117 protein-coding genes, 3 tRNA genes and 1 pseudogene (2 of these 121 cut by a window edge) are annotated in these 107376 nt (G+C 62.8%); 60 read left to right on the plus strand and 61 right to left on the minus strand.

Annotation, left to right across the window (positions count from 1 at the left end):
- The 4 genes from galE to cysQ all read right to left on the minus strand — a co-directional run.
- Positions 1 to 325 carry the 5' end (the start) of a UDP-glucose 4-epimerase GalE gene (galE, locus tag BMI91_RS16370; RefSeq protein ID WP_078605921.1) on the minus strand. It extends 662 nt beyond the left edge of the window, so only the first 325 of its 987 coding nucleotides appear in the window; its start codon is at positions 323 to 325; its stop codon lies off the left edge, out of view.
- A gap of 3 nt (positions 326 to 328) precedes the next feature.
- Positions 329 to 1222: a UTP--glucose-1-phosphate uridylyltransferase GalU gene (gene galU, locus BMI91_RS16375; protein WP_078522198.1), complete on the minus strand. Its 894-nt coding sequence runs from the start codon at positions 1220 to 1222 to the stop codon at positions 329 to 331.
- A gap of 194 nt (positions 1223 to 1416) precedes the next feature.
- Complete coding sequence (locus BMI91_RS16380) at positions 1417 to 2217, minus strand: 3-deoxy-manno-octulosonate cytidylyltransferase (RefSeq protein ID WP_078605922.1); 801 nt, start codon at positions 2215 to 2217, stop codon at positions 1417 to 1419.
- Positions 2217 to 3011, minus strand: coding sequence for a 3'(2'),5'-bisphosphate nucleotidase CysQ (gene cysQ / locus BMI91_RS16385; protein WP_078605923.1), 795 nt, complete (start codon positions 3009 to 3011; stop codon positions 2217 to 2219). Before cysQ ends, BMI91_RS16380 begins: the two co-directional genes overlap by 1 nt.
- 131 nt (positions 3012 to 3142) lie before the next feature.
- Here cysQ and BMI91_RS16390 point away from each other — a divergent pair, with 131 nt between their 5' ends.
- On the plus strand, positions 3143 to 3964 hold the full coding sequence (locus tag BMI91_RS16390; RefSeq protein WP_078522201.1) for an ABC transporter permease: 822 nt from the start codon (positions 3143 to 3145) through the stop codon (positions 3962 to 3964).
- 33 nt (positions 3965 to 3997) lie between these two features.
- Here BMI91_RS16390 and BMI91_RS16395 read toward each other — a convergent pair whose 3' ends face one another.
- Positions 3998 to 4990, minus strand: coding sequence for a LacI family DNA-binding transcriptional regulator (locus BMI91_RS16395; protein WP_078522402.1), 993 nt, complete (start codon positions 4988 to 4990; stop codon positions 3998 to 4000).
- Positions 4991 to 5354: 364 nt separating this feature from the next.
- On the opposite strand from BMI91_RS16395, the gene BMI91_RS16400 reads away from it, so the two are divergent.
- Positions 5355 to 5431, plus strand: a tRNA-Arg gene (locus BMI91_RS16400).
- 57 nt (positions 5432 to 5488) lie between these two features.
- On the opposite strand, the gene BMI91_RS16405 is transcribed toward BMI91_RS16400, so the two are convergent.
- The 4 genes from BMI91_RS16405 to BMI91_RS16420 all read right to left on the minus strand — a co-directional run bounded on the left by BMI91_RS16405 (position 5489) and on the right by BMI91_RS16420 (position 8902).
- A complete protein-coding gene (locus BMI91_RS16405) occupies positions 5489 to 6736 on the minus strand; it encodes a saccharopine dehydrogenase family protein (RefSeq protein ID WP_078605924.1) in 1248 nt (415 codons plus the stop codon).
- Between the two features lie 51 nt (positions 6737 to 6787).
- The gene (gene nspC / locus BMI91_RS16410) at positions 6788 to 7882 is read right to left on the minus strand and encodes a carboxynorspermidine decarboxylase (RefSeq protein ID WP_078605925.1); all 1095 of its coding nucleotides are present in this window, start codon (positions 7880 to 7882) and stop codon (positions 6788 to 6790) included.
- A gap of 62 nt (positions 7883 to 7944) precedes the next feature.
- Entirely contained in the window at positions 7945 to 8649 is a 705-nt protein-coding gene (locus BMI91_RS16415) for a helix-turn-helix domain-containing protein (protein WP_098409595.1), read from the minus strand.
- The gene (locus BMI91_RS16420; RefSeq protein WP_078606077.1) at positions 8621 to 8902 is read right to left on the minus strand and encodes a hypothetical protein; all 282 of its coding nucleotides are present in this window, start codon (positions 8900 to 8902) and stop codon (positions 8621 to 8623) included. The genes BMI91_RS16415 and BMI91_RS16420 overlap by 29 nt, the downstream gene beginning before the upstream one ends.
- A gap of 169 nt (positions 8903 to 9071) precedes the next feature.
- On the opposite strand from BMI91_RS16420, the gene BMI91_RS16425 reads away from it, so the two are divergent.
- The 3 genes from BMI91_RS16425 (at position 9072) to BMI91_RS16435 (ending at position 11585) form a co-directional block, all read left to right on the plus strand.
- Positions 9072 to 9629 (plus strand): hypothetical protein, encoded by a 558-nt coding sequence (locus BMI91_RS16425; RefSeq protein WP_078605926.1) that lies wholly within the window; start codon positions 9072 to 9074, stop codon positions 9627 to 9629.
- A gap of 103 nt (positions 9630 to 9732) precedes the next feature.
- Complete coding sequence (locus BMI91_RS16430; protein ID WP_078605927.1) at positions 9733 to 10368, plus strand: ribonuclease HII; 636 nt, start codon at positions 9733 to 9735, stop codon at positions 10366 to 10368.
- 113 nt (positions 10369 to 10481) lie between these two features.
- On the plus strand, positions 10482 to 11585 hold the full coding sequence (locus tag BMI91_RS16435; protein WP_078550956.1) for a site-specific DNA-methyltransferase: 1104 nt from the start codon (positions 10482 to 10484) through the stop codon (positions 11583 to 11585).
- A 243-nt stretch (positions 11586 to 11828) separates the two neighbouring features.
- Here BMI91_RS16435 and BMI91_RS16440 read toward each other — a convergent pair whose 3' ends face one another.
- The 4 genes from BMI91_RS16440 to BMI91_RS16455 are packed head-to-tail and all read right to left on the minus strand — an operon-like array spanning position 11829 to position 14155.
- Positions 11829 to 12218 (minus strand): MarR family winged helix-turn-helix transcriptional regulator, encoded by a 390-nt coding sequence (locus BMI91_RS16440; protein WP_078541755.1) that lies wholly within the window; start codon positions 12216 to 12218, stop codon positions 11829 to 11831.
- Between the two features lie 53 nt (positions 12219 to 12271).
- A complete protein-coding gene (locus BMI91_RS16445; RefSeq protein WP_078605928.1) occupies positions 12272 to 13099 on the minus strand; it encodes a carbon-nitrogen hydrolase family protein in 828 nt (275 codons plus the stop codon).
- A gap of 4 nt (positions 13100 to 13103) precedes the next feature.
- Positions 13104 to 13361, minus strand: a complete 258-nt coding sequence (gene grxC, locus BMI91_RS16450; protein ID WP_078550954.1) for a glutaredoxin 3 — start codon at positions 13359 to 13361, stop codon at positions 13104 to 13106.
- Between the two features lie 35 nt (positions 13362 to 13396).
- The gene (locus tag BMI91_RS16455; protein WP_244176669.1) at positions 13397 to 14155 is read right to left on the minus strand and encodes a ComF family protein; all 759 of its coding nucleotides are present in this window, start codon (positions 14153 to 14155) and stop codon (positions 13397 to 13399) included.
- Here BMI91_RS16455 and BMI91_RS16460 point away from each other — a divergent pair.
- Positions 14154 to 14990, plus strand: coding sequence for a methyltransferase domain-containing protein (locus BMI91_RS16460; RefSeq protein ID WP_078602356.1), 837 nt, complete (start codon positions 14154 to 14156; stop codon positions 14988 to 14990). The two genes, BMI91_RS16455 and BMI91_RS16460, sit on opposite strands and share 2 nt — an antisense overlap.
- Here the strand turns inward: BMI91_RS16460 and BMI91_RS16465 are convergent.
- Together BMI91_RS16465 and otsB are read right to left on the minus strand one after the other, a co-directional pair.
- Positions 14982 to 16328: an alpha,alpha-trehalose-phosphate synthase (UDP-forming) gene (locus tag BMI91_RS16465; RefSeq protein WP_078522211.1), complete on the minus strand. Its 1347-nt coding sequence runs from the start codon at positions 16326 to 16328 to the stop codon at positions 14982 to 14984. The two genes, BMI91_RS16460 and BMI91_RS16465, sit on opposite strands and share 9 nt — an antisense overlap.
- A gap of 14 nt (positions 16329 to 16342) precedes the next feature.
- A complete protein-coding gene (otsB, locus tag BMI91_RS16470; RefSeq protein WP_078605929.1) occupies positions 16343 to 17089 on the minus strand; it encodes a trehalose-phosphatase in 747 nt (248 codons plus the stop codon).
- A gap of 113 nt (positions 17090 to 17202) precedes the next feature.
- Here otsB and hemH point away from each other — a divergent pair, with 113 nt between their 5' ends.
- Together hemH and BMI91_RS19725 are read left to right on the plus strand one after the other, a co-directional pair.
- The gene (gene hemH / locus BMI91_RS16475; protein ID WP_078605930.1) at positions 17203 to 18258 is read left to right on the plus strand and encodes a ferrochelatase; all 1056 of its coding nucleotides are present in this window, start codon (positions 17203 to 17205) and stop codon (positions 18256 to 18258) included.
- 147 nt (positions 18259 to 18405) lie between these two features.
- Positions 18406 to 18726 carry a hypothetical protein gene (locus BMI91_RS19725; protein ID WP_093477223.1) on the plus strand — a complete coding sequence of 107 codons (321 nt, stop codon included), beginning with the start codon at positions 18406 to 18408 and terminating at the stop codon, positions 18724 to 18726.
- A gap of 76 nt (positions 18727 to 18802) precedes the next feature.
- On the opposite strand, the gene BMI91_RS16485 is transcribed toward BMI91_RS19725, so the two are convergent.
- Positions 18803 to 19408 carry a L,D-transpeptidase gene (locus tag BMI91_RS16485; RefSeq protein ID WP_078522215.1) on the minus strand — a complete coding sequence of 202 codons (606 nt, stop codon included), beginning with the start codon at positions 19406 to 19408 and terminating at the stop codon, positions 18803 to 18805.
- A 168-nt stretch (positions 19409 to 19576) separates the two neighbouring features.
- On the opposite strand from BMI91_RS16485, the gene dalA reads away from it, so the two are divergent.
- A complete protein-coding gene (dalA, locus tag BMI91_RS16490) occupies positions 19577 to 20092 on the plus strand; it encodes a divisome-associated lipoprotein DalA (RefSeq protein WP_078570685.1) in 516 nt (171 codons plus the stop codon).
- A 69-nt stretch (positions 20093 to 20161) separates the two neighbouring features.
- Here dalA and BMI91_RS16495 read toward each other — a convergent pair whose 3' ends face one another.
- The 6 genes from BMI91_RS16495 to hslO all read right to left on the minus strand — a co-directional run bounded on the left by BMI91_RS16495 (position 20162) and on the right by hslO (position 26605).
- Complete coding sequence (locus BMI91_RS16495; RefSeq protein WP_078570686.1) at positions 20162 to 20662, minus strand: L,D-transpeptidase family protein; 501 nt, start codon at positions 20660 to 20662, stop codon at positions 20162 to 20164.
- Positions 20663 to 20724: 62 nt separating this feature from the next.
- Positions 20725 to 21945 carry a class I SAM-dependent RNA methyltransferase gene (locus BMI91_RS16500; RefSeq protein WP_078605931.1) on the minus strand — a complete coding sequence of 407 codons (1221 nt, stop codon included), beginning with the start codon at positions 21943 to 21945 and terminating at the stop codon, positions 20725 to 20727.
- 39 nt (positions 21946 to 21984) lie between these two features.
- Complete coding sequence (locus tag BMI91_RS16505; RefSeq protein ID WP_078605932.1) at positions 21985 to 23811, minus strand: ABC transporter ATP-binding protein; 1827 nt, start codon at positions 23809 to 23811, stop codon at positions 21985 to 21987.
- 43 nt (positions 23812 to 23854) lie between these two features.
- Positions 23855 to 24994: a CCA tRNA nucleotidyltransferase gene (locus tag BMI91_RS16510; RefSeq protein WP_078605933.1), complete on the minus strand. Its 1140-nt coding sequence runs from the start codon at positions 24992 to 24994 to the stop codon at positions 23855 to 23857.
- Complete coding sequence (locus tag BMI91_RS16515; RefSeq protein ID WP_078605934.1) at positions 24991 to 25584, minus strand: CoA pyrophosphatase; 594 nt, start codon at positions 25582 to 25584, stop codon at positions 24991 to 24993. Before BMI91_RS16515 ends, BMI91_RS16510 begins: the two co-directional genes overlap by 4 nt.
- A complete protein-coding gene (hslO, locus tag BMI91_RS16520; RefSeq protein ID WP_078602349.1) occupies positions 25577 to 26605 on the minus strand; it encodes an Hsp33 family molecular chaperone HslO in 1029 nt (342 codons plus the stop codon). The genes BMI91_RS16515 and hslO overlap by 8 nt, the downstream gene beginning before the upstream one ends.
- 97 nt (positions 26606 to 26702) lie before the next feature.
- Between hslO and BMI91_RS16525 the strand changes: the two genes are divergently transcribed.
- Positions 26703 to 27143 (plus strand): NUDIX domain-containing protein, encoded by a 441-nt coding sequence (locus BMI91_RS16525; protein WP_078605935.1) that lies wholly within the window; start codon positions 26703 to 26705, stop codon positions 27141 to 27143.
- Positions 27144 to 27198: 55 nt separating this feature from the next.
- Here BMI91_RS16525 and BMI91_RS16530 read toward each other — a convergent pair whose 3' ends face one another.
- Entirely contained in the window at positions 27199 to 28518 is a 1320-nt protein-coding gene (locus BMI91_RS16530; protein WP_078605936.1) for a SpoIIE family protein phosphatase, read from the minus strand.
- A gap of 140 nt (positions 28519 to 28658) precedes the next feature.
- On the opposite strand from BMI91_RS16530, the gene BMI91_RS16535 reads away from it, so the two are divergent.
- Entirely contained in the window at positions 28659 to 28988 is a 330-nt protein-coding gene (locus BMI91_RS16535) for an Hpt domain-containing protein (RefSeq protein ID WP_078605937.1), read from the plus strand.
- 214 nt (positions 28989 to 29202) lie between these two features.
- Here the strand turns inward: BMI91_RS16535 and ilvA are convergent, their stop codons facing one another.
- Both ilvA and BMI91_RS16545 read right to left on the minus strand, forming a co-directional pair.
- Positions 29203 to 30450 carry a threonine ammonia-lyase IlvA gene (gene ilvA, locus BMI91_RS16540; protein WP_078602346.1) on the minus strand — a complete coding sequence of 416 codons (1248 nt, stop codon included), beginning with the start codon at positions 30448 to 30450 and terminating at the stop codon, positions 29203 to 29205.
- A gap of 38 nt (positions 30451 to 30488) precedes the next feature.
- Positions 30489 to 31181, minus strand: a complete 693-nt coding sequence (locus tag BMI91_RS16545; RefSeq protein ID WP_146684135.1) for a hypothetical protein — start codon at positions 31179 to 31181, stop codon at positions 30489 to 30491.
- Between the two features lie 335 nt (positions 31182 to 31516).
- Between BMI91_RS16545 and BMI91_RS16555 the strand changes: the two genes are divergently transcribed.
- The 3 genes from BMI91_RS16555 (at position 31517) to mog (ending at position 34488) form a co-directional block, all read left to right on the plus strand.
- Positions 31517 to 32620, plus strand: a complete 1104-nt coding sequence (locus BMI91_RS16555) for a hypothetical protein (RefSeq protein WP_093477226.1) — start codon at positions 31517 to 31519, stop codon at positions 32618 to 32620.
- A gap of 105 nt (positions 32621 to 32725) precedes the next feature.
- A complete protein-coding gene (locus tag BMI91_RS16560) occupies positions 32726 to 33955 on the plus strand; it encodes an argininosuccinate synthase (protein WP_078605941.1) in 1230 nt (409 codons plus the stop codon).
- Entirely contained in the window at positions 33952 to 34488 is a 537-nt protein-coding gene (gene mog, locus BMI91_RS16565; protein ID WP_078605942.1) for a molybdopterin adenylyltransferase, read from the plus strand. Before BMI91_RS16560 ends, mog begins: the two co-directional genes overlap by 4 nt.
- Before the next feature lie 63 nt (positions 34489 to 34551).
- Here the strand turns inward: mog and ubiG are convergent, their stop codons facing one another.
- On the minus strand, positions 34552 to 35295 hold the full coding sequence (ubiG, locus tag BMI91_RS16570) for a bifunctional 2-polyprenyl-6-hydroxyphenol methylase/3-demethylubiquinol 3-O-methyltransferase UbiG (protein ID WP_078605943.1): 744 nt from the start codon (positions 35293 to 35295) through the stop codon (positions 34552 to 34554).
- A 67-nt stretch (positions 35296 to 35362) separates the two neighbouring features.
- Here ubiG and pip point away from each other — a divergent pair, with 67 nt between their 5' ends.
- The 6 genes from pip (at position 35363) to infB (ending at position 42345) form a co-directional block, all read left to right on the plus strand.
- Positions 35363 to 36334, plus strand: a complete 972-nt coding sequence (pip, locus tag BMI91_RS16575; protein ID WP_078605944.1) for a prolyl aminopeptidase — start codon at positions 35363 to 35365, stop codon at positions 36332 to 36334.
- Between the two features lie 29 nt (positions 36335 to 36363).
- Positions 36364 to 36831: a tryptophan-rich sensory protein TspO gene (gene tspO, locus BMI91_RS16580; protein WP_078605945.1), complete on the plus strand. Its 468-nt coding sequence runs from the start codon at positions 36364 to 36366 to the stop codon at positions 36829 to 36831.
- Between the two features lie 139 nt (positions 36832 to 36970).
- The gene (gene rimP / locus BMI91_RS16585) at positions 36971 to 37552 is read left to right on the plus strand and encodes a ribosome maturation factor RimP (protein WP_078605946.1); all 582 of its coding nucleotides are present in this window, start codon (positions 36971 to 36973) and stop codon (positions 37550 to 37552) included.
- 1 nt (position 37553) lies between these two features.
- Entirely contained in the window at positions 37554 to 39173 is a 1620-nt protein-coding gene (gene nusA, locus BMI91_RS16590; protein WP_078522235.1) for a transcription termination factor NusA, read from the plus strand.
- A gap of 29 nt (positions 39174 to 39202) precedes the next feature.
- A complete protein-coding gene (locus BMI91_RS16595; RefSeq protein WP_078522236.1) occupies positions 39203 to 39832 on the plus strand; it encodes an RNA-binding protein in 630 nt (209 codons plus the stop codon).
- The gene (gene infB, locus BMI91_RS16600; RefSeq protein ID WP_078570702.1) at positions 39829 to 42345 is read left to right on the plus strand and encodes a translation initiation factor IF-2; all 2517 of its coding nucleotides are present in this window, start codon (positions 39829 to 39831) and stop codon (positions 42343 to 42345) included. Before BMI91_RS16595 ends, infB begins: the two co-directional genes overlap by 4 nt.
- 80 nt (positions 42346 to 42425) lie before the next feature.
- Here infB and BMI91_RS20305 read toward each other — a convergent pair whose 3' ends face one another.
- The 4 genes from BMI91_RS20305 to BMI91_RS16615 form a co-directional block, all read right to left on the minus strand.
- On the minus strand, positions 42426 to 42554 hold the full coding sequence (locus BMI91_RS20305; protein ID WP_093477229.1) for a hypothetical protein: 129 nt from the start codon (positions 42552 to 42554) through the stop codon (positions 42426 to 42428).
- 150 nt (positions 42555 to 42704) lie between these two features.
- Positions 42705 to 43103, minus strand: coding sequence for an 8-oxo-dGTP diphosphatase MutT (gene mutT / locus BMI91_RS16605; RefSeq protein WP_078522238.1), 399 nt, complete (start codon positions 43101 to 43103; stop codon positions 42705 to 42707).
- Entirely contained in the window at positions 43100 to 44479 is a 1380-nt protein-coding gene (gene argJ / locus BMI91_RS16610; RefSeq protein WP_078605947.1) for a bifunctional glutamate N-acetyltransferase/amino-acid acetyltransferase ArgJ, read from the minus strand. Before argJ ends, mutT begins: the two co-directional genes overlap by 4 nt.
- A 20-nt stretch (positions 44480 to 44499) precedes the next feature.
- Entirely contained in the window at positions 44500 to 45414 is a 915-nt protein-coding gene (locus BMI91_RS16615) for a peptidylprolyl isomerase (protein WP_078605948.1), read from the minus strand.
- Between the two features lie 181 nt (positions 45415 to 45595).
- Here BMI91_RS16615 and secA point away from each other — a divergent pair, with 181 nt between their 5' ends.
- Positions 45596 to 48307: a preprotein translocase subunit SecA gene (gene secA, locus BMI91_RS16620; protein WP_078605949.1), complete on the plus strand. Its 2712-nt coding sequence runs from the start codon at positions 45596 to 45598 to the stop codon at positions 48305 to 48307.
- A gap of 234 nt (positions 48308 to 48541) precedes the next feature.
- The gene (locus BMI91_RS16625) at positions 48542 to 49504 is read left to right on the plus strand and encodes a hypothetical protein (RefSeq protein WP_146684137.1); all 963 of its coding nucleotides are present in this window, start codon (positions 48542 to 48544) and stop codon (positions 49502 to 49504) included.
- Here BMI91_RS16625 and radC read toward each other — a convergent pair.
- From radC to dnaK, 3 genes are all read right to left on the minus strand, one after another.
- Positions 49495 to 50256, minus strand: coding sequence for a RadC family protein (gene radC, locus BMI91_RS16630; RefSeq protein ID WP_078606078.1), 762 nt, complete (start codon positions 50254 to 50256; stop codon positions 49495 to 49497). The genes BMI91_RS16625 and radC overlap by 10 nt on opposite strands.
- Before the next feature lie 94 nt (positions 50257 to 50350).
- Positions 50351 to 51514 carry a molecular chaperone DnaJ gene (gene dnaJ, locus BMI91_RS16635; RefSeq protein ID WP_078570707.1) on the minus strand — a complete coding sequence of 388 codons (1164 nt, stop codon included), beginning with the start codon at positions 51512 to 51514 and terminating at the stop codon, positions 50351 to 50353.
- A 74-nt stretch (positions 51515 to 51588) separates the two neighbouring features.
- On the minus strand, positions 51589 to 53505 hold the full coding sequence (gene dnaK / locus BMI91_RS16640; RefSeq protein ID WP_078605951.1) for a molecular chaperone DnaK: 1917 nt from the start codon (positions 53503 to 53505) through the stop codon (positions 51589 to 51591).
- 182 nt (positions 53506 to 53687) lie between these two features.
- Between dnaK and BMI91_RS16645 the strand changes: the two genes are divergently transcribed.
- The gene (locus BMI91_RS16645) at positions 53688 to 54323 is read left to right on the plus strand and encodes an alpha-ketoglutarate-dependent dioxygenase AlkB family protein (protein WP_078605952.1); all 636 of its coding nucleotides are present in this window, start codon (positions 53688 to 53690) and stop codon (positions 54321 to 54323) included.
- A 66-nt stretch (positions 54324 to 54389) separates the two neighbouring features.
- Here BMI91_RS16645 and BMI91_RS16650 read toward each other — a convergent pair whose 3' ends face one another.
- Positions 54390 to 55532, minus strand: a complete 1143-nt coding sequence (locus BMI91_RS16650; RefSeq protein ID WP_078605953.1) for an alkane 1-monooxygenase — start codon at positions 55530 to 55532, stop codon at positions 54390 to 54392.
- Between the two features lie 58 nt (positions 55533 to 55590).
- Positions 55591 to 56577, minus strand: coding sequence for an A/G-specific adenine glycosylase (locus BMI91_RS16655; protein WP_244176674.1), 987 nt, complete (start codon positions 56575 to 56577; stop codon positions 55591 to 55593).
- A 189-nt stretch (positions 56578 to 56766) separates the two neighbouring features.
- Here BMI91_RS16655 and BMI91_RS16660 point away from each other — a divergent pair, with 189 nt between their 5' ends.
- Both BMI91_RS16660 and BMI91_RS16665 read left to right on the plus strand, forming a co-directional pair.
- Positions 56767 to 57276, plus strand: coding sequence for a DUF721 domain-containing protein (locus tag BMI91_RS16660; RefSeq protein ID WP_078550922.1), 510 nt, complete (start codon positions 56767 to 56769; stop codon positions 57274 to 57276).
- Positions 57277 to 57954, plus strand: coding sequence for a DsbA family protein (locus tag BMI91_RS16665; RefSeq protein WP_078522249.1), 678 nt, complete (start codon positions 57277 to 57279; stop codon positions 57952 to 57954).
- Positions 57955 to 58002: 48 nt separating this feature from the next.
- Here the strand turns inward: BMI91_RS16665 and lpxK are convergent, their stop codons facing one another.
- The 4 genes from lpxK to BMI91_RS16685 all read right to left on the minus strand — a co-directional run bounded on the left by lpxK (position 58003) and on the right by BMI91_RS16685 (position 61404).
- Positions 58003 to 58992 carry a tetraacyldisaccharide 4'-kinase gene (gene lpxK, locus BMI91_RS16670; protein ID WP_078605955.1) on the minus strand — a complete coding sequence of 330 codons (990 nt, stop codon included), beginning with the start codon at positions 58990 to 58992 and terminating at the stop codon, positions 58003 to 58005.
- Entirely contained in the window at positions 58992 to 60230 is a 1239-nt protein-coding gene (locus tag BMI91_RS16675) for a 3-deoxy-D-manno-octulosonic acid transferase (protein WP_078605956.1), read from the minus strand. Before BMI91_RS16675 ends, lpxK begins: the two co-directional genes overlap by 1 nt.
- Positions 60231 to 60237: 7 nt before the next feature.
- A complete protein-coding gene (locus BMI91_RS16680; protein ID WP_078522252.1) occupies positions 60238 to 60495 on the minus strand; it encodes a DUF4170 domain-containing protein in 258 nt (85 codons plus the stop codon).
- An 87-nt stretch (positions 60496 to 60582) separates the two neighbouring features.
- Complete coding sequence (locus tag BMI91_RS16685; protein ID WP_078605957.1) at positions 60583 to 61404, minus strand: sugar phosphate isomerase/epimerase family protein; 822 nt, start codon at positions 61402 to 61404, stop codon at positions 60583 to 60585.
- Positions 61405 to 61481: 77 nt separating this feature from the next.
- Between BMI91_RS16685 and zapE the strand changes: the two genes are divergently transcribed.
- Positions 61482 to 62573: a cell division protein ZapE gene (zapE, locus tag BMI91_RS16690; protein WP_078606079.1), complete on the plus strand. Its 1092-nt coding sequence runs from the start codon at positions 61482 to 61484 to the stop codon at positions 62571 to 62573.
- Here zapE and BMI91_RS16695 read toward each other — a convergent pair.
- The 4 genes from BMI91_RS16695 to BMI91_RS16710 form a co-directional block, all read right to left on the minus strand.
- Positions 62570 to 63592 carry an LLM class flavin-dependent oxidoreductase gene (locus tag BMI91_RS16695; RefSeq protein WP_078605958.1) on the minus strand — a complete coding sequence of 341 codons (1023 nt, stop codon included), beginning with the start codon at positions 63590 to 63592 and terminating at the stop codon, positions 62570 to 62572. The genes zapE and BMI91_RS16695 overlap by 4 nt on opposite strands.
- Positions 63593 to 63684: 92 nt before the next feature.
- On the minus strand, positions 63685 to 64956 hold the full coding sequence (locus BMI91_RS16700) for a bifunctional folylpolyglutamate synthase/dihydrofolate synthase (RefSeq protein ID WP_078605959.1): 1272 nt from the start codon (positions 64954 to 64956) through the stop codon (positions 63685 to 63687).
- Positions 64957 to 65047: 91 nt separating this feature from the next.
- The gene (gene accD / locus BMI91_RS16705) at positions 65048 to 65992 is read right to left on the minus strand and encodes an acetyl-CoA carboxylase, carboxyltransferase subunit beta (RefSeq protein WP_078522256.1); all 945 of its coding nucleotides are present in this window, start codon (positions 65990 to 65992) and stop codon (positions 65048 to 65050) included.
- A 66-nt stretch (positions 65993 to 66058) separates the two neighbouring features.
- A complete protein-coding gene (locus BMI91_RS16710; RefSeq protein WP_078602325.1) occupies positions 66059 to 66952 on the minus strand; it encodes a CPBP family intramembrane glutamic endopeptidase in 894 nt (297 codons plus the stop codon).
- A 168-nt stretch (positions 66953 to 67120) separates the two neighbouring features.
- On the opposite strand from BMI91_RS16710, the gene BMI91_RS16715 reads away from it, so the two are divergent.
- Positions 67121 to 67879: a TSUP family transporter gene (locus tag BMI91_RS16715; RefSeq protein ID WP_078541616.1), complete on the plus strand. Its 759-nt coding sequence runs from the start codon at positions 67121 to 67123 to the stop codon at positions 67877 to 67879.
- A gap of 3 nt (positions 67880 to 67882) precedes the next feature.
- Here the strand turns inward: BMI91_RS16715 and BMI91_RS16720 are convergent, their stop codons facing one another.
- Positions 67883 to 69208, minus strand: a complete 1326-nt coding sequence (locus tag BMI91_RS16720; RefSeq protein WP_078605960.1) for a FliI/YscN family ATPase — start codon at positions 69206 to 69208, stop codon at positions 67883 to 67885.
- A gap of 80 nt (positions 69209 to 69288) precedes the next feature.
- Between BMI91_RS16720 and BMI91_RS16725 the strand changes: the two genes are divergently transcribed.
- The 9 genes from BMI91_RS16725 to BMI91_RS16765 are packed head-to-tail and all read left to right on the plus strand — an operon-like array spanning position 69289 to position 73865.
- Positions 69289 to 69675, plus strand: a complete 387-nt coding sequence (locus tag BMI91_RS16725; protein WP_078605961.1) for a FlgB family protein — start codon at positions 69289 to 69291, stop codon at positions 69673 to 69675.
- A gap of 2 nt (positions 69676 to 69677) precedes the next feature.
- A complete protein-coding gene (flgC, locus tag BMI91_RS16730) occupies positions 69678 to 70070 on the plus strand; it encodes a flagellar basal body rod protein FlgC (protein WP_078605962.1) in 393 nt (130 codons plus the stop codon).
- Between the two features lie 18 nt (positions 70071 to 70088).
- Positions 70089 to 70379 (plus strand): flagellar hook-basal body complex protein FliE, encoded by a 291-nt coding sequence (gene fliE / locus BMI91_RS16735; RefSeq protein ID WP_078605963.1) that lies wholly within the window; start codon positions 70089 to 70091, stop codon positions 70377 to 70379.
- Positions 70379 to 70645 (plus strand): flagellar biosynthetic protein FliQ, encoded by a 267-nt coding sequence (locus tag BMI91_RS16740; RefSeq protein WP_078522260.1) that lies wholly within the window; start codon positions 70379 to 70381, stop codon positions 70643 to 70645. Before fliE ends, BMI91_RS16740 begins: the two co-directional genes overlap by 1 nt.
- Position 70646: 1 nt before the next feature.
- Entirely contained in the window at positions 70647 to 71363 is a 717-nt protein-coding gene (locus BMI91_RS16745) for a flagellar hook-basal body complex protein (RefSeq protein ID WP_078605964.1), read from the plus strand.
- Between the two features lie 15 nt (positions 71364 to 71378).
- On the plus strand, positions 71379 to 72164 hold the full coding sequence (gene flgG / locus BMI91_RS16750; protein ID WP_078550910.1) for a flagellar basal-body rod protein FlgG: 786 nt from the start codon (positions 71379 to 71381) through the stop codon (positions 72162 to 72164).
- Entirely contained in the window at positions 72164 to 72589 is a 426-nt protein-coding gene (flgA, locus tag BMI91_RS16755) for a flagellar basal body P-ring formation chaperone FlgA (protein ID WP_078550909.1), read from the plus strand. Before flgG ends, flgA begins: the two co-directional genes overlap by 1 nt.
- A 10-nt stretch (positions 72590 to 72599) precedes the next feature.
- Complete coding sequence (gene flgH, locus BMI91_RS16760) at positions 72600 to 73325, plus strand: flagellar basal body L-ring protein FlgH (protein WP_078606080.1); 726 nt, start codon at positions 72600 to 72602, stop codon at positions 73323 to 73325.
- A 9-nt stretch (positions 73326 to 73334) separates the two neighbouring features.
- Positions 73335 to 73865: a flagellar basal body-associated FliL family protein gene (locus tag BMI91_RS16765; RefSeq protein ID WP_078605965.1), complete on the plus strand. Its 531-nt coding sequence runs from the start codon at positions 73335 to 73337 to the stop codon at positions 73863 to 73865.
- 43 nt (positions 73866 to 73908) lie between these two features.
- On the opposite strand, the gene BMI91_RS16770 is transcribed toward BMI91_RS16765, so the two are convergent.
- The 10 genes from BMI91_RS16770 to BMI91_RS16815 all read right to left on the minus strand — a co-directional run bounded on the left by BMI91_RS16770 (position 73909) and on the right by BMI91_RS16815 (position 83761).
- The gene (locus BMI91_RS16770; protein WP_078605966.1) at positions 73909 to 74277 is read right to left on the minus strand and encodes a hypothetical protein; all 369 of its coding nucleotides are present in this window, start codon (positions 74275 to 74277) and stop codon (positions 73909 to 73911) included.
- Entirely contained in the window at positions 74265 to 75356 is a 1092-nt protein-coding gene (locus BMI91_RS16775) for an EscU/YscU/HrcU family type III secretion system export apparatus switch protein (RefSeq protein WP_078605967.1), read from the minus strand. Before BMI91_RS16775 ends, BMI91_RS16770 begins: the two co-directional genes overlap by 13 nt.
- Positions 75353 to 76141 carry a flagellar biosynthetic protein FliR gene (locus BMI91_RS16780; RefSeq protein WP_078605968.1) on the minus strand — a complete coding sequence of 263 codons (789 nt, stop codon included), beginning with the start codon at positions 76139 to 76141 and terminating at the stop codon, positions 75353 to 75355. The genes BMI91_RS16775 and BMI91_RS16780 overlap by 4 nt, the downstream gene beginning before the upstream one ends.
- Positions 76138 to 78222, minus strand: coding sequence for a flagellar biosynthesis protein FlhA (gene flhA / locus BMI91_RS16785; protein ID WP_078605969.1), 2085 nt, complete (start codon positions 78220 to 78222; stop codon positions 76138 to 76140). The genes BMI91_RS16780 and flhA overlap by 4 nt, the downstream gene beginning before the upstream one ends.
- Positions 78222 to 78968 (minus strand): transglycosylase SLT domain-containing protein, encoded by a 747-nt coding sequence (locus BMI91_RS16790; RefSeq protein ID WP_078605970.1) that lies wholly within the window; start codon positions 78966 to 78968, stop codon positions 78222 to 78224. The genes flhA and BMI91_RS16790 overlap by 1 nt, the downstream gene beginning before the upstream one ends.
- A gap of 84 nt (positions 78969 to 79052) precedes the next feature.
- Positions 79053 to 81362: a hypothetical protein gene (locus BMI91_RS16795; protein WP_078605971.1), complete on the minus strand. Its 2310-nt coding sequence runs from the start codon at positions 81360 to 81362 to the stop codon at positions 79053 to 79055.
- Positions 81359 to 82228 carry a flagellar motor stator protein MotA gene (gene motA / locus BMI91_RS16800; protein WP_078522271.1) on the minus strand — a complete coding sequence of 290 codons (870 nt, stop codon included), beginning with the start codon at positions 82226 to 82228 and terminating at the stop codon, positions 81359 to 81361. The genes BMI91_RS16795 and motA overlap by 4 nt, the downstream gene beginning before the upstream one ends.
- 77 nt (positions 82229 to 82305) lie before the next feature.
- Positions 82306 to 82908: a MotE family protein gene (locus BMI91_RS16805; RefSeq protein ID WP_078605972.1), complete on the minus strand. Its 603-nt coding sequence runs from the start codon at positions 82906 to 82908 to the stop codon at positions 82306 to 82308.
- Positions 82905 to 83258 carry a hypothetical protein gene (locus tag BMI91_RS16810; protein WP_078522273.1) on the minus strand — a complete coding sequence of 118 codons (354 nt, stop codon included), beginning with the start codon at positions 83256 to 83258 and terminating at the stop codon, positions 82905 to 82907. The genes BMI91_RS16805 and BMI91_RS16810 overlap by 4 nt, the downstream gene beginning before the upstream one ends.
- A gap of 11 nt (positions 83259 to 83269) precedes the next feature.
- The gene (locus BMI91_RS16815) at positions 83270 to 83761 is read right to left on the minus strand and encodes a flagellar basal body-associated FliL family protein (protein ID WP_078605973.1); all 492 of its coding nucleotides are present in this window, start codon (positions 83759 to 83761) and stop codon (positions 83270 to 83272) included.
- Positions 83762 to 83883: 122 nt separating this feature from the next.
- Here BMI91_RS16815 and fliF point away from each other — a divergent pair, with 122 nt between their 5' ends.
- The 4 genes and pseudogenes from fliF to fliP all read left to right on the plus strand — a co-directional run bounded on the left by fliF (position 83884) and on the right by fliP (position 87162).
- Positions 83884 to 85509, plus strand: coding sequence for a flagellar basal-body MS-ring/collar protein FliF (fliF, locus tag BMI91_RS16820; RefSeq protein WP_078605974.1), 1626 nt, complete (start codon positions 83884 to 83886; stop codon positions 85507 to 85509).
- A complete protein-coding gene (locus BMI91_RS16825; RefSeq protein ID WP_093477235.1) occupies positions 85506 to 86105 on the plus strand; it encodes a FliH/SctL family protein in 600 nt (199 codons plus the stop codon). Before fliF ends, BMI91_RS16825 begins: the two co-directional genes overlap by 4 nt.
- Positions 86098 to 86376 (plus strand): FliM/FliN family flagellar motor switch protein, encoded by a 279-nt coding sequence (locus BMI91_RS16830; RefSeq protein WP_078522277.1) that lies wholly within the window; start codon positions 86098 to 86100, stop codon positions 86374 to 86376. Before BMI91_RS16825 ends, BMI91_RS16830 begins: the two co-directional genes overlap by 8 nt.
- 1 nt (position 86377) lies before the next feature.
- Positions 86378 to 87162 (plus strand): annotated as a pseudogene (gene fliP / locus BMI91_RS16835) (flagellar type III secretion system pore protein FliP).
- Positions 87163 to 87237: 75 nt separating this feature from the next.
- Here the strand turns inward: fliP and BMI91_RS16840 are convergent.
- Positions 87238 to 87314 (minus strand) — tRNA-Lys (locus BMI91_RS16840).
- A gap of 207 nt (positions 87315 to 87521) precedes the next feature.
- Between BMI91_RS16840 and BMI91_RS16845 the strand changes: the two genes are divergently transcribed.
- The 8 genes from BMI91_RS16845 (at position 87522) to BMI91_RS16885 (ending at position 93603) form a co-directional block, all read left to right on the plus strand.
- Complete coding sequence (locus BMI91_RS16845) at positions 87522 to 88757, plus strand: tyrosine-type recombinase/integrase (RefSeq protein ID WP_078605975.1); 1236 nt, start codon at positions 87522 to 87524, stop codon at positions 88755 to 88757.
- 3 nt (positions 88758 to 88760) lie between these two features.
- Positions 88761 to 89153, plus strand: a complete 393-nt coding sequence (locus tag BMI91_RS16850) for a hypothetical protein (protein WP_078605976.1) — start codon at positions 88761 to 88763, stop codon at positions 89151 to 89153.
- 73 nt (positions 89154 to 89226) lie between these two features.
- Positions 89227 to 89421, plus strand: coding sequence for a helix-turn-helix transcriptional regulator (locus BMI91_RS16855; RefSeq protein WP_078605977.1), 195 nt, complete (start codon positions 89227 to 89229; stop codon positions 89419 to 89421).
- A gap of 103 nt (positions 89422 to 89524) precedes the next feature.
- Entirely contained in the window at positions 89525 to 89881 is a 357-nt protein-coding gene (locus tag BMI91_RS16860; RefSeq protein WP_078605978.1) for a hypothetical protein, read from the plus strand.
- Positions 89882 to 89971: 90 nt separating this feature from the next.
- The gene (locus tag BMI91_RS16865; RefSeq protein WP_146684139.1) at positions 89972 to 90523 is read left to right on the plus strand and encodes a helix-turn-helix domain-containing protein; all 552 of its coding nucleotides are present in this window, start codon (positions 89972 to 89974) and stop codon (positions 90521 to 90523) included.
- 142 nt (positions 90524 to 90665) lie between these two features.
- Entirely contained in the window at positions 90666 to 91085 is a 420-nt protein-coding gene (locus BMI91_RS16870; protein WP_078605980.1) for a hypothetical protein, read from the plus strand.
- Positions 91082 to 91345 carry a hypothetical protein gene (locus BMI91_RS16875; protein ID WP_078605981.1) on the plus strand — a complete coding sequence of 88 codons (264 nt, stop codon included), beginning with the start codon at positions 91082 to 91084 and terminating at the stop codon, positions 91343 to 91345. Before BMI91_RS16870 ends, BMI91_RS16875 begins: the two co-directional genes overlap by 4 nt.
- Before the next feature lie 605 nt (positions 91346 to 91950).
- Positions 91951 to 93603, plus strand: a complete 1653-nt coding sequence (locus BMI91_RS16885; protein ID WP_146684143.1) for a hypothetical protein — start codon at positions 91951 to 91953, stop codon at positions 93601 to 93603.
- 154 nt (positions 93604 to 93757) lie between these two features.
- Here BMI91_RS16885 and BMI91_RS16890 read toward each other — a convergent pair whose 3' ends face one another.
- The 4 genes from BMI91_RS16890 to BMI91_RS16905 all read right to left on the minus strand — a co-directional run bounded on the left by BMI91_RS16890 (position 93758) and on the right by BMI91_RS16905 (position 95672).
- The gene (locus BMI91_RS16890; RefSeq protein ID WP_078605984.1) at positions 93758 to 94078 is read right to left on the minus strand and encodes a hypothetical protein; all 321 of its coding nucleotides are present in this window, start codon (positions 94076 to 94078) and stop codon (positions 93758 to 93760) included.
- A 116-nt stretch (positions 94079 to 94194) separates the two neighbouring features.
- Entirely contained in the window at positions 94195 to 94692 is a 498-nt protein-coding gene (locus BMI91_RS16895) for a hypothetical protein (RefSeq protein WP_078605985.1), read from the minus strand.
- Between the two features lie 180 nt (positions 94693 to 94872).
- A complete protein-coding gene (locus BMI91_RS16900; RefSeq protein ID WP_158522190.1) occupies positions 94873 to 95409 on the minus strand; it encodes a hypothetical protein in 537 nt (178 codons plus the stop codon).
- On the minus strand, positions 95406 to 95672 hold the full coding sequence (locus BMI91_RS16905) for a helix-turn-helix domain-containing protein (RefSeq protein ID WP_341853200.1): 267 nt from the start codon (positions 95670 to 95672) through the stop codon (positions 95406 to 95408). Before BMI91_RS16905 ends, BMI91_RS16900 begins: the two co-directional genes overlap by 4 nt.
- 86 nt (positions 95673 to 95758) lie before the next feature.
- Here BMI91_RS16905 and BMI91_RS16910 point away from each other — a divergent pair, with 86 nt between their 5' ends.
- From BMI91_RS16910 to BMI91_RS19890, 5 genes are all read left to right on the plus strand, one after another.
- Entirely contained in the window at positions 95759 to 96379 is a 621-nt protein-coding gene (locus BMI91_RS16910; protein WP_078605987.1) for a hypothetical protein, read from the plus strand.
- Positions 96380 to 96423: 44 nt separating this feature from the next.
- Positions 96424 to 97227 carry a hypothetical protein gene (locus BMI91_RS16915; protein ID WP_078605988.1) on the plus strand — a complete coding sequence of 268 codons (804 nt, stop codon included), beginning with the start codon at positions 96424 to 96426 and terminating at the stop codon, positions 97225 to 97227.
- 64 nt (positions 97228 to 97291) lie between these two features.
- Complete coding sequence (locus tag BMI91_RS16920; protein ID WP_078605989.1) at positions 97292 to 97804, plus strand: hypothetical protein; 513 nt, start codon at positions 97292 to 97294, stop codon at positions 97802 to 97804.
- Between the two features lie 149 nt (positions 97805 to 97953).
- Entirely contained in the window at positions 97954 to 98328 is a 375-nt protein-coding gene (locus BMI91_RS16925; protein ID WP_208607990.1) for a Panacea domain-containing protein, read from the plus strand.
- A 142-nt stretch (positions 98329 to 98470) separates the two neighbouring features.
- The gene (locus BMI91_RS19890) at positions 98471 to 98842 is read left to right on the plus strand and encodes a hypothetical protein (protein WP_158522191.1); all 372 of its coding nucleotides are present in this window, start codon (positions 98471 to 98473) and stop codon (positions 98840 to 98842) included.
- A gap of 580 nt (positions 98843 to 99422) precedes the next feature.
- Here the strand turns inward: BMI91_RS19890 and BMI91_RS16935 are convergent.
- Both BMI91_RS16935 and BMI91_RS16940 read right to left on the minus strand, forming a co-directional pair.
- The gene (locus tag BMI91_RS16935) at positions 99423 to 100877 is read right to left on the minus strand and encodes an ATP-binding protein (RefSeq protein WP_078605992.1); all 1455 of its coding nucleotides are present in this window, start codon (positions 100875 to 100877) and stop codon (positions 99423 to 99425) included.
- A gap of 262 nt (positions 100878 to 101139) precedes the next feature.
- A tRNA-Lys gene (locus BMI91_RS16940) sits at positions 101140 to 101215 on the minus strand.
- Between the two features lie 106 nt (positions 101216 to 101321).
- Here BMI91_RS16940 and dapF point away from each other — a divergent pair.
- The 7 genes from dapF to BMI91_RS16975 form a co-directional block, all read left to right on the plus strand.
- Entirely contained in the window at positions 101322 to 102158 is an 837-nt protein-coding gene (gene dapF, locus BMI91_RS16945) for a diaminopimelate epimerase (protein WP_078605993.1), read from the plus strand.
- A complete protein-coding gene (gene mtaB, locus BMI91_RS16950) occupies positions 102155 to 103417 on the plus strand; it encodes a tRNA (N(6)-L-threonylcarbamoyladenosine(37)-C(2))-methylthiotransferase MtaB (RefSeq protein ID WP_078605994.1) in 1263 nt (420 codons plus the stop codon). The genes dapF and mtaB overlap by 4 nt, the downstream gene beginning before the upstream one ends.
- A 149-nt stretch (positions 103418 to 103566) precedes the next feature.
- Positions 103567 to 103989: an alternative ribosome rescue aminoacyl-tRNA hydrolase ArfB gene (gene arfB / locus BMI91_RS16955; protein ID WP_075775325.1), complete on the plus strand. Its 423-nt coding sequence runs from the start codon at positions 103567 to 103569 to the stop codon at positions 103987 to 103989.
- Positions 103979 to 105241 carry an aspartate aminotransferase family protein gene (locus BMI91_RS16960; RefSeq protein WP_078605995.1) on the plus strand — a complete coding sequence of 421 codons (1263 nt, stop codon included), beginning with the start codon at positions 103979 to 103981 and terminating at the stop codon, positions 105239 to 105241. The genes arfB and BMI91_RS16960 overlap by 11 nt, the downstream gene beginning before the upstream one ends.
- Positions 105238 to 106215 carry a phosphotransferase enzyme family protein gene (locus BMI91_RS16965; RefSeq protein ID WP_078605996.1) on the plus strand — a complete coding sequence of 326 codons (978 nt, stop codon included), beginning with the start codon at positions 105238 to 105240 and terminating at the stop codon, positions 106213 to 106215. The genes BMI91_RS16960 and BMI91_RS16965 overlap by 4 nt, the downstream gene beginning before the upstream one ends.
- Positions 106212 to 106655, plus strand: coding sequence for an NUDIX hydrolase (locus BMI91_RS16970; protein ID WP_093477238.1), 444 nt, complete (start codon positions 106212 to 106214; stop codon positions 106653 to 106655). The genes BMI91_RS16965 and BMI91_RS16970 overlap by 4 nt, the downstream gene beginning before the upstream one ends.
- A gap of 89 nt (positions 106656 to 106744) precedes the next feature.
- Positions 106745 to 107376, plus strand: partial view of an inorganic phosphate transporter gene (locus BMI91_RS16975; RefSeq protein ID WP_244176671.1) — the beginning only. The gene runs 850 nt beyond the window's last position; only the first 632 of its 1482 coding nucleotides appear in the window; the start codon lies at positions 106745 to 106747; the stop codon falls past the right edge of the window.

The following is a 107376-nucleotide window of genomic DNA, read 5'->3' on the forward strand; positions in this document are numbered from 1 at the left end:
CTGCGTCGACGGCCGCTTCAATCAAATTCAGCGCGCAATTCACGTTGGTGCGCCAGTATTTCGACGGGTTCTGCATCGACTCGCCGACAAGGCTCAGCGCCGCGAAATGCATCACCGCGATCGGCTGATATTTCGCGAAGACCTCGTCGAGGCGGGAACGATCGGCAAGATCGCCCTCCTCGGCGGGGCCGAACTTCACCGCCTCTTTCCAGCCGGTGGAGAAATTGTCGAAGCAGACCGGGACATAGCCCGCCGCGGCCAGCGCTTTGCAGGCGTGCGAGCCGATATAGCCCGCACCACCCGTTACCAACACATGTTGCTGCATCGCTTACTCAGCCGCCTGCCGCATCGCGGAAAGATCGGAGAGATATTCGCCGAACTCATCCTTCAGATCCGGGCGCTGGAGGCCGAAAGCCACCGTCGCCTGCAGGAAGCCCGCCTTCGAGCCGCAATCGTAGCGCTGCCCGTCGAAGCGATAGCCATAGACCGAGTTGCCGCCATGGATTTCCTGCGCGATCGCGTCGGTCAGCTGGATTTCACCGCCAGCACCCGCCTTGCGCGCATCGAGGTTCCACATGATGCGCGGGGTGAGGATGTAGCGACCGATCACCGCAAGGTTCGAGGGGGCATCCTCGGGCTTGGGCTTTTCGACCATGCCGTTGACCTGCAGGCGCGGGCCGTCGCCCGGGGCGACATCCAGAACCCCGTAGGACGCGGTCTTGTCGGCGGGCACTTCCATCGCCGCGACATAGTTCCCGCCGGTCTCGTTATAGGCTTCCATCATCTGCTGCAGACAGGGCTTGTCGGCGGCAATGACGTCGTCGGTCAGGATCACGGCGAAGGCTTCGTCATGCACGAGACGACGCGCGCACCAGACCGCGTGGCCCAGACCCAGCGGCTGGTTCTGGCGGACATAGGCGATCGCGCCGCTGTCCATATTGGTCTGCTGCAGCTCGTCGAGGATTTCGGTCTTGCCCTTCTGCGCCAATGCGCTTTCCAGTTCGGGGGCGTTGTCGAAATAATCCTCGAGCGCCGATTTGCCGCGCGAGGTGACGAAGATGAATTCCTCGATACCGGCCGCACGCGCCTCGTCGATGGCGTATTGGATAAGCGGGCGGTCCACCAACGTGAGGATCTCTTTCGGGATCGACTTCGTCGCGGGGAGGAAGCGGGTTCCGAGGCCGGCCACTGGGAAGATCGCCTTCGTCACCTTGCTTTTCATTCGTCACCTATAGGGTTGCTACGATTAAATCGTCAGAAGTTGGTTTATTGTGTCCCCAAAGCCGTGATCCAACAAGGGACCGGTTCTGGCGTTGAGCACTCCCGAAGGAAGAAATGCTGCAAATGCGAAAATTGTTTCCTGCAATGCCGTGAAAAACCGCATTTTTAATGCGATAGGCGAGAAATTGCGTGCGTTCAGGGAAGCTGCATCTGCAGCATCATGGATTCGATCCGGGCCACATCGGACGGATTGTTGAGTTCCCAGAACTGCCGTCCGCGCGACTCGACCTCTGTGCAGAGCACCGCGCGACCGTTCTCCAGAAAGCGCAGCTGCTCCAGACCTTCGAGCGTCTCCAAGGGCCCGATCGGCCAGCTCGCATAGGCAGCCAGCGTGTCCGGCCGGTAGGCATAGACGCCCACATGGTGGAACACCGGCGTGGGGGCTTCGTCCGCGTAAGTCTCGGAGGTGAAGGGAATAACCTCTTTCGAGAAATAGAGCCCGCGATTGCCGGCGCCGAATACTGCCGTGGTGCCGCCTACGCGCCCGTTCTGGCGATCTTCCAGCAGGCTGTTGAGCATCGCGCCTTCGCAGCGCAGCACCGGAGTCGCAAGCTCGGCCCAGTCATTCGCGCGCAGCCCGGCGACGAGGTCTTCGATGAACCAGGCGGGAGTCAGCGGCGCGTCGCCCTGCAGGTTCACGACGATGTCGAAATCACCGCCAAGGGTCGCGGCCGCTTCGGCGCAGCGCTCGGTCCCGTTGCGGCAGCTCTCGGAGGTCATCACCACCTCGGCGCCGAAGGCTTCGCAGGCCTCGCGGATACGGGAGTCATCGGTCGCTACCACGACCCGGTCGACGCCGCCGACTTGCGTCGCCGCCTCCCAGCTGCGCTGGATCAGGGTCTTTTTCTCGCCCGTGGCGCCGGTCAGTTCGACCAGAGGCTTGCCGGGATAGCGGCTCGACGCGTAGCGCGCCGGGATGACGATCAGGACCGACATTACTTCACCAAGAGAACGCCGGGGGCATAGGCGATGAAGAACGGGTTCTCGAAGCCCGGCTTGCCATAGGTGAAGGGCGCGTGATCGTCGAAGCGGATCATCTCGCCGCCCGCCCCGCGCAGAACCGCGTCACCGGCTGCCGTGTCCCATTCCATCGTGCGCCCGAGGCGCGGATAGAGATCGGCCTCGCCGGTCGCGACAAGGCAGAATTTCAGCGACGACCCGGCCGAGGCCATGTCCTTCACTGCGTATTTGCCAATGTAATCGTCGGTCGCCTGATCGCGGTGCGATTTCGACGCGACGACCATCAGACCGCGATTGTCGGGCATCGAGACGGTGATCGGATGCTGCTTGCCGGGGCGTTCCTTGTCGAAGGGGCCGTCCTCTTCGACCGCACGGCCCTCGGCCAGCGTGTAGAACAGACGTCCCTTGGCGGGGGCGTAGACCACGCCGCGCACGGGCTTGCCGTTCTCGACATAGGCGATGTTCACAGTGAAATCGCCGCGGCGCTTGACGAATTCCTTCGTGCCATCGAGCGGATCGACGATCAGGAAGGTCGACACGTCCTGCGAATGGCTCGCGGCCTGCTCTTCGGTGACGAGCGGCATATCGGGAAACTCGGCGCGCAGCCCTGCGGAAATCAACGCGTCGGCGGCCTCGTCGGCCTCGGTCACCGGCGAGTTATCCGACTTCGACTTCACCTCGAAATCGGGCGAGTCGTAGATCTCCATGATCTTGTCGCCTGCTTCGAGCGCCAGCCGCCGCATCACTCGCATCAGATGTTCGAAATCCATCGTCACGCCTCTCCCGGCCTTGTTAAGGCCCAATTGCTATGCTCCAACTCCCCCCTTATGATGCGGCGATAAGGGTTGAGCAAGCAATCCGACCTAGCTTGGGCCGCAACGACGCCCGAATCGGCAGGGACATGTTCAGACCAGAGACGAAATCGACCAAGCTCGGCACGACCTTCAGCCTGCTGGAGCTGATCTATCACGCCACCGTGCGCAATCTGCGCAAGAACCACGGGAATGCGTTGATCGGCCTGCTGCTGAACATGTTTCAGACGATGCTGCTGGTCATCTCTTTCTACATCATGTTCAGCGTGCTCGGGATGCGGTCAAGCTCGGTGCGGGGCGATTTCCTGCTCTACATCATGACGGGCATCTTCCTTTACATGACCCACACCAAGACCCTCGGCGCGGTCTTCGGGTCGGAAGGGCCCACATCGGCGATGATGAAACACGCGCCGATGACCACGGCGATATCGATCGCGTCGGCGGCGCTCAGCGCGCTCTATATTCAGGTGCTGTCGATGGTGACGGTGCTCTACATCTACCACGCGGCCTTCAAACCGATTGAGATCTACGACTGGGTCGGCGCGTTCGCGATGGTGCTGCTGGCTTGGTTCACGGGGCTCGCGGTCGGGGTCGTGCTGCTTGCGGCGAAGCCCTGGGCGCCCGAAGTGGTGAGCGTAATCCAGCAGGTCTATACCCGCGCCAACATGATCGCGTCGGGCAAGATGTTCCTCGCCAACAATCTGCCGCACAAGATGCTGATCCTGTTCAACTGGAACCCGCTGTTTCACACGATCGATCAGGCGCGGGGCTACACCTTCATCAACTACAATCCGCATTTCTCGAACTGGGAATATCCGCTCTATGTCGGGCTCGCGATCCTGATGATCGGCCTTCTGGGCGAGTTTTATACGCGCCAATACGCGTCGCTCAGCTGGGGTGCGCGGCGCTAAAAGGCAGGCAGTGCTTGCGCCGCCGCCTTGCGATCAACGTTTACGGATCGTGTCGCCCGGATCGAGGGTCGGCTCCAGCTCGATCACTTCGCCGCCGATCATCCCGCTTTGCGAGCGCCCCGAAATGATCTGTGCCGCCTTGCGGCCAATCTCAGCGCGGCAGGCATTCATCGTTGCGAGCCGCACCGACAACCCGTCAAGCAGTTCCAGCCCGTTGAACCCGGCCAGACCCATCTTGTTCGGCACGTCGATGCCGTTGTCGAGGCACCAGAGCAGACCGCCCGCGCCGATCATGTCGTTGGAATAATAAAGGAAATCGAGATCGGGCGAGCGCTTGAGCATCGTCTCCGTCATCTCGCGCCCTTTCGCGAGCGCAGAACCGCCCGCGTAGAACTCGGTATCGGCCAGTTCGATCCCCGCTTTGGCGAGCCCTTCCTTGAACCCTTCGAGCCGTTTGCGCGCCCGGTGATCCTCGGGCATTTTCGTGCCGAGGAACCCGATCTTGCGATAGCCCGCGGCGATGATCGCCTCGGCCATATGCAGCCCGGCGCGGCGATGCGAAATACCCACGACCGAGTCGATCCCCTCGCCATCGACATCCATGATCTCGACCACCGGAATGCCCGCATTCTGCAGCATGGCGCGCGAGGCGGGCGTGTGCTCGACCCCCGCGATGATCACCCCCGAGGGGCGCCACGAGAGCATCTCATAGAGAACCTGCTCTTCCTTCTCGGGCGAGTAATTCGTCACCCCGACGACCGGCTGCAGCCCGGTATCCTCGAGCTCGTCGGACACGCTCGACAGCACTTTCGGAAAGACGAGGTTCGACAGCGACGGGATGATCACGGCCACGAGGTTCACCCGCTGAGAGGCCAGCGCGCCCGCGATCTTGTTGGGCACATAGCCAAGCGCTTTCGCGGCCTGCAGGACCTTTTCGCGTGTCGCATCAGAGACATCGCCGCGATTGCGCAGCACGCGACTGACGGTCATCTCCGAGACGCCAGAGGCTTCGGAGACATCGCGCAGGGTCAAAGGACGGCGGGTTTCGATAGGGCGAGACAAGGGCGGTTCCTCAAGGTTCTCCTCTTGTTAGCGCCAAACATTTCCCTTGCGCAAGCGAATGATGCCAAGTATGTTAGCGTTAACGGTTGTAGGGTTGGATAATCTCCGCCCGATACCTGGAACGACCCGCGCCGGTGTCGGATTCGTCACGGCGAGGGATGCGAAAGGGGGCGCAGTGGGCCAATTTGCGCTCCCTTTTCTTTCTTTCCCCTGAAATCCTGAAATTTCTGCACGACCCGCATGCATAGGAATATGCGCGCGGTTTTCTGTTGCAGCGCAGCGATGGACTTGCGCCACAAGCTCTTTGGCGGCATCAAAGGCGCAGCGCGGTCCCGTGGCTCAACTGGATAGAGCAGCCCCCTCCTAAGGGGCAGGTTGCAGGTTCGAATCCTGCCGGGATCGCCAAGCAGACATGAAAAAGGCCCGCGCGATGCGGGCCTTTCGTGTTTCTGGTGCGACCGCTTAAAGCTCGGTCCAGGCCTTGTCCTCGCCCTTGAGGCCACCGACCATCACGCGGGTCGGAAGGCCGATGCGGTCGAGCTGGGTGAAGAAGGGCTTGGGGTCCATCTCTTCGACGTTTTTCATCGTCTTCGCATCCCAGTCGCCTTGGGCGATCAGGATCGCGGCGGCGACCGGCGGCACGCCCGCCGTGTAGGAGATGCCCTGCGAGCCGACCTCTTCGTAAGCCTCTTTGTGATCGGCGACGTTATAGACGAAATATTCCAGGTCCTTGCCGTCCTTCGTGCCTTTCACCAGATCGCCAATGCAGGTCTTGCCGGTGTAGTTCGGCGCGAGGCTCGACGGGTCGGGCAGCACGGCCTTCACCACTTTCAGCGGCACGACTTCCAGACCTTCAGCGGTTTTCACCGGCTGTTCAGACAACAGGCCGAGGTTCTTCAGCACGGTGAAGACGTTGATGTAGTGATCGCCGAAGCCCATCCAGAAGCGCACATCGGCCTGCGGATAGTTCGTGGCCAGCGAATGCACCTCGTCATGGCCCGACTGATAGGCCTGCGAGGGGCCGACGACGGGCAGATCCCATTTGTGGCCCGACGCGAACATGCTCGTCTCTTTCCACTGCTGGTCTTCCCAATAGTAAACCACGCCGGTGAATTCGCGGAAGTTGATCTCGGGATCGAAATTGGTCGCGAAATACTTGCCGTGCGAGCCTGCGTTGATGTCGACGATGTCGATCGACTTCACCTCGTCCATCTGGTCGATGGCGAAGCGCGCATAGGCGTTGACCACGCCCGGATCGAAGCCCGCGCCGAGGATCGCGGTCACGCCGTGCTCGGTGCACAGATCGCGCTTCTTCCACTCGTAATTGGCATACCACGGCGGGGTTTCGCAGATCTTGTCGGGCTCTTCGTGGATCGCGGTGTCGATATAGGCGGCGCCCGTCGCGATGCAGCCGTCGAGCACGTGCATATTCACGAAAGCGGTGCCGACGTTGATCACGATCTGCGCGCCGGTCTCGCGGATCAGCGCTGCGACGGCCTCGGAATCGGTCGCATCCACCTCATGGGCTTCGAACGTGCCGTCCACCTTCATCGCGCCCTTTTCATGCACGCTCTCGATGATCGCGTCGCATTTCGATTTGGTGCGCGAGGCGATATGCAGGTCGCCAAGGATGTCGTTATTCTGCGCGCATTTATGCGCCACGACCTGGGCGACGCCGCCCGCTCCGATGATGAGCACGTTCTTTTTCACTTCGGCTGTCTCCTTTTTCTGCGGACAGGGGAAGGGGGCTCTTGTGGGCCCTCAGGACAATGAGGCGCGATAATCCTCATAGGTGAAGTCGCGAATCCGGTCGATGTTCCCATCTTCGCGGCGGATGGCGATGGCGGGCATCGCCACGCCGTTGAACCAGTTCTTCTTGACCATCGTGTAACCGGCGGCATCGGCAATCGAGATACGGTCGCCGATTTCGAGCGGTTTGTCGAACCGCGCCTCGCCGAAGATGTCGCCCGCGAGGCAGGTCTTGCCCGCGATCTGGTATTCGTATTCGCCCTGCTGCGGCAGCTTGGCGGTCTCGCGATAGATCAGCAGGTCGAGCATATGCGCCTCGATACTGCTATCGACGATGGCGATCTTCTTACCGTTGTCGAGAATGTCGAGCACCGTCACCTCGAGCGAGGCGGTTTGCGTGATCGAAGCCTCGCCGGGCTCGAGATAGGCCTGCACGTCGAAATCCTCGGAGAATTTCTTCAGCCGGTCGGCGAGCGCGTCGAGCGGGTAATCGTCGCCGGTGAAATGGATGCCGCCGCCGAGGCTGACCCATTTCAGACGTTTCAGGATGTCGCCGAACTCGGCCTCGATGCGGCTCAGCTGATGGTCGAACAGCGCGAAATCGGCGTTCTCGCAATTGTAGTGGATCATTACGCCCGAGATGCGGTCCATCGCCGCCTCTAGCCGCTCGGCATCCCATTCGCCCAGACGCGAGAACGGCCGCGCCGGGTCCGCGAGATCGAAGCCGGAGGTCGAAAACCGCGGGTTCAGGCGCAGGCCACGCTCGATATGCGCGGCCTTGTCGCCGAAGCGATCCAGCTGGCTCAGCGAGTTGAAGATGATCTTGTCGGCGTAACCGATGGCCTCGTCGATCTCACCGTCCGCCCAGGCGACCGAATAGGCATGGGTTTCCTTGCCGAATTTCTCACGCCCCAGATGCAGCTCGAACAGCGAGCTGGAGGTCGTGCCATCCATGTAGGGCTTCATGATGTCGAAGGCCGACCATGTGGCGAAACATTTCAGCGCCAGCAGAGCTTTCGCGCCGGAACGCTCGCGCAGACGCTCGATCTTGCGCATGTTCTCGCGCAGGCGCGCCTCGTCGATCAGGTAGAAGGGCGTGTCGGACATGGCTCTCCCTCGGGTCAACAGACCCTGCGATATAGGGCGCATGTGACAGTGGCGCAACCGGATCAGTCGACTCGGATCGCATCCTTGGCCACGCTAAGTGCATAGCCTTTGCGGGAAATGTTGCGCACGAGAAGCTCGCTGACGAGCTGATTTCCGAGGCTGTCGCGCAGCCGTTTGATCCGTGTCGCGCCCGCCGCCTCGTCGCAATCGGCCTCGTCCCGGCCCGAGATCATCGCCTCGATCTGCGCGCCGGTGAGGATGTCGTCATCCATCCGCGCCTCGGCCAGCACCGACAGCGTCTCGATCGCGGCCGGGGTCAGCGTGAAGCCCATATCGTTGAGCATCACCGCGTTTTCCCCGCGAAGGATGCGTAAGGACTGCACCTCGATCCCGGCGCGGCGAATCTCGGTCATCCGCTTGTTCAGCGCGATCAGGAGCAGCAAGAACACGATCGTCGCGATCAGCAACGCGGCGGCGAAGATCAGCAGGATGAAGATGATCACCCGGTAATTCGCCAGCACGTCCGAGAACGCGGTGCCCGACTGTGCCAGAACCTCCAGCAGTTTGATCTCGGCCTGCGAGGTCAGGTTGTCGTTCTGCACGAAGATCTGCTCGACCCGCGCGTTGAACGCATCGGCATTGGGCAGATTCGCGAACAGCAGCACGGCGGCCACGGCGAGAATCGCGACCACGGCCACGATCCCGCCCACAACCGCGCGCGAGCCGAGTCGTAAACTATCAGTAACGGAGGAAATATTGTCCGGCACTGGCCTTCCTTTGCTCCAAGCCATCGGGGCCGAATGTGGAGAGAACCGTCAGCAAGGTCCACCCATCGGCTTTCAGCTTCGGCGCCAATTCGCGCGCCGCCGCCTGTTTCGAACAGGCCGAGTCCGAGACCTGCGCCACCCCGTATTGCAGCTGCAACGGGTTGTCGCGCTTGGCCTTGTAATCGGCATAGCACTCGGCCTGCGCGGCCGAGGCAGAGGCGAGAAGCGCCAATATGAGGACTACGTGTTTCATGTGGAACACGCTGCGCTCAACGCCCGTGTTATTCAATAGCCAAAGGGGGTTGGCCCACCTGTTATCCGATAGCAGGGGGCCGTTATTGCCTGACTTTCGCCCCTCGGCCCAATCTCGGTTCATCGACGTCATGCGGCCTTCCGGGCTGCCGAGTGAAAGGACCGAAGCCATGAGCCTCAAGACCAAGGCCACCGCCGCCATCACCGCCCTCGCCCTCGCGCTGGGATCCGTTGCGATCAGCGCCACGCCCGCCGCCGCGCTGGGCAAGAAGGACCGTCAGGCGCTGAGCATCCTGCTTGGGGTCGGTGCTGCCGCGCTGATCCTCGACGGGATGAACAAGAAGGATCACAAGGCGAAGAAGGCGCAGCCGCGCTACGAGAGCTGGCAGGATCGCCAGCGTCGTCTGGAACGTGAACGCCGCGAGCGCGAGCGCCGCGAAGCCGAGGCCCGCCGCCAGCGCGCGCAGGAGCGTTACGACCGCGACCACGACCGGTACCGCGATCGCTACAGCCGCGACCGTATCCGCCTGCCCGCGCAATGCGTGCAGCGCGTGAAGACCCGCCGCGGCTGGGGCGAGGTGGTCTCCGCCTCCTGCCTCGATCGCCGCACCGAGCGCCGCCTACCCGCCAATTGCACCTTCACGATGAAGACCGGCCGTCATGGCGTCGAGAAAGTCTATGGCAGCAACTGCCTGGAAGATCGCGGCATCCGTCTCAGCCGGCGTTAAGCCATGCGGCAGACGCCATAAGAGCGTCGTCGAGCAGTGCGGGGGCCTTCGGGTCCCCGCTTTTTCATTGAACAGACCTGCCGTTCCGGGGCATTCCGAAGAAATGGCACAGAACCCCGATTTCTCTTTCGAAGAAGCCGCCTTCGCGCGCGGCCTGACCATCGTTGCAGGCGTGGACGAGGTGGGCCGCGGTCCGCTTTGCGGTCCCGTGACGTCAGCGGCGGTCATTCTCGATCCCGCCCGCATTCCCGAAGGTCTCAACGACTCGAAGAAGCTCACCGCAAAGCGCCGCGCCGATCTGGCCGCGCAGATCATGGACTGCGCCGAGTTCTGCGTGGCCCATGCCAGCGTCGAGGAAATCGACGAGCTCAATATCTACCACGCCTCGCATCTCGCGATGTGCCGCGCGGTCGAAGGGCTGGCCCGCACCGCCGATCATGTCCTCGTCGACGGCAACCGAGTGCCGCGCGACCTGAAGTTGTCCAGCGAACCGATCGTGAAGGGCGATGCCCGCTCTTTGTCGATCGCGGCGGCCTCGATCCTCGCGAAAGAGGCCCGCGATTTGCTCATGGTGGATTTGGCGCAACAGTATCCGGGCTACGGCTGGGAGCGGAATGCGGGCTACCCGACCAAGGACCATCTGCAGGCGCTTCTAGATTTAGGGGTCACCCCCGTTCATAGACGAAGCTTCAAGCCGGTCCACAATATCTTGTGCCAAGCGAATTATATAACCCCTTGATTCAAAAAAGAAATTGACGATGAATCGCCTTTGACTCATTTTTATAGCCATAGATCGGCACAAAGCCGGCTCCCAGATATTGGGCCCTGAGGCGGGCAGTTAAGAGGCTAAAAATGGCAAAGACCAAGACTCCGGTGGTGCGCAATGCACTGCCCCTGAACGAAATTCTGGATGGCGATTGCATCGAGATGATGAACTCGCTGCCCGAGGACAGTGTGGACCTGATCTTCGCCGATCCGCCCTACAATCTACAGTTGCGCGGTGATCTGCACCGCCCCGATAATTCCAAGGTCGACGCGGTCGATGACGCGTGGGACCAGTTCGGCTCCTTCGCGCATTACGACAATTTCACCCGCGACTGGCTGAAGGCCGCGCGCCGCATCCTCAAGCCGAATGGCGCGATGTGGGTGATCGGCTCCTATCACAACGTGTTCCGCATGGGCGCAGAGCTGCAGAACCAGGGCTTCTGGATTCTCAACGACGTCGTGTGGCGCAAGTCGAACCCGATGCCGAACTTCCGCGGCAAACGCCTGACCAACGCGCATGAGACGCTGATCTGGGCGTCGAAATCCGAAGGCGCGAAATACACCTTCAACTACGAGGCGCTGAAATCGCTCAATGAAGGGGTGCAGATGCGCTCCGACTGGGTGATCCCGATCTGCAATGGCGGCGAGCGTCTGAAGGATTCGAACGGCGAGAAAGCCCACCCGACCCAAAAGCCCGAGGCGCTGCTGCACCGTGTCCTCGTCGGCACCACCAATCCCGGCGACGTGATCCTCGACCCGTTCTTCGGCACCGGCACCACCGGCGCCGTGGCGAAGATGCTGGGCCGCGATTTCATCGGTATCGAGCGCGAAGAGGCGTATCGCGAAGTCGCGCTGAAGCGCCTCGCCAAGATCCGCAAATTCGACAAGGAAGCGCTGGAAGTCTCCACCTCGAAACGCGCCGAGCCGCGTGTGCCCTTCGGCCAACTGGTCGAACGCGGCATGCTGCGCCCGGGCGAAGAACTGTATTCGCTCAACGGTCGCCACAAGGCCAAGGTCCGCGCGGACGGCACGCTGATCGGCGACGACGTGAAAGGCTCGATCCATCAGGTCGGCGCCCATCTCGAAGGCGCGCCGAGCTGCAATGGCTGGACCTACTGGACGTTCAAGCGCGATGGCAAACAGGTCCCGATCGACCTGCTGCGCCAGCAGATCCGCGCCGAGATGAACTGAGGCTCAGCCCTCTCTCAAGAATTAGAAGTTACCGCCGGTGCCGAGGGCCGCTCCTCGGCACGCGCCTTGCCCCGCCGTGCGAAACGGCGGGGTCTTTTCGTCTGTGAGGGGAGGGGGCTCTGCCCCCGCGCGTGCCGCGCTCCCCCGGGATATTTGAACAAGAGCAAAGAGCCGGATTTCGGCTTGGCGGAAATATCCCGGGGTGAATGGCCGCAGGCCAGAGGGGCAGAGCCCCTGCCGAGTTCAGGCCTGGCCGAGGCGGGCGCGCAATTCGCGCAGAACCGGCAGGGTGGCGCGGACCTTATCGGGGCCGAGATCGCGCACGATCCCCCCGATGATCGGCATCAGAGAGGCCAGCGCCGCATCGCGCGCGCGCCTGCCGGAGGGCGAGAGCGACACCCATTTGCGCCGCGCATCGTCCCAGTCGGGCCGGATATGCACATGCCCCGCCCATTCCAGCTTTGCGAGCGTGTTGGTCATCGCACCGCGGGTCACATGCAGCGCCTCGGCCAGTTGGGCGGGCGTGCGCTCTTCGTTGATATGGGCCAGCAGGTTGAGCACCGAGAAATGCGAGATCTCCATGCCCTTCGGCAGGGCACGGCTCACCACGTTGCGCGCCAACTGATCGGCCATGAAGACCTCGGCGAACAGCGTCGCGGCAAGCGGATCGTTCTCGGGCGGGGTGCTCACGGCGCTTCAAAGCTCCGGTCATGGAAGAGGGACCGCAGGCGCGAGCGCACCGCGTCCACCTGATCGAGATCGAGTTCGACCTGCGTCACGCCTGGCTCGGTTCCGCCATCGGCCAGCACCTTGCCCCACGGATCGACCGCCAGCGAATGGCCCCAGGTCCGGCGCGGCCGACCGCCATGCGCGGCATGGGTGCCGCATTGCGCGGGCGCCAGCACGAAGCAGGTATTCTCGATCGCGCGGGCACGCACCAGAACCTCCCAATGGGCGGCCCCGGTCGTGTCGTTGAACGCCGCCGGGATCGTCAACACCTGCGCCCCGGCCTGCGCCAGCGTCCGGTAGAGATGCGGGAAGCGCAGGTCGTAGCAGACCGACAGGCCGAGCTGAGCGTATTTAGTGGCGCCCAGAACCGCTTCGCGCCCGGGGCGGTAGGCCTCGGATTCGCGGTAGCGTTCGGTCTCGGACACGTCCACGTCGAACATGTGGATCTTGTCGTAGCGGGCTTTGATATTGCCCTTGCGCCCGATCAGGAAGGAGCGATTGGCGAAGCGCGCATCGTCTCCGGATTTCAGGCAGAGCGAGCCGATCAGGATATAGACGCCGAGGCGCTCTGCCTCGTTGCAAAGCGCCTCCAGCGTCGGGTCGTGATGCTCGTGGTGCAGGACCGCGTTTTGATGGGCGCGATCCGACGAGATCAGGTTGGTGCATTCCGGCGTCGCGATCAGCTGCGCACCTTTCGACGCGGCATCGCGGATGAAGTCGAGCGTGACCGGCAGGTTCTGTGCCGGATCATCCGTTACCGAAAGCTGAACGAGCGCCGCCTTCATCGCGTCAGCTCGCCAGCATCTGATCGAGCTTGCCCGAATGTTCGAGCGCGTGCAGCTCGTCGCAGCCGCCGATCGGCTCGTCGCCGATGAAGATCTGCGGGACGGTCCGGCGGCCATTGGCGCGCTGGGTCATCGCGGCGCGCAGTTGCGGTTCGCGCCCGACATCGGTTTCCTCGTAGGAGATGCCCTTCTTGTCTAACAGGCGCTTGGCCATGATGCAGAAGGGGCAGGTTCTGGTGACGTAGATTTCGACGCGTTTCATTCTCAATTCCCTTTGGTCTGCGAGACTATAGGGATTTAGGGTGCCTTCGCAACGCGTGCCAGTGTCACAGTGCAGATCCGCTTTGCACCTGCGCTCAACGCCGCCTCCGTCGCGGCGGAAAGCGTGGCCCCCGAGGTCATCACGTCATCGACGATCAGGAGCGGACGCCCGTGCAGCAGCGCCGCGCGGCGCGGCGTGACGGTGATCGCGCCGTCGAGATTGGTGTGCCGCTCCTCCCGGCTTTTGCCCTTCTGGCTCGACGTCGGGCGGGCGCGGGTGAAGAGATCGGCGCAGTAGTCGTGGCCGGTGCGCCGGGCCAGCGCACGCGCCAGTTCCGCCGCTTGATTGTAGCGCCGTCGCAGCAGCCGCAGCCGATGCAGCGGGATCGGCGCGATCAGCGTGTCGGGCGTCAGGAGCGACTCCACGGTCCGCGCCATCCAATCCGCCAGCGGCGGCACCAGATCGAGCCGGTCGCCATGTTTCAGCGCTAGCACAAGATCGCGCCCGGTGCCCGAGTAATGCATCACCGTGCGTCCCCGCGCCCAGGGCCGCGGATGGGTGAGGCAGTCATCGCAAAGGATGGCCGTCTCGCTTTCGCCGGGCAGCGGCGTGCCGCAGGCGTCGCAGACCGTGCCGCGCGCGAAGGTGGCCTCGGACCAGCACGCACCGCAAAGGCCGAAATCCGTGCCGACCGCGTCGCCGCAAGCGATGCAGCGCGGGGGGAAGAGCGCGCGCAATCCCAGACGTCCCGCCGCTAGCATCCGGCTGCGAACCTCGTTAAGGGTTTCTGCCATGGATACGCCGCCCCTTCTGACCGACCGCGCCGCGCTCGAGCGCCACAGAGTTCGCGCCGCCCGTGCCCCCGAACTGTTCTTGCACGAGGACGCGGCGGCTGAACTTGAGGAAAGGCTGCTAGAGGTTAACAGAACCTTTACGGAGCCAGCCCTGATCGCCGCATTTCCCGAACCGTGGCGCGAAATTCTTCCCGAGGCGAAGATCGTGGCTGATACGGATGTGCTCGATCTCGAGGAGGGCGCGCATGATCTGGTGGTCCACGCGCTCTGTCTGCATTGGGCGAATGATCCGGTCGGGCAGATGGTGCAGGCGTCGCGTGCGCTGAAACCCGACGGGCTTTTCATCGGCGTGATGTTCGGCGGCCAGACGCTCAACGAACTGCGCGCCGCGCTGGCGCAGGCCGAGGCAGCGATCACCGGAGGCTTGAGCCCGCGGATCGTGCCGATGGGCGAAATTCGTGATCTCGGCGCGCTGATCCAGCGGGCGGGGCTGGCGCTGCCGGTGGCCGATGCCGTGACACGCAAGGTGACCTACGAGACGCCGCTGCGGCTGTTGTCGGACCTGCGCGCGATGGGCGAGACCAATGCGCTTGCCGCCCGCGATCGCCGCTTCCTGCGCCGTGACGTGCTGACCGAGGCGCTGCGACTTTATATCGAGACCTATCAGGAGCCCGATGGCCGGGTGCGCGCGACCTTCGATATGGTCTGGCTCACCGGCTGGAAGCCGCATCCCGATCAGCAAAAACCGTTGCGTCCGGGGTCCGCGGCACAGCGGCTCGCCGATGCGCTGGGCACCACCGAACGCCCGAGCGGCGACAAGCCCGGCTCAGCCTAGCGCGTCGAGGAAAGACTTCGACCACCAATGCACGTCATAGGTGGTCAGCCCCGTCATCAGCGACCGATAGCGTTCCCGCCGTTCGCCGCGCGACATCATCAGCGCGGTCAGCATCGAGGTCGCGACCTGTTCGGGATCGTGCGGGTTCACCATCAGCGCCGCATCCATCTGCTCGGCCGCGCCCGCGAATTGCGACAGCATCAGAACGCCGGGATCGTCGGGGTTCTGCGCCGCAATGAACTCCTTCGCCACGAGGTTCATCCCGTCCATCAGGGGTGTCACCAGCGCGACATGCGAGGCGCGATAGAGCCCCGCCAGCACTTCGCGCGGCACTGCGCGGTTGATGAAGCGGATCGGGACCCATTGGATGTCGGCGAATTGGCCGTTGATGCGGCCCGAGAGATGCTCGGTCTCTTCGCGAATATCGTCATAGGCCTGCACGCCCTCGCGGGTCGGCGGCGAGATCTGCAAGAGCGAGACGTAACGATGCCAGTCCTCGTGCCGCTCGAGAAATTCGCCGAATGCGCGGAAGCGATGCGGCACACCTTTGGAATAATCCAGCCGGTCGACGCCGATCATCAGCCGGCGGTGATCCTTCACGATCCCGGCGGGCAGTTTATCGAACTCGGTCTCCGCCAGTTCCTGAAACTCTCGCGCATCGATCGAAATCGGGAACGCGGCGATCCGGCATTGACGGGGCGAGAGATGCACATAGCCGGCGCCGAGATTGGAGGCGTCGGCGATCTCGATCATCGAGTGGAGACAGGCGCGCACGTCGCGCTCTGCCTGAAGGCCCACGAGGTCGTAATTCGCGATCCACTGGCAGACCTCGCGCCCGTTGGGCAGGGCCTGCATCGCGGTCGGGCCGGGGAAGGGCGTGTGCAGAAAGAACCCGATGGGATTGGTCACGCCCATCAGGCGCAGCTCGTAGGCCAGCGGCAGAAGATGGTAATCCTGCACCCAGATCCGGTCGTCGGGTTTCAGGAACGGCGCCACGAGCTTCGCGATCCGTCGGTTCACCTGCTTGTAGACGCCCAGATATTCCTGATGGATATCCATCAGATCGGCGCGACCGTGGAACAGCGGCCAGAGCACCGAATTCGAATAGCCCGCGTAATAGTTGTCCTGCTCTTCCTGAGTCAGATCGAAGCAGTAACGTCTGAACGGCCCGCCCTCGATCTCGCGCAACTCAGCGGCAGGCGTGTCGGCGATCTCGCCCGAGGTGCCGATCCAGATACCGCCGGTTTCCTCCAGCACATCGCCAAGCGCCACGACCAGCCCGCCGGAGGGATTGGCCCCGGTGGGAATGCGGTTGGAGATGCAGATCAGGCGGCCCATTCGACGTTCCTCATTCAGCGTGCCACGGCAGCGGCGAGCCAGGCGCGCACATCCATCGGCTCGTCAAGGTGATAGCGCGCTACGCTCTCTCCGTCACCGACCTTGATGCCGAAGCCGCCATGCGCTTCGGCCCAGGCCAGCGCGGGCTCGTCGGTCGTGTCGTCGCCCGCATAGACCGGATTGCGACCGCCGAACTGCACGAGGTCGGACAGGATCGCCAGGGCGCCATCCTTCGAGAACCCCTCGGGACGTATTTCGACCGCCATTTTCGCGGGCTGGATCGTGAAACCGTCATAGCGCGCGGTCAGCTCTTCGGTGAAGGCTTCGACTTGACCTTGCTTGGCGGGGTTGGAACGGAAATGGACTGCGGCGCCGTGGCTCTTGTCTTCAAAAATGAGATCGTGGTCCTGAGCGAACCCGGCCAGATCCTCTTTGACCGCGCCCAGATGTTGTGGGGTCTCGGCCATCGGCGGCTCCATGCCGCGCGCTTCCGAGCCGTGGGAGCCGACCATCAAACCGTCAAAGCCGTCCAGGAAACGTTCCAGCTCGTGCAGGGATCGCCCCGAGACAACCGCGAGCGCCCCGTTGAGCGCCTCCGAGAGTTGTTCGAGCAAACGCGGCAGATTTTGCGGCACGATCACCGCATCCGGGCGGGGCGCTATGTCCACCAGACATCCGTCGAAATCTAGGAACAACGCGTCTCGCGACGGGTCGAGAGCGGGCGGGGCCGGTTTTTTCCCGGTCATGTCATCCATTGCCATGTGAAGACCGTAAGTGATCCTGTCCCGGTTGAATAGGCCGCATTGGCACAGATCGGGAAACCCGTTAAGTCGGGTGGAAGTTCCGCGATAAATGACGACAGGACAGTGACACGATGACCAACGCCGCAAATACGCGCCTTGCCCATGCCCCCGCCGATCACCCGCCCGTCAAGGAAGCGAAGATCGGCCTGCTCGTCGCCAATCTCGGAACCCCGGACAACACCGATTACTGGTCGATGCGTCGCTATCTGAACGAGTTTCTCTCGGACCGGCGCGTGATCGATTACCCGGCGTGGAAATGGCAGCCGCTGCTGCAGCTCATCATCCTGTCGAAGCGGCCCTTCACCTCGGGCGCGAACTACAAGACGATCTGGAACAACGAGGCGGGCGAAAGCCCCCTGATGACGATCACCAAGCAGCAGGTCGCGAAGCTGCGCGAGGCTGTCTCGGCGCGCTACGGTCAGGAGGTCGTCGTCGATTACTGCATGCGCTACGGCAATCCCTCGACCCAGTCGGTCGTCGACAGGATGGTCGCGCAGGGCTGCGAGAAGATCCTGTTCCTGCCGCTCTACCCGCAATATGCGGGCGCGACCTCGGCCACCGCGAACGATCAGTTCTTCCGCGCGCTGATGAAGCAAAAGCGCCAGCCCGCTGCGCGCGTCGCGCCGGAATATTTCGACAAGCCCTCCTATATCGACGCGCTCGCGCAATCGGTGGAGCGGGTCTATGCCACGCTCGACGAGAAGCCCGACGTGCTGGTCGCCTCCTATCACGGGATGCCAAAGCGCTATCTGATGGAAGGCGACCCCTACCATTGCCAGTGCCAGAAGACCTCGCGTCTGCTGCGCGAACGGCTCGGCTGGGACAAGGACGGGATCGACACGACCTTCCAGTCGGTCTTCGGCACCGAGGAATGGCTCAAGCCCTACACGGTCGAGCATGTCGCGGAGTTGGCGAAGCAGGGCAAGAAGAACATCGCGGTGATCTCGCCCGCCTTCAGCGCGGATTGCATCGAGACGCTCGAAGAGATCAACGGCGAAATCCGCGAGGCTTTCGAGCACGCGGGCGGTGAGAAATTCACCTACGTTCCGTGCCTCAACGACGACGATCTGCACATCAAGGCGCTGATGGAGGTGGTCGGAGAAAACCTCGCCGGTTGGATCGACTGATAAAACTGTCGCGATCTGCGACGTCCTGCCTCACAGATTCGTGAGTGTCTTTTCTTATAAGTTCTGACGCGGGGGCAAGGGATCGCCGTGAAAGCGTACCCTGCGGACCGGCAACGACCGGGCCGCTCAGAGCAGAAAGGAAAGAGAATGCTCAAGACTATGGGACTGGTCGCCTTGGCGGCTCTCTATGCTGGCGCTTCCTGGGCCGGGCACGCAAATCCGTGGGCGACCGAGGATGACGTGATTTACAACCAAGAGCACGAGGATAACCTCGTGAAATCCATCGATACGCCCGGCGAAGACGAGATGCTCGGCGTCATGGTACGAAGCGCCCATGGCAAGCTCGACGGCTTGACGGGCGGTTCGGGATCGGGCGGCGGCACTGGCGGCGGCACGGGTTCGGGCAGCGGCGCTGGTGGTTCGGGCGGCGGGTCCGGCCATGGCGGCGGCAAAGGTGGTAACCACTGATCGCTGTCCCATGAATTGAAAACCCCCGGGGCTGCGCAGTCCCGGGGGTTTTACTTTGTCCGATCGGCGGCGCGGCTCAGATCAGCAGCACCTGCGTGCCGATCTTCGCGAAGCCGAACAGCTCCTGGATATGTTCGTTGTAAAGACCAATGCAGCCGTTCGAGCTTTTGCGGCCGATCTTGCGCGTGTCATGCGTGCCGTGGATGCGGTAATAGCGCCACGACAGATAGAGCGCATGGGTGCCCAGCGGGTTATCGGGGCCCGGCGGCACGTAATCGGGCCATTCCGGATTGCGCTTTTTCATCGAGGGCGTCGGCGCCCAGCTCGGCCCTTCGACCTTGCGGATCACCGAGGTCCGGCCCCGCCGCGTCAGCTCTTCCGAGACCGGCACCGAAGTCGGATAGAGACGGTAGATCGACTGATCCGCCGACCAGTAATGCAATGCCCGCGAATGGGTATCCACAAGGATCGCCCCACCGCGCAGGTTCGAGAAATAGGGCTGCCAGTCGCGGTTTTGGAAACTCGAGATATTGCGGCGCTGGTTGGTAAAGGCGTTCGTTTCGAACTGCTCCTGACCGTAATCGGGCGTTTGCGCGCGGGCGGGCAGCGCGAGCCCAGCACCAAGGCAGGCGGCGGCGCCGAGGAAGGCGCGGCGATCGAAGGGCTTGCGCGTATGGGACATCTCAGGCTCCGGGTTCGCGACGGGGTCAATTGCGATAAATATAATGTGATCGCGCGGCGGCGGCAAATCAAACTGGCAGGGATGTGCCCGCAAAGCGACAGAGGGGTTTGCGCGGCTGGGGACAAGCGTGTAATGCAGATTGACGTTTTAACGAGGGACGGACCAAAGATGTTGCGCGCTTCTGTATTTGCGGTCTCCGCGATTGTGGCTCTGGCGGCTTGCCAGCCGACCGACACGCAGCCCAAGCTCGGGCCCGATGGCCTGCCGCTGCCGAAAGTCTACAACATCACGGCGAGCGATCGCTCGGTGATCCCGCAGCGCGTGCTGGAATCGGTGAACAGCCTGCGTTCGGCGCGCGGTGCTGCGCCGCTGGTTCTGAACGACGCGCTGACCACCGCGGCGCTGGCCCATTCCAAGGACATGGCGGCGCAGAACCGTCCGTGGCACTGGGGCTCCGACGGCTCCTCGCCGCTGAGCCGGGCGCAGCGCGCCGGCTATCCGGGGCAGGTGCTGGGCGAGAATATCTCCGAGACCTACGAGACCGAGATGGAGACCCTCTCGGCCTGGATGAAGGTCGCCGATACGCGCGACGTGATCCTGAACCCGGCAGCGACGCAGATGGGCTTCTCGTGGTATCAAGAGCCCTCCGGCAAGATCTGGTGGACGATGGTCACCGGCAACTGAGCCGAAGATCCGCCGCAAGCAAAAAGGGCCCCACGCGGGGCCCTTTGTTATTTCCGGGGGATGCTGCGATCAGGGGAAGATGAAGATCGGCGTGCCGTCGCGGACCATCGCGTAGATGTCGCGGATTTCCTTGTCCTTCACCGCGATGCAGCCCGCGGTCCAGTCGCGACCCTTGCCTTTGTTTTTGCCGTCGCGGCCATGGATGAAGATGTCGCCGCCCGCTTTTTTTCCCTGCGATTCCGCGAAGGCCACCTGCTGCGGATTCGGGTAGCTGATACCGATCGACAGGTAATAGGCCGAGTTCGGATTGCGCCGATTGATGTAATAGAGCCCTTCCGGGGTCTTGCCGTCGCCCTCGAACCGCTTCGGCCCGACCGGATCGCCGCCAAGGCCCACCTTGTACTTCTCCAGCACCTCGTCGCCATGCAGCAGATACATCATCCGCTGCGACTTGAAGAGCTGGATCTGAGTCACGGCAGGGCCGTTATAGGATTTGAATTTGGTGGAATCGCCGCAGGCGGCGAGCGTTGCGAGGGCGCATCCGCCCAAGAGGAGGGTTCGACGGTTCATGTTCGGCCTGTATTCGGAGACTGCTGTTTTGCAGTCTTTCTACCCGATTTTCGCCGTCGCATCTAGCGGGTGAAAAGGGCCGCAAGCTCCACATGAGCGGAAAACCGGAACTGATCCACCACCAGAAGCTTGTCGAGCGTGAAGCCCGCTGCAATCAGCGTCTCTGCGTCGCGCGCGAAGGTGACCGGGTTGCAGGAGACATGGACCAGCCGCTTGAGTTTTGATGCCGCGATCTCGGCGATCTGCGCCTGCGCGCCAGCCCGCGGCGGGTCGATCACCACCGCGTCGAACTTCGCCAGCTCGTCGGGCAGAAGCGGACGGCGGAACAGGTCGCGCGCCTCGGTGGAGACCCGGTGCAGGCCCTGCGACTGACGCCAGCCCTGATCGAGCGCCTCGGTCATCGCCGCGACCCCTTCGACCGCGTGGACCTCGGCCAGTTCGGCCAGCGGCAGCGAGAAGGTGCCGCAACCTGCGAAGAGATCGGCCACCTTCTTCGCGTTGCCAATCGCCGCTTTGGCGAAGGCGGTCAGCACCGCTTCGCCATGATGGGTCGCTTGCAGAAACGCGCCCGGCGGCGGCACGACTTTCGCTTTTCCGAATTGCTGGATCGCCGGTCGCCGCCCCGCGACGACCTGTCCGTTCCAGCTGAGCCGGGCGAGATCGTGGCTGCGCGCCAGAGCCGACAAAGCCTCGAATTGGGCCGTATCAGGGTCTTTTCCGCCCTGTGCCGCGAGTTCCAGCCCGGCCTCCGACAGGGTCAGGGTGAAGGCGATTTCGCCTTTGCGCGAGCCTGCAATCGCGGTCGCCTCGTGCAGCATCGGGATCGCGGCCAGCAGCTCGGGCCGCAGGATCAGGCAGTTCGGTATCTCGACGACCGTGTCCGAGGCGCGTGCGTGAAACCCGACCAAGGTGCCCTTCTTCGTGCGCCGTCCCGAAAGCGTCGCCCGCCGGCGCGAATTCAGCGGCGAGGTCGCGATTGTCATCTCCGGCTGCGCCAAATTGCGCGCGGCCAGTGCCTGACGCACCACGTCCATCTTCCACTCGGCGGTGAACGCCTCCGACGCGTGCTGCATCGAACAGGCCCCGCAGGAGCGGTAATGCGGGCAGGGCGCTTTCACGCGGTCGGGCGACGGCGTCACGATCTTCGGCTGCGCGATGCGGCCGTCGATCACCTCGCCCTCGACCACCTCACCGGGAAGCGCCATGGCGACATGCACGGTCCCCTCGGGGCCATGGGTCACGCCGTCGGCATGCAGGGACAGTCGCTCGATTTCGTAGGTCATGCGCCTTCTCTAGCTGCGCGGCGCGGGTCAGAAAAGACCCTATTCCGCCGCATCCTCCGCGTCGTCGCAGGTCAAGAAGCCGCCGGACTGACGTGCCCAGTAGCGTGCGTAGAGCCCGTTCATCGCCAGCAACTCGTCATGGCTGCCCTGCTCGACGATCCGGCCCTCCTCCAGCACGACGATCCGGTCCATCTCGGCGATGGTGCTGAGGCGGTGGGCGATCGCCAGCACGGTCTTGCCTGCCATCACCCGGTGCAGCGCGCTTTGGATCTGCGCCTCCACTTCCGAGTCGAGCGCCGACGTCGCCTCGTCCAGCACAAGGATCGGCGCGTTCTTCAGAAAGGCGCGGGCAAGGGCGATCCGCTGGCGCTGACCACCCGACAGCTTCACCCCACGCTCGCCCAGCTTGGCGTCGTAGCCGCGATTGCCCTCGTGATCGGCGAGGCCGCGAATGAAGTGGTCCGCTTCGGCCTGTTGCGCGGCGGCGATCATCTCCTCCTCGGTCGCGTCGGGTTTGCCGTAGAGGATGTTCTCGCGCGCGGAGCGATTGAACATCGCGGTTTCCTGCGTGACCATCGCGATATTGCGGCGCAGGCTCTCCTGCGTGACCTCACGAATGTTCTGCCCGTCGATCAGAATAGACCCTTTTTCGGGGTCATAGAGCCTCAGCAGCAGCGCCACGAGCGTCGATTTCCCCGCGCCCGAGGCCCCGACGATCCCGATCCGCTCGCCATCCGCGATGGTCAGATTGATATCCGCGATCCCGCCGCTGCGACGCCCATAGGCGAAATCGATATTGTCGAACTGGATCTCACCTTCCACGTGGCGCAGCGTGCGAGCATCGGGCGCGTCGGTCAGGTCGTGCATATGCGCGAGCGTCCGCATCCCGTCCTCGGCCTCGCCGATATGGGTCCAGACGGACATAAGCGCCTGACTGACCCAGCCCGACATCTGCGACAGTCGGATCGCGATGGCGCCCGACGTGGCGATGGCCCCCGCAGTCGCCTCGCCCTGCGACCAGAGCCAGATCGCACCGCCCACCAGCATCACCGGAACGATCCCGGCATAGGCCATCTGCACCACGCGATAGAGGCTTTGGACCATGCCGAAGGAATAGGTCTTCTGGCGGAACTTCTGCATCGCCTCCAGCGCGGCGCGATCCTCGTGCTCCGCATGGGCGAACAGTTTCACCGTCTTGATATTGGTGACCGTGTCGACGACCTGCCCCGTCACCATCGCCCGCGCCGAAGCTCGCTCGCGCGAGCGTCCGCGGATATGGGGCAGGAAAAGGCGGATGATCAGGTAGAGTCCGAAGGTCCAGAACACGAGACCCACGGCTCCCCAACGGTCGATCTGCGCCAGAACGATCAGCGAGCCGACGATCGACGCCAGTGCGAAGAGCCCGGTATTGATGATCTCGGTGACGGTATCGGTGACGGCGCGCGCGGTCTGCATCTGCTTCTGCGCAATGCGCCCGGCGAAGTCGTTGTCGAAGAAGGTGACCGATTGGCCCATCGTCCAGCGGTGCAGGCGCGACAGCACCAAGGGCATCACATTGGGGCTGATCAGCAGGTTGTTGGTGGCGGAGCTGATGCCGAAGGTCAGGGGACGGATCAGCAGGAAGAACGCGACGAACAGAACTAGAAGCCCGACATTGGCCCCGATCACCGCGGCGCGTTCGCTGTTGAGCGCCGCGTCGATCACCTGACCCAGAAGCCAGGCGGAGACCACCTCCATCACGCCGGCGATGGTCGTGCCCAAGCTGGCCACGGCAATCGCGCCCCAGCTGCCCTTGAGGCACCAGCGGAAGAAAGCGCCAAGCTGGCGCGGCGGGGCGCCTTCGGCGGGGGAGAAGGGGTCGAACATGAGTCTCTCTTTCCCCTCCCGATATAGGCGATTGCGGCGCGGATCAAAGCGCGGCGAGCAGATCCTCGCGCGTCAGCGTGAAACCGGAGGCGATCCAGCGCGCTTCGAGCGCCTTCAGCGTATCTCCCAAAGCCTTGCCCTCATAGCGGGGCATCAGGTCGCGCGCTTGTACCGGAAATTGCTGTTTTGCGCCGAAATAGACCCTGTTTTGCCAGCCTTCCGGCATTTCCTGCCCCATCAGCGCATGCCGCAGAAGAAGCGCATCTGCCCCGGTTTCGGCCCCGAGCCGATAGCCAAGGACCGCCGCGTCATCACCGTCGGACAGCGAGGCGCTAAGGGCCTCGAGCTGCCTTGTGTCCTTCTTCGACAGGCGCAGCCGCTCGGCGACCCCTTCGCCGCCAATCGCCGCCAGCCTGCGGATCGGATCGGCGGGGCGATCTTCGAGATGGACGAGTGGCCCGAGCGCGGTCGCATCCGCGCCGGGCAGCACGGCCGTGAGAACCCCGCATTGCGCCATCGCCGCCACCGCGTGCACGGGATCGGGCGCGGCCAGCAATTTGCGCATCTCGCCGCCAAGCCGTTCGCGCGAAAGCGTCTCTATTCCGGCGATATTCTCGGCGCAGGCGGCCAGCCCGTCGGGATCGAGATCGTGCCCGTACCACGCGGTAAAGCGGAAGAAGCGCAGGATGCGCAGGTAGTCCTCGCGGATACGTTCCTCCGCCTCGCCGACGAAGCGCACATGATGCGCCGCCAGATCCTCCAGCCCCGTGCCCAGCGGGTCGAGAATCGTGCCGTCCGAGCGGGCATAGAGCGCGTTCATCGTGAAATCGCGCCGCGCCGCGTCCTCTGCGATGTCGTCGGAAAACGCGACCGTGGCGTGCCGCCCATGCGTCTCCACATCGCGGCGGAAGGTGGTGACCTCATGCGGATGACCCTCCGCAACGACCGTGACCGTGCCATGATCGACGCCGGTCGGCACCGGTTTCAGCCCGGCCGCCTTCGCAAGTTCGATCACCCGCTCGGGGCGCGCATCGCTGGCGATGTCGATATCGTTGACCGGCGCGCCGAGGGCGCTGTTGCGCACGCAGCCGCCCACCAGAAGCGCCTGATGCCCGCCCTCTTCGAGCATCTTCAGCACGCGTTGGGTCGGCTCTGCCTCGATCCAGTCTCCGGTCAGTCTCATTCCGCCATCCGGTCCGCCAATGAGCGCAATATACGCGCGGTGGCGCCCCAGATGTAATAGGGCCCGTAAGGCGCCACGAAATAGCTGCGCCGCGAGCCGCGCCAGCGGCGCGATTCGACCCGGAAATTTTCGCGCGTGATATGCGAGAGCGGCACGGTGAACGCCTCGGCCACCTCGCCCGCTTCGGGGATCACCTCGAAGGGCGTGTGGATGCGCGCCAGCACCGGCGTTACCAGAAAGGACGTCACGGTCTCATGCGGATCGAGCGTGCCCAGCACCTCGACATGGGCATGGGGCAGGCCGATCTCTTCCTGCGCCTCGCGCAACGCCGCGCCGACCGGACCTTCGTCATCGGGATCGACCTTGCCGCCGGGAAAGGCGATCTGGCCGGGGTGATGACGAAGATGCGAGCTGCGCTTCGTCAGATGCAGGCGCGGCTCCGGCCCGAAGGTGTCGAAGGCGACGAGAACGCCCGCGGGCCGCAGCTTGCGGCCTTCGGGCAGGATCACTTCCGGGTTCAGATCGTAATCCGAAGAGGGCCGCCCCGGTCGCGCCAAGGCGTCGAGAACCGGGGCGAGCGGATCACTCATTCGATCCCTCGTCTCCCGCTTCGCGCAGCGACCCGTCGGGGTTCTTCTGCGCCTCGAAGCCGAGCGTCAGCGGATCGAAAATGTAATGCGCGCCGCAGAACTGGCAGTCCGCGGTGACCGTGCCCTCGTCCGTCGTCATATGCGCGATGTCGCGCGCCGAGTAGATCGAGAGCGACTGACGCACGCGATCGGCAGAACAGGTGCAGCCGAACTCCACCCGCTGCGGATCGAAGACGCGCGGCCGCTCTTCGTGGAACAGGCGCACCAGCAGCTCGGTCGGCTGCACGGTTGGGCCGATCAGCTCCATATCCTCGACCGTGTCGAGCAGGATATTGGCACGCGCCCAGTTCTCGCCTTCCTCGCCGTCGAGAATGTCATCGGCGGTCAGCAGCCCCTGATCGCCCGAGCCTTCCTGGGCGGCGAAGGGCGAGGCCGGCGGCATATGCTGCAGCATCACACCGCCTGCGCGCCAGCTTTCGCCCTGACCCGGCAGGATCGAGCGCCCGAAGGACAGCGAGAACCGCGTGGGCAGCTGTTCGGACTGCGCGAAATAGGCCTCGGCGCAGGCGCGCAGCGAGCCTTCGGACAGCGGCGTGATGCCCTGATAGGGGGTCGTGCCTTTGCCTTGGTCGATCAGGATCGCAAAGTAACCCTGCCCGATCTGTTCGAACGGGTCGGCCTTGGGATCGAGCTTCTCTTCATCGAAGCTCGCCCAGGCGCGAATGCGGGCGGGCGCGCCCTCCTTCTCGGGGGCGTAGTAATCGGTTGCGATGATGCGGATCGGGCCGTTGCCGCGGATTTGCAGCGACAGTTTCCAGCGCAGCTTGACGGTCTGGCCGATCAGCGCGGTCAGAAGGGCGGCTTCGGCCACCAGCATTTCGACCGCGCGGGGGTAATCATGTTGCGACAGGACGGTGTCGAGCACGCCGTCGAGGCGGGCAACCCGGCCGCGGATGTCAGAGCGGTCGAGCTGAAACGGCAGAACTGTATCGTCCCATGCGATTTGGGATAGCTTGGACATGGTGCTCCTGAGGGGCTCAGAGGGGTTTTCGGGCGGCGCGGAGCCTGCCATACAGCCCCAATATAGGCGCGGCAACCGCAGACCCAAGGGAGAGCACATGATCGCGAGGTTCGGAGAGCGGGTGAAATCCGGTCAGCAGTATCGTTTGCGCCCCGGTGCCTATGCGATTCTGATCCGCGACAGGCGGGTGCTGCTGACCCATCAGGCCCATCCCATACCGGAGTTTCAATTGCCCGGCGGCGGGATCGATCCGGGCGAGGGGCCGATCGAGGCGCTGCACCGCGAGGTTTTCGAGGAGACCGGCTGGGCGATCACGGGGCTGCGCCGCCTCGGAGCCTATCGGCGTTTCACCTATATGCCCGAATATGAGTTCTGGGCGGAGAAGCTCTGCTCCGTCTGGCTCGCGCGCCCGGTGCTGAAGCGCGGTCTGCCGCCAGAGCCGCACCACACGGCGCATTGGGCCGATCCAGAGGAAGCGCTCGAACTGCTCGCGAATGAAGGCGAGCGCGCGTTTTTCCAACGGTTCGTCCGTCGCTGAATAGGCGCGGGCGTTCCCTTCGCCTCAGATGTAGCTGAGTTGGTGCGTTCGCCTCTCAAGTCTCGCCAGGGGGATCGTCTTTGCTGTCTGACCCAAGCTCCGACCGTCGCTCGGTGCTGCCAGGGCCGTGAAATTCCAAAACGCCAGCCGAGACATCGTCCCCGATCTCGCCCTCCGCGAATTCCTCGGTGGCCCAATAGAGCGCATCCAGAAGCCTGGGCCCCGGCATCTGGGAAAACTTGCGAAGCATCCGGGCCAGCCGGGTCTGATCGATCATCTCGCCGCTGCGGTCGCTGGCTTCGGTAATCCCGTCCGAGACCAGCACCAGCCGATCGCCCGGGGTCAGTTGAACCGTAAGCGTCTCGTATTCCGCGCCTTCGATCAGGCCGATGGGCAGCCCGCCCTCGCCGAAAAACTCGACTGTGCCGTTGCGCCGCTGCAGGACCGGGTAGGGGTGGCCCGCCTGAACCAATTCCGCCTTGCCGGTGCGCAGATCGACATCGGCGTAGATAAGGGTGAAATAACTCTCGGTGCTCATTTCACTCAGCACGAGATCGTTGAGGCGCTGCGCGAGTTCCGCCGGGCGTCGTCCGCGCAATTCGCCCTGTGCGTTGCTGTAAATCGCGAGGTTCTGGCTGGGGGTGGTGCCGGAGAAGTAACCCGCGATCCGCGCCATCATCAGGGCCGAGGTGATCCCATGCCCCGACACGTCGATGCCGTATAGCCCCACCCGGCGTTCATTGATCGGAAAGAACCCGACGAGGTCGCCGCCGACATGGCCTGCGGGCCGCAAGAGCAGCGAGACATCCGCCGCCTCGAACCGGGCGTGTCTTGTCCGCACGAGGCTTTGCTGCAGTTTGCGCGCCTCTTGCAGGTCGCGGTCGATCACCTCTTGTGCCTCGCGTAACAGGCGGTTCTTTTCGCTCAACTCTTCCTGCATGGTCAGGATGCGGGCTCCCGCGCTGAGCCGCGCCCGAAGCTCCGCTCCGTTGACCGGCTTCGACAGGAAATCATCGGCGCCGCTTTCCAAGCCGCGCGTGACGTCCGTCTTTTCGGCCTTGGAGGTCAGAAGAATGAAATACCCATAGCTACGCCGCGGCAAACCTCGAAAGACGCGGCAGAATTCAGGGCCGCTCATCCCCGCCATCATCCAATCAGAGATCACGATATCGGGCTCCCATTGGGCGCAGATCGCGATCGCCTCTTCCGCGCTTTCGGCCTCGCTTACCTGATAGCCGGAGCGGGACAACTGCGCCGAGAGGATGCGGCGTTGCATGCGGCTGTCGTCCACGACGAGAACGTGCCGCGCAGCGCCCGCCAATGGTCGTCCGCCCGCATCTGCGGGGACCTCTTGTCTTTGCACCATCTGCATCATCCGAAACCTCTGCCCGCACGAAACCGCAAACTCCCTAAGATTCGGTGAAAACAGCCCGGATCAGACGTTAAGAAAATCGAAAGGGTGCGGCGCTACGGTCAGTCTCGGGTGGAGTCGGATCGAGTGGCCTGGAGGGCGTGATGATTGATTGGGAACGGGTGCAGGAACTACGCTCGGAAATTGGCGCCGATGGTTTTGCAGAGGTCGTGGACCTTTTTCTCGACGAGGTCGAGGCCGTGGTGATGGGGCTTGGCGGACGTCCCGACCGGGTCGAAGAGGATTTGCACTTCTTGAAAGGGTCTGCCTGGAATCTCGGGTTCCGCGATTTCGGCGGCGCCTGTCAGCAGGGAGAACGAATGGCCGCCGCCGGACGCGCCGTGGAGGTCGATCTGAGCGCGATCCGCGAAACCTATAGCCGATCCAAGACGCAGTTCATGGGGCGGCTATCGGAGTTCACTCCGGCGGCATAGGGCGAGGTGCTGAGCAGACTGAGCTGCGCCGAGCACAGTTCGCACGCGGTCGCACCCATTGGGCGCGGGTGCGTCCAAACTTTGGTTAACTCGCGTGCCTATTGCGGGCCGTGAGCGCAGGAGTTGGGAGGTGTAGAGAGGCCTCCACAGTGTAAACCGGCGAAGGACCAGTGTGTTTCGTCGGTCTGGAGGCGGCTCTATCGAACTGAAGGCCTCAGATAAGAAACTCAGCCAAGGTTTCGTCTTCGGTGATGTCGCGCCAGACGAAGCCCTCGGCGTCGAGCTTCGCGAAGAGTTCCGTGAAGTTCTCGGCGCGTTTCGTTTCGATCCCGATCAGGACCGAGCCGAAGTTCCGCGCCGACTTCTTCAGATACTCGAAGCGCGCGATATCGTCGTCAGGGCCAAGCATCTGGAGGAAATCCTTAAGGGCGCCGGGGCGCTGCGGCAGGCGGAGGATGAAATACTTCTTCAGACCCGAATAGCGCTGGGCGCGTTCGCGCACCTCCGGCAACCGCTCGAAATCGAAATTTCCGCCCGATGTCACGCAGACCACGCGCTTGCCGCGGATCGTCTCGGCCAGTTCGGGCAGTATGTCGACGGACATAGCGCCAGCGGGTTCCAGCACGACACCTTCGACGTTCAGCATTTCAAGCATCGTGATGCAGATGCGATCCTCCGGTGCGAGATGAACTTGTTCGGGCGTGACCCACCCAAGCTCCGCGAAGGGGCGCGCGCCGATCCGGGCAACCGCGGCGCCATCGACGAAACTGTTCACCTGCGAGATCGTCACGGGCTCATGCGCCTTGACCGCAGCGGTGAGGCTCGCGCCGCCCAAAGGCTCGACGAAGCGAAATTCCGTATCGGGGGCGGTCGCGCGCAGATAACCGGTGACGCCCGCGGCCAAACCGCCGCCGCCCACGGGCAGGATGACCATATCCGGCGCGCCGCCCAACTGGTCGAGGATCTCCACCCCGACCGACGCCTGCCCCTCGATCACATCCGGATCGTCGAATGGTGCGAGGAAATGCGCCCCGGCCTCACGGCAAAACTCCTGCGCCGACGCCAGCGTGTCGTCGAAATAATCGCCCGTCAGCACGATCTCGACCGCATCTCCGCCAAAGGTCTTGGTCTTGTCGATCTTCTGCTGCGGCGTCGTCACCGGCATGAAGATCGTGCCTTTCACCCCGAAATGCCGACAGGCGAAGGCCACACCCTGCGCGTGGTTTCCGGCGCTTGCGCAGACGAAATGCGCCGCCGACGGATCGCGCTCGCGCAATTTGCGCATAGCGGTGAAAGCGCCGCGGATCTTGTAGGAGCGCACCGGCGTCAGGTCCTCGCGCTTGAGCCAGACCTCGGCGTCGAAACGTTTCGACAGATGGGCATTGAGTTGCAGCGGCGTGGGCTCGAAGAGCGCACGCAGCGCGCGGGTGGCGGCTTGGGCGGAAAGGGCGAACTCACTCATACCGCCAGATGTGACGCGCGCCGCCCGCTTTGGCAAGCTCAGACGAGGGCGCGTTGCTCGACAAAATGACCGTAGAGCGTCGTTAGGATCGACAGCAGCAGCATCACGGTGGGCACAGCGAAAAGCAGCTTGAGCGCGACCACGACCGTATCATCCGCGAGGTCATGTGGCGCCTGTATCGAAAGTATGCTCACCGCAACGAAAGGGAGTACCACGAGAAATGCCAGCAGAGTGAGCAAAGCGAAGCCACGCCACTGGCCGCGAGTCGCGCGCCAACTGTCGCGGATCGTGGCGCCGCCGATCGCGGCCCCGGGCAGGGATACTCCGAGACGGAGCATAAAGGCATACAGGGCAATGAAGAATGCCAGCCCCACCACGGCAAGTAGAACGGCTTCAGCGGTCTGGTTCGGAATGATCTCCTGCGCCGCGAGGGCGAAAAGAAAGACAATCGCGGCGCCCAGAACCATGATTGCCATGGCACAGAGCGTGATCACTATGCCACGCCAGAAATAGCTCACGTCGCGGCGCAGATGAATCCGCGGCAGCCAGCCGACGCGCTCGCCGAGCAGGATGAACCTGTGCCAGTTCACTGCCGCGATGATCATCGGGATCGGCAGGATGAACGTGTTGAAAACCACAATGAACAATGATTTTTCGAAACTCGGCTGTTGCGATGCTCCGGCCTGCATCACGCTCTCGATAAGCCACTGCTGCCCGATGATCATGATCAAGAGAAGAAGCGCTGAGATCCGAAGGGTCTGCCGCCAATTTCCAAAGACCTGCCGGAACGAGTGTCCGAAAACCCCCAATACATTCATCACTTTGCCCCCAAAGAATGTCATTTAACAATTCACCGTTGGGGCTCGATCTCACCGCAGTCAAAGCACGTTCGGCGCGCCTTGGTTGAATTCTCCGTGTGATCGAGGTGGAAAAGAGCGAGTCACCGCTGGTTCACCTTCGCTTTGAGCGAAGCCTTGCGCATTTTGCAAAGGCTGCCGCTTTTTTGCCCACTTTCGACGCTAATCGTGCTGAAACTGTGTTGCGAGCAACAAAAGAGGAGGGCCGCATGCGCCTGAGAAAAACTTCGATTGTCGCCCTTGTCGCGGCGAGCTTCGTCGTCGCCCCGGTGGCGACCAGCCATTTCACCGGCGCGGATGCCGCCTTTGCCAAGAACGGCAACGGTGGCGGTAATGGCGGTGGAAACGGTGGCGGCAACGGCGGCGGAAATAGTGGCGGAAATGGCGGAGGCAAAAGCAACGCAGGCGGCAATTCCGGCACGGCGGGCAAATCCGCATCGGCCGGGCGTGCAACGAGCCCCGGAAATTCCGGCAAGGCTGCTGCGCATGGCGGCGGCCCCGCGAAATTCCTCGACGATCTGTTCTCGGGTAAGCGGCAGGCGAAATCGCAGCACACCACCCGCGCCACTGTGAAAACGGCGTCGCGCGGCACCACCGCGACGAAGACGCGCTCGACCACCCCAACCAAATATGCGGTCAACGAGTCGCCGCGCCCGAACGGCAAGCCGAGCCTGAGCGAGGATGAGCTGCGCAATCACGGCGCACTGGCCTCCGAGCTGAAGGGTCTGAACGCGGCCCATGCAAGCGCGACCGCGCTCGCCAACGCCTCGCCGAACAGTCAGGTGGGCCGGATCGCGACCTATCGCGACTCTGTCGTCGGGGCGGCGCAAGCAGAAGAAGATCTCGCGACCGCGCAGCAGACCCTCTCGGATCTCGAGGCGCAGGATGTTCGCACGCCCGAAGCGATACAGTCTGACATCGACAATCTCGATCCCGAGGCAGAGGACTACCAAAGCCAGCTCGACACGCTCGAAGCTGAAAAGCAGGCGGCGGAGACCTATCAGACGGATCTCGCGACGGCTCAGGATCAGGTCACCGAGCTTGAGAAACAGGTCGCGGAAGCCGATCAGATGCAGGCGGACGCGCTTCTTGCCGCATCCAACGGGCGCGATCTTTCGCCCGAGGCCAAAGCCTATCTGCACGAACTGCTCGACCTGCCGCCGCCGGAAACGGCAACGGAAGACCAGCCTGCGGATGGCGATGTGGCGACCGGCGACGGCACGACGGGCGACGGGACCACGGTCGATGGCGATCTCGCCTCGAGCGGGGACACCACGACCGATCCGCTCGTGGACCCGTCCACCGAGAGCTGATCTCTCGCCGAGCACATGCGAAAGGGCCGTCCTTCGGGGCGGCCCTTGTTCATTGGAAAAAAAGCTTCTATTCCGTCGCGGAACAAGAAAACCGGGAGATGCCGCATGTCCGCGCCCAAGAAAGTCGTGCTTGCCTATTCGGGCGGCCTCGATACCTCGATCATCCTGAAATGGCTGCAGACCGAATACGGTTGCGAGGTCATCACCTATACCGCCGATCTCGGCCAAGGCGAGGAGCTCGAGCCGGCGCGCAAGAAAGCCGAGATGCTCGGCATCAAGCCGGAGAATATCCATATTCTCGACGCGCGCGAAGAATTCGTCCGCGATTTCGTCTTCCCGATGTTCCGCGCCAATGCGGTCTATGAAGGGCTCTATCTGCTGGGCACGTCGATCGCGCGGCCGCTGATCTCGAAGCATCTCGTCGAGATCGCGCATAAGCATGGCGCCGATGCGGTGGCGCATGGCGCAACCGGCAAGGGCAACGATCAGGTGCGCTTCGAGCTGTCGGCCTATGCGCTCGATCCCTCGATCAAGGTGATCGCGCCGTGGCGCGAATGGGATCTCTCCTCGCGCACGAAGCTGCTGGAATTCGCCGAGGCGAACCAGATTCCGATCGCCAAGGACAAGCGCGGCGAAGCGCCGTTCTCGGTCGATGCGAACCTTCTGCACACCTCGTCGGAGGGCAAGGTTCTGGAAGATCCGGCCGACATGGCGCCCGATTACGTCTACCAGCGCACCGACGATCCGATCACGCAGGCCCCGAACGAGCCCGAATATATCGAGATCGGCTTCGAGAAGGGCGATGCGGTGTCGATCAACGGCGAGGCGATGAGCCCGGCGACGATCCTCACCAAGCTCAACGAATACGGCAAGACCCACGGCATCGGCCGTCTCGATTTCGTCGAGAACCGCTTCGTGGGCATGAAGTCGCGCGGCGTCTACGAGACCCCCGGCGGCACGATCCTGCTGGAAGCGCACCGTGGCATCGAGCAGATCACGCTCGATAGCGGCGCGGGTCACCTGAAGGATTCGATCATGCCGCGCTATGCCGAGCTGATCTATAACGGCTTCTGGTTCAGCCCTGAGCGCGAGGCGCTGCAGGCGCTGATCGACAAGACGCAGGAATATGTCACCGGCACGGTGAAGCTGATGCTCTTCAAGGGCGCGGCCCGGACCGTGGCGCGCTGGTCGGATTACTCGCTTTATTCCGAGGCCCATGTGACCTTCGAGGAAGACGCAGGCGCTTACGATCAGAAAGACGCGGCGGGCTTCATCCAGCTCAACGCGCTGCGCCTGAAACTGATCGCCACCCGCAACGCGCGAGTGAAGAAATGAGCTTTTCGCAGCCCAAGGCCGCCATCGTCACCGTCTCCGACCGCGCGTCGCGCGGCGAATACGAGGACAAGGGCGGTCCGGGCTGCGAGGACTATCTGCGCGGCGCGGTCACCTCGCCGCTGGAGATCGAGCGCCACATCATCCCCGACGGGCGCGAGTCGGTCGCGACGAAACTCCGCGAACTGGTCGAGGCCGAGGCCGATCTGATCCTGATCACCGGCGGCACCGGCCCCGCGCCCCGCGACGAGACGCCCGAGGGCTGCTTCGACGTGATCGAGAAGGAACTGGCGGGCTTCGGCGAAGAAATGCGCCGCGCGAGCCTGCTCGAAGTGCCGACCGCCATCCTGTCGCGCCAATCGGCGGGGATCGCGGGCAAATCGCTGATCATCATGGTGCCGGGCAAACCCTCGGCCATCGCGACCTGCCTCGATGCGGTCTTCGCGGCGGTACCCTATTGCCTCGACCTGATCGGCGCGGGCTATATCGAGACCGATCCGGCCCGGATCAAAGCCTTCCGTCCGAAGAAAAAGTAAGAGGGGGCGCTGCCCCCGTCGCCGGAGGGCGACAATCAACAGAGAAAGAGGGGGCGCCGCCCCTTACCGCTTCACCGCTGCGATGGCGTAATTCACCGAAAGATCGCGCTCCGAGAGCGACCAGGTCCATGCCAGCGGATTGAATACCATGCCGCGGCGGTCGACCGGGTCGAGACCGGCCTTGCGCGACAGCTCGTAAAGCTCGTCGGGCGTGACGAATTTCGACCATTCATGCGTGCCCACGGGCAGCCAGCGCATCACGCGCTCTGCACCGATGATTGCGACCATGTAGCTTTTCGGATTGCGGTTCAGTGTCGAGCAGATCATCAGCCCGCCCGGTTTCATCAGGCTCTGGATCGTGTTCACGAAGCCCTGCGGGTCCGCGACATGTTCGATGATCTCCATCGCGAGGACGACATCAAATTGCTCGCCGTTCGTGGCCAGATCTTCCGCCGCGCAATGGCGGTAATCGATCTCGAGCCCCGATTGTTCGGCATGCAGCCGCGCCACGGGGATGTTGCTCTCGGCCGCATCCGCACCCACGACCATAGCGCCAAGCCGCGCCATCGGCTCGGACAGAAGCCCGCCGCCGCAACCGATATCCAGCAGGCGCAGCCCCTCAAAGGGGCGCGGCGCTTTCAGGTCGCGGCCGAACTGCGTGGCGATCTGGGTAGTGATGTAGTCGAGCCGGCACGGGTTGAGCATATGCAGCGGTTTGAACTTGCCGTTCGGGTCCCACCATTCGGCGGCCATCGCCTCGAATTTGGCGACTTCGGACGGGTCGATGCTGTTTGCCGGATCTGCCATTGCTCTCCTCGCATTGATTTTCGGGCAGCCCATGGCGGGCGCGCCTTTTGCTCTATATAGTCCAGACATGGACAGAACTGCAGGGCAAAAGCGCGCATCAGGCGCCCATCTTTACCCGCCGATCGAACCCTTCGATCAGCGCCGGATCGACGTGGGCGATGGCCATATCCTTTATGTCGAGCAATCGGGTCATCCCGAGGGACAGCCGGTCGTGGTTTGCCATGGCGGGCCGGGGGGCGGCTGCTCGCCGACGATGCGGCGATTCTTCGATCCGCAGCATTACCGGGTCATCCTGTTCGATCAGCGCGGCTGCGGTCTGTCGCGCCCGCATGCCAGCGTCGCGGACAACACGACGTGGCACCTGATCGCGGATATGGAGCAGATTCGCCGGACGCTCGGTATCGATAGCTGGATGGTCTTCGGCGGTAGCTGGGGGGCGACGCTGGCGCTGCTTTATGCTCAGGCGCATCCCGACCGGGCGACGAATCTGATTCTGCGCGGCGTCTTTCTTGCGACGCAGGCCGAGCTCAACTGGTTCTACGGCGGCGGCGCGGGGAATTTCTATCCCGATCTCTGGGCGAATTTCCGGCGTCCGATTCCGGAAGACGAGCAGCACGATCTGATTGAGGCCTATCACAAGCGGCTGTTCTCGGGCGACTACATGGCCGAAGCGCGCTATGCGCGGCACTGGGCGATGTGGGAAAACGCGCTGGCCTCGGTGCGCTATGATGGCCCGCCGGGAGAAGCCTCGCCCGATTACGCGCGTGCCTTCGCGCGGCTCGAGAACCACTATTTCCAGAATGCGGCTTTCCTCGAGGAGGACGGTCAGATCCTGCGCGATCGTCACAGGATCGAGCATATCCCGACGACCATCGTGCAGGGGCGGCTCGATATGATCTGCCCGCCGACCACGGCCTATCGGCTGGCCGAGGGCTGGGCGATGGCGAAGCTGCAGCTGGTGCCGATGGCGGGGCATGCGCTTTCCGAGCCGGGGATCACCGCCGGGCTTGTCCGCGCGATGGATGAGCTTAGATCCTGATCTAGCGAAAGATTTCGATCGAGGCCGCCATGACGCTTACCTATTTCCTGCTGTTTCTCGTGGCCTCCGCGGCCGCCGCTGCGACGGGCATCATCTTCAAGCCGGGCGAGTGGTATGTCGGGTTGAAGAAGCCCGGCTTCACGCCGCCCAACTGGGTCTTCCCGGTCGCCTGGACCTATCTCTACGTCTCGGTCGCCTATGCCGCGGCGCGCATTGCCCCCGAGGCGGGCAGCCAGATTGCGCTGGCGCTGTTTGCTGTGCAGATCGCGCTGAACACGCTCTGGACGCCGGTCTTCTTCGGGGCGCATCGGCTGTGGCTCGGCCTCCTTGTCCTGATCTGCCTCTGGGTCGCCGTCGCGGCGATGATGCTGGCCTTCCTGCAGCTCGATATGCTGGCCGGATTGCTGGTCTTTCCCTATCTCGTTTGGCTGACATTGGCAGGCGCGCTGAACTTCCGCGTCTGGCGCGACAACCCCGGTGCAGGCGCGCGCGGCTGATTCCCCTTGCGGAATCTGCGATACAGGCTTATATCGCCATCAACAGCGGCGCGCCGGGGTCCAAACCTGACGCCCACCGGAAACGTGTGACGGGCCGCAACGGCCCGTTTTTTGTTTTTGTAGGATCGGAAAGAGAGACATGACCGACCTGATCGCCAAGACCGCCATCGACCGGCGTCTGGCCGAGATCGTGACCCCCGTGATCGAGGGGCTGGGCTTCGAGCTCGTGCGGCTGCGGCTGCAGGGCGGCAAGACGGCCACGCTTCAGATCATGGCAGATCGTCCCGATGGCGGGATCGTCGTGGACGATTGCGCCGCGATCTCGACCGCCGTGTCCGCGGCCCTCGACGTGGAAGACCCGATCGAGGACAAATATACGCTGGAAGTGTCGTCGCCCGGCATCGACCGTCCGCTGACGCGCTTTAAGGATTTCGACATCTGGGAAGGCTACGAGGCGAAGATCGAGACCTCCGAGCAGATCGACGGGCGCAAGCGCTTCAAGGGTATCCTGCGCGGCACCGAAGGATCGGAAGTCCTGATCGAGCTGGAAGAGAACGGCGAAGACGTCGTGATCGGCCTCCAGTTCGACTGGCTCGCGGATGCGAAGCTGGTGCTGACCGATGAGCTGATCGACGAGATGCTGCGCCAGAAGAAGGCGACCGAAGGCGTCGACGAAGCTGAATTTGACGAGATTGACGATTCCCCCGAGGAGGAGAACTGAGATGGCCATCACGGCAGCCAACCAGCTTGAGCTTCTGCAGACCGCCGAGGCGGTGGCGCGCGAAAAGATGATCGACCCGGATCTGGTGATCCAGGCGATGGAAGAAAGCCTCGCGCGTGCGGCGAAGTCGCGTTACGGCGCGGAGATGGACATCCGTGTCTCGATCGATCGCAAGACCGGCAAGGCGACCTTCACCCGCGTCCGCACCGTCGTCGAAGACGAGGAGCTGGAGAACTATCAGGCCGAGCTGACCGTCGAGCAGGCGAAGCAGTATCTCGACAACCCCTCGGTCGGCGATCAGATCGTCGACGAGGTGCCGCCGGTCGATCTGGGCCGCATCGCCGCGCAATCGGCCAAGCAGGTCATCCTGCAGAAGGTCCGCGAAGCAGAGCGTGATCGCCAGTACGAAGAGTTCAAGGACCGCGTGGGCACGATCATCAATGGCATCGTCAAGCGCGAGGAATACGGCAACATCATCGTCGATGTGGGCCGTGGCGAAGCGATCCTGCGCCGTAACGAGAAGATCGGCCGCGAGAGCTATCGCCCGAACGACCGCATCCGCGCTTACGTGAAAGATGTGCGCCGCGAGACCCGTGGCCCGCAGATCTTCCTCAGCCGCACCGCGCCGGAGTTCATGGCCGAGCTGTTCAAGATGGAAGTGCCGGAAATCTACGACGGCATAATCGAGATCAAGGCCGTGGCCCGCGATCCCGGTTCGCGCGCGAAAATCGGCGTCATCTCCTATGACAACTCGATCGACCCGGTCGGCGCCTGTGTCGGTATGCGCGGTTCGCGCGTGCAGGCCGTCGTCGGTGAGCTTCAGGGCGAGAAGATCGACATCATTCCGTGGAACGAAGATCAGGCGACCTTCCTCGTGAACGCGCTGCAGCCGGCCGAAGTGTCGAAAGTGGTGATCGACGAGGAAGCGCAGAAGATCGAAGTCGTGGTCCCGGACGAGCAACTGTCGCTCGCGATCGGCCGTCGCGGTCAGAACGTGCGTCTGGCTTCGCAGCTGACCGGTCTCGACATCGACATCCTGACCGAAGCCGAGGAATCGGCGCGCCGTCAGGCCGAGTTCGCCGAGCGCACCAAGCTGTTCGTCGACGCGCTGGACCTCGACGAGTTCTTCGCGCAGCTCCTCGTGGCCGAGGGCTTTACCTCGCTCGAGGAAGTGGCCTATGTCGACATGGACGAGCTGCTGTCGATCGAAGGCGTGGACGAGGATACCGCAGGCGAACTGCAGGCCCGTGCCCGCGACGTGATCGAAGAGCAGAACCGCAAGGCGCTCGAAGCGGCGAAGGAAATGGGCGTCGAGCAGTCGCTGTTCGACTTCGAAGGCCTGACCCCGCAGATGATCGAGGCGCTCGCGAAAGACGACGTCAAGACGCTGGAAGATTTCGCGACCTGCGCCGACTGGGAGCTGGCCGGTGGCTGGACCACGGTCGACGGTCAGCGCGTGAAGGATGACGGTCTGCTCGAGAAATTCGACGTGAGCCTCGAAGAGGCGCAGAACCTGATCATGACCGCGCGTATTCAGCTGGGCTGGGTCGACCCGTCCGAGCTGGAAAGCGACGCGGAAGACGAAGGCGAAGAGGAAACCGAGGAGGAGGCCGAGGCGTAAGCCTCGGTCCCGACCGGAGAGGAGCTTAGATGAGTCGCGGCGGAAAGCCGAAAACCAACGACGACCCCGAACGGCGCTGCATCGTCACCGGCGATGTTCAGCCGAAGGCGGGGCTTGTCCGCTTCGTGCTCGGACCCGATGGGATGATCTACCCGGACGTGGCAGGCAAACTGCCCGGCCGCGGCATCTGGGTCACCTCCGAACGCAGCGTCATCGAGACGGCGATGAAAAAGGGATTGTTTGCTCGCGCAGCGAAGCAGGCGGCCAAAACCCCAGAAAATCTGGTGGAATTGGTGGAACTGGCCCTTGCCTCTCGCGTTGTGGAGCTTATTTCTCTGGAGCGGAAGGCTGGCAAAGCGGTTGTCGGCTTCGAAAAGGTCAAGGGCTGGCTGGCCGAGGGGCGCGCGAAAGTGCTGCTACAGGCAAGCGACGGCTCGGACAGGGGCAAGGGCAAGCTGTGGACGCCCGAAGGCGGGCGCTGGTTCGGCTGCCTCACCTCTCAGGAATTGGGTTTGGCATTCGGCCGCGATCGTGCGATACACGGCGCGCTTGCAGCCGGTGGCCTCACCCGGCGCGTAATTGAAGACGCATCGAGGCTTGCGGGCGTACGCAAGCAGGACGGCGGCAAGACCGCCATGAAGGATACGAAGACGGCATGAGCGATACGGACGGCAAAAAGACTCTCGGACTGGGCGGCGGGCGCCCCGGGCAGGTGAAGCAAAGCTTCTCGCACGGGCGCACCAAGAACGTCGTGGTCGAGACGAAAGGCAAGAAGCGGGTGCTGAACAAACCGGCGGCAGGCGCTGGTAAGGGAGGGGGTAACAAAACTTCCCTTGGCGATCCGTCGAAGCGCCCCGCCGGGATTTCCGACGCCGAGATGGAGCGTCGCCTGAAGGCGCTTCAGGCCGCGAAGGCGCGTGAGGTCGAAGAGGCCGCCGCCCGCGAGGCCGAGGAAAAAGCCCGTGAAGAAGAACGTGAGCGTCGTCGCGCCGAGGCTGAGGCCAAGGAGCGCGAGGAGCGTGAACGCGAAGCGGCCCTGAAAGCCAAGGCTGAAGAGGACGAGCGCAAGAAGCGCGAGGCCGAACTTCGCGACAAGAAGAAAGAAGAGATCCGCAAAGGCGGACCGAAGAAAGACACTCCGGTCGATCAGGCTGCCGTGGAGGTTGCTGCCGCCCGCGCCGAGACCAAGGGTGTGTCCGCTTCGGGTCCGCGCAAGACGGATCGTGAGCGTGACACGCGCAACGATCGCAACAACAAGGGCAATGACCGCGGCAACCGCCGTTCGGGCAAGCTCTCGCTGAGCGATGCGCTCTCGGGTGGCGAAGGCCGCCAGCGTTCGCTTGCTGCGATGAAGCGCAAGCAGGAAAAAGCGCGCCAGAAGGCGATGGGCGGCTCGCAGCGTGCTGAAAAGCAGTCGCGCGAAGTGCAGCTTCCCGAGACGATCATCGTGTCGGAGCTCGCCAACCGTATGGCGGAGCGCGCTGCCGACGTGGTCAAAACGCTCATGAAGATGGGCATGATGGTCACCGCGAACCAGACGCTCGACGCCGATACCGCGGAACTCGTGATCGAGGAATTCGGTCACCGGTCCGTGCGCGTCTCGGATGCGGATGTCGAACAGGTCATCGATCAGGTCGACGACAAGGAAGAAGATCTGCAGCCGCGCCCGCCGATCGTCACGATCATGGGTCACGTTGACCACGGCAAGACCTCGCTGCTCGACGCGATCCGCAAGGCGAACGTCGTCTCCGGCGAGGCTGGCGGGATCACGCAGCACATCGGCGCCTATCAGGTGCAGACCGAGAGCGGCGCGACGCTGTCCTTCCTGGACACACCCGGCCACGCGGCCTTTACCTCGATGCGCGCACGCGGTGCCAATGTCACCGATATCGTGGTGCTCGTGGTGGCAGCCGACGACTCGGTGATGCCGCAGACGATCGAAGCGATCAATCATTCGAAGGCCGCTGGCGTTCCGATGATCGTTGCGATCAACAAATGCGACAAGCCCGATGCGGATGCCCAGAAGGTCCGCACCCAGCTTCTGCAGCACGAAGTCGTCGTCGAAGAGATGTCGGGTGACGTGCAGGACGTGGAAGTGTCGGCCAAGACCGGCAAGGGTCTCGATCAGCTGCTCGAAGCCATCGCGCTTCAGGCCGAACTGCTCGAACTCAAGGCCAACCCCGATCGCGCCGCGCAAGGTGCGGTGATCGAAGCCAAGCTCGACGTGGGCCGTGGTCCGGTCGCGACGGTTCTGGTGCAGAACGGCACGCTGCGCAAAGGCGACATCTTCGTCGTCGGCGAGCAGTGGGGTAAGGTCCGCGCGCTGATCAACGACAAGGGCGACCGCGTCGATGAGGCCGGTCCGTCGGTTCCGGTCGAGGTGCTCGGCATCAACGGCACGCCCGAAGCTGGCGACGTTCTCAACGTCGTCGAGACCGAGGCGCAGGCCCGCGAGATCGCCGAATACCGCGAGCAGGCCGCCAAGGACAAACGCGCCGCTGCCGGTGCCGCGACGACGCTGGAACAGCTGATGGCAAAAGCCAAGGCCGATGAAAGCGTCACCGAACTGCCCGTGCTGGTGAAGGCTGACGTGCAGGGCTCGGCGGAAGCGATCGTTCAAGCGCTCGAGAAGGTCGGCAACGAAGAGGTGCGCGTGCGCGTGCTGCATTCGGGCGTCGGTGCGATCACCGAATCCGACATCACGCTGGCCGAGGCGTCCAACGCACCGGTCATCGGCTTCAACGTTCGTGCCAATGCGCCTGCGCGCAACGCTGCGAACCAGAAGGGCGTCGAGATCCGCTACTACTCGATCATCTATGATCTGGTGGACGACATCAAAGCCGCCGCTTCGGGCCTCCTGTCGGCCGAGATCCGCGAGCACTTCATCGGCTACGCCGAGATCAAGGAAGTGTTCAAGGTCACCGGCGTCGGCAAGGTCGCGGGTTGTATCGTCACCGAGGGCGTGGCCCGTCGTTCGGCTGGCGTGCGCCTGCTGCGCGACAACGTGGTGATCCACGAAGGCACGCTGAAGACGCTCAAGCGCTTCAAGGACGAGGTCAAGGAAGTGCCCTCCGGTCAGGAATGCGGCATGGCCTTCGAGAGATACGACGATATCCGCCCCGGCGATGTCATCGAGATCTTCGAGCGCGAAGAGGTCGAGCGGACGCTCTGATCCTTCGGGACCGAGTTGCGAATATAGAAACGGGGGCCTTCGGGCCCCCGTTTTGCATCTGTGGCTGTCGTCCGGCTGCGTCAGCGATTGACGGGATGCCCGGCAAAGAGCGCATCGCCGACACGCACGAGGATGCGCCCGCAATCCAGCGTCCGTTCGTAAACTCCCTGAACGAAGACGCTGCTGCCGATCTGAATGGTTCTGAGCATGAGGTTCCTCCCTTGAGCGCTCATTAGAAGCGCAAGGCGTTAAGGAACGGCAAATGGAAACGGGAATCCCTCCGCGTTAGGCGCGAGAACTGGGAGAAAAGGTCACGAAGGTTAATCGCGCGGTAACCCCCAGCCAGAGACTAACCCCAGTCAGAGCCAATCGCGCAGGATCGGGATCAGGGGGATATCCGCCGGCGGCATCTCGTAGTCGCGCAGATCACGCGCCCGCGCCCAGGCGAGGGTCTGCCCCTCTTGCGGGCTGACGATCCCCTCCCACTTACGGCAGGCGAACAGCGGCATCAGCAGGTGGAAGTCGTCATAAGCGTGGCTGGCGAAGGTCAGAGGCGCGAGGCAGCTCTGATGGGTTTGTATGCCCAGCTCCTCGTCCAGCTCGCGGATCAGCGCGGCCTCGGGCGTCTCGCCTGCCTCGACCTTCCCGCCGGGAAACTCCCACAGACCTGCCATCGACTTGCCCTCGGGGCGCTGTGCCAGAAGCACGCGCCCGTCAGCGTCGATCAGGGCGACGGCGGAAACCAGAACCATCTTCACGAACGATAATCCGCGTTAATGTCGATGTAGCGGTGGGTCAGATCGCAGGTCCAGACCGATTTCGAGGCGCGGCCAAGGCCGAGATCGACGCCGATTACCAGCTCGTCGTTCTTCATATAGGCGCTCGCGGCCTCTTCGGAGTAATCCGGCACGCGCCAGCCTTTCTCGGCCACCACCATGTCGCCGAAGGAAATCTTGAGCTTGTCGCGATCGGCCTCGGCCCCGGACTTGCCGACAGCAGCCACCACGCGGCCCCAATTCGCGTCCTCGCCCGCAATCGCAGTCTTCACCAGCGGCGAGTTCGCAATCGACATCGCGATCTTATGCGCGTCTTCGTTCGAGCGGGCCCGGGTCACGCGGATCTCGACGAATTTGGTGGCCCCTTCGCCGTCTTTGACGACTTGATGCGCGAGATCCATCATCACCTCGCGCAACCCGGCCTCGAACGCCTTCGCAGGCTCCGAGCGCAGATCGGCGATCTCGGCGGCGTCGGATTTCCCGGTCGCCGCGACGATCAGCGCATCCGAGGTCGAAGTGTCGCTGTCCACGGTGATCGCGTTGAACGTGTCATCCACCTGCCGCGACAGCATCTTCTGCAGCCGCGAAGGCGTAATTTTCGCGTCGGTGAAGATATAGACCAGCATCGTCGCCATATTCGGCGCGATCATCCCCGAGCCCTTCGCGATCCCGGCGATCTTGATTTTGCCACCCTCGCCCTGAACTTCGGCAAAGGCGCCTTTGGGATAGGTATCGGTCGTCATGATCGCGCGCGCGGCATCCTCGATCCCGGCAGGGGAGAGGCGCTGCGTCAGGCCGTCGATCACCGCGACGATTTTGTCATGCGGCAGCGGCTCGCCAATGACGCCGGTGGAGGACGAGAAGACGCGGCTGATCGGCATATCGAGTGCTTCAGCCACCGCTCCAGTCACCTTGTCGACGCTTTCCTGACCGCTTTTGCCGGTGAAGGCGTTGGCGTTGCCGGAGTTGACGATGATCGCGGCGCCCGTCTCGGCAGGCGCGCGCATCGCGAGCTTTTCCTGACAGTCGAGAACGCAGGCCGCGCGGGTGGAGGAGGTGGTGAAAACGCCCGCGATCGACGCGCCCGGCGCGATCCGCGCCAGCATCACATCGGTGCGGCCGGCATATTTGACCCCTGCCGCGGCGGAGGCGAATTCGACCCCCGCGATTTCCGGAAGATCGGGAAATTTCGCGGGGGCGAGCGGCGAAATCGTCACGGACTTCGCCTCTGTTTGCGCCGCAGAAGCGGCAGGGGCGGGCGCGGCGGAAAGGTCGGACTTCAACGCCTTAACCTTGGCGCGGAGCTTCTTGACCTTGGCCTTCAGCTCCTTGGTGTCCTTCAACTTTTTCTTCGCCATCGCGCCCGCCTTTTGATCGATCAGTTGCTACCCAAGATGGACTGATCTTTCAGAACGCTCGGATCAATCCCGTCGGTCATCTTGTCGATTTTGGCTTCGCCCACAACAGCCTTTACGCGTTTTTGGACAGCCTCTTGGCGAATATCGCCTTCGAGCTTCTTGCGCACATCGGCCAGTTTCGGCGCGTCGACCATCTTCGTGCCGAGCAGTTTCACGACATGCCAGCCGTACTGGGTCTGGATCGGACCGGCGACTTCGCCGTCCTTCATGCCTGCAACCTCATCCGCGAAGGGCTTGACCATCGCGTCGAGCTTGAACCAGCCCAGATCGCCGCCATTCGCCGCCGCACCATCGGTCGAGTTCTTCTTCGCCAGTTCTGCGAAGTCGCCGCCGTTGTCGATCTCTTTCTTGATCTTTTCGGCCTCTTCCTTGGTTTTCACGATGATATGGGCCGCGTGATATTCCTTGGTCGGCTCGGCTTTGGCGTATTTCGCGTCATAGGCCTTCTGCACGGCGTCGTCGGTCACGGCCTTGTCAGCGGTGTAGTTCAGCATCGCACCCGAGAGATACGCGCGCTTCTGCACTTCGAGAGCGATCTTGTCGCGCTGGGTGATGCGCTTTTCTTCCAGCTGGGCAAGCGCGGTCTGCTGAATCAGCTGCTCCAGGACGCCTTGGAACAGCTTGTCATCGGGCAGCTGCTGGTATTGCGCGGGCAGGCCGTCGCGTACCGTTTGCATCATGCCCAGCGTGATATCCTGACCGTTCACGGTGGCGACCACGGTGTCGGCGCTCAGGTCGGTGCGCGGCTTGGCGGCGGTTTCCGATTTCGCGGCATCCGCAGCGGCGGCAGGCGCTTTCGCGTCATCGGCCTGTGCGATCCCGGCAGTCATTGCGCAGATCGCGACGCTCGCGAACAGTTTCGTCAGATTCGGCATCCTTGCCACTTCCTTTCTGCCGCGTCTCTAGGCGGCGTTGACAGTCTGGCAGCCGCCCCTTACATCGCCTAGGGCCTGTAAGAGCCATTTCGGCCTTGTTTCGCTAGCTCTTCTAGGCAAGCAAACCCTATGCGACAAGGCACAGGGAATAACGATCTGGTCAGCTACCCTCGGAGATTACATGCTCGGCATCGGAACACTCGCGAAGAAGGTCTTCGGCACGTCGAATGATCGTAAGGTGAAATCGGTGCGCCCGCTGGTGGCCAAGATCAACGCGCTGGAGGAGGAGTTCGCAGCCCTCTCCGACGAACAGATCATCGAAAAGACGCGTGAGTTTCAGCGCCGCGTCCAGGAAGAGGGCGAAAGCCTCGACAAGATCCTGCCCGAAGCCTTCGCCAACTGCCGCGAAGCCGCGAAGCGTGCACTCGGCCTGCGGGCCTTCGACGTGCAGCTCGTCGGCGGCATCTTCCTGCATCAGGGCAATATCGCCGAGATGAAGACGGGCGAAGGGAAAACCCTCGTCGCGACCTTCCCGGCCTACCTGAACGCGCTCGCCGGCAAGGGCGTGCATGTCGTCACCGTGAACGACTATCTCGCGCGGCGTGACGCGGAGTGGATGAGCAAGGTCTATGGCGCGCTGGGTCTGACCACCGGCGTCGTCGTGCCCTTCCAGGCCGAGCCGGAGAAGAAGCAGGCCTACGCCGCCGACATCACCTATTCAACGAATAACGAGCTTGGCTTCGACTATCTGCGCGACAACATGAAGACGTCGGTCGACCAGATGATGCAGCGCGGCCATTTCTACGCGATCATCGACGAGGTCGACTCGATCCTGATCGACGAGGCGCGGACGCCGCTGATCATTTCGGGTCCCTCCGACGACCGCTCGGAGCTGTATATCACGCTCGACAAGTTCATCCCGAGCCTGAGCGAAGAGCATTACACCATCGACGAGAAGGCCCGCACCGCGACCTTCACCGAAGAGGGCAACGACTTCCTCGAGAACCTCCTGCTGGAGGCGGGCGTGCTCCCCGAGGGCCAGTCGCTCTACGATCCCGAAAGCACGACCATCGTGCACCACGTGAACCAGGCCCTGCGCGCCCATAAGCTGTTCTTCAAGGATCAGAACTACGTCGTGCAATCGGGCGAAGTCGTGCTGATCGACGAATTCACTGGCCGTATGATGAAGGGCCGCCGCCTCTCGGAAGGTCTGCATCAGGCCATCGAAGCCAAGGAAGGCGTCGAGATCCAGCCCGAGAACGTGACGCTGGCCTCGGTCACCTTCCAGAACTACTTCCGCCTCTACGACAAGCTCGGCGGCATGACCGGCACCGCGGCCACCGAGGCCGAGGAATTCGCCGAGATCTATTCGCTCGGCGTGGTCGAGATCCCGACCAACCGCCCGATCGCGCGGAAAGACGAACACGACCGCGTCTACCGCACCGCGCAGGAAAAATACGACGCCGTGGTCGAGGCGATCAAGAAAGCCAACGAGAAGGGCCAGCCGATGCTCGTCGGCACCACCTCGATCGAGAAGTCCGAGATGCTCTCGGACATGCTCAAGAAGGCCGGCATCAAGCACAATGTCCTGAACGCCCGCCAGCACGAGCAGGAAGCGACCATCGTCGCCGAGGCCGGCCGTCTGGGTGCGGTGACCATCGCGACCAACATGGCAGGCCGCGGGACCGACATTCAGCTCGGCGGTAATGTCGAGATGCGCGTGCAGGACGAACTCGCGGCGAATCCCGATGCGGATCCCGAAGAGGTTCGCAAGCGGATCGACGCGGCGACCGCCGAGGAAAAGGCGAAGGTTCTGGAAGCGGGCGGCCTGTTCGTTCTCGCGACCGAGCGCCACGAAAGCCGCCGCATCGACAACCAGCTGCGCGGCCGTTCGGGCCGTCAGGGCGACCCGGGCCGCTCGCTGTTCTTCCTCTCGCTGGAAGACGACCTGATGCGGATCTTCGGCTCCGACAAGCTCGATTCGGTCCTCTCCAAGCTGGGCATGAAAGAGGGCGAAGCGATCGTCCACCCGTGGGTGAACAAGTCGCTCGAGCGCGCGCAGGCGAAGGTCGAGGGCCGCAATTTCGACATCCGTAAGCAGCTTCTGAAATTCGATGACGTGATGAACGACCAGCGGAAAGCGGTCTTCTCGCAGCGTCGCGAAATCATGGAAACCGAAGAGGTCGGCGAGATCACCCGCGACATGCGCGTGCAGGTGATCGAGGACCTCGTGGACCGCTACATGCCGCCGAAATCCTATGCCGATCAATGGGATGTCGAAGGCATGCACCAAGAGGTGATCGAACAGCTCAACCTCGACGTGCCGCTTGCGGAATGGGCCGAGGAAGAGGGTGTCGATCAGGAAGTCGTCGCCGAGCGTCTCGAAGAGGCGACCGATACGCTTATGGCCGAGAAGGCCGAAGCGTTCGGTGCCGACACGATGCAGATGATCGAAAAGCAGGTTCTGCTGCAGATCATCGACGCGAAATGGCGCGAGCATCTGGTCACCCTCGATCAGCTGCGCCAGACCATCGGTTTCCGCGGCTATGCGCAGCGCGATCCGCTGTCGGAATTCAAGACCGAGGGCTTCCAGCTGTTCGAGATCATGCTCGACAGCCTGCGCTCGGACGTGACGCAGCAACTGGCCCGCATCCGTCCGCTCACCGAAGAAGAGCAGGCGCAGATGATGCAGGCGCAACAGCAGCAGCCCGCACCGACCGAAGCGTCGGCGGAAGCCCCGACCGAGGCGATGCCCGAGGTCGAGGTGGTGGGCGAACCGCTACCGGGATTCGACGAGACGAATCCGGCAACTTGGGGCGAGCCGTCGCGCAACGATCCTTGCCCCTGCGGGTCGGGCAAGAAGTTCAAGCATTGCCACGGGCAGCTAGTTTGACACAACTCTGACGCGAATGTGGCAAAGTTGAGGCGGCTTCGGCCGCCTTTTCCATATCTTGTTGGAGTCATTGACTCTCTTGGCAGGTCCACCCCCCACGCCAGCCGCGTGAAGGGTGCGATTTCCCAATTCGCGCCGCAGCTTCGCCGCTTTCGGTCATTAGAAAATTATTAAGCAGTTTTCTAAGACAGACCCCAGTTCGAGGCGGCGATGCGCACCATTCGCAAGATATCCATGATCGGAGCGACGTTCCTGCTCGCCGCCGCGACCGGTCATGTGATGCAAAGCGTGGGTCCGCGCCCGCAACTCGGTGCGTCTTTGGTGGCGAGCTCGGTCAGTCGCGAGACTTGGAGAAATCGGGTCGAGCCGCGCGAGGAACCGCGGGTTCAGCTCATTTCGAAAACCGTTCTTCGCAATCCTCCCGTCTATCATTTCGCGACGGATCCCGGTGTCGGCATCGTGCCTGCGACGGTGCGCACTTCGGGCGACCGGTTCACCTCTTCGCTTCCGCAACCGATGCCGTTGAAAACCGGCGCGGCCGATTGCGGGCACGCCGTCCTGTCGGTTACCCCCGCAGGCGACGGGCTGACCAAGCTGGAGCTGAGTGCGCCGTGCCACCCCGATACGAAACTGACGATCCGCGATGCGTCGCTCTCGATTGCCGGGCAGACCGATAAGTCGGGGGCTTTCTCGGCTATTCTGCCTTTGCTTGCGCCGACGACGTCGCTGGAAGTCACCACCGGTGGATCGACGATCGCGCAGGTGGAGGCCGCAGCGTCGGGGCTCGATAAGATCAACCGCGCGATCTGGGTGACCGATGCACAGAGCCCGTTGCATCTGAACGCCTATGAGAACGGCGCGCAGTTCGACGATGCAGGCCATCTCGACGTGACCAAGCCGCGCACGCTGGACACCTCGCTGGGCGGCTATATGCAAAGCTTCACCGCCGCAGATGGCAAGCGCATCGAAATCTACACCGCCCCCAAGACGCTCACCGCGCTCAAGCTGCAACTCGAGGCGACGCTGTCCTCCGACGATTGCGGCAAGTCGGTCGGCGGCCGGCTGATGCGGATGCATGGCACCGGGACCGCAGCGATGCCGATCACCCTCGATCTGCCCGCCTGTCCGTCCGATGGCGGCACGGTGGTTTTACCGCTTGATGGGTTCGAGTCCCAGGGCCTGACCGCTCAGAAGTAACCCTCCGACCGCAGGCTGATCTCGCAGTCCTTACCGAGGATCAGATGATCGTGCAGTACGATGCCGAAGAGCTTCGCCGCCTCGTCGATCTGCCGTGTGAGGGCGATATCCGCCTCGGACGGGGTCGGGTCGCCCGAGGGGTGGTTATGCACCAGAATCAGCGCCGATGCATTGGCCTCCAGCGCGCGCTTCATCACCTCGCGCGGATAGACGGGAACATGATCCACCGTGCCGCGGCCCTGTTCCTCATCCGCAATCAGCGCGTTCTTCCGGTCCAGTAGCAGCAGGCGAAACTGCTCCGTCTCGGCATGAGACATCGCCATGTGACAGTAATCGACGAGCGCCTGCCACGAGCTGAGCACCGGTCGATGCATCACCTTCGAGCGTGCGAGCCTTTGCGCCGAGGCCTCCACCAGCTTCAACTCGATCACCACGGCCTCGCCCACGCCGGTCACTTGGCGCAGGCGGGCGGGCGGGGCAGAGACCACCCGCCCGAAATCGCCAAAGGTTTCGATCAGGCGGCGGGCGAGAGGTTTGACGTCCTGCCGGGGGCTCGCGCGAAACAGCACCAGTTCGAGCAGTTCGTAATCGGGCAGGGCCTGCGCGCCGCCTTCCATGAACCGCGTGCGCAGCCGTTGCCGATGGTCGAACAGATAGGACGGCTTGGACGCGCCCGGCGGCGGACGGATCGCGGTGCCGCCGTTGAACAACGGCAGCGGAGGCTCCTGCATATGATGGGGTATCTGGTCCATGAAACAGACCATGAACGATTCGGGTTGAAGAAAGCCTTAATCGGTTGCGAGCCGGACAAGAAAAAAGGCGCCCGAAGGCGCCTTTTCGAAATGATCACTGAGTCATGCCATCCCAGAAGCTTTTGACTTTCTTGAAGAAACTCGCGCCTTCCGGGTTGTTCTCGGCTTCGATCCCCTGGAACTCCTTGAGGATTTCCTTCTGCCGTGCGGTCAGGTTCACCGGGGTTTCGACGGCCAGTTCGATGAACATGTCGCCGGCCCCGCCGCCGCGCAGCGCGGGCATACCCTTGCCACGCAGGCGCATCTGCCGCCCCGATTGGCTGCCGGCCGGGATTTTCACACGGCTGCGGCCGCCATCTATCGTCGGCACTTCGACCTCGCCCCCAAGGGCTGCGGTCGCCATGCTGACCGGCACGCGGCAATGCAGATCGGTGCCTTCGCGTTCGAAGATCGCGTGCGGCTGGACCTCGATGAAGATGTAGAGATCGCCCGACGGACCACCGCGCAGCCCCGCCTCGCCTTCGCCGGCGTGACGGATGCGGGTGCCGGTCTCGACCCCCGGAGGGATGTTGACCTGAAGCTGGCGATCGACCTCCACGCGGCCTGCACCATGGCAGACCTTGCAGGGGTTCTTCACCACCTGACCCTGGCCGCCGCAGGTCGGGCAAGTCCGCTCGACCGTGAAGAAGCCGTTCTGCGCGCGCACCTTGCCCAGACCCGAACAGGTCGGACAGGTCTGCGGCTCGGAGCCGCCTTCCGCACCGGAGCCGTTACACTCGGTACAGGCGGCCGAGCTTGGCACGTTGATCGTCTTGTGGGTGCCGCGATACGCCTCTTCGAGCGTGACGCGCATGTTGTAGCGCAGATCGGAGCCCCGCTGCGCGCGCGAACGCCCACCGCCGGGACCGGCTCTGCCGCCGCCCATGAAATCACCGAACAGGTCTTCGAAGACGTCGGAGAAGGCCGAGGCGAAGTCGCCCTGACCGCCCGCGCCGCCATAGCCGCCGCCCGGACGCCCGCCGCCCATGCCGCCTTCGAACGCCGCGTGACCGAACCGGTCGTAAGCGGCCTTCTTCTCGGCGTCCTTGAGGACGTCGTAAGCCTCGTTCACTTCCTTGAACTGGGCCTCGGCATCGGGATTGTCGGAATTGCGATCGGGATGAAGCTCTTTCGCCTTCTTGCGATAGGCTTTCTTGATCTCTTCGGCCGAGGCGCCTTTGGCAGTTCCCAGAACGTCGTAATAGTCGCGTTTTGCCATTGGTTACCCCCTTGGCGGAACGCAGGCGGGCCCGCCCTTAGAAAAGGCAGGCCCGCCCAACATTCCATGCGCAATTACTTGCGCTCGTCCTCGCCCAGATCTTCGAAGTCAGCGTCGACGATATCTTCATCGACATCGCGCGGGCTGTCTTCGTCGTTCGAGCTCTCGCCCTGACCGGCTTTCTCCTGCTCGGCCTTGTAGATGGCCTCGCCGAGTTTCATCGCCGCATCCGTCAGGTTCTGGATCGCGCCTTTGATCTTGCCGGCTTCCTCGGTCTTGAGGGCTTCCTCAAGCGCGTTGGCCGCCAGTTCGATCGCTTCGACGGTCGAGGCATCGACCTTGTCGCCGTGGTCTTCAAGCGACTTGCGGGTCGAGTGCAGGAGCGATTCGCCCTGGTTCTTGGTTTCGACCAGCTCCTTGCGGGACTTGTCCGCGTCGGCATTCGCCTCGGCGTCCTGAACCATTTTCTCGATCTCGTCGTCGGTCAGGCCGCCGGACGCCTGGATCGTGATCTTCTGCTCCTTGCCGGTGCCCTTGTCCTTCGCCGAAACGGACACGATGCCGTTCGCGTCGATGTCGAAGGTCACTTCGATCTGCGGCATGCCGCGCGGGGCCGGGGGGATGTCCTCGAGGTTGAACATGCCGAGCATCTTGTTGTCGGCAGCCATCTCGCGCTCACCCTGGAAAACCCGGATCGTCACTGCGTTCTGGTTGTCTTCCGCGGTGGAGAACACCTGGCTCTTCTTCGTCGGGATCGTCGTGTTGCGATCGATCAGGCGGGTGAACACGCCACCCAGCGTCTCGATGCCGAGCGACAGCGGGGTCACGTCGAGCAGGACGACGTCTTTCACGTCACCTTGCAGAACGCCGGCCTGAATGGCCGCACCGAGCGCCACGACCTCATCCGGGTTCACACCCTTATGCGGCTCTTTGCCGAAGAAGCCGGTCACTTCCTCCACGACTTTCGGCATACGGGTCATACCGCCGACGAGCACGACTTCGTCGATCTCGTCCTTGGAGACGCCCGCATCCTTGAGCGCGGCGGCGCAGGGCTTCAGCGAGGCCTTGATCAGATCGCCCACGAGGCTTTCCAGCTTCGCACGGGTCAGCTTCATGACCATGTGCAGCGGAGTGCCGTCCTTGCCCATCGAGATGAAGGGCTGGTTGATCTCGGTCTGGCTCGAGCTCGACAGCTCGATCTTCGCTTTCTCGGCAGCTTCCTTCAGACGCTGAAGCGCCATCTTGTCCTTGGTCAGGTCGACGCCATGTTCTTTTTTGAACTCGTCAGCGAGGTAGTTGACGATGCGCATGTCGAAGTCTTCACCGCCGAGGAACGTGTCGCCGTTGGTCGATTTCACTTCGAAGAGACCGTCGTCGATCTCGAGGATGGTGATGTCGAAGGTACCGCCGCCAAGGTCATAGACCGCGATGGTTTTCGATTCTTTCTTGTCGAGGCCATAGGCCAGCGCAGCCGCGGTCGGCTCGTTGATGATGCGCAGCACTTCGAGGCCGGCGATCTTGCCGGCGTCTTTGGTGGCCTGACGCTGAGCGTCGTTGAAGTAGGCGGGCACGGTGATGACGGCCTGGGTGACTTCTTCGCCCAGATAGCTCTCGGCGGTTTCCTTCATCTTCTGAAGGATCACGGCCGAAACCTGTGCGGGGGAGTACTTGTCGCCCTTCACTTCGACCCATGCGTCGCCATTGCCGCCGTCGACGATGGAATAGGGAACGAGTTTCTTATCCTTCTCGACTTCCGCATCGGTGGTGCGGCGACCGATCAGACGCTTAACAGCGAAAACGGTGTTCGAGGGGTTGGTGACCGCCTGACGTTTCGCCGGTTGGCCGACCAGACGTTCGTCGTCCGTATAGGCGACGATCGAGGGGGTGGTGCGCGCCCCTTCGGAGTTTTCAATCACTCGGGGCTGTGCGCCATCCATGATGGCGACGCAGGAGTTCGTAGTCCCGAGGTCGATACCAATGACTTTACCCATGATGTTACCTCTCTTGGCGATATGACGGGGAACGGGTCCATTCAGGCCCCCGGCCCCTATCCCTTGGGTTTCGGTTTCATGCTCTGCTATCTAGCGGTGTGAGCCGCCGTCGGCTTCGAAGCGTATATAAGGAGGGGAAAATCGGGCTGCAAGAAGGCTCCCCCGAGGAAGAGGGTGAGAAAATGACAGAAAACCGGAAACACGCAACATCTCGGCCCGATCCGCAGGAGATTCGCGGCTTCCGGCATTATCCCGGCTGGCTGGACCTCGACGAGCAAAAGGCGCTGATCGAGACGCTGCGCGGTGTCGTCGCCCAGGCGCCGCTGTTCTCGCCGATGACACCCTACGGCAAGCCGATGTCGGTGCGCATGACCTCCGCCGGGCGGTTCGGCTGGATCTCCGACCGGCGCGGCTACCGTTATTCGGAGACCCATCCCGACGGCCAGCCCTGGCCCGAGATCCCGCAACCGATCCTCGATATCTGGGAGGCGGTCGCGGGGACGCCGCGCGCCCCCGAATGCTGCCTGATCAATTTCTACGGCGAAGGCGCGAAGATGGGCATGCATCAGGATCGCGATGAGGAGGATTTCGATCAGCCCGTGGTGTCGGTCTCGCTGGGCGACGACGGGCTGTTTCGCATCGGGAACAAGACGCGCGGTGGCAAGACCGAAAGCATCTGGCTGCACTCGGGCGATGTGATGGTGATGGGGGGCGAGGCGCGGCGGCTTTATCATGGCATCGACCGCGTGAAGCCCGGCACCTCGCCGCTGATGCCGAAGGGCGGGCGGATCAACCTGACGATGCGCGTCGTGACCTGACGCCTGTTCTGGCGGCATCTGCGGGAGCCTCCGGCGGGGATATTTTTGCCAAGAGGAAGGGGCTGGTCAGAAAGAGCCGCGCGGCAGCGGCGTCGTGCCCTTGTTATAGGGCGTCCAGTCCTCGACATCCGGGTAGTATTTCCGCCGCCACGCCCGCACGCGCGGGTTCATCCGGCGCCGCCAGAGCGGCGGGATCATCGCGAGCGCCGTCATGCCGGGATAGCCGAAGGGCAGCTGCGGGGCTTCCTCGGCATCGTAGGTCTGCAGGAGCGGGAAGCGGCGGTCGGGTTTGTAATGGTGATCCGAATGGCGCTGCAAATTGATCAGCAGCCAGTTCGAGGCCATGTGATCGGCGTTCCAGCTATGGCGCGGCAGGACATGCTCATAACGCCCCTCGCCCTTGTATTGCCGGGTCAGGCCGTAATGCTCGACATAGTTGGTCAGTTCCAGCTGCCAGATCGCGAAGAGCGCCTGCAGCAGAAACAGACCGAGCCCCAACCAGCCGCCCAGTAGCGCCGCCACGATCAGCGCCAGCGCTTGCAATGCCCCGTAGCGCCAGAACGGGTTGGAGCGGTGCCAGACCGGGCGGCCCGCGCGGCTCAGTTTCAGCTTCTCGGCTTTCCAGGCGGAGCGGGGGCATTCGAAAATCACCCGCCAGAAGAAGCGGTGAAACCCCTCGTTATAGCGCGCCGAGACCGCATCGCGGGGCGTGCCGACCCAGAGGTGGTGGACCAGCAGATGCTCGGTCCGGAAATGGGAGTAAAGGACGCTCGCCAGCAGCAGATCGCCCAGCCAGCGTTCCAGCTTGCTTTTCTGATGCAGCAATTCGTGGGCGTAGACGATGCCGATCGTGCCCGAGATCACGCCTGTGCCGAACATCAGGGCGACGATCTCGAAGTCGTTCAGGTGATCGGTATGCGTCACCCACCAGATCGTGCCGAAGATCACGGCCGCCTGAATCGGGAACCAGACCAGCGTGATCGCGCGATACCAGAACAGCTCGGCTTCGGGCGTTTCGGTGTCGGGCTGATCCTCGTTGCGGCCGAGAAGCTGGTCGAGCACCGTCGTCAGCCACCACGCATAGGCGGGCAGCAGGATCAGGGTCCAACCGCCGAACCACGCCTCGATCCCCGCCAGAGGCACGGTGCCGAGCGACAGCCAGAAGGGCAGGGCGTGAGAGGGGCGGCGGATTTCGTCGCGGCTGGACATCGGAGCCTCGTGAGCGATGCGGGCGAGGTCATACTAGCCGAACGCTAACCCGATACAATCATTCAGCTTGCGGCCATTCGGCGCTTTGGGCGGCATCCCAGACCTTGCGCATCAGGGTGGGCAGATCGCCGGGGCGGAAATCGGCGCGCGGGGTCACGGCGTCGGTCTCGGTGCGGGTGACGTGAACCTGCAGGATCAGGTGGAAATGGGTGAAGGTATGGCGCACCTCGACCGGAGAGAGCGTCCAGTCGGCCTGCATCGGCGGAGCGGGTGTCGGCGCCTCGGACCAATCCGAGCCGGGAAAGCCCAGCGTGCCGCCCAGAAGCCCCTTGTCGGGGCGGCGTTCCAGCAGCACGTCGCCCTGACCGTTCATCGCGACATAGGCGAAGCCGCGGCGGGTGGGCTTTTCCTTCTTCGGGGCTTTGCGTGGCAGCGTCTCGGCGATCCCGGCAGCGCGGGCGGTGCAGGAATCAATGAGCGGGCAGATGCCACAGGCCGGATTGCGCGGCGTGCAGATCGTCGCGCCCAGATCCATCATCGCCTGCGCGAAATCTCCGGGTCGGTCCTCGGGCGTGATCTGTGCCGTCAATTCGGTCAGCTCCGCCTTCGCGCTAGGCAGCGGCGTGTCGACCGAGAAAAGCCGCGAGACGACGCGCTCCACATTGCCGTCGACCACGGCGACCGGCTCGTCATAGGCGATGGCGGCGATCGCGGCGGAGGTGTAGGGGCCGATGCCGGGCAGCTTTTGCAGCTCTGCCGCCGTCTCGGGGAAGCGCCCGTCCAGCTCACCCGCCACGACACGCGCGCATTTCAGCAGGTTGCGGGCGCGGGCGTAATAGCCAAGCCCGGCCCATTCGGCCATCACGTCGCCATCCTCGGCTGCTGCGAGTGCACCCACATCGGGCCAGCGCTCGGTGAAACGGCGGAAATAATCGCGCACGGCGGCGACCGTGGTCTGCTGCAGCATCACCTCGGACAGCCAGACGCGATAGGGATCGGGCCGTTCGCCCTCTGCACGATCCGCAGGCGACACGCGCCACGGCATGACGCGGGCATGTGTATCGTACCAGGTGAGCAGGGTTTCGCCGATTGCCCCTTTACCGTCACGCAATGTTTATGCTCCCCTCTTGCCGACCGGTTGGCCCGGCCCGATGTGCTTCCTAGAATGGGATGGATCAAGAGGAACCGCCCACGAATGAAAAAAAGCGACCCGCAAAAGACGCCTTCGCGGCGAATGCGTGGCTTTGAAGCCGCGGGCGGACTGCTGCGTAACCGTATCCGCGCCGCGGGTGAAGCGCGTGGGTTTGCGGTCTCGCGCCTGCTGACCCACTGGGCGGAAGTGGTGGGCCCGGACACCGCCGCGCAATGCCGCCCGGTGAAGATCGGCTACACCAAAGGCGGCTTCGGTGCGACCCTTACCCTCCTGACGACCGGAGCGGCGGCGCCCATGCTGCAGATGCAGTTGCCGCAAATCCGCGACAAGGTGAATGCCTGCTACGGCTATAACGCGATCTCGCGCATTTCGCTGACGCAGACCGCGCCGACCGGCTTTGCCGAAGGTCAGGCGCAATTTGCACCGAAACCCAAACCCGAACCCCGCAAACCGGACCCCCGCGTCGCCGAAGCGGCGAAGGCGCAGGTGGCCGATTGTGGCGATGCCGATCTCAAATCGGCGCTGGAAGAACTGGCAAGAAACGTTCTATCGAAGTCCGCAGAGCGGGCTGCACACAAGAAAGGCAGATAGATGAGCAAAACTCTTTCGATCCTCGGCGGCGCGGCTGTCATGGGGCTTCTCGCGACGGGCGGCTGGTATGCCAGCCAACACAGCGAGGCGAGCCTGATCACTGCGGCCCAAGCGCAGGAAGCCACGGCGAACAAAGATGTCGAGACTCTGCCCGACGTGGTTCTGGGTCAGGAAGATGCGCCGGTCACCGTGATCGAGTACGCCTCCTATACCTGCCCGCACTGTGCCGAATGGCATAAGGTCGAGTATCCGCAGCTGAAGAAGAACTACATCGACACCGGCAAGGTGAAGTTCATCCAGCGCGAAGTCTATTTCGACAAGTTCGGTGTCTGGGCCGGTCTGATCGCGCAATGCGGTGGCGATCCGAAATATTACGCGATCTCGGACATGATCTATAACAAGCAGAAGGACTGGATCGGCGACGGCAAGCCGCAGACCATCGCGGACAACCTGCGTAAGATCGGCCTGCAGGCCGGGCTGAGCAACGATCAGGTCACCGCCTGCATGAACGACGAGAAGCGCGCCGAGCGGATGGTCGCGACCTTCCAGAAGAACGCGGGCGACGACAAAATCGATGCGACGCCGACCTTCATCATCGACGGCGAGAAGCATTCCAACATGGCTTGGGACGACTTCAAGAAAATCCTCGACGACGAGCTGGCGAAGCAAGCCAACTGATCCCGGCGACAGATGTTGAGAAGGCCGGTCCCGTGGGGCCGGCCTTTTTCATATCCCGAGCCGGTCGAGCGCTGCGTCGAGCGCTGTAGGGTCGTCTATCTCGAGCCGCACCGGCAGGGCGAGTACCTTCGGGCGGAAGCTTTCCGGCAGGCGCACCGCGTCCTTTTCGGTCGTCACCATCTGCGCGCCGAGCGTGTCGGCCTCTGCCTCGATGCGCTGCAACAGGCGGGTCGTGAAAGGCTGGTGGTCTTCCAGCGCCTCGCCGCGCAGTAGGTTTGCCCCGAGGCTACGCAAGGTGGCGAAGAATTTCTCGGGATGGCCGATGCCTGCGAAAGCGAGGACGGGAAGGCCCTCCCAATCCATGCCCGTCTGCAGCGGGGCGAGCTGTCCCGTCAGGCGTGGTTTCGAAATTCTGGAACTCCAGAAATTGGCGAATTCAACCTGTGCAGCTTCCGGCCCGATCGATAGCAGAAAGTCGGCACGGGCCATTCCGGCCTCGATCGGTTCGCGCAGCGGCCCGGCAGGCAGGCAGCGCCCGTTGCCGAAGCCCTTATGCGCGTCGACCACCACGATGGAGAGGTCCTTGTGCAATGCGGGGTTCTGATGGGCGTCGTCGAGCACGATCACCTGCGCTCCGGCCGCGACCGCCGCCTGCGCCCCGGCGGCCCGGTCGCGCGCGACCCAGACCGGCGCGAAGGCCGATAGCAGTAGCGGCTCGTCTCCGGTTTCCTCGGCGCGGTGGCTGCGCTCATCGACCTGCACCGGCCCTTCGAGCGATCCGCCATAGCCGCGCGAGACCACATGGGCGGTCACACCGCGCGCGGCCAGCCGTTGCACCAGCCAGATCACCGTCGGCGTCTTGCCGGTCCCGCCCGCGTTGATGTTCCCGACCGAGATCACCGGCACGTTGAGCCGCAGTCCCGGCTGTGCCACGCGCCGCTTCGTCATCGCCGCGTAAATCGCGCCGAGCGGCGACAGCAGGCGCGCGCGAAGGCCCGGCGCGGCGGGGGCATTAAACCAGAAGCCGGGCGCGCCCATCACGCCACCCGTGCGGGCTGGGTGCCCGACAGGATCTCGGCCAGATCGCGGGCGATGGTCTCCACCGCGCCGGCGCCGCCCGAGGTCACCGCCCAGGCGTTATGGGCCAGCTGCGCGGAGCGTTCCGGCGCGATCAGGTCCGCGACCACTTCGGGCAGATCCTCAGGAACCACGACGCCCCGGCAGGCTTTCGCAGCCTCGAGCCGCAGGTAATCTTCGCGGAACGGCGCAAGTTTCGGGCCGTGCAGGATCGCCGAACCAAGCGCCGCCGCCTCAACCGGGGAACGCGGAGCCCGCGCCGTCCCCGACAAGGTGCCGCCCATATAGCTGAGCGCGGCCAGCCGATACCAAAGCCCGTATTCCATCGCGTCGTCGGCAATGAAAATTTCGGTCGTCAATTCCGGTTCGCCCTCGAGCGACCGGCGCGCGACCGACCAGCCCTCGGCGGTCAGCTGCGCGGCGAGGGCCTCGCCTTGGGATTCGTCATCCGGTGCAAGCAGAAGCAGCAGCCGATGCGCGTGGCGCTGGGCGTAGCGATGGGCCGCCGTCACCGGGCCGATCTCGGCCTCCGGTACGGCAGCGGCCAGCCAGACCGGGCGTGCGCCCATCGACTCGGCCATCGAGGTGCGCTCTGCTTCGGAGCCGTAAAGCGGCTGCGGCGGTTCGCCGAGCGCGCCGTCATTGACCACGATGACCGGCCCATTCAGTTTGTCGCCCACCCGTTCGAGGCTCGCCTCATCGCGCAGGTAGATGCGGTCGATCCGGCCCAGCAATGTCAGCGAGACGTCATCGAGGCGCAGCCCATCCTCACCGCCGAGTTTCGCATCGGCCAGAACGCTGGCGATGCCGCGTTTCTGCGTCTCCGCGATCAGGGCGGCGGGCAGCGTGTCGTCCATGATGAGCACGAGATCGGGGCGCCATGCATCCAAGACCAGACGGACTGATGCCGGACGATCCTCGGGGGTGGGCCGGAAATAGACCTCTTCGGGTAGCCCGTCCGGGGCGGTCTCGCTGCCGCGCACCGTCATCGCGATGCGGATGTCGGGCATCCGTGCGGCCACCCTGCGCGCGACCAGCCCGGCGGCTTCCGCGCATTTCCCCGCAGCCCAAATCCACAGCAGCGGGGCGTCGGCGCGCTCCTCCCCCTGACCGGCCTCGACCGCGGCTTTCGCCTTGGGTCCCGCAGGACGCAAGGCAGAGAGTTGCAGTTTGAGCCAGAGAGGAAGAGAGCGCGCCATGCCAGCCTTAGTTGCCGAGCTCTTCGGTGGTCGACACTTCGAGCTCTTCGTCACGCAGGCGATGCAGGTGCGCGATGAAGTAACGGGTATGGGCGTCGTCGACGGTGCGCTGCGCCTCGGCCTTCCACGCGGCATAGGCGGAGGCGTAGTTCGGATACATCCCGACGATATGGATATCGTCGACATTCTTGAATTCGGTGCGGCTCGGGGTCACCAGCTCGCCGCCGAAGACGAGGTGAAGACGTTGCGGGGTCGGTTTGGCCATAAGAACTCCTGTCGGCTTTTCTGCGGCGCAGAGATTACGCTTTGCCCCCACGCTTCACAAGGAGAGGGCCGGGGCCGCACGTAGCCGTTACCGCGCCAGTCCCTGAGACTCCAGATATTCCGCGCCTTTTCGCACGCCAATCTCGTCGTTCACTTCCAAAATCAGGCGCGGCATCTTCGGCAGCTTGCCAAGCGCCTTGAAGACCGAGTGCCACGCGATCGTGCCTTCGCCGGGGTGCCAGTGCCGGTCGCCATAGCCGTCGATATCCTGCAGGTGGACATGCTCCAGCGCCGCGCCTGCCGCATGGACGAACACATCGACCGGCGGCGCGCCGCAGCGGCGATGCATGAACTGTGCATGGCCCGTATCGAGCGAGACCTTCACCGCTTTGCTCTTCATCTTCGCGGCCAGTTCGACACGCAGGTTCGGCGTGATGTCCTCGCAATTCTCGATGACCAGCGTCACGCCCAACTCCTCGGCGCGTTCGATCACCGGGGTCAAGACATAGCGCACGCGTTCGACCTGAATGAACGCGTTGGCGGGGTTCTGCTCCAGGTCGGCCTCCTTCCAGAGCGTGTAGGGCGAATGGATCACCATCTGATCTCCGCCCAGCTCCGCCGTGATTTCCAGCACCCGCAGCATCCGGGCGCGGATGACCTCGATAATCTCGGAATCGGCGCAGTCGATATTGAACGAGGTGAAGGGCCCGTGCAGCCCCAGCCGCCCGGTATAGCCGTCGAGCAATTCCTTCGTCCGCGCGACCATCTTGCGCAGATCCGCATCCGTGGCGTTCGGCCAGCAGAAGCTCTGCAATTCCAGATCGCGCTGGTCGTTCAGAATCCAGTCGCGATGATGCGCGAGCATATCGAGGCTCAGCGCAGCGCCGAGCAGCGGTAATTCCTTGGCCATGGGGTCCTCCTCCGGATCGGATGCTCGCGCAAGCCGCGGGGCTTTTCAATCCCGTGAGCGCGCTATATCGGAACGTCATGAAACGCAGTCTGCCCGAGTTTTACGAGAGCATGGTGGAGAACGGGGACCTCAACCCCGATCCCGCCCAACGCGCCATTCTGCCCGAACTGGAGCGTGTGCGCCGCGCGCTGGAAGAGGCGCCTGCGCCGGAGCCGGTGAAACGCGGGCTCTTCAAGCGCAAGATCAAGCCGGTCGAAGGCGTGCGCGGCCTCTATATCTGGGGCGGTGTCGGGCGCGGGAAATCTATGCTGATGGACCTGTTCTTCGGCCAGACCGACGTGCCGAAACGCCGGGTGCATTTCCACGCTTTCGTGCAGGAAGTCCAAGGCAAGCTAGACGATGCGCGCCGCGCCAACACGGTGGATGCGATGCGCCCCGTGGCCGAAGAGGTGGCGGGCTCGCTGCGGCTGCTGTGCTTCGACGAGATGCAGATCACAGACATTGCCGATGCGATGATCGTGGGTCGTCTGTTCGAGGCCCTGTTCGAGCGTGGCGTGACCATCGTCACTACCTCGAACCGGGTGCCCGAGGACCTCTACAAGAACGGGCTCAATCGCCAGCTTTTCCTGCCCTTCATTGGGCTGATCCGCGAGAAGCTCGACGTCTACGAACTGGCCTCCGAAAACGACTATCGTCAGAACCGTTTGGCAGGCCAACAGGTCTATTTCACGCCTGCGGGTCGCGAGGCGCGCGCGAAGATGGATGCGCTTTGGGATGAGCTGACCGGGGGCGATCATCACGGCAAGCTCGACATTCCGGTGAAAGGCCGCGTGGTCGAAATCCCGCATTTCCATAATGGGGTCGGCCGTGCGAGCTTCTGGGATCTCTGCGCGCAGCCGCTGGGTCCGGCGGATTACCTCGCCATCGCGGATGCGGTGAAGGTGCTGCTGCTTGACGATATTCCGCTGCTCTCGGCCTCGAACTTCAACGAAGCGAAGCGCTTCGTCACGCTGATCGACTCGCTCTACGAGGGCAAGGTCCGGCTGATCTGTTCGGCCGCGGACGAGCCCGAGCGGCTTTACGTCGAAGGCGAGGGCACGTTCGAATTCGAGCGCACCGCCAGCCGCCTGCGCGAGATGCAGGCAGACGGCTGGGCGGCTGAGGCTTAAGCCAGCATTTCGTTCAGAAGCGGGCGGACCTTGGTGCCGTAAAGCTCGATCGTCTTGCGCAGATGCGCGGGGTTCTGCGGCCCGCCGCTATATTTCAGCGTGAACCGTGACAGGCCCAAGGCTTTCACCGTCCGCGCGATCTTGCGCGCCACGGTTTCCGGGCTGCCGACATAGAGCGAGCCATGCTCGATCTCCGACAGGTAGGCCTCGCGCCGGAACGGCGGCCAACCGCGCGAGCGCCCGATCATGTCATGCATCCGCGCATAGCCTTCGTAGAACTCTTCCTGCGCGATCTCGTCGGTCTCGGCGATATGACCGGGCGAATGGACGCCGATCTTGCCGGGCTTGGTGCCCATCTGGTCATGCGCGCGGTGATAGAGATCGACATGCGGTTTGAACCGGGTCGAATCCCCGCCGATGATCGCCAGCATCAGATCCATCTGCATCGCGGCGGTCTCGACCACCGATTGCGGCGACCCGCCGACCCCGCGCCAGATCTGCAGTGGCGCCTCGGGGCGCGGATAGACGGTGACGTTCTTAAGCGGCGGGCGCATCTGCGCGTCGAAGCTGACCTTCTCCTGCGTCGCGAGCAGATGCAGGATCTGCGACTTCTCGGTGAACAGCGCCTCGTAATCGTTCAGGTCGAGCCCAAAAAGCGGGAAGCTCTCGGTAAAGGAGCCGCGCCCGATGGTGATCTCGGCCCGCCCCGGCGCCAGCGCGTTCAGCGTCGCGAAACGCTGGAAAACGCGGATCGGATCATCCGAGGACAGCACCGTCACGGAGGTGCCCGCCTTGATCTTCTCGGTGCGGGCAAGGATCGCCGAGAGGATCGGCTCGGTCGAGGAGATCGCGAAATCCGGGCGGTGATGTTCACCGAGCCCGATATAGTCGAGCCCGACCTGGTCGGCGAGTTCGCCTTCGGCCAACGTGTCGCGGATAACCTCGGCATGGCTTTGCAGCAGGCCGTCCTCCCCGCGCGTCACATCGCCGAACGTGTCGATCCCAAGCTCAAGCTGCATGGTGGTCTCCTTTCCTGTTCACGCGAAGATAGGCGCGCAGGCGCAGGTCAGCCACCGGTATCCTCGCACAGACTCCGTGCGAGACCGCAGCCTCAGCCGTTATCGCGCAGCACCCGCCCCGCGAGGTAGAGCGAGCCGCAGATCAGGATGCGGGCATGGGGATGGATCGCGACGATCCCCGCGATGGCCGAGCCGACCGAGGCCGCAGGGCGGGCCTCTATGCCGACCACGCGCGCGGCCGCGGCGGTCGCTTCGGCGGGCAGCGTGTTCGCCTCGCCGGGGATCGAGACGGCCAGCAGGCTCGCCGCGTGATCCGCCAGCGGACGCAGATAGCCGGTCACGTCCTTGGTGTTGAGCATGCCGCAGATCAGATGGGTCGGGCGTTTCGGAAGCGCGCCGAGCGTCTTGGCGATCATGTCGCCCGCCGCCGGGTTGTGCCCGCCATCGAGCCAGACCTCGGCCTCGGGCGCACCGTCCACCAGCGGTCCGTGGCGCAGCCGTTGCATCCGCGCGGGCCATTCGGCTTTCGTCACCGCCGCCTCGCAGGCAGCCTCGTCAAAGCCCAGATGCCGCAGCGCTGCGAGCGCCGCCCCGGCATTGGCGATCTGATGCGGGCCGGGCAGGTTCGGCAGCGGCAGATCGAGAAGCCCGTTCTCGTCCTGGAAGATCAGCCGGTCGCGCTCTTCCCAGACCTGCCAATGCTGGCCATGCACCAGAAGCGGCGCGCCGAGCTTTTCCGCCCGCGCCTCGATCACCTCGAGCGCGGCCTCCTGCTGGGGACCGACCACGCAGGCCACACCGCGCTTGATGATCCCGGCCTTCTCGCCCGCGATCTCGGCCAGCGTTTCGCCAAGGAATTGCTGATGGTCGATCGAGACCGGCGTGATGATGCTCAGCGCGGGCGTGTCGACCACATTGGTCGCGTCGAGCCGCCCGCCGAGACCCACTTCCAGCAGCGTGTAATCCGCAGGGGTCCGCGCGAAGGCCAGAAGCGCCGCCGCCGTCGTCACCTCGAAGAAGGTGATCGGCTTGCCGCCATTCGCCGCCTCGACCTCATCGAGCAACGCGGCGAGATCGGTCTCGGAGATCAGCGATCCGGCGATCCGGATGCGTTCGTGGAAGCGCGCGAGATGCGGCGAAGTATAGGCGTGGACGCGCTTGCCCGCAGCCTCCAGCCCGGCCCGGATCATCGCCTGGGTCGAGCCCTTGCCATTGGTGCCCGCGATATGGATCACCGGCGGCAGGTCGCGCTCGGGATGGTCGAGATCCCCCAGCAGCCGCTCCATCCGGTCGAGCGACAGGTCGATGACCTTGGGATGCAGCGCCATCAGGCGGTCGAGAATATCATCGGAGCTTTGCGTCATTGGCCCCTCCGGCCTTAGATGGCGGACCGGGGAGGGGGCGCTGCCCCCGCGGCTGATGCCGCCCCCCGGGATATTTCAGCCAAGTCGAAGATCAGGTCTTGGGCTTCGCCTCGGCCTCGGGAGCCGCCTCGGCGACCGCTTCCTCGGGCGCCTTCTCCGGCGCGGGCAGATCGCCCTTCACCGCAGGCGGCAGGTTCATCAGCATGCGCAGAATGGTGATCAGCTCGTCGCGCATCTTCATGCGATGCGTCACGCGGTCGAGCATCCCGTGATCCAGCAGGTATTCGGCGCGCTGGAAACCCTCGGGCAGCTTCTCGCGGATCGTCTGTTCGATCACGCGCGGGCCCGCGAAGCAGATCAGCGCGTTGGGCTCTGCGATATGCACGTCGCCCAGCATCGCGTAGGAGGCGGTCACGCCGCCCGTCGTCGGATGGGTCAGTACGACGATATAGGGAAGGCCCGCTTCCTTGAGCATCTGCACGGCGACGGTGGTGCGCGGCATCTGCATCAGCGACAGGATGCCTTCCTGCATCCGTGCGCCGCCAGCCGCCGAGAACAGCACCAGCGGGCGCTTGAGCTTCACGGCACGTTCGGCTGCCGCGATGATCGCGTTGCCGACATACATCCCCATCGAGCCGCCCATGAAGGTGAAGTCCTGCGCGGCCGCGACGATCGGCGTGCGCCCGATCTCGCCCTCGGCCACCAGCATCGCCTCTTTCTCGCCGGTCGATTTCTGCGCCGCCTTCATCCGGTCCGGATAGCGTTTCTGGTCCTTGAAATGCAGCGGGTCGGTGATCGGTTCGGGCACTTTCACTTCGGAGAAGATGCCGCCGTCGAACAGCGCCTCGAAGCGCACGCGGGGCGTGATCGCGAGGTGATGGTCGCAATTGGTGCAGACGTTGAGATTGTCCGACAGCTCCCGGTGGAACAGCATCGTCCCGCATTCGGGACATTTCGTCCAAAGGTTCTCGGGCACTTCGCGGCGCGAAAACAGCGAGTTAATCCGAGGACGGACGTAATTGGTGATCCAGTTCATCGTATGAGCCTCTCGCTGGGGCGGGTCGGTTTGGCTTGAAATACGCCGCCCCTGCACGAATTGCAATCAGACGCGGAGGGTGAGGCGGATCAACAACCACGCGATCAGCAGGTGCAGCATGTCCAGCAGAAGCCACGGCAAGAGGTCCCAAAGGTCGCGTGTGTTGATCACGATCGTGTAGAGCGCGAGCCCATCGAGCTGGCCGTAGAAGCCGACGAGGAAAAGCGAGCCGAAGTTATTGGCGAAATGCAGCGCAAGGGCTGCGCCGAGATTGCCGGTTCGAGCGGTCAGGTCGCTTGCGAGGCAGCCGAAGCCGAAAGCCCAGAGCGCGGGCCAGAACGCGTTGCTGCCATACGCGCCGGGCGAATAATGTAGTGCGCCGAACAGAGCCGAGGGCAGAACCATCCAGATCAGGGGGCTGCGCCAGCGCGCCGCGAGTTGCTGCAGGAGATAGCCGCGAAACAGCACCTCCTCGGTCGCGATCTGAACGAACAGAAGCGGCAGCGCGATCGGCGCCCAGCTCAGCACATGCACCAGCGGGTTGGAGCGCGCCGTGGACTCGCTGAGCTGGGTCAGCCCGAAGGAGAAGAGAGCGAAGAGCAGCAGAACCGGCAGCACCTTCGTGAAGGTGGCGAGGCTCCGCTCTCCGAACAGCGTTGCGGGCGCGCGGTGATGCAGGTGGCGGCTGACGACGAAAGTCGCGATCAGAAGCGGCGCGAAACTCGCGAGCAGAATGGCGAGGCCGCGCGGCGTCGAGCCATGGGCGATTTCCTGAAACAACCGAAGCATCGAGAAATCGTCGAGCATCGAAGAGAAGAACAGGATCATCGCCCAGCCGCTGAGCAGGTAGAAGGCGACGATCACGCCCAGACCCAGCATCCCGCGCCAGATCTGCGCATAAGGCTTCGCGGGGGCCGCGAACGCCTCGAGCGGCGCATATCGGTTCGTGCGCGCGATCACCGGGCGGGGCTCGCAAATAGCGGGGCGGCTGCAAGGGGCGATTGGGTCATCTGGGTCTTCCGCAAGGCTGAGCTTCGGTGATAGCGGCTGCGGCCCCGGTGAGGCAACGGCTTTACTTTTCTCGGCGCGGGCAGGACAAGAGGCGGCTGTCTTCTGACCGGGGTGCAAATGTTTGAACTTCCTCTCGATCTGGTGGTGATGCTGATCGGCGCGGCCTTCGCGGCGGGGGTGGTCGATTCCATCGCGGGCGGCGGCGGGCTGATCACGGTGCCGGCGCTTTTGCTGGCGGGCGTGCCGCCCGTGCAGTCGCTCGCGACGAACAAGATTCAGGGCACGTTCGGCGCGGCGACGGCTGCGATTTCCTACGCGGCCTCGGGCCATGTGGTGCTGCGAAAACAGCTATTGGCCGCCGTGATCGGGTTCCTTGGCGGGCTGGCGGGGGCGCTTCTCGTGTCGCGCATTCCGACCGACAAGATCGAGATCGCGCTGCCGTTCATCCTCGTCGCGATCGCCGCGTTTTTCGCGTTGCGGCCCGGTTTGGATGACACGGATCGGGTGCAGCGCATTCGGCCCGGCCTGTTCACCGCCGCCTTCGTACCGGTGATCGGCTTTTACGACGGGCTGATCGGGCCGGGGACGGGGTCGTTCTTCATGATCGGTTTCGTGACGCTGGCGGGGTACGGCGTGCTCAAGGCGACGGCGCATACGAAACTGCTGAACTTCTCGTCGAATATCGGTGGGCTGACGGGGTTCCTGCTGGTCGGCTCGCCGCTCTGGGTGCTCGGCATCGCAATGGGGCTGGCGCAGATCGCGGGGGCGAGGCTGGGCTCGCGGCTTGCGATGCGGGTGGGCGCGCGGCTGATCAAACCGCTGCTGGTGACGACCTCGACGCTGCTGGCCGCGAAGCTGCTTTGGGACCTGATCTAGACCCTATCCCGGCACCTGCGACAGGATCGTGCGTAGCCGCGCGAAACTGCCCGAGATACCGTCGGGGGCGGGTTCGGCAATGAAGGCATCCAGCTCGGGCCAGAGCTTGATCGCCGCGTCGATACGCGGGTCCGAGCCTTCCGCATATAGCCCCGCCTGAATCATCATCTCGGCCCGGTCATAGGCGCCAAGCAGGCTGCGCGCCTTGCCAATAAGCCGGTTTTCCTCGGGATCCGCCGCGTCGGGCAGCGAGCGCGAAACTGAACGCAGCATGTTGATCGCCGGGAAGCGCCCCCGCTCCGCGATCTCGCGCTCCAGCACCACATGGCCGTCGAGCACGCCGCGCAGGATATCGGCGATCGGCTCGTCCATATCGGAACCGGCCACCAGAACCGAGAAAACGCCGGTGATGTCGCCTTGACCTTCGGCGCCGGGGCCCGCGCGCTCGCCCAAGGCCATGATCTGATAGGAGGTCGAGGGCGGATAGCCGCGCAGCGAGGCGGGCTCGCCCCCGGCGAGCGCCACTTCGCGATGGGCTTCGGCAAAGCGCGTGATCGAGTCGGCGAGGAACAGCACATGCTGGCCCGCATCGCGGAAATGCTCGGCCACGGCCATCGCAGTCCAGGCGCATCGGCGGCGCACCAGCGGCGATTGATCCGAGGTGGCGGCGACGATCACCGCGCGGGCCATCCCCTCCGGGCCGAGCGTCTTTTCGACGAATTCCCGCAATTCCCGGCCGCGTTCGCCGATCAGCGCGATGACGACGATATCGGCCGACACCCCGCGCGCGAAACTCGCCAATAGCGAGGATTTCCCGACGCCCGATCCCGCGAAAAGGCCGACCCTTTGGCCTTGGACCAGCGGCAGCATCGTGTCGAAGGCGGCAAGTGACGTCTCCAACCGACCGCCCAACCGCTTGCGCTGGGCGGCAGGAGGCGGGCTTGCGCGCAAATCGCGCTCGCGCCCGCCGTGGATCAGCGGTTGCCCGTCGAGCGGCTTTCCGAACGGGTCGATGATCCGCCCGACCCAGCTGTCATGCGGGGCGATCCCGCCCTGACCGAGCAGCTCCACCTCGTCGTCGATCGCCACGCCATCGGCGGCTCCGTCGGGCAGCACCGTGACCGCCCCACGCGTCAGCGACAGAACCTCCGCGCCGATTTCGCGCCCGCTTTGGCAGCGAATCGTCGCGCGGTCGCCGAGGGCCGCCGAACGGGCCAGACCGCTGACCTCGATTATCCCGCGCCGCACCTCGCGTACGCGCCCGACCGCATGGGCGCTGGCGATACCGCGCATTTCGGCGTGCAACAGGTCGAATCCTGCAAATGCCATTCTGGCCTCCGATGTTCTCGAAACGTTTTCTAAACGATTCGCTCTTAAAGCTTGGTTGATAGCTCGGAGGAGAAGCCCCGATGTTCGAGAAGATTGAGATCATGAAAATGGCCAGTGCGATGGCCACCCACGCCGCAGCCCGCCAGAACGCGGTTGCGGAGAATATCGCCAATGCGGACACGCCCGGCTATGCGGCGCGTGACCTGCCGGCTTTCGAAGACCTCTATCGCAGCGAGGGTAGCGGCGCTCTGCGGGCGACGCGGTCCGGTCACATCGACGCTTCGGCGACGATCACCACCGCACCCGAGGTGATCGCCTCCCCCGGTGTCACCTCGCCGGATGGCAATTCGGTCTCGCTGGAAGAAGAGATGGTCCGCTCGGTCGAGGTGAAACGCGAGCATGATCTGTCGCTCGCGATCTACCGCTCCTCGCTCAACATCCTGCGCAGTTCGCTCGGGAGGGGCTGAAGATGAGCGATTTCACCCAATCCATGGCGCTCTCCGCCTCGGGCATGAAGGCGCAGGCGATGCGGCTTCGGCACAGCTCCGAGAATATCGCGAATGCCGATACGCCCGGATATCACCGCAAGATCGCGGCTTTCGAGAAGGTCGTCTCCGAAGGCGCCCCGACCGGAGAGGTCACCCTTGGCCCGGTGCGGCTCGACCGATCCGAACTCACCCAAATCTACGAACCTGGCCATCCGATGGCCGACGAGAACGGCTACCACGACGGCTCGAATGTCGATCTGGTGGTCGAAATCGCTGACGCGCGCGAAGCGCAGCGCAGCTACGAGGCGAATTTGCGCATGTTCGATCAGGCCCGGCAAATGTCGGCCTCCCTGCTCGAACTGCTTCGCCGCTAAGGACCGAGGAGATCTAGAATGGATTTTAACACCTCCCTTGCAACGCAAAGCTACGCCCAGGCCCGGGCTGCTGTCCCGCCGGAAGCGGGCGGTTCCGGGCCGGGCTCCCTTTTCGAACAGGCGGCGAGTTCATTCGTCGATGCGGTCAAGGCGGGCGAAGACACTGCCAAAGCCGCGATGGCGGGACAGGCTGATCCACATGCGCTGGTGCAGGCGCTTGCCCAGACGGAACTCGCGATCGAGACGGCGGTGACCGTCCGCAACAAGGTCGTCGAGGCCTATCAGGAAATTCTCAGGATGCCGGTCTGATGCAGGACGCGATCTTCTTCGACACGCTCCGGCAGGGCTTGTGGATCGCCGTGCTGATCGCGGCGCCGCTCCTGTCGGTCGCGCTGGTCGCGGGGGTCACGATCGGCCTCTTTCAGGCGCTGACCTCGGTGCAGGAAATGACGCTGACCTTCGTGCCCAAAGTGGGGGCGATGCTCGTCGTGTTCTGGGTGTCGATGAGCTTCATGTCGGAAAAGCTGGTGGAGTTCTTTACCCGCACCATCCTGCCGATCGTCGCCGGGGGCTAAGATGGATAACGCAATCTATACCACCCTCACGCGGCAATCCGGCTTGATGCGCGAAATGCGGACCGTTGCGAACAATATCGCGAATGTCTCGACCACGGGCTTCCGGCGCGAGGGCGTGATTTTCTCCGAGTATCTCTCGGGGCTGGAGGGCAACGAACCCTCGCTGTCGATGGCGCGGGCGCATGGTCGGCTGATCGATCGAAGCCAAGGCGGGCTGACCCAGACAGGCGGCACCTTCGATTTCGCGATCGAGGGCGAGGGGTTCTTCATGATCGAGACCCCGCAGGGCAATCAGCTCACGCGGGCTGGCAGTTTCATCCCGTCGGCTGAAGGCGAGTTGCTTACGCCCGACGGGTACCGGCTGCTCGATTCCGGCGGTACGCCGGTCGCAATCCCCTCGGGGGCGACTTCGGTCGCGCTCGCCGCCGATGGCACACTTTCGAACAACGGCCAGCCTATCGCGCAGGTCGGCGTCTACCTTCCCACCGATCCCAGTGAATTGCGCCATGTCGGCGGCACTCGCTTCACCGCAGAGGCCGGGGCCGAACCGGTGGAGGGCGCGGTTCTGATGCAGGGGTATCTCGAAGACAGCAACGTCGATCCGATCACCGAGATCGCGCGCATGATCGAGGTCCAGCGCGCCTACGAGATGGGCCAGGCCTTTCTCGAACGCGAAGACGAACGAATCCGCGGCGTCATCCAGACGCTCGCCCGATAACAGGAGGCCCAGGACATGAGAGCGCTTCAGATCGCAGCCACCGGCATGAGCGCGCAGCAGATGCGCGTCGAGGTGATTTCCAACAACCTCGCGAACATGTCGACCACTGGCTACAACGCGCGCCGCGCCGAGTTCGCCGATCTGCATTACCAGCAGATGACCCGCCCCGGCACGATCAACGCGACCGATGGCACGACCATCCCCGCCGGGGTGCAGCTTGGCCTCGGGGTGCGCCCGACTGCCGTGACGGTCAACATCGCGCAAGGCTCTCTCAGCGCGACGGGCGGCGATCTGGACCTCGCGATCGACGGCAATGGCTATCTCGAGGTGACGCTGCCCTCGGGCATCTCCGCTTACACGCGCGACGGTGGGCTCAAGCGCAATGGGACTGGCCAGATCGTGACCTCTGACGGCTACCCGGTCGTGCCCGAGATCACCATTCCGAACGACGCGCGCGCCGTGGCGATCAACGCGCAAGGCGAGGTTTATGCCTATTTCAGCAATCAGGTCGCGCCGCAGCTTCTCGGCCAGTTCACCTTGGCGAATTTCTCAAACCAAAAGGGGCTGGAGGCGATTGGCTCGAACCTGTTTCTCGAAACCGGGGCCTCGGGGCCGCCCAATGTGAATACGCCCGGCGCGGATGAGTTGGGCACGCTGCGGCAGGGGTATCTGGAGGAAAGCTCGGTCGATCCGGTGCGCGAGATCACAGAGCTGATCAAGGCGCAGCGCGGCTACGAGTTGAACGCGAAGGTCATTTCCGCCGCCGATCAGATGCTTGGCGCGACGACGCAGGTGCGGTGATGCTGAGGTGGGCGATCCTGATTGCGGTATCCGGTCTTCTGCCGGGCAAGGTCTTGGCGGACACGCTCGTCGCGCTGCACACTATGCGCGCCCGGACAATCGTCGCCCCCGCAGATGTCGGGCTGCAACCGGGCGAGGTGGTCGGGGCGTTGACCGGGCCGGAGGAGGCGATCGGCCTCGAGACGCGCGGGGTGATCTATGCCGGTCGCCCGATCCGAGCCCGCGATCTGGGGCAGCCCGCCATTGTCGAGCGCAATCAGATCATCCCGCTCCTGTTCCGCCGCGGCTCGTTGGAGATCCGAACCGAAGGCCGCGCGCTCGATCGCGCTGGCATCGGAGAGACGATCCGCGTGATGAACGCCGCTTCGAAAACCGTGGTCTCCGCGACGCTTGGCGCTGACGGAACTGCCCATGTTGCCCCATGAGGAATTCGCGATGAAATCTCCTGCCCTGTTGCTTTTGTCGATCACGCTCATCGCCTGCGGGCGGCTCGAGCAGGTCGGTAAGGCGCCCGGATTCACGCCGATGGAAGGCGGGAACGAGTTCTACGCCATGGCCTCCTCACCACTGCCCGTCACGACGGAGGCGCGCAGCCCCGAACAAGAAGCCTCTCTTTGGTCCGGTGCGCGCAATTCCCTGTTGGGCGACCCACGCGCCGCCAAGCGGGGCGATATCCTCACCGTCGTGATTGAGATTAACGATAAGGCCGAAATCTCGAATTCGACGGGTCGCTCGCGCAGCGGGTCCGACACGATGGGAGTGACCTCGATGCTCGGCATTCCGCAGCGGATCGACAAGCGCCTGCCCGCCGGGGCGAGCATGGCCGACGCCGTCTCGACCAATTCGAATTCGACCTATTCCGGCGACGGGCAGGTATCGCGCAACGAGAAACTGACCCTGCGCGTGGCCGCCACGATCATCGAGACGCTCCCGAATGGCGTGTTGCGCATTCAGGGCAGCCAGGAGGTGCGGGTGAATTTCGAGGTGCGCGAGCTGATCGTCACCGGTTTCGTCCGCCCCGCCGATGTGAGCCGCCAGAACGAGATCACCTATGACAAGATCGCTGGCGCGCGGATTTCCTATGGCGGGCGCGGGCAGATCACCGATGTCCAGCAGCCGCGCTATGGCCAACAGATCGCCGATATTCTCCTGCCCTTCTGAGGTTCCGTAATGCTTGGTAAACTCCTCCCGCTTCTTCTCGGTCTGATCGGCCTCGCCGGCGGCGGCGCGGCCGGATATTTTCTGCGCCCCGCCCCACCGCCCGCAGAACATCCCACAGACCCGGCCGCTGCGGAGGCGGCAGCAGGAGATCACGGCGCCGCAACGGAGGCTCATGGGGTCCCGGCCGCTGCCGACCATGGGGCCGAGGGTGATGTCACCTCCGAATTCGTCAAGCTCAACAACCAGTTCATCGTGCCGCTGGTAACCGAGTCGCGAATCTCCGGCATGGTGATCCTGTCGCTCAGCCTCGAGGTGAAGGTCGGTGAGACCGAGGCCGTCTACCGTGCCGAGCCGAAACTGCGCGATGCGTTCCTGCAGGTACTGTTCGATCACGCGAATACGGGGGGATTTCAGGGCCTGTTCACGGATTCCGCGAACATGTCGCGCCTGCGCCGGGCCCTGACCGAGACCGCGCGTAGCATTCTAGGTCCCGGTGTCCTTGCGGTCTTGGTCTCCGATATCGTGCGTCAGGACAGCTAGGTCCGATCCGCGATATCTGCGACAGACGAGAGATACCCGCGCCTCAGCGCGGTTCGCCTCGTTTCGGGTGACCGAGTTTCGTGACAACGTCATGGCGGCCCACCGCGCGCGCGGTTGCGCCATGCTGCGCAGCAAGCGCGGGGTCGAGCTCCTTCCGCGCGGCACGTAGCCGCGTGTCTTCCAGCGACAGGTAGCGCAGATAGGCGAGGGTGTTTTGCCCCGAGGCTGGTTCCTGCGCGAGCGTCTCCCGGGTTGACCGCTCCTCTGCCTGAAGGCTGGCAATTCGCGCATCGAGCGCGCGCGCCCGGGCGTTCAGCCGCGCGAGCGCTGCAAGCTCCGCCTCCCGCTGCATACGGGTCAATCGGGCGAGCGCCGCCAGCCGCTTTACCTGCAATTTGCTCATTTGCGCCATGCCGCACCTCCGCGGACCGCCCTGCGCATCTTCTCCGCAAAGCGGATCGCGGCCGCCACGGGTTTGTAGTGCTCCGGCCGGATTTCCTCGCCGATCTCGATCGCCGCGAACAGCGCCCGCGCGGTCGGCGGGTCCGAATGCACGGGCACCGCGTTCTCCGCCGCGATCTCGCGGATCCGCGCAGCGATCGCATCAACTCCTTTCGACAGGCAGACCGGCGCCCTCCCCGAGGCGCGATCCCATTTCAGCGCGACCGCGTAATGGGTCGGGTTGACGATCACCACATCGGCCTTGGCGGTGTCGGGAACCGATTGCCGCATCGCAAGCTCCATCCCCTTCTGACGTCGCTGTGCCTTCAGATGAGGATCGCCTTCGGATTGCTTCATTTCGTCGGTCAATTCCTTGCGCGTCATCCGGTTTCGGCGCAGGAATTCGGACCGCTGCCAAAGATAGTCGATCGCGCCCATCGTGGCGGCGAGGGCAGTGACGATCATCAGAAACTCGGCGATCATCCGAAACAGCAGCCCCACGATCTGCACCGGTTCGAGACGCTGCGTGAGCAAAATCAGATCGGCGCGCGCCTTGAGGTAAATGAAAAGAATCGTCGCGATCACCGCGAGTTTCGTCGCGCTCTTGGCGAATTCGAACAGCCCACTTCGTCCGAATTTCTGCGCAGCATTCTTCAGCGGATTGATCCGGCTGAGCTTTGGCTGGATCTTGTCGGGCGCCACCACGATCGCGCGTTGTGCCCAGTAGGCGACGAGCGCGGCGATCATCGGCACCACGAAAAACGGCGCGAGCGGCAGGAGCAGCGTGCCGATAATCCGCCCGCCCAGGGCCGTCCCACCACCGAGAAACTGCGCGGCCATCTCATCGGCGCGATCCAGCATCGCCATCGCGCCACTGCCGAACCGCGTCACGCTGTAGATACCCAGGCCGAGCAGCGTCGCGAGAAAGCTGCCATAGACGGCGGCCACGGAAATCTCGGTCGAGCGCACCAGATCGCCCTTGCGCCGTGCCGCGTCCAGCTTATGCGGGGTTGGATCGAATTCCTTTTCGCCGGTGTCGTCTTCGCTCATTGCACGGCTCCGAACGGGTTGCCGAGGAAGGCCATGACCGCCTCGCGCCAGATCGCGACGGTAGTGGGCGCGCAGAGGGCAAGCAGGATCAGCCCGCCTGCCGTGAGTGCCGGGGCGCCGACGAACGCGACCATGAGCTGCGGCATGGCACGGTTAATCGCGCCAAGTGCGACGTTGTAAATCAGCCCGGTGACCGCGAAGGGGGCGGCGAGCTTGAAGGCGAGCGAAAACGCATGCGCGACACCCGATACGCCCCAGCGCCGCAGCGCACCCGGATTGGGCCATTCGCCCACCGGTAACACCTGATAGGTGCCGATCAGAAACTCGATGAGCTGGACGTGAAACCCGAGGCTCATCAGCACCGCGATCCCGGCGATCAGCAGGACATTTCCGATCGCGGGTTGCGGTTCCCCGCCCATTCCGCCGAGCAGCTGGGAGAGCGAACTCGACTGCGCCGCCATTGTGCCTGCGATTTGCAGAGCGAAGACAAAGGTGCGCAATCCGAAGCCAAGAAAGAGGCCGATCGCGATTTCCGAGGCCAGCCAGAGCGGCAGAACCGTCCCTTGGTCGAAACTGGCGAGCGTCGGTGCGAGGGCCGGAATCGTCACCAGGGTTATCGCGAGGGCGACCCCCGTCTTGATCCGCGCCGGCAGGCTCGTCTCGCCAAAGCCCGGGGCCATGGCGACAATCCCGCCCACCCGCAGCAAGACAATGAAACCTATGAACAAAAAGCTTCGTGCTTGTTGCAGGATCTCGCTGAGCAGATCGAGAAGCGACGGGCTCATGCGGGGACCTGTCCGACCATCGCGGGCCGCGCCTCCAGGCCGATTTCTTCGTAGCTCAGGACCGGCGCGTTCAGCCCTTTCGCATTGATGACCGTACGCAAAAACCGCCGCCTGCGCCCTGAAGAGACCAGTGCCGGGAACGTCCCTGCTTGGGCCGCCCCGGCGAGTTTCTCGGCGATATTCGCCGCCAGCTTGTTGAACAGGTCAGGTGGCAAGGCGACATCACTGCCCGCCTCACCCCCGATCGTGTATTTTCCGAAGCGTTCCTCCCAATCGGGCGCCAGTTGGATTAGGGGAATCGTGCCGTCCTCGCGACGCAGATCGGCAACGAGCTGGAAGCCGAGGCGCTGCCGCACATGTTCGCAGATCTGCTCGGGGCTTTGCAGGTGACGCGCCTCCGAGATCGCCTCGACGATCAGCAGAAGGTTGCGGATCGAGACTCGTTCATCGAGCAGTAGCCTTAACACCGAAAGCAGCAGATCGACCGGCACCTTGTCGGGGATGAGCTCGTCGAGAACGCGTCGATTGGCCTGCGCGCGTGTCGGATCGGAGAGGTTCGCGACTTCGTCGAGCAGCCGCCGCAGCGCCCGCAACGTCATCAGCCGCGAGAAGTTCGCCTTGATCACTTCGAGAAGATGCGTCGCGAGCACCTCCGTCGGCCCGACCACCGTCGAGCCGGCGAGCGCCGCGTCTTCCTGCTGATGGGCGGGCACCCAAAGCGCGGGCGCGTGGAACACCGGTTCGCGGACCTCCTCGCCGTCGGGCAGAAAATCGCGATTGTCCGCGATCAGCGCAAGAACATGCTCCGGCATCAGCCGATCGCGTGCCTGCTCCACACCCTGAACGCGGATGCGGTAATGACCGGGCGGCAAGGTTGCGTCGTCGGTCAGGCGAATTTCCGGGAGGATCAATCCGAAATTCGCCGCGACGTGATTGCGCATGTTGGAGATGCGCGCGTCCAGACCCGTCGCCGGATCGAGCGCCATCTTGACCAGATCCGGGGCGAATTCGACATGGATATCGTCGATGTCGAGTACGTCACCCATGGATTTCTGCTTCGGCCCGGTCTCCGGCGCGGGCATTTTCATCGCCTCGCGCCGCGCACGCGCCCGCTCCGCGCGCCGCAGCATATAGGCTGCCGTGCCGAGGATGGCGGCCCCCGCGGTGAAAGGCACGAAGGGGAGGCCCGGCACGAGACCGAAAAGCGCCATCAAGACCGCAACGGTTGTCAGGGCGGCCGGATATTTACCAAGCTGGCGGAACAACTCCAGATCGGTGGAGCCTTTCGCCCCTCCGCGCGACAGCAAGATGGCCGCTGCGATCGAGATGATGACCGCCGGTATCTGGCTGACGAGGCCGTCGCCGACCGTGAGGATCGCATAGGTCTCAAGCGCGCGATCGAGCGGCATTCCATGCACGACGGTGCCGATAAGCAGCCCGACCACGAGGTTGAGCATCGTGATTAATAGCCCTGCGACCGCGTCTCCTTTGACGAATTTGGATGCCCCGTCGAGCGAGCCGAAAAAGGTGGTTTCCGCCTGCTCGCGTTCGCGCCGCTCTCGCGCCTCGGCATGGTCGATGGCGCCCGCATTCATGTCGCTGTCAATCGCGAGCTGCTTACCCGGCATCGCGTCGAGCGCGAAGCGCGCGCCGACCTCGGCCATGCGCCCCGCACCTTTGGTGATCACGATGAAATTCACGATCAGGATCACGCAGAACACGACCAGCCCGATCAGGACCGAGCCGCTCATGATGAAATTCGCGAACCCTTCGATAACGCCGCCCGCCGCACCCGTGCCCGTGTGTCCGTTTCCGATGATGAGTTTCGTCGAGGTAACGTTGAGCGACAGCCGCAGCATGAGCGTCGCAAGGAGAATGGTAGGAAAGGCGGAGAAATCGAGCGGACGTTCGATGAAGAGGGTGACGGTGAAGATCAGGATCGCGAGGGCGAAAGAGGTGGCGAGACCGATGTCGAGAATCCAGGAGGGCACCGGCAGGATCATCATCGCGATGACCGCCATCAGCGCGAGCGCCAATAGGATCGTTGGCTGAAACGCGCGTTGCACGAGCGGAGCCGCCATCACATCCCTCGCGCTTTCCGCGCCGCACGCGCGAACAGGGAGGCGCCCGGGGCACCGCCCGGCCGGGGCGGCTCTGCGTCTTTCGACCTGAGCAGAAGCGGGTAGCCGTTTTCTCGGCGTTGTTCTTGGGACGCGCTTTGTGCCAGCACGATGTCGGGAATATCAGGCAATGGACTGGCCGCGGCGGCGGAAGTGGTCATCACGTCTTTCGGGCCGCTCCTGCCTTCGAGTTTCGCGAAAAATCGGGCAAAGCGTGTCGAATAGCTGTTCGCATGCTCGGGCGTGCGCGAGTGATAGGCGCCCGCCGCCCTCTTCCAGTCACCGCTTTCTGCGTAGAGCGATTTCAGAAATTGCGCCGCATATCGGGCGTTTTCCAACGGGTCGAACATGTCTTCGATCGATGAGAAATGCTGCCCGTGCCATTTGAAATTGATCTGGAAACAGCCGACGTCGAAGCTTCGCGCGCCGCGCTTGAATTCCTTGAAAACGTAAGCCAGCGCCAAATCCCGGCTGTCGAACCAATGCCCCGCGCCTTCCATATTCACGGTCCACGGCCACGGCTCGAAGCCACCCGCGCCTTTGCGTCCGGTCTCATTTAGCGAGATCGCCATGAGCACCGCATAAGGAACGCCGCTTTCGCGCGAGGCTTGCTTCGCGGCGGCCTCGCATAGCTGGGGTTGCCCCGCCGCGGATAGCGGAACGAGGGTTAGACAGAGGACATAAAGAGCCCGCCAGAGCCAAGGCATGGGATTTTCCCTTTGCAGTGCAATTCTTGCAAACCCAGACCTAGCGGCCAAAGATTTAGAAACCGTTTGCGCCGTTTCAGCGCGTCATTCCTGCGCTGTCGGCAAGGCAAGACGGTTGAGCATTTTCGACAGCGTTTCCCGCTCGGCTTGGCTTCGCTCCAAAAGGTTGCGCGCCTGAGTGATCGGGCCGCCTTGGACCTCCGCCTCAGGCGGAGGCGGCGCAACGAAAGTTTCCAAAAACTGCTTCTCCACCGCATCGGGCGAAGTCTCCAGGTTTGACCAGTCGCCCTTATGCCAGGACTGCGCGCGCGCATCGTCTGAATTGCCCGCGCGCAGGTAGGCGGCGCGCGCGTCGTTGTGTCGACCGAGCCGGGACAAAGCCTCCGCCCGGAGTTGCTCGACTTGCTGACCGCCGAGGCCCTTCAGATGGGCGAGGGCAGCTGCAGGGTCCATTTCAAGAAGCGCAGCCCGAGCGAGCAGCGTTTTGTCCTGCTCCGTCAGTGGCGCGGCCTTGCCGAGGAGGCGCACGGCGACTGCCGGCATTCCCAGAGAGATTGCGCGTCCAGCCAGTTCATGTCGCAGGTCCGGTATCTGCGCGACTTCCTCGGAAAGTGGCAATTCGTCGTAGAGGGTTCGAAGGAAAACCGCGTCGCTGGCTTGAACAACCAACCGTGTGAATATTGCCGCGAGCGTGCCGTCTGGGTCCGCGATCGTGGTCGCATCGGCATAGATATCAAAGGCTTTAGGAAATTCGGAATTCGCGGCGTGCCCGATCGCAGCGATGCGCCGCAGCTCCGGTGCCTCTGGCGCTTTGGCGAGTTCGAATGCGAGCGCCTCAGCATTGGCGAGAGCTGCCGGATCGACCTCTCCGCCTGCATCGATCTGGCCGTTGAGCCACAAGATCAACGCGCGCAACCCTTGCTCTGAATTCGTCTTCGAAAGCGCCTCAAGGTTACCCAAAGCTTGTGGATCCGCTTCTTTCGCTTGGATTTCCGCCTCCACTGTATCAAGCGCAGTTCGATCCTCCGTGGTTATTCGGCTGACCGCAGGTTCGAGAGACCTCGCCACATCCGCTGCCCCAATCTGCATGAGCCTAGCCACAAGGTTTGGTGCCAGAGACCGTCGCAGATCCACCGGAAGTGCTTCGAAATTTCGGCGGAGCGCGGCGAATGCGACATCTCGTTTTTCGGGCGGCGGGTCTGATGCAAGGAAAGCCCAAAGCGCGACCGCACCATCGCAATCTGTGAGCCGCGCGAGCGGCGATGCGGCGGCGGCAGGGTCCTGATCGAGAACCGATCCGACAAAGAGCAGAGCATCTTTGCCAGGACCATCCTTACCCATGTCGCGCAAAAGCGCGCGGGATTCCGTCCCAAAGCCGAAGGCGATGTATAGCCTTGCCAAAGCCATCACCTTACGCGGGTTGGGGACGTCGAATTCGCCCAAAAGATCACGGCGTGCATCGCTGATCTGCGCGAAAGCCGGGCGCTCGTCGATCCAGCTCGCGAGGTCGAAATATCGATCGGGAGGGCATGCGGATACCTCCAGTTGCGTCTGGGGTGGCGTGACAAGATGATCGCGATCAATCACGGTCATCGAGTCGACGGCGAGATGCGGCGGCAGTGTCGGCGCGGGGGGACCCATCGGATCATAATCGCTCTCAGGGGCCGCCTTGCTTGCAGGAGACTTTGCTTTTTGCCCGCTTTTTTCGGGCTGGGCCTCTGAAGGCTTCACGTGAGCCGAGACGAGCCCCTGCGATGCCGCCCGCGAAATCTGGCGTAAGAGGCTCTCTTCAATGCCATCAAGTCGCGGATCCGGTCTCGGCGGGATTTGAGGTTTGGGCGCGCCGTCAGAGATCGTCATCGGCGCAGCAGCGGTTTCGCGCGTGCGCGGCGGCTGCCAGAAGAGGTCGAGGTAGTCCTGTCCAATCGCGACGGGCTGAACGGTTCTTTGCCGGGGCGGGGAGGATGGCCGCGGCGCATTCGTCGGCGAAGATTTGGCCCGATCGCGAACTGCCGCAGCTGACGCCAGCGCGGCTTGATCTGGGGGTGCATCCTTGAGGTCGATGACGAATGCACCGCTTTCGAGAGTAAAGGTTTCGGGAACGACCTCGGGAGCGAGTTTCAGACGAAGCGTGCCATCCGGTTCAGCAATAAGTGCTTTCAACCTCTCACGCGGGATCAACTCGAACACGTTCTGAATCGCATATTGCGGATCTGATGCGTCGGTCGCGAGGCGAAAACCTCCATCTACGGGTGCAAGAGCCCGACTGGCTGATGCGGGCAGATAGACTACGAGGCGGGAAAAGCCGTCATGTTCGCCCGATTTGACCGGAATTGGCGTGGCATAAGCCGGAGTGAAGGGCAGCAGCAAAAGAAGCGCGATCCAGAACCTCATGCCGCCTCCGATTTCACCGACTTCAAAGCCTCCTCGAGGTCGGAGAAGCTTGGGCGAATGTGGTGGGGTGTGTTCTGGCGACCGACCTCGATGCAGATATTGGTTGCGTGATTGTGCAGGTTGGCGATCAACACCTCGCGGATCAGTTTGTAGAAGTGGCTGTCTTCGTCGATCACCCCCTTCATCCGGCTCGCGAAGGGGGCGATGAACCCGTAGGCGAGGAACACGCCGAGAAAGGTCCCGACAAGCGCGCCCCCGATCATCTTGCCGAGAATTTCGGGGGGCTGGTCGATCGACCCCATAGTCTTGATGACCCCGAGCACCGCCGCGACGATCCCGAGCGCGGGCATCGCATCGGCGACCGACTGCATCGCGTGGCTCGAATGCATGGCGTGGTGGTAGTTCGCCTCGAGCTGCTTATCGAGCACCTCTTCCACTTGCATGGGGTCGTCGTAATTCATCGAGGCCGATCGCATCGTATCGCAGATGATGTCGATCGCCTCGTGATCGTGCAGGATTTTCGGATACTTCCCGAAAATCGAAGAACTCTCCGGGTCTTCGATATGCTCTTCGATCGCGACGGGGTTCTGACGGGCAAGCCGGATCAGTTCGAACAACAGGCAAAGAAGATCGCGGTAGTCGTCAGGCTTCCATTTCGGTCCTTTGAAAACCTTTCCGACATCCTTCAGCGTGTGCTTGATCGAGGCCATGTCGTTCGACAGAACGAAGGCGCCGACGGCGGCGCCGCCGATCATGATCATCTCGAAGGGCAGGGATTTCAGGATGATCCCCATCTTCCCGCCCGCCGCGACATAGCCGCCGAAAACCATCGCGAAGATGATCACGATGCCGATGATGCCGATCATGGAAAGCCCCTTCCGTTTCTCTTGGGCGACTTTGAATGATTCGGTTTAAGAAATGCCCAAGACCCTTAACGTCTGCCTCAGTCGCGGGGCGCGCCTGCGTTGCGACCCGCCATCAGGACGCTGATCGCGTAGGCCGTTTTCGGCTCGAGGCTTTCCATAACCGCGGCTGCAGCAGCGGGGCGCATCCGTGCGAGAAAACCTGCGGCGAAATTCGGGTCCATTTCGGCGAAAAGCGGGGCGGCCTGTTTCGGCTTCATGTTCTCGTAAAGGGCGACGAGCTTTCCGACATCTTTCTCGGCCGCGCCATCTGCCACGGCCACGGTCTTGGACAGCGCCTCTTCCGCCGCGACGAGATCATTCAGACGCGCTTCCAACCGGGTTTCCGCGAGAGCGAGCGTATTGCGGCGGTCGCTGAGCAGCCCCTCCTGTTCGACGAGTTTCGCCTCTCGCACCTTGAGATCTGCAAGCATTGCGATGAACCCCGCGTCGTCGATGCAATCGTCTTCCGGTTTCGCCGCTTCGGTCTCGTGCGTGGGGCCGGTCGCCTCGCGCGCCCAGGCTCCGAATTGCGCAAGCTGCAATCCGCCGGACAAGACGAAAAGCGCGGCGATGATCCAGAGCGCACCGCGGCCCGGGCGGGATTTGCGACGGCCAGGTTTGCGCTTGGGCAGACGGCTCATTGCGCCGCCTCCATATCCGTTTCCCGGTGCCGCCGGCGCAACACACGGCGGCGCGGTTCGCCGTCTTCGGGCAGATCGTGCAGGGAGGCCAGAAGCAGTTCGAGCTTCTCCGCACCTGCTTCTGCACGTTCCGTCAGGGCACGCAATTGCCGCTCGGACGTGCCCGCGGTCGCCTGCGCCCGCTCGAGCGCGCGCGTCATGTCATCGACCTGTGCGGACAGCACGGCGATCGCCCCGCCCATCCCGGTCTCCAGCTGATTGAACCGCTTGAGCCTGCGCGCGAGCACGAAGCAATAAATCGCCGCCGCCATGGCCGCGAGTCCGGATGTGATTTCGGCAAGGAATTGCATTGCTCTCTCCCTCAGTTCAGCACGAATTCGATGACCAGAAGGTCGCGCACGCGCCCGTCTCCGGTGACCAGTTGCACCCGCCGCAACATCTGCGCGCGCAGGCGCATCATCGCGCTCGGATCCTCCAGAAGGCCGACATCGACCGCGCGCAAATACCCGTTCAGCACGTCCATCACGCGCGGCTTCAAAAGCTCCACGTCGTGTTGATAGGCACTGGGCACCTCAAGCTCTGCCGCGAACCGCAGGTGGCGCGCGGATGCCCCGCTCAGCGTGATCGCGAGCGGTTCGAGTGCGACATAGGCGATATCGGGAAGCGCCTCGGGTGTGTGCGCCTTCGGCCCGGTGGCGCCGTGCGTCGTGTCCGGAGGCGCGAGAATCAGCCCCGAATAGACCGCATAGAAGCCCCCGCCGCTCAGCAAAAGCATGAGTACGAGACCAATCATGAGCATCAGCTTGGACTTTTTCTTGGGTGGCTCTTCGGCCTCGGCAGTGGCGTCCGTCATGGGGGCCTCGCTGTTGCGGTTCGAGACTTGGAATACCCGAGTCGGACTAACCGATTGTTAATCGCATTAAGGGAAGGTGCCTGCGACGCTCGGGCAGAACGCCCGCTCTTTGGAGGTTCGTCTTGCAGCAACTCATCGACACTTGGGCCGGCCTGGATATGCGCAGGAAACTCGCCGCAGTTTTTGGGGTGATCGCCATGATCGCCACGGTTTTCGCCATCGGGTCGATCGCGTCGAAGCCGACGCTTGCGCTGCTTTACGCGGGGCTTGGCAGTGCGGAATCAGGGGAGGTGATCTCGGCGCTCGAACAGCGCGGTGTGGCCTACGAGGTGCGTGGCGATTCGATTTTCGTGGCCGCACCGCAGCGCGACGAATTGCGGATGACGCTTGCCTCGCAGGGTCTGCCCGCGAGCGGCGGGGCGGGCTATGAACTGCTCGATTCGCTGTCGGGTTTCGGCACGACCTCGCAGATGTTCGACGCGGCCTATTGGCGCGCGAAAGAGGGGGAATTGGCGCGAACGATCGCCGCCGTGCCGTCGATCCGATCGGCACGGGTGCATATCGCGCATCCGACGAATATGCCGTTTCGCGGAACACCCGAGCCGACGGCCTCGGTGACGATCACGCCGACGCTCGGGGGCTTGAGCGGCGCGCAGGCAAAGGCGGTGCGCTATCTCGTGGCCTCGGCGGTGACCGGTATGACGCCCGAAGATGTCTCGGTGATCGACTCGGCGCGGGGGCTCATCCCCTTTAACGACAATCCCGCGCTGACCGGCAGCGGGGAAGATCGCGCGCAAGCGTTGAAGCAGAATGTCGAACGGCTGCTCGAGGCGCGTGTGGGGGCCGGAAACGTCGTTGTCGAAGTGGCGCTCGACACCGCGACAGAGCGCGAGGCGATCACCGAAAGGCGCTTCGATCCGGAGGGGCGCGTGGCGATTTCCACCGATACGTCGGAGACCTCGAAGACCTCCGACTCGACCACGCCACCGGCAACGACCGTGGCCTCGAATCTGCCCGATAACGGCACCGGCGAGACCGGAAAATCGCAAAGCCGTACGAGCGAGACCCGCGCGCGCACCAATTTCGAGGTGTCGGAGACGCGCCGCGAATTGCTGCGCGCGCCCGGCGCACTCAAGCGGCTCAGCGTGGCCGTGCTCGTCGATGGGGTGCGCGGGACCAACCCGGATGGAACGCCAAGCTGGGAACCACGCAGCGATGCCGAACTGGCCGATCTGCGCGAACTCGTCGCCTCGGCGGTCGGGTTCGACGAGGCGCGTGGCGACGTGATCACCCTGCGGTCGATGCAGTTCGAGGCGCTGCCAGACGCGGGAACCGTCGCAGGGCCCGGCTTCATCGACAGCATGGCGCTCGATCTGACGCAGATCATCCAGATCGCGGTCCTTGCGATCGTCGCGCTCGTGCTTGGTCTCTTCGTCGCGCGCCCGATCCTGCTGCAGAAATCGCGTGCAGGCGCGGCGGAACTGCCCGCGCCCAGCGCCTCGGAGGAGGGCACCACGGCGTCGACGGCGCTCACCGGTGAAATCGACGACGGAGACATGCCGGACATGAACATGCAGCTGGTGTCCGATTTCGACCTCGGTGACCTGCCGATGGCGACACAGGCGGATTTCGACCTCGACCGTCCCGCCGACCCCGTCGACCGATTGAAGAAGATGATTGAGGAGCGGCAGGCGGAAACCGTCGAAATCCTGCGTAGCTGGATGGAAGAGTCGTCGGAGAAAACATGATGGGGCAAAGGCTGAAACTGGAATCCTTTGAGCCGAACTCGGCAGAGGCGGGTGAAATCGCGCTCGCGCCGGCCGAGTTGGAAGAGGCCAAACTGGCCGCCTTCGAGACCGGATATCAGGCCGGGTGGGACGATGCCGTTGCCGCGCAGAATGCGGAAACCGCGCGGCTCCACGCCGATCTCGGGCGCAACCTGCAGGCGCTGGGCTTCACCTATCACGAAGCGCGCCAGCACATGCTCGACGCGCTCGAGCCGCTTCTGATCGAGATCTGCGGCAAGCTGTTGCCCGAGCTTGCGCGCGCGTCGCTTGGCCCCGTCGTGGCCGAGCGATTGATGCCGATTGCCGAGGATCTCTGCGCGACGCCGATTACGGTGGTCGGCAATCCGTCCGCACTGCCGCAGATTCAAGAGGCGCTCGCACCACGTGCAGACTTGCCACTCGTCTTCGCGGCAGAGCCCAGTCTTGACGAGGGTCAGGTCTATCTGCGCTTCGCCGATACCGAGACCCGCGTCGATCTCGACGCCGTCATCGCCGCCATTTCGCGCGCGGTCACGACCTATTTCACCGCCACCGCGAAGGACAAGCCCGATGAATGAGACCGCGCCGGACGCTTCGACCGCCAATCCCTTCACGCAGGTTCCGATCGAGATCACCATCTCGGTTGGCAAGGCCCGCCCGCTGGTGCGCGATTTGCTGCGCCTGAAGCGCGACGCCGTGCTGCCGCTCGACCGGAAAGTGGAGGACCCGGTGGAGCTGTATGTCGGGGACAAGCTGATCGCGCGCGGCGAGCTGACAGAGATCGATGGCAGCGACGGGCAGCTTGCGGTGCGGCTTACCGAGGTGGCCGATCTGCAAAACGGGTTGTGAGATGCGTCCTAGCCCGATCTCCCCCGGCGCCGCCACGATATGCCCGCCAGCGCTTTGGCTCGTCCCGCTCGCCGCATTAACCTTAACGCTCGCGGCGCTACCCGCGCAGGCTCAGGACATTACGCTCTCTGTCGGGGAGGGCGACAGCCTCGCGAGTCGCTCCTTGCTGATCATTGCGGCGATCACGCTGCTCAGCCTCGCGCCCGGGCTCGCGATCATGGTCACGGCCTTTCCGTTCATCGTCACGGTGCTGTCGATTCTGCGCCAAGCCCTCGGGTTGCAGCAATCGCCGCCGAATATGCTGATCATCAGCCTCGCGCTGTTCCTGACATGGTTCATCATGGAGCCGGTCTTCCTTGAGAGTTGGCGCGTCGCGGGCCAGCCCCTGATCGACGGCGCGATCGACTGGCAGGAGGCTTTCACCAAGGGGATCGAGCCTTTCCGCGCCTTCATGGCCGGGCGCACGAATCCCGACACCTTCGCAGCCTTAGCCGAGTTGCGCAGCGGCACGCCCGCACCGGAAAGCCTGGAGGGCGCGCCGCTCTCGACCCTGGTACCGTCCTTCATGCTGTCCGAAGTCACCCGCGCCTTCCAGATCGGCTTCCTCGTTTACCTGCCGTTTCTGATCATCGACCTCGTCGTCTCGTCGTCTCGGCGGTTCTGATGTCGATGGGGATGATGATGGTGCCGCCCGCGGTCGTGGCGCTTCCGTTCAAGCTCGCCTTTTTCGTGGTGGCGGACGGCTGGGTGCTGCTCTCGGGGGCCTTGGTGCGCAGTTATTTCTGACGCCGAGGGCGGCTTACGTAACCGCAGACCCGAAAACGCAAAAACCCGGGCCGAAGCCCGGGTTTCTGAGGGTGATGGTGAGCCGTGCAGGATTCGAACCTGCGACCCACTGATTAAAAGTCAGAAGGTCCATACGCCAGACGATCAATCTCATGCATAAGCATCCGTTCTCAGCGCATATTACGCAAAGTTTGCGAAATACTTTTTCGCACAAAATCAAATACTTGCTTAATAGTGTCGCGTGATCTACATTCCTATCAGGACGGATCATTCCGGCGCAGGCACTTTGTCCCCCATATGTCCCCTGCAAGGTCTGTTCTCCATTTGATCGAGGGGTAAGGTTGCGGGTGATAGGCGCGATGAAAGTTCAGCTGACCGACGCACTAGTTCGAACAATCGAGAACCCGGCAAAAGGTCGAGCCGAAATCTCTGACACCGTCCGGCAGGGCCTTCGGTTGAGGGTCTATGACAACGGGCGGCGTGTTTGGATCTTCGAGAAGCGTGTGAAGGGGGGGAAGAAGCGGAAGCACACCCTGGGTGAATACCCCTCAGTCTCGATCAAGGAAGCGAGACGGCTCGCCCTAGAGATTGAAAATGAAGCGGCCAATGGGATCGATCGGGTTCTGGAGAGGAAGAAGCAGGCTGCGGAGAAGAAGGAGAGGGACCGGACAGCGAAAACTGTCGAGGAAGTCATTGACCTCTTCGTGGCGATCCACCTGGAAAAGTTGAGAACAGGAGTAACGGTAGAAAGGACGCTACGTGCAAGTTTCGCCGGTCGTCTTCATGAGAAAGCGATCGATTTGACCGAAGCAGACTTTCAATCGTTGATCGACGAGAAGGCTGCTTCCGGTGCTCAAGTGATGGCAAATCGGCTCAAGGCATATCTCTCAAAGTTCTCGAAGTTCGCATACAAGAGGAAGTTCTTTCACGACGACATCGGAAGGCATCTTGAGAAAGCCGTGCGCGAAGTGCCGCGGGAGCGCGTGCTGTCGCTTGCTGAGATGAGGAGTATTTGGGCGGCCACCTATTCTCTTTCGTCGCTCACGGGCCCTCTTATTAGGCTGCTGATGCTGACAGGCCAGCGCCGCACCGAAATTGCAGCCCTCCAATGGAGCGAGATTGACTTCGAACGCAAATGGATAGCGCTTAGCGGCGCGCGAATGAAGAATGGCAGCTGGCACATTACGCATCTTTCAGATGCCGCGCTGGCTGAAATTGCTATCCGACGCGAGTTGTCGACTGGGGACTTCGTCTTCTCTTCAACCGGGACAACCCCGGTTTCGGGCTTCACCAAGATCAAAGCTGCTCTCTTGAAGCACTTGCCCGAGGATATGGAGCCTTGGACGTTTCACGACTTCAGGACCAGTTTTGGCACCCACATGGCCGAAAGGAAGGCGCCAGAGGCAATCGTCGACAGAATACTCAACCACGCAGCCTCAGGGTCGGCGCCGAGTGCTGTTGCGAGGATCTACAATCGTGCAGAGTTCCTCGAGGAAAGACGCGAAATCTTGGACGCATGGGCAGACGTGATAACCGGCGACGAAGCCGAGGGCGAAGTCATCGCCTTCTCTCCGAGGCGATTAGCTAGGGGATGAGGTATGGAGCACCATAGAGACGAAGACGAGCTGCGGAAAATGCTCCGCGCATTCCAAGCTGGGTTTCAAGCAGGCATCAACGTTCAAGGCACGTCAGCAAGTTTCGCCAAGAGGCGTGGTCGGCCGCGCGGGTCAAAATATTTGGGAGACATCGACCGCACTCGCGTGATGGCTCTCAACGCGGCAATGGGACTGCTGCTTGAAACAGGAAGTGACGAGGTGCTGGAAATGACCGATCCAAAGTTGATCGAGCATATCCGCAAGGTTTTCCCGGTAGGTGTGAGTTCCGAAGTCGAGATGCTTATCCATGATCTTATCTGCGTGCCGACTATCGAAACGGTGCTCGTTTCTGTGCGCAAGGGACGTGCGCGGATAAAGTGTATGAAAAAATCCTGAGAATTTAACCTACGCGACTGATCAGGTCAGCTAATTCAATCTCACCTCATAGCAACTGCTTAGAGGAAGAACCATGATTGCGTATGATCCGCTGATCCGCGACCGCGAAGCTGCACAGATGCTCGGGGCGTCTGTCGCCACGTTCTGGCGTCGTGTCCAAGACGGAACGATTTCTCGCCCTATCAAGATTGGCGGCCTTAGCCGCTGGCGTGCGAGTGAAATTCAAGCGGTTATTGAAGCCGCAGAAGCGTCCCGAAATGCAGCATAAGAAACCCCCGCTCAGTCAAAGACCGGGCGAGGGCGAAATTCTTTTCTGCGACACAGTTGAGAATAGCCATTCGGCACCGGTCCTTCAACAAAAAGGATCGAGCATGACCCAGAGCAAAAAGGCCCCTCCGCGCCACGCAAAGCGAGTGAACTGTGTCGCGGATCTCCCCAAAGACCGTAGCCCGGCGTCCTTCGAGGTCATCAACGCGAACAGCAAGAGCCGCGTTGTAATCCTCGAGAAGCGCCGCCGTCAGATCCTTGAACTGCTAACGCTTGGCCCCGTTTATTGCGCCTCGCCTGTTCGGATTTCCGACATCGTATATGTGCTGAAGCGTGAAATCGGGCTCGAAGTGGATACCGAGTTCTATCCTGGTGACCGCGCAACGGGCGCTGGTGACTACGGTGTGTATTTCCTTCGCAGCCGGGTGCGCCGTCTCGACGGCCAGGAGGTGGCGGCATGACCTCAATTCGCCTTGCCCGTCTTCGTCGTCTGCTCGGCGTCTCTGGCCCGCTTTCTCACGATTTGGCCTCGATGGTTTGGGGAGGCAATCGTGGCGAGAGATAAGAAAAATGAACACCGGACAGAGCAGTTCACGAAGTGGGTCTATGCTCACCGACTGCTACCAGCTTGGAAGGCTCTGACCTTTCCGGCCCGTGATGCCTACTTCCATCTCGCGGTGCGCTGCATGGCGGAAACCGCAGACAAGAATGGCAAGGTCCGAAACAACAACGGAGAGGTCTTTCGGTCTCTCCGTGAGCTTTCCGAAGACATGGGCTGCACCACGAAGACCGCAGGCGCCGCGCTTGCGGATCTTCAAGCGAAAGGCTGGATCGTCTGCACTGATCCGTGGGTCCGAGGAATGGATGGCCATGGGAAGGCTGCAAAGTTTCGTCTAACCATGATGTCTTCGAAAGACCGTCCCCCGACCGTCGAGCCGAAGCGTTGGGAGCCTGGGCATGATTACCCGGTCTCGGTGTATCGTGGCTACATGCCGAAGCCGCGAAGATGGCGCGCTGAGAACCTTTCGAAAAAACAAAACCCACCCCCCCATTCGGGCACGGTCGTGTATCCGAATGGGGCACAGTTGAGGGTCGCCAAATGAAAAAGTGTGACCGAATGGGATACGGATTTGCCCTGTTTTGCCGCTATCAGTGTGCCCGAATAGGGGACATATCTAATAGCCATCTCCTGAGAGAACTGCGCAGCCCACATGGCACCGCCCAAACTTTGGTGGAGGCTGTTCGATGACCCGAAAAAGCGGACGAAATGCGGATGGCACTTTCGCAGAAGGCAATCCCGGCAAGCCTCGTGGCACCCGGCATCGGGTCACCCGTGCGGTTCTCGACCTGCTCGACGGTGAGGCCGAGAAGCTGACCGGGAAAGCCGTCGAGATGGCGCTGGGCGGTGATGCTACCGCGCTTCGGCTCTGCCTTGAGCGGATAGCGCCTCCCCGCAAGGACGCACCAGTGCAATTCGAGCTGCCCGCCATGGACGGGGCGGAGGATGCTGCAAAGGCGGCTAGTGCTGTCTTGGGGGCGGTCGCATCGGGCGAGCTGACCCCGACCGAGGGCGCGCATGTAATGGCTTTGATCGAGGCCTACCGACGCACACTCGAAACCACCGATATCGAAAAACGGCTGAGAGAATTGGAGGCGCAGAAATGAGCCTGAAACGCAGGATTGAGCAACTGGAGCATAGAGCAGGTAGCGCCGCAACGGACGGGCCTACCACCATCTTGATCAGAAGCGTGACACGCAATGAAGCCGGGGAACTCGTCTCGGCCCCGGCATACGCAATCTTTCTCGGCTTCCCAGGACAGCTGCGCGCGCTGGAAGGCGAAACCGAGGACCAGTTCAGCGCCCGCGCAGAGAAGCGACTGGCAGAACTCAAAGCGGCAGGAAGCGCCGAGCAGAAAGGACAGTGAAATGTTTATGCAGAGACAGCGAGATCAGATTTCGCAGACGACCCCGCAGCTGTTGCGGGCTCGACAGATGTTGTTGGGAATGATGCAGCCCAACAATGGACAGGTCGAAAACGCTGACCAAGGCCCCGCGCAAACTGGATTTGGAGCCAGCGCCAGCCTTCCGGGCAACGGGAACGGTTCGCAGATAGACGGTTGGCGAAGTGAAGATACTACGCCTGACCTCTCGCAACTTGCGATGATCGGCAGCACGGGTCGCAACCATGGCGCTATCGCGATGGCCGAGAACCCGATGAAGTATGGCTGGGGCCCTTTCTACGATCAGCTTCAACAGATTCAACCAGGTCAGAGAAGTTCCCTCGGTCGCTGATCGAACCGACTTTTTGAAAGGAAAGACAATGGCTACCTATCGAGAATTGATGGACGCAGCCCGCCGCGCTGATGCGGCTGGGGACTGGTCTGGGGCAAAGCGATTCCTTGAACTTGCGAGAGAAGCCCAGCGGTCAGGCAATTCAGCTGGGCCGACTGCGCAGGGAGGCGACCTGATCCAAGTTCAAAGCACGGATGGAACCACCTTCCAATTCCCTGCCGGAACGGATCGTGCCACGATGAAAGGCGCATTGCAGAACCACTATTCCAAGCAGACGGATACGCCCCCGATCACGCTCGATTTTGGCGGCACGAAAGTGGAGGTGGATAGCTCTTTCCGAGACCTTCCGGCTGACCGGCAAAACCGGATCGTGGACGAAATCGCACTACGGCTGAAAAACGGGACGCTCTCAGGCAACGCCAATCCTGCAACGGAACAAAATCCGGGGCTTTGGCAAGCCCTGAAAGACAACGTGTTCGGCGACAACGATCCGAACAGCCAGAACTTCGGCGAGAAAGTTGGCTCCGCACTGAACAAGGCAGGCGAGGCGATGACGTTTGGCCTGATCGGTGATGAGGCTGGTGCTGCAGCAGATGCTGCGCTCGGTATCGGCAGCTACGACAACCGTCTGCAGCATTATCGCCAGCAAGAGCACGTCCTGCAGCGAGATAACCCCAAGACGGCGCTGGGCGCAGAGCTTGGCGGCGCTGTGCTTGGCGCTATGGCCCCAGGTGGCGCTATCGGCACCCTTGGGCGTGGGGCGGGCCTCTTGCCTCGCCTTGCCGCTTCTACCGCGACCGGTGCGGCCATGGGCGGCACCTACGGTTTCATGGAAGGCGAAGGCGGTTTCGACAATCGGATGAGTGACGCGAAAACCGGAGCAAAGGTCGGTGCGGCTGTTGGCTTCGCAGCCCCTGTCGTGGGGCGTGGAGTGCAGAAACTCGCAGACGGGCACGCGGCACGCCAAGCGATCACGAAAGCCATCAAAGGCGCTCCGAGCAGCGAGGCGCTCAGGGCAGAGGGGCGCGCGGCTTATGACGCCATCGACAGGGCCAACGTCCAGATCCAACCGCAGGCATTCGATCGAACCCGTCAGAGGATTCTCAACATGCTGCGCCAGAATACCGGCTTCGATGAATTGCCCGGTCCGGGGAGTCTCACCCCGAACTCTGCACGCGCGATGGAGATCATGCGACAGGCTGGTGACCGCATGGCAAAAGAGCCAACCGCCGCGTTGCCCTTCAAGAGCCTTGACCAGATGCGCCGTCAGGCAGGCGCTGCAGCAGGCAACTTCGCCAACAAGACAGACCAGAAGGCCGGGATGGAGATCATCAGCGGCTTGGATGACCTCGTGAAAAATCTGGCGCCTGGGGATGTGGTTTCCGGCGACGTTCAGGCGCTGAAAACCCTTATCCCGAAAGCCAGGGATGTTTGGTCGCGAATGTCAAAAAGCCAGATGATCGATGACGCAATCGAGGCAGGGCAGAACAACTACCTGTCCGGTGGCGCCAGCGGCATCCGCAACCAGTTCAAACGCATCCTGAGCAACAAGAAGCTGGCGGCCAAGTTCACTGAGGCGGAGAAGGCGGCGATGCGGAAGGTGGTCAACGGTTCGATGGGCAGCCAAATCATGAACCTTCTGGGTGGCGGGCTCGGCCAACTCGGGCAAATCGGCGCTGGCTTCGGCCTTGGCGGGCCTGCTGGCGCTGCCGCAGGCGCTGTCACTGGCAGCTTGGCCCGAAGGGGATCGGAGGTCATAGCGTCGCGCAACGCTGAGATTGCACGAGCAATGGTCGCGAACGGAAAGCTGAACAGGCTTCCCGTCGCAAGCGAGTCGAGCAGGCGTGCAATTGAGGCGCTGATGCGGAGAGGGGCTGCACCGGCCAACTGAAACATCACGAGGCGCGGAGAAGGCGGCGGCGGGATCAACCTTGCCGCCGTTTTCTAACGGTGACTATCGGTTGCTCGCTGTGATAATAAAGAGCGACAACAGAGCGGCCCGCACCGCTATTTAGCGGTAGAAACCGGCAATGCGCGGAGTCCCTTTATCGGTCCACTTCTGCGACATGGCTTACCGAAGCAGTTTGAGATAGGACCCAATCTGCTTCTCTTTCTTTCCGCGCCATGAATTCCCGGCGCTTCTCAAGCCGCAGAATTGTAACCTTGTTCTGATAGATGCCTCGCAGCCCCGCGAAGAGCGCCAGTCCCGCGAAGCCTTCGAATGCGCTTACGTGGGAAAAATCGCGATACCCGGACATCCAGGCGAACAACGCGCTGGCTGCCAAGATGGCGAGAGGTAACCAGTCACGTTCGCGCTCAGTTTTCTTGATCGCGTCGGTGAGGCCAAAATCGTCGTCGTCCTTCACTTGAGTTCCTTTCGTTGGGTTCTCTTAGGAGGAACACTCGGCAAGACCTTCGGCTGAAAACGGGTGATCTGAAGGATGGGCTGTGAAATCACACGATGCAAATGCATCAAGCTATCTCAATTCCACGGAATAGGATGGTCTTTGACTTTGGCTAGAATTTCGTCCGTGAGCGTCAAGATGGCCCCTTTGATTACCTCATCAGAATTTTGCGGATCTGTCGTAGAAATTAACTCTTGAATCGTATGACGGTTGTATTCTCGACCGAAGCCAATCTTAAATTTCTCACCCTCAACCTCGATCACTAGAGGGCGACTCTCCATTCTATATCCATCTGACTTTCGGGCGAATGAACAGCAAGTTGCGGACGCGATGGCGCGAGCATTTACGGGCATGTCTTCGCTGAAATCGTCTTGAATTTTCAAGTCTAAGTCATTTTTCCGCAGGCTCGCTCGTGCGGAAAGCAACGTTGGAAGCGCGAATTCTTTCAATAGAGATATCGCCGAAGCTACGGCGTCCTGCTTTTTCAGCCGCGCCGCTTCGGCCTGCTTCTCTCGCTCCGCTTGCTCGTTATCAAAAGCTTTTCGGCGTTCCTGTAAGCGCTTTTCGAAATCCATGTTGGTAGCCTCTCAATATTCTACGCCCTGCGCTCACGCCATCTTGCCGGGTGAATTCGCCCCAAGCGACTGTCAGGCGCGGCACTAGCGGCTTCAATGATAGCGTGAGCCGGGGGTGTTAAGCTAGTCTTGCGCTCTTCGACGTCGCCTGAGCATACGAAGTTCGGGCGCATCTCTAACTTAGTCCTCAATCGCGACCTTGTTGCTGAGCAATGCTCCTCGACAGGTCAAGACTGGCGCGAATGAACCATCCTCATCGTCCAAGAAAACCATTTCCAGAACAAACTTTTTGTCGAGCTCTTTGATCGCTTCTGTATCCGGCACGCCATCGACCGTAGTCTCGAAGCCAGCGTGAAGGAAGAGCTCAGCAAACCGGCTCGTTCCGGTCGAACTGAACGGGCTTCCGGTTTCGGGATCCACAAAAGCGAACCGGCGCATTCCGAATATCCACACGCGACAAAGACGCTCGTTTTCTTCTACACTTTGGCTGTCGAATGGAGCGTGTCGCGTGACCTTAATCGCATCAGCGTCCCAATCATAAGCTACGTTAGGATAGCCACTCGGCATCTGCTCAAGAACTTCTCGCTGAAGTTTGTAGATGCCGAAATCCATCATGGATGCTGGTTGACTCAGAAACCGCTTGGATGTGGCGTCTGGTCCTGCGATGGCTGGGCTAGCCAGTGAAATCAAGAGTGCGAAAAGAACGGTGCGTCTCATCCTGTGTGGCCCCCATCCGCTCGGACTGTGACGCCTGAACCGTCCGCAACTTGCCCGCTTTCGAGAAACTGGATTCCGTGTTCCTCAAGCGCCTTTCTGATCGCTTCCGCTGTAGAGTGCTGAAGGCCGCTTTTGCCCGTCTCAAAGCGGCTGATCGTCGTGAACGACACCCCCGCGATTTCCGCCAATTCTCGCACGCCAAGCTGTAGTGCTGCGCGCGCCATTCTTACCTGCTCCGGCCTCATTTGCATACCTTGTTGCATATTTCGCTAACAGGGTTATTGACAAATCGCCTACCCTGTATCATATCTATAACACGGTAAGTAAAAACGCAAACGGAGTTGCCGCCATGACCTACGACCGCGCTGCCATCATGAGAGCCGCCTGGGTGATTGTTCGCCGCTTTAAGGGGCGCACTCACGAAACGCTTTCTCAGCTCCTGTCCCGGGCCCTCAAGCTCGCATGGTCGGACGCAAAGCAAGAGGCTCAGGTCGCCAAGGTGGTCGCTGCGAAGCGCGCCGAGGCTGACGCCCTCGCCCAACGCTCCAGCGCGGATCTCTTGGCGGAAATTGTGACCCTCGAAAACGCCGGCGTGTTGGGTGGCGCTGGGCGTGCCCGTCTCTCAGAACTGCAAGCTGCTCTCTGCAAGGCAGAGACACGCGAGGCTGCAGACTACATCGAGAAGCGCAAGCTGATCGCGAGCGCCAAAGGCCGCTTCGCCTCGATCACCTTCATCAAGAAAGACGGCACGCGCCGTGTGATGTGGGTCCAGCCCGCCACGCTACGCCAGCATACCAAAGGCGCCGAGGCCTCCGATGCTGGCCGGAGAGCCGCTGAGACGCGCGCCCAGCGCCATCCCAACCTTCTTCCGGTTTGGGATGCCGAGAAGAAGGCGCCTCGCTCTGTGAACCTCGCGACCGTCAGCCAGATCAAGGTGAACGGTGTTACCCATGAATTTCGCGCCTGCTGATCAGCGGGCGCATCAACCAAACGAATAAAATAAAGGAGAGAAACATGCCGATGGACTTCCAGCTGAAATCCCCTAGTTACGCTGCTGACGCCGGGACCAAAACTGAAATTGGACGCCGTAGCCTTCTTCTGGCTCTCGCAGCAGGCGCTACCGCCGCAGCCGCGATGAAAGGCTCCAAGGCGGAGGCGCAAACGCAAGAAGACCCGGAACTACTAACTTTGGCAGATGCTCTGCCAGTTCTCGAACGTGATTATCTGGAAGCTTTGGCAACGAGGCAGGATATCGTTGACCGGTTCGCTCCAACTTGGCCCCGCGCGCCCCAGCAAATTTATCGCTATGGGAACCAATGCACCGAAGAGCGCGGCGTCGATGGGTTGGCGTTCGCGCACCCCGAAGACAGCAAGTCTGGTGTGCCGGGCGCCTTGATCAGTGTGGGAAAGCCTGAGCACTTCGAGGCCGACATCCGCTACAACAAAGAGCGCATTGCCCACATCATGAAAACCAAGAGCAAACGTGGGCTGAAATTCCACGAAACTTGGGTTGCTCGTTCCGAGGAGGCGCTGCCCCTTGCAAAAACCTACTGGGCGGATCTGGAAAAGGCGAAATCCGCATCCGGTATCGATGACGCCAACGGAAGGCTTGCCGCCGTCCGAGAGGCGCTTCACGCTCACGTGGATCAGATCATGCGCTTCCAGGAGAAGACGATGCAGGGCCTCGTGATCAAGGCTCAGGCCATGACCGCTTGGGGCAAGGTCGAGCCCTTCCAACGCGCTTTCAACATCCAGGCTAACGATTGGGCTGACGCGATGGCTGCAACCGTCATGCGCCAAGCCCAACTTTCAGCCTAACCGGCAAGACAGCACCGAGGCTCCGCGTTGTGCGGGGCCTTTCCCGCCTAAAATAGGCTGAAAAATGAACGTGCCTTACAGCATCAATCGACAGTGGTCCGACCAATACCTGCCTGAGATACGGCGGATAGTTGGCGCTCACTTGCTGCAGGTCGCGCCGGATCACCTCGATCGACACCACGCGACAGACTTGCTGATGCTGGATGGCCGTGACCTACGGATTGCCGCACGGGTCCGGCGCCCTGGCTACGCCTCCCGCTACCCCTATGAGTTCACGATCCGCTCGCAAGTAGCATCAGGCGCCATGACGGAGTTGGCGAAGATTGTGAATGGCGAGGGCGACTGGCTGTTCTACGGCCACGCCAGCGAAGACGGCTGCGGGCTGGATCTGTGGTGGCTCATCGACCTGCGGGCGTTCAGGGCAGCACTTATCCGGCGCAGCGCAAATGGCTTTCCTATCCGGTGTGGAGACAAGGCCAACGCTGACGGCACTTGCTTCAAGTGGTTCGACATTCGGTCTTTCCCGAATGACCCACCGCTCGTCGTAGCGAGCAGTGGACACCGACTGGTAATGTAACATCCAGCTCGCATCTCGAGAGAAGACGCTCACGGCGGTGGAAATCACGAGGGCAAGAGCGTATATATATGCGCAGTTGATTTATGTAGGTCAAAGCTATGCCCAGCGCCAGAGACGTTGCTCAGTTCATTCTCGACGGATGTGGACCGATGACAACGATGAAGCTGCAGAAGCTCGTTTACTATTCTCAAGCGTGGTCGACCGTTTGGGACGACGATGTCATTTTTGATGAGCAAATCGAAGCTTGGAAAAATGGGCCCGTTGTCCGTGACCTCTGGGAAGCGACGCGCGGCAGGTTTCGCGTTGATGACATACCGGGAGGCGATGCCTCCAAGCTTTCGGATGTTCAAGCCGATACCGTCAAACGTGTGATTGAATTTTACGGCGAGAAAGACGCTCAGTGGCTCAGCGACCTGACGCACATGGAGCAACCTTGGCAAGACGCAATGGCACAAGGGCAAAATACGCCGATTGAGCCCGCGTCTCTCTCTGAATTTTATTCGAGCATTGCCCCACAGGTCTAAAAAACAAGCTCGTATCGAGCGAAAGACTGCTGCCAAATTGGCTGCAAAGGAAAAGTCTGCGCGACTGGTTGAACGAGTCCAGGAGAAGCTCCCGCAAGCGAGAACGCCGCGTGCGGGCGCAGACCCGAACTCCATCTACAGTATGAAGATGCGATGGTCCCGCGAAGGTGCTGACTGTGAAGGCACTTGGAGCTGGGGGGTGGATCGTGACTGCCTGAATAAATCATGGGATTCTGAAATCGTTCAAAAGCTTGAGGAGTGGTCAAATCTCACCTGGGGAGAGATTGATAGCCATTCTTCGGAGAGTGGACACAAGATGCACCACAACATGAGTTCGAATGACGTCTGTGACGAAGCGCAGGCCCGCCTCATCGAGATAGAGCGATATGCGAACAGTTTGTTCCGTTTCCGGCTGGGCGGAAAGCCACGCCTTTGGGGCGAACGAAATGTCGATAAATTCGAGATTCTTTGGTTCGATCCGACACATAGTGTTTACCCTGTGGGCGACGATTGATCTTTGATCGGCACAGGTTCGGGGAGGTTTATACCATTTTTCTTTTGGAAGCCCGGGCCGTTTCCGACTGAGCCACCACTGATCGTGGCATCGACGCGACGTCGTTGCCCCCTTGCAATCGATTGTAAGCTGCGCTGCTTCTATTGGCGCGAGCACTGGTCGGCGAGCGATATGGCTCCTCCCCCGAGTTTACGAGCCATACGGAATTGCGTGAAAAGCTACTGTTTGGTGGGCTACTGCAACCATCAGCGGCTTCAGCCTTTCTAGCTAGTAAGTTCCTCAAGCAAGTTGCTCCGGCTTTGCTTGAGAGGTTGGGGGGCAATCAAGAGTGGATCAAGAAAGTTTCTGACAACTTCTTGTAGCAGATCACTCCGATTGCCCAACCTATTGGGGTTTTCTAGCCTGCCGCTCGGCAAGGTAGGGATGGGCGTAAAGACTGAATCAAGAAAAAATTGAAACTCCAGTAAGCCATAAGTGCATGAAGGTGCTCAAAATTTTCTTGTTGCCACCTTTCGTTTGGCCCAATGAATCAAGAGTGGGTCAAGAGTCCATCGCATCCAGTTAAAAGGTCATAGTTGGCCTAAGCCCACCAAGGGTAGTAGCCCGCCCTAGGATGCTCAGCGTCAGCAACTTTGATGAGCTCCAACTCAAGTGCTTTTCGGATTACGCCAGAGGCTTGGGCGGCGTTCTTGGCATCGATGCCAAAGCGAGCGCACAGCGTGTTATTCCGCATCCTTTCGCCCCCCATGAACTGTAGGACCGCGTGAAAGTAACAAGCTCGGACACGCTCTTCAGCGCTCATTTCTGCAAATCGCCTCGGCCCGTATAAAACGACTTGCATAGAGCTATCACCGGCTTTCAGAAGCGGCGCTGGCAGCTGGCACACCTCCACCTCTTTGAACACCTTATCAAGCCCGCTCCCTTGCTCTTCGCACATACCCATACGCCGCATAAGAGAAGCCATTGCTTCGTTGCGTGAACGTGGGGGCTGATCGATCATACGTTCCGTTTCCATCAACGGACGCCCTGGGTTCGTAATCTCGATCCTGTCTTCGAATAGTTCTATCTGCGGGCCTGCGCCGGAGATGGTCATATCTTGATGGATCAGAGCATTCGCGACCAGCTCGCGTATCGAGAGAGTGGGGAAAAGAGGTTGAGCGACACGGAGCGCTTGCCCAATGTGTTCGTTTTGCGGAAGCAGGCCATTTATAAACTCGAGAAGGTTTTCGAAGCCAACAGCGTATCCCCTCTTACCATCACGCCTGTGGCTCACCGTAGCGGTGCGGTCGGAGCCCGCATATCGGACGAACCTTACCCCCTTCCGCGCTAAGCTTGTTTCAAACTCGTCCAGATCAGACGCGAACAAGATGGCGCCGAGATTGAGGATGTTCCAGCGGCCTCCGACATCGGCCTGGATAAGCTTATCAGATTGCAGCTTGGACAGAATCGCTTCGTCGTTGGTTGGGACAGATTGCCCGGTGAGCCTGAAATAGGAAGCAAAGTCTATCAGCTTCAGAACGTCTGACGCAGGCACGTAAGTCGCTGCTATGCCATGCTCCCAAGTATAGGGCCTCATTTTCTCAATGAGAGCTTGGTATCTGGCAGGATCGTCGGTCAACTTAGGTGTCGTGCTTCCGACGCGAACATAGGAAACGCTCTCAAACGCTGTTGGCGCCATAGTCGGAGCCGGGATTTCGAGAAGAACCAGCTTGCCCTCCGGGTGATCCACGGAACGAAATTTGAGCACTGGCGCTGGGCTGAGCCTTTGTCGCAGCCATAGTTCGAAAGGTTGCGCGCCAACCGTCTTGGTGAATGGATTGAACTTGGTGCCAACGACGTCATGCGTGCCGTCCTCAACGCCCCAGACCAGAAACGCATTTTCTTTCCCCTCGAGGCGCGCAGCGTTTGAAAGGGCAGAGATGAGTTTTCCTATGCGGTTTTCGTCACCCAAGTTCTCTTTGAACTCAAGCCAAGCTGTCTCCGTAGCTTGAGAGCGAAGTTCGTCTATCAAATCAATGTCGCGCTGAGGATCCACTTGTTCCCTTCTCCGAAGACGCCAAAACGTTCCCTGCCGAGTAAACGCTGCTCCAAGCAAGGGGCTCGAAACGCAGTTCGAAGCCTCAGTTTCGGGATAGCTGCATCTCGATCAGAATCAAAGTGCCGGATCGAACAGCTTGAGAGAGTAATGAGGTGAATTGGGTGGAGAAGGGCGGAGCGAATTGTCCCCCATATGTCCCCCAGCGGGGGACTTAAAATTCAAAGGGCTCAGCCTTTTAAGGCTAAGCCCTTGAGAATGATGGTGAGCCGTGCAGGATTCGAACCTGCGACCCACTGATTAAAAGTCAGTTGCTCTACCAACTGAGCTAACGGCCCATCACAGGGCGCGTCTCTACAAACCCCCGCCGGGGGGGTCAAGGCATAAAATTCACAAAAATTGCACATCTGGAAAAAACCTTGGCGCGGGCGTATATCGCGCGCCATGAATACAAAGCGCACACAGAGCGGACTGCCCTTCATGAAGATGCATGGGCTCGGCAATGACTTCGTCGTGATCGACGCCCGCGCGGGCGACGATCCGGTTACGCCTGCGCTCGCGCGTGCGCTCGGGGATCGGCATCGCGGTGTGGGATTTGACCAGCTTGCTGTGATCCGCCCTGCACAAGGGGCTGATTTCACGCTCGAATTCTGGAATTCCGACGGTACGCGGGCCGGCGCTTGCGGGAATGCGACTCGCTGCGTGAGCGATTACATGATGCGCCAGCTCGACCGGACCGATGTCACGCTTCTGACCGAGCGGGGCCAGCTTGCCGCGGTGCGGCGCGAGGACGGGATGGTCTCGGTCAATATGGGCGCGCCGATTCTCGAAGCGGCGCAAATTCCGATTCTGCCCGGCATCGATCCGGCGCATCTGCCGCTTGGCGGCGACCCGATCGCGGTCGGCATGGGCAACCCGCATTGCGTCTTCTTCGTCGACGATGCCGAGGCGGTCGAAGTGGATCGCCAAGGCCCGGTGATCGAGCATGATCCCCTGTTCCCCGAGCGCACCAATGTCGAATTCGCCAGCGTGATCGGCCCCGACCATCTGCGGATGCGCGTCTGGGAGCGCGGTACCGGCATCACGCTGGCCTGCGGCTCGGGCACCTGCGCAACCGCCGTCGCCGCGCATCTGCGGGGCCTCACCGGCAAGCGCGTCCTCGTCGATGTCGATGGCGGCCAGCTGGAGATCGACTGGCGCGACGATGGCGTCTGGATGACCGGCCCCACCGCGCATGTCTTCGATGCGACCCTCACCCAAGATTTTCTGGACGCGATATGAAACCGCCCGTTTTCTCGACCCTCGGCTGCCGTCTCAATGCCTATGAGACGGAGGCGATGAAGGAATTGGCTGCAGGCGCCGGGCTCGAAGGGGCCGTGGTCGTCAATACCTGCGCCGTGACCGCCGAGGCCGTGCGCAAGGCCAAGCAGGAGATCCGCCGTCTGTCGCGCGAGAACCCGGACGTGCCGGTGATCGTGACCGGCTGCGCCGCGCAGACCGAGCCCGAGACGTTCGCCGCGATGCCCGAGGTCACCAAGATCATCGGCAATCACGAGAAGATGCAGGCCGACACCTGGGCGCAGCTCGCCCCGCAAGGCCCCGATTTCATCGGCGAGACCGAGCGCGTGATGGTCGACGACATCATGTCGGTGAAGGAGACCGCCGGTCACCTGATCGACGGGTTCGGCCGCCATCGCGCCTATGTGCAGGTGCAAAACGGCTGCGATCACCGCTGCACTTTCTGCATCATCCCCTTCGGGCGCGGCAATTCGCGCTCGGTGCCGGCGGGCGTCGTGGTCGAGCAGATCAAGCGCCTCGTGGATCGCGGCTTCAACGAGGTCGTCCTCACCGGGGTCGATCTGACCTCCTGGGGCGCGGACCTGCCGGGCGAGCCCCGTCTGGGCGATCTGGTGATGCGGATCCTGCGCCTCGTGCCGGACCTGCCGCGCCTGCGCATCTCTTCCATCGACTCGATCGAGGCCGATGAGAACCTGATGCTGGCGATCGCCACCGAGCCGCGCCTGATGCCGCATCTGCATCTCAGCCTTCAGGCGGGCGACGACATGATCCTCAAGCGGATGAAGCGCCGTCACCTGCGCGACGACGCCATCGCTTTCACCGAAGAGGCGCGCAAGCTGCGCCCCGGGATCGTCTTCGGCGCGGACATCATCGCGGGCTTCCCGACCGAGACCGAGGAGATGTTCGAGAACTCCCTGCGGCTCGTCGATGATTGCGGGCTGACCTTCCTTCATGTCTTCCCCTATTCCGCGCGCAAGGGCACGCCCGCCGCGCGGATGCCGGCCGTGAAGGGCCCGATCGTCAAGGAACGCGCGGCCCGACTGCGCGCGAAGGGCGAGGCCGCGCTTGCCGCCCATCTCGACGCGCAGGTCGGCACCGAACAGCTCGTACTGACCGAGACCCCGCGCGTCGCGCGCACCGAAGGCTTTGCCGAGGTGGCGTTCGAAGCGGACCAGCTCGAAGGCACGCTGATGACCGTGCGCATCACTGGCCATGACGGGGCGCGGTTGCTGGCGGGGTAAAGGTGCGCTGCCCCCCGTCGCCGGAGGGCGACAATCTACAGAGAAAGAGGGGGCGCCGCCCCCTCGGCGCCGTGCGCCTCTCCCCCGGGATATTTGAGCCAAGCCGAAGGGGGCTTTCGTTTTTCGCAGCGTGAGCTAGCTTGTGGCCCATGCTGCGGATCAACGATCAGATAACCATCGAGGATTGGGAAATCACCGAAACCTTCACCCGGGCGCAAGGTCCGGGGGGGCAGAATGTGAACAAGGTCTCGACCGCGGTGGAGCTGCGCTTCGAGGCCGAACGCTCGCCGCACCTGCCGCAACCGGTGAAGAACCGCCTGCGTCGGATCGCGGGCCGCAGATGGACCAGCGACGGCGCGCTTCTGCTTCTGGTGCAGGACACGCGCAGTCAGGCGCGCAACCGCGAGATCGCGCGCGACCGCCTCGCCGAGATGATCCGCAAGGCCTGCGAAAAGCCCAAGAAGCGCATCCCGACCCGGCCCACGCTCGGCTCGAAGAAGCGGCGGCTGAAGGCGAAGGCGATCCACGGCGAGAAGAAAGCGCTGCGCGGGAAGGTCTCGGATGGGGAATGATCTTTTGGCGCGGCGCGAGCGGCTTCTGGGGCCGAACGTGCCGACCTTCTATGCGCGTCCGGTCGAGATCGTGCGCGGGCAGGGCAGCTCGCTTTTCGACGCCGACGGCCAGCGTTACCTCGACGCCTATAACAACGTCGCCCATTGCGGCCATTGCCATCCGCGCATCGTGAAGGCGATCTGCGAACAGGCCGCGACGCTGAACACCCACACGCGCTATCTGCATGAGGGTATCCTCGATTATGCCGAGGCGCTGCTGGGCAAGTTCGGCTTTGACGGCCAGCTTCTGATGACCTGCACCGGGTCGGAGGCCAACGACGTCGCGCTGCGCATGGCGCAGGCGGTGACTGGCAAGCGCGGCTTCATCGCGACCGACAACACCTATCACGGCAACACCACCGCAGTGGCGCATCTCTCGACTCGCCGCCCGCCGATCGGGGGCTGGCCGGACCATATCCGCCGGGTGCCCGCGCCCGACAGTCTCGCGCCTCTGGGCGGATCGCTTGACGCGCAGCCCGAGGCCTTCGCCGCGAATGTGGCCCAAGCGATTGCCGAGCTGGAAGAGAGCGGCCACGGCTTCGCGGGGTTCATGCTCTGCCCGATCTTCGCCAATGAAGGGATGCCCGGCATCGCGCCCGGTTTCCTAGGCCCGACCGTCGAGGTGATCCGCCGCGCGGGCGGGTTGATCCTGTGCGACGAGGTGCAGCCGGGATTTGGTCGGATCGGCTCGCATTTTTGGGGCCACGAATGGTTGGGCTTCGAGCCCGACGTGGTCACGATGGGCAAGCCGATGGGCAATGGTCATCCGGTCGCGGGTCTGGTGGCGAAGCCCGATGTGATGGCCGCCTTCCGCGAGGCCTTCGGCTATTTCAACACGTTCGGCGGCAATCCCGTCTCGGTCGCCGCGGCGATGGAGACCCTGCGCGTGATCGAAGACGAAGGCTTGCAGGAGAACGCGGCGCAGGTCGGCGACTACCTTCTGCAAGGGCTGCGCGATCTGTCCCATCCTCTGATTACTGAGGCGCGCGGCTTGGGGTTCTTCCTCGGGATCGAACTTGCGCAAGACGGCGAGCCCGCCAGCGAAGCCGCGGGCCGGATCGTCGAGGCGATGCGCGAGCGCCATGTATTGATGGGCCGGGTTGGCCGGGCACAACACATTCTCAAGATCCGCCCGCCGATGGTCTTCAATCGGGCCGATGCCGATGAAATGCTGGAGAAACTTGCGCAAAGTTTCGAGGAGCTTCCGGCATGATTTCGGACGAGACCGCACAGGCGATGGCGGACTCCGCCCTCTATTCCTGGGGGCAGGCGAGCGCGCCGCCGCGTCTGGTGAAGAATCGCGAGAATATCGTCTTCGAGGCGCATCTGAAGGATGGCCGCCATGTCGCGCTGCGGCTTCACCGTCCCGGCTATCAGGGCCGCGAAGGGATCGAGGCCGAGCTGCGCTGGTGCGAAAGCCTCGCCGATCAGGGGATGCCGGTGCCGCGCCCGGTGCGTGCGCTGAACGGGGCGCTGACGGGGAGCGTTCGCAACCGCGTGACCTCCTGCGTGGAGTGGTTGGATGGCGCGCCGATCGGCGCGGGCGACCAGCCGCTTTCCGGCTCGCCCGAGGCGGTGCGCGCCGAGGCTCATGCGCTGGGCCGCCTGATCGCGCAACTGCACATCAGCAGCGATGCCGCCCCACCCGATGGGTTCGACCGGAACCCGTGGGATGGCGAGGGGTTTCTGGGGGAGAAGCCCCTTTGGGGACGTTTCTGGGAACATCCTCAGCTTTCGGAAGTTGAGGCCGCAACGCTGTCTTCGGGCCGCGATCTTGCGCGTGCGCTCTTGGCGCAGGCGCAGGACTACGGTCCGATCCACGCCGATTGCCTGCGTGAGAACGTGCTGTCGACCCCGCACGGGCTCGCTCTGATCGACTTCGACGATTGCGGGCCGGGCTACCGGCTCTACGACCTCGCGACGGCGCTGGTGCAGGGCTGGGGCGACCCGCTTTGGGGCGAACAGGCCGCAGGATTCGTCGAGGGCTATCGCAGCCTGCGCCCGCTTCCGCCCGATCAGGAGGCACTTCTGCCGCTTTTCGTGGCGCTGAGAGCCTTCGCGTCTGCTGGCTGGATTGTGACCCGGGCACCGGGTTCCGATCCGCGCCAAAGACTATATTTAGAGCGTGCGCTTGAACTCGCACAGCATTTGGAGAACCGTACGCCGCCATGGGAGGCCAGTCGATGAAATGGGCGAAATCCGTCGCGAAGGGCTTGCTGGGGTATCGCCCCGCCTCTTTGCAGGTGGGGGCGCTCTGTCTGCGAATCCGTGACGGCAAGACCCAGGTCCTTCTGATCACCTCGCGCGACACAGGGCGCTGGGTGATCCCGAAAGGCTGGCCGATGCGGGGCCGCTCGCTGTCCGGCGCGGCCAAGCAGGAGGCATGGGAAGAGGCCGGGGCGGTCGGCAAGATCGAAAAGGAGCCCGCCGGGGCGTTCCGCTACGACAAGGTTCTCGATAGCGGCTTGGCAACGCCCACCGATGTCGTGGTCTTCCCGATGCGGGTCGAGACCCTGATGAAGTCCTTTCCCGAAGAGCATCAGCGAAAGCGCAAATGGTTCGCGCCCAAGCAGGCCTCGAAGCTGGTCGCGGAAGAGGGGCTACAGAAGCTTTTGCGCAAGCTCTGAGCCCGAAAGCCGTCGAACGCCTTGTCACAACGGGTCAAACCCGCTAGGTCCGCGCGGACTTCTGACAATTAGATGACAGGTTCGTGACGGTGGCCAATCAAGACAACGAGTCCCGCGTCAATCAGTGGAAAACGCTCGACAAGGATCTCAAGCGGATCGGGCGCGTCGAAAGTGCCGGGCAATTCGTGGCGCGCGGCATGGTCGCGCCGGGAATTGCGCTGGCCTTCATCGTGCTCGTCGGTCTGGTGGCCGCCGTGTTGGTGGGCGGGCAGCCCGGCCAGTTGGTGGTGATCGCCGCCGCAGCGATCGGGGCCTATATGGCGCTGAATATCGGCGCCAATGACGTTGCCAACAACATGGGCCCCGCCGTGGGGTCGCGCGCGATGACGCTGATCGGGGCGCTGATCGTCGCCGCCATCTTCGAAAGCTTGGGCGCGCTCGTCGCGGGCGGCGATGTCGTCAAAACCGTCGCGAAGGGGATCATCGAGCCGACCGCCTTGCCCGATTCCGGGCATTTCGTCTGGGCGATGATGGCGGCCCTGCTGGCCGCGGCCCTGTGGCTGAACCTCGCGACATGGCTCGGCGCACCGGTCTCGACCACCCACTCCATCGTCGGCGGCGTCGTCGGCGCGGGCATCGTCGCGGCAGGCTTCGGGGCGGTCGATTGGGTCTCGATGGCGAAGATCGCGGCAAGCTGGGTGATCTCTCCGGTCATGGGCGG

The organism is Thioclava sediminum, assembly GCF_002020355.1.
GTDB classification, from domain to species: Bacteria; Pseudomonadota; Alphaproteobacteria; order Rhodobacterales; family Rhodobacteraceae; genus Thioclava; species Thioclava sediminum.

What these genes read in the sequence shown, in the direction of transcription:
- BMI91_RS16900 (WP_158522190.1), bottom strand. Translation starts at nt 95,409, where the DNA reads ATGAGACGCACCGTTCTTTTCGCACTCTTGATTTCACTGGCTAGCCCA.
- BMI91_RS16845 (WP_078605975.1), top strand. Translation starts at nt 87,522, where the DNA reads ATGAAAGTTCAGCTGACCGACGCACTAGTTCGAACAATCGAGAACCCG.
- BMI91_RS16430 (WP_078605927.1), top strand. Translation starts at nt 9,733, where the DNA reads ATGGCACAGAACCCCGATTTCTCTTTCGAAGAAGCCGCCTTCGCGCGC.
- BMI91_RS16625 (WP_146684137.1), top strand. Translation starts at nt 48,542, where the DNA reads ATGATCGGAGCGACGTTCCTGCTCGCCGCCGCGACCGGTCATGTGATG.
- mtaB (WP_078605994.1), top strand. Translation starts at nt 102,155, where the DNA reads ATGAAACCGCCCGTTTTCTCGACCCTCGGCTGCCGTCTCAATGCCTAT.
- BMI91_RS16970 (WP_093477238.1), top strand. Translation starts at nt 106,212, where the DNA reads ATGAAATGGGCGAAATCCGTCGCGAAGGGCTTGCTGGGGTATCGCCCC.
- zapE (WP_078606079.1), top strand. Translation starts at nt 61,482, where the DNA reads ATGAAACGCAGTCTGCCCGAGTTTTACGAGAGCATGGTGGAGAACGGG.
- BMI91_RS16745 (WP_078605964.1), top strand. Translation starts at nt 70,647, where the DNA reads ATGGATAACGCAATCTATACCACCCTCACGCGGCAATCCGGCTTGATG.
- BMI91_RS16655 (WP_244176674.1), bottom strand. Translation starts at nt 56,577, where the DNA reads ATGCCGTGGCGCGTGTCGCCTGCGGATCGTGCAGAGGGCGAACGGCCC.
- BMI91_RS16440 (WP_078541755.1), bottom strand. Translation starts at nt 12,218, where the DNA reads ATGGCCGATCAGTTGGCGCGCAACGTGGTGAGCCGTGCCCTGCCGAAG.
- BMI91_RS16850 (WP_078605976.1), top strand. Translation starts at nt 88,761, where the DNA reads ATGGAGCACCATAGAGACGAAGACGAGCTGCGGAAAATGCTCCGCGCA.
- dalA (WP_078570685.1), top strand. Translation starts at nt 19,577, where the DNA reads ATGTTGCGCGCTTCTGTATTTGCGGTCTCCGCGATTGTGGCTCTGGCG.
- BMI91_RS16810 (WP_078522273.1), bottom strand. Translation starts at nt 83,258, where the DNA reads ATGCAATTCCTTGCCGAAATCACATCCGGACTCGCGGCCATGGCGGCG.
- BMI91_RS16700 (WP_078605959.1), bottom strand. Translation starts at nt 64,956, where the DNA reads ATGACGCAAAGCTCCGATGATATTCTCGACCGCCTGATGGCGCTGCAT.
- BMI91_RS16780 (WP_078605968.1), bottom strand. Translation starts at nt 76,141, where the DNA reads ATGAGCCCGTCGCTTCTCGATCTGCTCAGCGAGATCCTGCAACAAGCA.
- cysQ (WP_078605923.1), bottom strand. Translation starts at nt 3,011, where the DNA reads ATGGATTTCGAACATCTGATGCGAGTGATGCGGCGGCTGGCGCTCGAA.
- BMI91_RS16380 (WP_078605922.1), bottom strand. Translation starts at nt 2,217, where the DNA reads ATGTCGGTCCTGATCGTCATCCCGGCGCGCTACGCGTCGAGCCGCTAT.
- BMI91_RS16770 (WP_078605966.1), bottom strand. Translation starts at nt 74,277, where the DNA reads ATGGCGCAAATGAGCAAATTGCAGGTAAAGCGGCTGGCGGCGCTCGCC.
- BMI91_RS16715 (WP_078541616.1), top strand. Translation starts at nt 67,121, where the DNA reads ATGTTTGAACTTCCTCTCGATCTGGTGGTGATGCTGATCGGCGCGGCC.
- mog (WP_078605942.1), top strand. Translation starts at nt 33,952, where the DNA reads ATGAGCTTTTCGCAGCCCAAGGCCGCCATCGTCACCGTCTCCGACCGC.
- BMI91_RS16445 (WP_078605928.1), bottom strand. Translation starts at nt 13,099, where the DNA reads ATGAAGGCGGCGCTCGTTCAGCTTTCGGTAACGGATGATCCGGCACAG.
- BMI91_RS16765 (WP_078605965.1), top strand. Translation starts at nt 73,335, where the DNA reads ATGCTTGGTAAACTCCTCCCGCTTCTTCTCGGTCTGATCGGCCTCGCC.
- BMI91_RS16505 (WP_078605932.1), bottom strand. Translation starts at nt 23,811, where the DNA reads ATGTTCGACCCCTTCTCCCCCGCCGAAGGCGCCCCGCCGCGCCAGCTT.
- BMI91_RS16855 (WP_078605977.1), top strand. Translation starts at nt 89,227, where the DNA reads ATGATTGCGTATGATCCGCTGATCCGCGACCGCGAAGCTGCACAGATG.
- BMI91_RS16925 (WP_208607990.1), top strand. Translation starts at nt 97,954, where the DNA reads ATGACAACGATGAAGCTGCAGAAGCTCGTTTACTATTCTCAAGCGTGG.
- BMI91_RS16680 (WP_078522252.1), bottom strand. Translation starts at nt 60,495, where the DNA reads ATGGCCAAACCGACCCCGCAACGTCTTCACCTCGTCTTCGGCGGCGAG.
- galU (WP_078522198.1), bottom strand. Translation starts at nt 1,222, where the DNA reads ATGAAAAGCAAGGTGACGAAGGCGATCTTCCCAGTGGCCGGCCTCGGA.
- BMI91_RS16460 (WP_078602356.1), top strand. Translation starts at nt 14,154, where the DNA reads ATGGATACGCCGCCCCTTCTGACCGACCGCGCCGCGCTCGAGCGCCAC.
- BMI91_RS16895 (WP_078605985.1), bottom strand. Translation starts at nt 94,692, where the DNA reads ATGGATTTCGAAAAGCGCTTACAGGAACGCCGAAAAGCTTTTGATAAC.
- BMI91_RS16665 (WP_078522249.1), top strand. Translation starts at nt 57,277, where the DNA reads ATGAGCAAAACTCTTTCGATCCTCGGCGGCGCGGCTGTCATGGGGCTT.
- BMI91_RS16510 (WP_078605933.1), bottom strand. Translation starts at nt 24,994, where the DNA reads ATGAGACTGACCGGAGACTGGATCGAGGCAGAGCCGACCCAACGCGTG.
- BMI91_RS16910 (WP_078605987.1), top strand. Translation starts at nt 95,759, where the DNA reads ATGACCTACGACCGCGCTGCCATCATGAGAGCCGCCTGGGTGATTGTT.
- BMI91_RS16615 (WP_078605948.1), bottom strand. Translation starts at nt 45,414, where the DNA reads ATGCCGAATCTGACGAAACTGTTCGCGAGCGTCGCGATCTGCGCAATG.
- BMI91_RS16645 (WP_078605952.1), top strand. Translation starts at nt 53,688, where the DNA reads ATGACAGAAAACCGGAAACACGCAACATCTCGGCCCGATCCGCAGGAG.
- ilvA (WP_078602346.1), bottom strand. Translation starts at nt 30,450, where the DNA reads ATGAGTGAGTTCGCCCTTTCCGCCCAAGCCGCCACCCGCGCGCTGCGT.
- BMI91_RS16920 (WP_078605989.1), top strand. Translation starts at nt 97,292, where the DNA reads ATGAACGTGCCTTACAGCATCAATCGACAGTGGTCCGACCAATACCTG.
- BMI91_RS16515 (WP_078605934.1), bottom strand. Translation starts at nt 25,584, where the DNA reads ATGAGTGATCCGCTCGCCCCGGTTCTCGACGCCTTGGCGCGACCGGGG.
- BMI91_RS16815 (WP_078605973.1), bottom strand. Translation starts at nt 83,761, where the DNA reads ATGACGGACGCCACTGCCGAGGCCGAAGAGCCACCCAAGAAAAAGTCC.
- flgH (WP_078606080.1), top strand. Translation starts at nt 72,600, where the DNA reads ATGAAATCTCCTGCCCTGTTGCTTTTGTCGATCACGCTCATCGCCTGC.
- BMI91_RS19725 (WP_093477223.1), top strand. Translation starts at nt 18,406, where the DNA reads ATGCTCAAGACTATGGGACTGGTCGCCTTGGCGGCTCTCTATGCTGGC.
- BMI91_RS16390 (WP_078522201.1), top strand. Translation starts at nt 3,143, where the DNA reads ATGTTCAGACCAGAGACGAAATCGACCAAGCTCGGCACGACCTTCAGC.
- BMI91_RS16775 (WP_078605967.1), bottom strand. Translation starts at nt 75,356, where the DNA reads ATGAGCGAAGACGACACCGGCGAAAAGGAATTCGATCCAACCCCGCAT.
- BMI91_RS16960 (WP_078605995.1), top strand. Translation starts at nt 103,979, where the DNA reads ATGGGGAATGATCTTTTGGCGCGGCGCGAGCGGCTTCTGGGGCCGAAC.
- dnaJ (WP_078570707.1), bottom strand. Translation starts at nt 51,514, where the DNA reads ATGGCAAAACGCGACTATTACGACGTTCTGGGAACTGCCAAAGGCGCC.
- BMI91_RS16485 (WP_078522215.1), bottom strand. Translation starts at nt 19,408, where the DNA reads ATGTCCCATACGCGCAAGCCCTTCGATCGCCGCGCCTTCCTCGGCGCC.
- flgA (WP_078550909.1), top strand. Translation starts at nt 72,164, where the DNA reads ATGCTGAGGTGGGCGATCCTGATTGCGGTATCCGGTCTTCTGCCGGGC.
- tspO (WP_078605945.1), top strand. Translation starts at nt 36,364, where the DNA reads ATGACGCTTACCTATTTCCTGCTGTTTCTCGTGGCCTCCGCGGCCGCC.
- BMI91_RS16885 (WP_146684143.1), top strand. Translation starts at nt 91,951, where the DNA reads ATGAAAGGCGCATTGCAGAACCACTATTCCAAGCAGACGGATACGCCC.
- BMI91_RS16740 (WP_078522260.1), top strand. Translation starts at nt 70,379, where the DNA reads ATGCAGGACGCGATCTTCTTCGACACGCTCCGGCAGGGCTTGTGGATC.
- hemH (WP_078605930.1), top strand. Translation starts at nt 17,203, where the DNA reads ATGACCAACGCCGCAAATACGCGCCTTGCCCATGCCCCCGCCGATCAC.
- BMI91_RS16535 (WP_078605937.1), top strand. Translation starts at nt 28,659, where the DNA reads ATGATTGATTGGGAACGGGTGCAGGAACTACGCTCGGAAATTGGCGCC.
- BMI91_RS19890 (WP_158522191.1), top strand. Translation starts at nt 98,471, where the DNA reads ATGAAGATGCGATGGTCCCGCGAAGGTGCTGACTGTGAAGGCACTTGG.
- fliE (WP_078605963.1), top strand. Translation starts at nt 70,089, where the DNA reads ATGGATTTTAACACCTCCCTTGCAACGCAAAGCTACGCCCAGGCCCGG.
- BMI91_RS16555 (WP_093477226.1), top strand. Translation starts at nt 31,517, where the DNA reads ATGCGCCTGAGAAAAACTTCGATTGTCGCCCTTGTCGCGGCGAGCTTC.
- BMI91_RS16875 (WP_078605981.1), top strand. Translation starts at nt 91,082, where the DNA reads ATGAGCCTGAAACGCAGGATTGAGCAACTGGAGCATAGAGCAGGTAGC.
- BMI91_RS16720 (WP_078605960.1), bottom strand. Translation starts at nt 69,208, where the DNA reads ATGGCATTTGCAGGATTCGACCTGTTGCACGCCGAAATGCGCGGTATC.
- dnaK (WP_078605951.1), bottom strand. Translation starts at nt 53,505, where the DNA reads ATGGGTAAAGTCATTGGTATCGACCTCGGGACTACGAACTCCTGCGTC.
- BMI91_RS16455 (WP_244176669.1), bottom strand. Translation starts at nt 14,155, where the DNA reads ATGGCAGAAACCCTTAACGAGGTTCGCAGCCGGATGCTAGCGGCGGGA.
- BMI91_RS16825 (WP_093477235.1), top strand. Translation starts at nt 85,506, where the DNA reads ATGATGGGGCAAAGGCTGAAACTGGAATCCTTTGAGCCGAACTCGGCA.
- BMI91_RS16830 (WP_078522277.1), top strand. Translation starts at nt 86,098, where the DNA reads ATGAATGAGACCGCGCCGGACGCTTCGACCGCCAATCCCTTCACGCAG.
- BMI91_RS16685 (WP_078605957.1), bottom strand. Translation starts at nt 61,404, where the DNA reads ATGGCCAAGGAATTACCGCTGCTCGGCGCTGCGCTGAGCCTCGATATG.
- BMI91_RS16675 (WP_078605956.1), bottom strand. Translation starts at nt 60,230, where the DNA reads ATGGCGCGCTCTCTTCCTCTCTGGCTCAAACTGCAACTCTCTGCCTTG.
- BMI91_RS16915 (WP_078605988.1), top strand. Translation starts at nt 96,424, where the DNA reads ATGCCGATGGACTTCCAGCTGAAATCCCCTAGTTACGCTGCTGACGCC.
- BMI91_RS16695 (WP_078605958.1), bottom strand. Translation starts at nt 63,592, where the DNA reads ATGCAGCTTGAGCTTGGGATCGACACGTTCGGCGATGTGACGCGCGGG.
- radC (WP_078606078.1), bottom strand. Translation starts at nt 50,256, where the DNA reads ATGGACCAGATACCCCATCATATGCAGGAGCCTCCGCTGCCGTTGTTC.
- hslO (WP_078602349.1), bottom strand. Translation starts at nt 26,605, where the DNA reads ATGTCCAAGCTATCCCAAATCGCATGGGACGATACAGTTCTGCCGTTT.
- flgC (WP_078605962.1), top strand. Translation starts at nt 69,678, where the DNA reads ATGAGCGATTTCACCCAATCCATGGCGCTCTCCGCCTCGGGCATGAAG.
- infB (WP_078570702.1), top strand. Translation starts at nt 39,829, where the DNA reads ATGAGCGATACGGACGGCAAAAAGACTCTCGGACTGGGCGGCGGGCGC.
- otsB (WP_078605929.1), bottom strand. Translation starts at nt 17,089, where the DNA reads ATGGCAATGGATGACATGACCGGGAAAAAACCGGCCCCGCCCGCTCTC.
- nspC (WP_078605925.1), bottom strand. Translation starts at nt 7,882, where the DNA reads ATGTCCGACACGCCCTTCTACCTGATCGACGAGGCGCGCCTGCGCGAG.
- dapF (WP_078605993.1), top strand. Translation starts at nt 101,322, where the DNA reads ATGAATACAAAGCGCACACAGAGCGGACTGCCCTTCATGAAGATGCAT.
- BMI91_RS16525 (WP_078605935.1), top strand. Translation starts at nt 26,703, where the DNA reads ATGATCGCGAGGTTCGGAGAGCGGGTGAAATCCGGTCAGCAGTATCGT.
- nusA (WP_078522235.1), top strand. Translation starts at nt 37,554, where the DNA reads ATGGCCATCACGGCAGCCAACCAGCTTGAGCTTCTGCAGACCGCCGAG.
- ubiG (WP_078605943.1), bottom strand. Translation starts at nt 35,295, where the DNA reads ATGGCAGATCCGGCAAACAGCATCGACCCGTCCGAAGTCGCCAAATTC.
- lpxK (WP_078605955.1), bottom strand. Translation starts at nt 58,992, where the DNA reads ATGGGCGCGCCCGGCTTCTGGTTTAATGCCCCCGCCGCGCCGGGCCTT.
- BMI91_RS16860 (WP_078605978.1), top strand. Translation starts at nt 89,525, where the DNA reads ATGACCCAGAGCAAAAAGGCCCCTCCGCGCCACGCAAAGCGAGTGAAC.
- BMI91_RS16560 (WP_078605941.1), top strand. Translation starts at nt 32,726, where the DNA reads ATGTCCGCGCCCAAGAAAGTCGTGCTTGCCTATTCGGGCGGCCTCGAT.
- motA (WP_078522271.1), bottom strand. Translation starts at nt 82,228, where the DNA reads ATGATCGGCATCATCGGCATCGTGATCATCTTCGCGATGGTTTTCGGC.
- BMI91_RS16650 (WP_078605953.1), bottom strand. Translation starts at nt 55,532, where the DNA reads ATGTCCAGCCGCGACGAAATCCGCCGCCCCTCTCACGCCCTGCCCTTC.
- BMI91_RS16595 (WP_078522236.1), top strand. Translation starts at nt 39,203, where the DNA reads ATGAGTCGCGGCGGAAAGCCGAAAACCAACGACGACCCCGAACGGCGC.
- BMI91_RS16725 (WP_078605961.1), top strand. Translation starts at nt 69,289, where the DNA reads ATGTTCGAGAAGATTGAGATCATGAAAATGGCCAGTGCGATGGCCACC.
- BMI91_RS16495 (WP_078570686.1), bottom strand. Translation starts at nt 20,662, where the DNA reads ATGAACCGTCGAACCCTCCTCTTGGGCGGATGCGCCCTCGCAACGCTC.
- BMI91_RS16530 (WP_078605936.1), bottom strand. Translation starts at nt 28,518, where the DNA reads ATGATGCAGATGGTGCAAAGACAAGAGGTCCCCGCAGATGCGGGCGGA.
- BMI91_RS16965 (WP_078605996.1), top strand. Translation starts at nt 105,238, where the DNA reads ATGATTTCGGACGAGACCGCACAGGCGATGGCGGACTCCGCCCTCTAT.
- BMI91_RS16795 (WP_078605971.1), bottom strand. Translation starts at nt 81,362, where the DNA reads ATGAGGTTCTGGATCGCGCTTCTTTTGCTGCTGCCCTTCACTCCGGCT.
- BMI91_RS16500 (WP_078605931.1), bottom strand. Translation starts at nt 21,945, where the DNA reads ATGACCTACGAAATCGAGCGACTGTCCCTGCATGCCGACGGCGTGACC.
- BMI91_RS16425 (WP_078605926.1), top strand. Translation starts at nt 9,072, where the DNA reads ATGAGCCTCAAGACCAAGGCCACCGCCGCCATCACCGCCCTCGCCCTC.
- flgG (WP_078550910.1), top strand. Translation starts at nt 71,379, where the DNA reads ATGAGAGCGCTTCAGATCGCAGCCACCGGCATGAGCGCGCAGCAGATG.
- flhA (WP_078605969.1), bottom strand. Translation starts at nt 78,222, where the DNA reads ATGGCGGCTCCGCTCGTGCAACGCGCGTTTCAGCCAACGATCCTATTG.
- argJ (WP_078605947.1), bottom strand. Translation starts at nt 44,479, where the DNA reads ATGGCGAAGAAAAAGTTGAAGGACACCAAGGAGCTGAAGGCCAAGGTC.
- accD (WP_078522256.1), bottom strand. Translation starts at nt 65,992, where the DNA reads ATGAACTGGATCACCAATTACGTCCGTCCTCGGATTAACTCGCTGTTT.
- rimP (WP_078605946.1), top strand. Translation starts at nt 36,971, where the DNA reads ATGACCGACCTGATCGCCAAGACCGCCATCGACCGGCGTCTGGCCGAG.
- BMI91_RS16790 (WP_078605970.1), bottom strand. Translation starts at nt 78,968, where the DNA reads ATGCCTTGGCTCTGGCGGGCTCTTTATGTCCTCTGTCTAACCCTCGTT.
- pip (WP_078605944.1), top strand. Translation starts at nt 35,363, where the DNA reads ATGGACAGAACTGCAGGGCAAAAGCGCGCATCAGGCGCCCATCTTTAC.
- secA (WP_078605949.1), top strand. Translation starts at nt 45,596, where the DNA reads ATGCTCGGCATCGGAACACTCGCGAAGAAGGTCTTCGGCACGTCGAAT.
- BMI91_RS20305 (WP_093477229.1), bottom strand. Translation starts at nt 42,554, where the DNA reads ATGCTCAGAACCATTCAGATCGGCAGCAGCGTCTTCGTTCAGGGAGTT.
- BMI91_RS16465 (WP_078522211.1), bottom strand. Translation starts at nt 16,328, where the DNA reads ATGGGCCGCCTGATCTGCATCTCCAACCGCATTCCCACCGGGGCCAAT.
- grxC (WP_078550954.1), bottom strand. Translation starts at nt 13,361, where the DNA reads ATGAAACGCGTCGAAATCTACGTCACCAGAACCTGCCCCTTCTGCATC.
- BMI91_RS16805 (WP_078605972.1), bottom strand. Translation starts at nt 82,908, where the DNA reads ATGAGCCGTCTGCCCAAGCGCAAACCTGGCCGTCGCAAATCCCGCCCG.
- arfB (WP_075775325.1), top strand. Translation starts at nt 103,567, where the DNA reads ATGCTGCGGATCAACGATCAGATAACCATCGAGGATTGGGAAATCACC.
- BMI91_RS16660 (WP_078550922.1), top strand. Translation starts at nt 56,767, where the DNA reads ATGCGTGGCTTTGAAGCCGCGGGCGGACTGCTGCGTAACCGTATCCGC.
- BMI91_RS16870 (WP_078605980.1), top strand. Translation starts at nt 90,666, where the DNA reads ATGACCCGAAAAAGCGGACGAAATGCGGATGGCACTTTCGCAGAAGGC.
- BMI91_RS16420 (WP_078606077.1), bottom strand. Translation starts at nt 8,902, where the DNA reads ATGAAACACGTAGTCCTCATATTGGCGCTTCTCGCCTCTGCCTCGGCC.
- BMI91_RS16435 (WP_078550956.1), top strand. Translation starts at nt 10,482, where the DNA reads ATGGCAAAGACCAAGACTCCGGTGGTGCGCAATGCACTGCCCCTGAAC.
- BMI91_RS16905 (WP_341853200.1), bottom strand. Translation starts at nt 95,672, where the DNA reads ATGCAACAAGGTATGCAAATGAGGCCGGAGCAGGTAAGAATGGCGCGC.